The organism is Campylobacter lari subsp. concheus (assembly GCF_008245025.1).
Lineage (GTDB): Bacteria > Campylobacterota > Campylobacteria > Campylobacterales > Campylobacteraceae > Campylobacter_D > Campylobacter_D concheus.
Map to the genome: position 1 here is coordinate 342,008 of NZ_CP043426.1, position 115,343 is coordinate 457,350.

The following is a 115,343-nucleotide window of genomic DNA, read 5'->3' on the forward strand; positions in this document are numbered from 1 at the left end:
TAATGCAAGTTTAGAACAAATCAAAAGTTTAAAAGAACAAAATGAACGTATATTGAAAGCAACTAGAGAAAATCTCCAAGCAATTAATGATAAAACCATGGGGCGTATTACAGAAATCTATGCAAAAATGAAAGATGTGGCTGTTGCAGGCATATTAAGTGAAATGGAACCTGATGAAGCTTCAAAAATTCTACTTTCGCTTGATCCTAGAAAAATTTCATCTATTATGGCAAAAATGGAACCTAAGAAAGCTTCAGATTTAACACTACTTTTAAAAAATTTAGATCAAAATGCAAGTTCGCAGTAAGCTTTAAGCAGTTTTTACCTTTTTTTTAGTATTATTTCAATAAAAATAAAAAGGTGGATAAATGCGTATCAAACCAGCTCACATACCTTATATAGCAAATAAAATAATACTTGATTTAATGCATTCTTCTTTTGTTAAAATTAAAGATGATAGTCAAAAACTTTTAAAAATAGCAAAAGAGATTATAGAAATAGATGTTTTAAACGAGCGTAAGCTTGATGAAAAAGCAAAAGAGCTTTTAGAAAGCCAAGAAGATGAAATTGAGTTTATGCAAATAGATAGAAAAAGTATGTTTTGGATGATTAAGAAAAAATTGGCAAATGAGTTTAAATTTATGCTCGATAGTGAAGATAGATATAATAACCTTTCTCATAAAATTTTAGAAAATTTAGTAGAAGAGGATTTGATAAATTATAATGTATCAGAAAATCGTGTGAAAAATCTCATTTTCTCAAGTATTATGTCTTATTTAAGGGAGTATGAAAAATTAGAAGATTTGGTTTATGAAAAAATTTCAAATTATAAAAGAAAGCTTATCCCAGGTTCTGAAGAATATGAATTGGTATTTGAAAAGCTTTACCAAGAAGAGCTTAGAAAAAAGGGCCTTTTATGAAAGCATATATTTATATAGAAAATGATGTTTTTTTAAGTGCAAAGGCTTTTGGACAAAGTGGAACTTTTTTTGGTGAGCTTGTTTTTAATACTTCTTTAACGGGCTACCAAGAGATTATTTCTGATCCTTCATATGCGGGTCAATTTGTGGTTTTTTCAATGCCAGAAATTGGTATAGTTGGTGTTAATGATGAAGATAATGAAAGCAAAGAGGTTTTTGCTAGCGGTATGATCATAAGAGAATTAAATGAAGATTATTCTAATTTTAGAGCCAATCATTCTTTAAGTGCTTATTTGAAAAACCATGGCAAAATAGGACTTTGTGAAATTGATACAAGATTTTTGGTTAAAATGATTAGAGATCAAGGAAATTTAAGAGCTGTAATATCTACTGAAATTAAAGACAAAGAAGAGCTTAAGAAAATACTTCTTTCTAGTGCTAAAATTGATGAGGTAAATTATGTAGCACAAGTTAGCACTAAAAGCTCTTATAAGCATAGTAAAGGTGCTTGGGATCATAGTAAAAAAGCTTACGAGAACGTAAAAGCAAGTGGTAAAAAAGTAGCTGTGATTGATTATGGTGTAAAAGAAAATATTTTAAATGAACTTGTGAGTGTAGGACTTGAAGTAGAAGTTTATCCTTATAATACCAAGGCAAAAGATTTGATTGATTTATACCAAAAAGGTGTAATTCACGGGGTATTTTTATCCAATGGACCAGGTGAGCCAAAAATTTTAAAAGATGAAATTGCAGAGATTAAAAAATTAGCAGAAGCAAAAATTCCTATGCTAGGTATTTGTTTAGGACATCAACTTTTAAGTAATGCATTTGGTTATGAAACTTATAAGATGAAATTTGGTCAGCATGGAGCAAATCACCCAGTAATCAACCTTACAAATAATACAATAGAAATTACAGCACAAAATCACAACTACAATGTTCCTGAAGAAATAGCAGAGGTTGCAACTATTACTCATAGAAATTTATTTGGTGATAATGTAGAAGGGGTAAAATACAAAAATTATCCTATCATTTCAGTGCAACATCACCCAGAAAGCTCCTCAGGACCACATGAGAGCAAATACATCTTTAAAGAATTTTTAGAGCTTTTGTGAATTTAGATTTCATTGCTTTAGCGAGTATAGCTTTTCTTTCTAGCTTTGGACATTGTTATGGAATGTGCGGAGGTTTTGTTTTAGCTTATACTCAGCTTTCAAAGCAAATCAAACTTCCTTTTTCTCTTTTGATTTTCTCTTATCATTTATCTAGAATTTTTGCCTATGTTTGTTTGGGCGTATTTTTTGGATTTTTTGGAAATTTATTTTCTTTTAGCGAATTTGTAAAAGGTATAATGCTTTTTGCTATTGGGATTTTTATGGTGGTTTTAGCTTTTGCTTTAATTTTTAAAGGAAAATTGTTAGCTGTTTTTGAAAGCTCTTTAATTTTTGACTGTATCATTAAAAAAAACATTTCAAGATTAATTCAAAATAAGTCTTTAAAAAGTACTATTTTTTTAGGCTTTTTAAATGGTTTTGTACCCTGTGGCTTGGTATATTTTTATATAGCTTTTGGAATGAGCGTGCAAAATGTATACTTAGCAGCGTTAATTATGCTTGTTTTTGGACTTTCAACACTGCCTGCTTTGGTATTTTTTGCTTATTTTTCTAAAACACTGAGCGAAAAATTTCAAAAAACAGCTAGTTTGATTTCTTATATTTTAATATTTTTTTATGGTTTGTATTTTTCTTATATAGGTTTTTCTTTGACTCGATAAAATTTATTATTTGCTTATAATTCTTAATAGATGATTAATCATTGTGATTTTAAGCTAAAAAAGATGATAATTATCATATAATACAGTGATTGCATATTGCAGAAAAAAACTTAAGGAGAGGAAATGCACCCAGGAAATGCATTAAACTATGACTATACGGTTGCTAAATATTTTATGTTTGCTACCTTATTGTTTGGTGTTATTGGTATGGCTATTGGAACGCTTATTGCCTTTCAAATGGCTTATCCGGATTTAAACTATTTAGCTGGTGAATATGGCACTTTTTCAAGACTTAGACCATTGCACACTTCAGGTGTAATTTTTGGTTTTATGCTCTCAGGAATTTGGGCTACTTGGTATTATATTGGTCAGCGTGTGCTAAAAGTTAGTATGGCAGAATCAAGCTTTTTAATGTTTATTGGTAAATTACATTTTTGGCTTTATATGATCACTATGATTATAGCTGTGATAACTTTATTTGCAGGTATTAGTACTTCAAAAGAATACGCAGAGCTTGAATGGCCACTTGATATATTGGTAGTTTTAGTTTGGGTTTTATGGGGTGTAAGTATTTTTGGGCTTATTGGAATTCGCCGTGAAAAAACTTTATACGTTTCACTTTGGTATTACATAGCTACCTTCTTAGGTATAGCAATGCTTTATTTGTTTAATAATATGGCAGTTCCAACTTATTTTGTAAGTGGAATGGGTGATTGGTGGCATAGTGTTTCTATGTATGCAGGAACTAATGATGCGTTAGTTCAATGGTGGTATGGACACAATGCTGTTGCATTTGTATTTACTGTTGGTATTATTGCTCAAATTTATTATTTCTTACCAAAAGAAAGTGGTCAGCCAATTTTCTCATATAAGTTATCTTTATTTGCGTTTTGGGGCTTAATGTTTGTTTATCTATGGGCAGGTGGACACCACTTGATTTATTCTACTGTGCCTGATTGGATGCAAACTATGGGTTCGGTTTTTTCAATTGTACTTATTTTACCTTCTTGGGGTTCAGCAATTAATATCTTACTTACTATGAAAGGTGAGTGGAGTCAATTAAGAGAAAGTCCGTTGATTAAATTTATGATTTTAGCTTCAACTTTCTATATGTTCTCAACTTTAGAAGGTCCTATTCTTTCTATTAAATCAGTTAATGCATTAGCACACTTTACAGATTGGATTCCAGGACATGTTCATGATGGTACTTTAGGTTGGGTTGGCTTTATGACTATGGCCGCACTTTATCATATGGTGCCTAGAATGTTTAAAAGAGAACTATATAGCAAATCATTAATGGAAGCTCAATTTTGGATTCAAACTACAGGTATAGTATTGTACTTTAGTTCTATGTGGATAGCAGGTATTACTCAAGGTATGATGTGGAGAGCTACTGATGAGTATGGTAACTTACTTTATACTTTCATTGATACTGTTGAAGCTATTGTTCCTTATTATTGGATTAGAGCTGTGGGTGGCTTGTTATACTTAGTAGGATTTTTCATGTTTGTTTATAATATTTATAAATCAATTTCAGTGGGTAGAGTGCTTGATAAAGAGCCAAAAAGTGCTTCACCTATGGCAGCATAAGGAGGAAAAATATGTTTAGTTGGTTAGAAAAAAATCCATTCTTTTTTGCTGTGGCAGTATTTATAGTGATTGCATATGCAGGTATTGTAGAAGTTTTACCTGATTTTGCTCAGAATGCAAGACCAATTGAAGGTAAAAAACCTTATACAGTTTTACAACTTGCAGGACGTCATGCTTATATTAAAGAAAGTTGTAATGCATGTCATTCACAACTTATTCGTCCTTTTAAATCAGAAACAGATCGTTATGGTATGTATTCAGTTAGTGGTGAATATGCTTATGATAGACCATTTTTATGGGGTTCAAAAAGAACAGGACCTGATTTATTGCGTATAGGTAATTTTAGAACAACAGATTGGCATGAAAATCACATGTGGGATCCAGTTTCAGTTGTTCCTGGTTCTATTATGCCAGCTTATAAACATATGTTTAGCAATAATGCAAATATAGAAACAGCTTATGCAGAAGCACTAACTGTAAAAAAAGTTTTCAATGTACCTTATGATACTGAAAATGGTACAAAACTAGGTACTTGGGAAGAAGCTCAAGCAGAAGTTAAAGCAGAAGCTCAAGCTATAGTAGATCAAATGAAAAATCAAGATGTTAAAGATGCGTTTGCTAGAGGTGAAATTAGAGAGATTGTAGCTTTGATTGCGTATCTTAACAGCTTAAAATAGGAAAAACTATGGATTTAGAACTAATAAGAGAGCTACAAGCTTATGGTTTTTTTGCTCTTGTAGTATTTTTAGTGGTAGTTTTGTATTCTTATTGGTTTCATTTGTATAGATCTGAAAAAACAGGTAGAAGAAACTATGAAAAATATGCTGATTTGGCATTGCATGATGAAATCAGCGATCGTGTTTTAGAGCAAAATAAAAGGAGTGCTTAATGCAATGGTTGAATTTACAAGATAATGTTAATTTATTATCTTTTATTGGAGCAATTCTTATCATACTAATTACGCTTGTTGTGGTAGGAAAATTGTTTAAAAGTATGAAAGAAGAAAAGAGCCAAGGTGAGCTAAGCGAGCATAGTTGGGATGGTATAGGTGAGTTTAAAAATCCTATACCACTTGGTTGGGCTGTAGTGTTTTTCTTAGCTATAGTATGGTGTATATGGTATTTTCTTTGGGGATATCCTTTAAATAGTTATTCTCAAATTGGTGAGTATAATAAAGAAGTACAAGCACATAATGAAAAATTTGCACAAAAATTTGCAAATTTAAGTGCACAAGATAAACAAGAAATGGGTAAGAATATTTTTCTAGTTCAATGTTCTTCTTGTCATGGTATTACAGGTGATGGTATTAATGGAAAAGCACAAAATCTTAACATTTGGGGTTCAGAAGAAGGACTTATAGAAGTAATTACTAAAGGTTCTAAGGGCATGAATTATCCTATGGGTGAAATGTTAAGTGCAGCTGATAATGGCATAGATGAGGCTGATATCCCTGCAATTGCTGCTTATGTTGCTTCTGAAATTTCAGCAATTAAAAAAACTGAAAATCCGCAACTTGTAGCAAAAGGAAAAGAACTTTTTGCAACTTGTACAGTGTGCCATGGTGAAGATGGAAAAGGAACTATTGATGGGCAATTAGTAGCTCCGGATTTGACAAAATATGGTAGTGCTGAGTTTGTAGTAGATGTTTTAAATCGTGGTAAAGCAGGTAGCATAGGTGTAATGCCTCATTTTAATAATGGTTTATTAAATGAGCTTCAAAAAGAAGCAGTTGGCGAATATGCAATTTCTCTTTCAAGGGGTGAATAATGGAAAATTCAAATAGATGTGTATTTTCACTTTCGGGTGTTAGTGGAATGTTAATAGCAACTGTTTTATTGCTATCGATTCTAGCTGGACTTACTGTTTGGGGTCTTAAAACACAACAAGATGTTATGCAAAAACCTTACAAAATAGAAAATACAGAGCAAATTAAAATGTTTGACTCCAAAAGAGAAGAACATATCATCATAAAGGAATGATTATGGCAAAAGTTCTTGAATACTTAATCATAGCTGGCTTGGTTGTAGCAGCAGGAGTTACTGCTTGGTCAGTTTTAACTGTAAATCACCTTTTTATAGGATGAAAAATATATTTAAAGGCGGTTTTTTAACCGCCGTTTTTATTTGCTTTGCTAATTTCTTACATGCTGAAATACTATTAAATGACAATATCTTAAATACTGCAATAGAACAAAATATTACTTCAAGCTCTAAGCAAATTCGTGAGTTAACCGGAGTAAATATCGCTTTGGCATTAAGTGATAAAAAAGATTTTGAAAGTTTAAAGAGCTATGAAGCTAATTTGAGCAAGCCGTATATTTTACTTGTATTTTCTAAAGCTTCACATAAGGTGGATATACTTGCAAGTGATGATGCTTTAGCTTTTTTTGATAAAGAGGGTGTTTTGAGTCCTTACCCTGAAAAAGGAACGATTTTGCCTATACTTGCAAATCCTAAACAAAAAGACATTTATAATGCTGCTATTTTAAATGGTTATGCAGATATTGCTGATCAAGTGGCAAATCATTTTAATATAAAACCTTTTTATGGAAATTCAAATCGTGATACTTTAAATATCATGAGAATTTTAATTTATGGCTTTTTATGTGTTGCAATTTTGATGCTAGTTCAAAGAAAAATCAAAAGGAGAAGATAAATGCAAAATCAAAAAACATTTTGGCCTTATGGCATTTTGATTTCTTTAGGGCTTATTGTTGTAGCTTGTATTGTAACGATTTTTATCGCAAGCAAAGCACCTGTATATGAAGATAATTTTTATTTTGATTCTTATCAAAATGTAGAGTTAAATTATAATGAAATTCAAAATAGACAAAAGACTTTTGATGAAAATTTTAAATTAAGCATTAAAGATAAAGAAAGCTTTATGCATAAGAAAAATCAAGTTTATTATATTAATGAAGGGCAAAATGAACTTAGGATTGCAATTGAAAATTTAAAAGATTATGACTTAAATGAACTTCAAATTCAAACCTTACTTTCGCGTCCACATACAAATATAAATGATGAGAATTTACAAGCAAGATTAGAAGGAAGTGATTTGGTGTTTGATTTTAATATCAAAGAAAAAGGCGTATGGCAAATACTTTTAAAAATCACTCAAGATGAAAATAGCGTAGGATTTTTTAAATTCTTTTTACAGACTAAATAATGAAGCTTTTTGTTTTTAGCTCACTAAGAGCTTTAAGAAAATATTATGAGAAAAAACTACAAATAGATACTTTGGTAGATCCGGCTATGAGTATAGCTGAATTTATGCAAAAATTAGTTTTTTCTCCACATTTTCAAGCAACTCATTATGAGTGTTTGCTTTTGATGAAAAAGGCTTGTGAACAAACTAAAAATTTAGAACAAAGTTTAAAAATACCGAGTAATTTTTTTGCATTTTTAAAAAACAATGCTTATTTATTTAGTTTTTTTAAAGAACTTAGTTTGGAGAAAAAGGATATTAGTGCTTTAAAACATTATGACGCTTATGCTCAGTATGATGAGCATTTACAAATTTTAGAAGAGCTTTTTAAAAATTATCTTACCCTATTAAATGAACAAAATTTATATGATGATATTTCTTTAGCGTTAGATTATGAAATTAATAATGATTTTTTAAAAAATTATGATGAAATTATTTTTGATTTTCAAGGTTTTTTAAATGCTTTTGAAGTAGAGCTTTTGTTAAAAATTAAGGAAATACTTCCTCTTAAAGTGCAATTTAATTGTACTAAATTTAATAAAGATTTTTTAAGTTCTATTAGCTTTTTACAAGGGTTTTCTCTTAAGGAAAATCATGCGTATTTATATGATGTAAACCAAGCACAAATATTACAAGAGTGTCTTTTTGTGCAAGAAAATAAAATCACTTATAAAAGTTTTAATTTACGGTCTTTGCAAGCTGCTTTTGTTTTTGAAAAAATTAACAGCTTTTTAAAAGCTGGTATTAGTGCAAAAGATATTGCAGTGATTACCCCTGATGAGAATTTTGTAGATATTTTAAGACTTTATGATAAAAATAATGTATTAAACTATGCCAATGGAGAAAGTATCAAACATACGCTTTTTTATCATAGATTAAAGACTTTATATGAAAGTGCCAAAGATGATGAGTTTGAGTATGAGCTTAGTGAAGATTTTTTTAATAGGCAAAAGCTAAACAAGCACCTATGTAATTTGCATTTTTATCCTTCTGGTATTGATTTTATAGAGTTTAAAAAGCTTTTTGATGAAAATATTTCTTTTGATTTTTTTGAAAACTTCATCTATAATTTGCTAGAAGATATTAACAATCAAGAATTGCAAGATTATATCTATCAAGAGCTTACTTTTATCAAAGAACTTATAAAAACACATACTTTAAGTTTTAAGCAAATTTTAGAGCTATTTTTCATGCAAATTGACAATAAAAAACTAAGCAGTGTTGGCGGTGGTGAAGTTACTGTAATGGGGCTTTTAGAAAGTAGGGGGCTTAGTTTTGATGGAGTGATTATTGTTGATTTTAATGATGAGTTTATCCCTAAAAGGGTTTCAAGTGAGTTATTTTTAAATAATGAAATTCGAAAAAAAGCAGGACTTATTACTCATGCTCAAAGAGAAAATTTACAAAGACATTATTATTACACCCTAATAACCAAGGCAAAATTAGTAGGAATTTCTTATGTGGAAAATGAAGAAAAAATCAAGTCAAGATTTTTAAGTGAGCTTGAATTTTCACTCATAGAAGATAGAACATACAGTGACAATGCTTATATAAAATACTTTCAAACACACAAGTGCGATTTTAACCTTGAGCCAATTACACATATAATGGCTAAGCATGATTATTTTAGCAAAGAGCTTACTTTTACGAGATTTCACCTTTTGATAAATTATGGCTTAGATTATTATTATAAATATGTCTTAGGACTAAAAGAACCAAAAGAATTAGAAGATACTCTTAGAGCAAATGAACTAGGAAGTTTTATTCATAAAGCTTTAGAAAAATACTATAAACAAAACAAAAAAGCAAAATATTTTGACTATGAAAAATTTATGGATATTGTAAAAAATTTGAAAGATTACAAAATCGATGCTTTAAATTTAGCTTTAATGCAAGCAATGTTTAAAGAATTTCAGGTGCTTGAAAATGAGCATTTTGAACAAGGCTTTATGGTAAGAGATTGTGAATTTTCACAAAAAAAAGATTTTATCGCTGAAAATGGAGTTAAAATTACTATTTTTGGACGTTTAGATAGATTAGATGAAAATGAAGATGAAAAATTAGTCATAGATTATAAAACTGGGAAAATAGATGAAAAAACTTACCAGCTTGCCTTTTATAAGTTTTTATTAGAGGATACATACCCTTTAGAAAATATAAATGCTTGTTTTTATGATTTAAAAAATATGAAAATCATTTATGAAAATACTGAAAGTGAAAAGGTGCAAGAGCTTAAAGACATGCTTAATGAGCTTGCAAAAGATCCTTTAGAAAAAGAATTTACTAATCAAAGAAATGATAATACCTATAGTCCTTATACTATGCTTTATAAAAAGGAGTTTAAGCTTTGAGTTGTAATTTTGAACCTTTTTTGGCCTTAGAAGCTAGTGCAGGAAGTGGAAAAACTTTTGCATTAAGCGTGCGTTTTGTAGCTTTGGTGTTAATGGGAGCTAAGATTAATGAAATTTTAGCTCTTACTTTTACCAATAAAACCACGAGCGAGATGAAAGAAAGGATTTTTAAAACCTTTTTAGAATTTGATGTGATTGAAAACGGAGAAAATAAAGCAGAATGTAATGAGCTTATGAGAATGCTAGGTAAAAGTAAAGAAGAGCTTGTAGATTTAAGACAAAAGCGTAAAAACGAATTTTTAAGATCTAAGCTTAATATCTATACCTTTGATAGTTTTTTTTCACAAATTATTCGTTCTTTTGCTTTAAATTTAGGTTTTATGAGTGATTTTGAGATCATAGAAAGTCAAGATAGCTATAAAAATTTCATCGCTAAATTAAACGAAGAAGAGCTGAAAAGTCTAGCGTATTACATCATCCAAACAAAAAGCAAAAGCGACTTTTTGCAAAACCTTGAAAATTTATATATAAAGCATTGTGACGTTAAGCCAAATCCAAAAGCTTACCTTCCAAGCAAGGCTGCCTTAGAAAAAAATATTGATGAGTTTATAGCTTATGCAAAAAATTTAAGCACAAATAAAAATTATCTTTCAAATTTTAATTTTGAAAGAATGGAAGATTTTTTCGCTAAGCCTATTATTAGTAATTTAGATAAAAATTATTTTACCAAAGTCATTGATAATGAATTTTTACAAAAAAGAGCAGAGCTTATACAAAATGCAAAAGAATATTTTAATCAAATGGAAAATTACCGCATAAGTATGCTTGCAAAGCTTTTGGCGCATTTTAAAAAAGCAAGAAATGAAAGCAATACCAAGCAAAATGCATTAACTTTTTCAGATATAGCCTTAAAAACTTATGAATTAATTAGTGATGAGGCTAATAAAGATTTGATTTATTTTAGACTTGATGGTTATATTTCTCATTTATTAATCGATGAATTTCAAGATACTAATGTCTTGCAATATCAAATTTTAAAGCCTATTATCGCCGAACTTGTTTCAGGTGAGGGTGTGAAAAAAAACAGAAGTTTTTTTTATGTAGGCGATAAAAAACAGAGTATATATGGTTTTAGAGGGGGTAAAAAAGAACTTTTTGATAAGCTTTTAAAAGACTTTCCACAAATTAAACTAGAGCATTTAGATACTAATTATCGTAGTAAAAAGATCATTGTTGATTATGTTAATGATACTTTTAAAGATAAATTCTTTGATAGCTTTTTAAATCCTAGCTTTACTTTGCAAAAAAGCGTTAAAGAAGGCGGGTATGTAGAAATTTTACAAAATCATATTCCTAGTAAAGATAGTTCTGTTTATGAAGCAAGTGCTAAAGAAGCTTTAAAAATCATCCATAGACTTTTAGAAAAAGGCATTAAGCTTGATGATATTTGCATTTTAGTATGGGTTAATAAAGACGCTACTTTGATCCAAGAATTTCTTGAAGAAAATGGCGTTAAAGCTTATACGCAAAGTAATGTTCCTTTATTAGATTGTATTAGCGTAAGAGTGCTTTTTGAGTATGCAAAGGCTTGTGTGCTTAAAGATGAGTTTAGTTTGTATTTTGTAAATGATATTTTAAAAAAAGAACTTAGCTATCTTGAGCTTGATCTAAACCGCAGTGTAGGTGAAATTTTAAAATACTTGATTGATTATTTAAAGCTTGATCTAAGCGATGTTAATCTTATCGCCTATTTAGAGCATGCAAGTACTTTTGATAATTTTTTTGATTTTTTATATAGTCCTTGTAAATTAAGTTCTTTGCAAGCACAAAATGATGGAGTTAGTATTATGACCGTACATAAGTCTAAGGGGCTTGAATTTGAAAATTTAATCGTGCTTGATAGACTTAGCAAAAAAGTTCCAGATACCGATACTTTAATGTTTGAGTATGATTTAGAGCAAGGTTGGGAAATAAAATACAGACATAGTGCTAGAGAATACCTTGAAGATGATAACTATAATGCCTTTTTAGACAAACGCAAAAAACTTCAAACAGAAGATGAGATAAATTGTCTATATGTAGCACTTACTAGAGCTAAAAATTCTCTTTTTGTTATAAAAAATGATGAAAATTATAAGGGTTTTAAAGGATATTTTAAAGATTATGAAGAAAAGCAAATAGGCATTTTAGAAGAACAACTTTCAAAAACAAATGAGCCTTTGGAAAATTTGGAGCAAATAGAAAGCTTTGAAGAGTTTCAAAATGTAAATTTGCAAGAAGTTAAAGTCAAAAACTATTTTGCAAGTGAGCAAATACATTTTGGCTTAGCTTTACATGAGTTTTTACAATATTTTGATTTTAACACTAAAAGCAATTTTGAATTTTGCAAGCAAATGGTGTATAAAAAATATCGTTTTTGCTTAGATGATGAGGGTTTTAATGAGCTTTTTAAAAGACTTACTATGCTTTTAAAAGATGAGAGCTTTAACGCGCTTTTAGTGGGTAAAAAGCTACTAAAAGAGCAAATCATCACTTATAAAGGCGAGCAAAAACAGCTTGATATGCTTGCATTTGATGATAATGAAGCTATCATTATAGACTATAAAACAGGTTTAAATTTAAACGAGCATAAAAAGCAAGTTTTGCTTTATAAAGAAGCCATAGAAAAAATCTTAGCCAAGACTTCCACTAAGGCTTTTTTGGTGTATGTTTTAAAGGATAAAGTGGAGATAGTGGAGGTTTAATAATCTATTTTGTTAAATATTAGGTTCTACTATCAAAATTTCCATTTCTATCTAAAAGCCCATATTCTCCATTTAGTTTAACTTCAGCTAAACCATTGTTGAAACTAGAAGCATAATCAAATTTAGGGTCTACTAATTGATTTCCATTTTCATCTATAAAGCCATACTTTTCATTTAGTATGATTATTGCAAACCCCTCACTAAAGTCATCAATCCAATCATAGATTAATTTTGCAACAACTTTATCATTAGTGTTTATTAAACCACATTTGTTATTTAATACAACTCTTGATAAACCTCGATTAAAATTGCTGACTACATCATATTTTGCTTCTACTAATCGATTTCCGTTTTTATCTATAAAACCCCATCTTCCATTTAGTTTAAAACCAGCAAGATTTTCACTAAATTCTAAAACTTCTTCATATATAGGTTCTATTACAATCTCATCATTTTCATTCATAAAACCATAATTATTTCCCATTCTAATTATTATCAAACCTTCCTTAAAATCACCTAGCTTAATAATTTCAGGGTTCATTATTTATCCTTTCAACAAATTTATAAAGTTATTTAATCTTTAGGTACAATATTGCCTTTTTTGTCAATATATACCCATTTTCCGTTTAGTAAAACTTCCGCTAATCCTTCAATAAAGCCCAACTTTACATCATCAAATTTAGGTTCTATTGCAATTTTTCCACTTGTATCAATAAAACCCCATTTACCATTCAGTTTAACACGAGCCAAACCTTCATTAAAACTCAAAGCAAAATCAAATTTAGGTTCTATTGCAATTTTTCCATTTGTATCAATAAAACCCCATTTACCATTCAGTTTAACAGCTGCCATTTTTTCATAAAAATTTCCGATAAAATCAAATTTAGGTTCTATTGCAATTTTTCCACTTGTATCAATAAAACCCCATTTACCATTCAGTTTAACACCAGCCAAACCTTCACCAAAATCCCACGTATAATCAAATACATTTTCAACTAAAATTTTATTATTTTCATTGACTAAATTCCATTGATTATTATCTTTGATAGCTCTTAGATCCTTGTGTTTGTGTATATAAGCATTTATGCAAGCTTTCCTATCTCCCTTGTCACATTTTTCTTTGTAGATAGCTTGGAGTATTTTACAACTTGCTTCATCGCTGTGACATTTGCTTTCAAGTTCGCTTATGTAAATTCGGCTATATTTTCCACCGTAGAAATACTGATACACACTAGCTAAAGCTATCAAAAACAAAATCATCATACTAACTATGATTTTACTTTTGTGTTTTGTGATAAATTCTTTTCTTTGTTTGACTTTCTTTTCTCTTTCTTCTTGGGCTATTTTTATCTCTTCTTCGACTTTCTTTTTTCTTTCTTCTTCTAATCTTTTTAATTCTTCTTGTCTTTGTCTTTCTTTTTCTAGTTTTTCTTTTGCTTGTGGATCGTATAGTTCATTACTTCCACATTCTTTACAAAATTTAGCTACATCTAAATTTTTCATATTACAACGTTTGCAAATAAGCATCATTCACCCCTTGCTTGTTTTATGATTTCATAGGCTAGGTTGATCTTTTTCATCATCTCTTGAGCTATCTTTAAAAGTTCAGGTGGAAGCTCTTTAGAATGAAGGTTATCATAGTGGTATTCTTTAGCTAGTTTTCTATAATTTTTCTTAATACTTTCAAAATCATCATTTGGATGAGAATTTAAAATTTCATAGGCTTGTTCTAGGGTGATTTTTATTTCATCTTGGTGTTTTTCTTGTTTTTGCTGAGTGTTTTCATGTGTGAAATTATAAATTTGTTCATATCTTATTTTTATTTCCCTAAAGCTTATGAGGTTTAACCCAAGTCCTATGATGATATTTTCCATTAAGGTGTTTTCATTTGCACTCATTTGTTTATCATAGTATATTAGATCAAGCAATAAACATATAAGAAAATCCGCCTCTTCTTTGCTTATGCGTATGTTAGAGCAAAGCTCACTAATGCTTCTACCTTGATTTTTCTCATACTCAAAAATGCTTGCATAAGTATTTCTAAAGCCACTATACTCTTTAGTATAAAACATTTCTATCTTATCAAGCAAAGAAGATATAAATTTAGATAAATCTTGGGTAATGATTTTATTATCTACTTTGGCAACTTTTGCTAAAAAAGCAACCATGATAGCAGGATTTTTACTATAAATATAATCAAATTTTTGTCTTGCAACATGGTATAATTCTTTTCCGCAAAATATACAAAATTTAGCGTCTTTATCAGGATTAAATTCTGAGCAATGCTTGCAAATTCTATATTCTTGAGCTTTAAATTTTAAAGAAAACAAAATAAAACCTTATTTTTAATATAATAAAAAGTTATTTTACAAAGAACTCACTTAAAATGTGCTATTTTGCTTTTATATATAAAAATTAATCAAAGAATTTAAGCTTTAAATATTCTTAAATTAAGTATTAATTAAGCTAAAATAATTATAATCACATTTTTAAAAAAATTTTTGGCAAAGGTAAGATGATGACAAAGATAACAAAGCCAAACGAAGTAAAACGCGAATGGATCGTTTTAGACGCTGAAGGAAAGCGTTTTGGTCGTCTTTTAACAGAAGTAGCGACTATTTTAAGAGGTAAAAATAAACCTTGCTATACTCCAAATGTTGATTGTGGAGATTATGTAATCATTATCAATGCTTCTAAAGCAGTTTTCACAGGTGCAAATAAAGCAGAAGATAAATTATACCACAGACATTCAGGATATTTTGGAAGCGTAAAAAGTGAAAAATTTGGTGATTTATTAGAAAAAAATCCAGTTAAATTATATAAATTAGCAGTTCGTGGTATGCTACCTAAAACAAACCTAGGTAGAGCTATGCTAAAAAAATTAAAAATTTATGCAGGTAGCGAACATCCTCATACTGCTCAAATTGCTAATAAAGGAAAATAATCATGGCAACAACATACGCAACAGGTAAAAGAAAAACCGCTGTAGCTAAAGTTTGGGTAAAAGCTGGTAGTGGTAAAATCATCGTTAATGGTATGGATTTAAACACTTGGCTTGGCGGACATGAAGCTATAAAATTAAAAGTAGTTCAGCCTTTATTAGTAACTAAGCAAGAAACTTCTATGGATATTAAAGCAACAACTTTAGGTGGTGGATATAGCGCTCAAGCTGAAGCTTTAAGACATGGTATTTCAAGAGCTTTAGCTGCTATGGATGCAGATTTTAGAGCATTATTAAAACCAAAAGGACTTCTTACTAGAGATAGTAGAACTGTTGAACGTAAAAAATACGGTCGCAGAAAAGCAAGAAGAAGCCCACAATTCTCTAAACGTTAATCTTTTTTTGGATCCATTTTTTGGATCCATTTTTTCTTTCATTTTTTAAAAATCATATTTTTTCATATATTTTAGTTTTGTTTAAAATTATAGGATTTTTTATTTATAATAAACTTTTATAATTTCAAAGTCCGATCAGGGAAACCTCCTTTTTGTAGTAAATTTAAGCCCCTTACCCAAAAGGGGCTTATTTTATTTTAATCTTCATTTTTATATAATCAAAAAAATTTAATATATTTATTAATCAAAAAAAGGATGAATTATGAAAAAAATTATGGCTTTGGTAGGTTTAACTAGTGTTTTGTTTGCTTTCGATACTAATAAAATAGAAATCACTCCAACTTTCAACTACACAATTCCAGAAGGAAATTTAGATCTTAAAAATTATGGTGGAGTGGGTTTAAGATTTGGTTATCATTATAATGATTTATGGATAGATCAAGCCGAGCTTGGCTTAGAGTATTATGATAACGCAAAATATAATAATCCAAACGATAATACACATACAGATACTAGTGTTTCAAGATTTTATGTAAATGCTATTAAGGGAATTGATCTAGCTAATCATGTATATTTATATGGATTATTGGGAACAGGCTATGAGTATTTAAGTCATGGAGCTTATGAGAATAAAAGTGGTATGTTTGCTCAATATGGTGCAGGTTTTAAATTTGCACTTGGAGAAGATTTGGCTTTGAGACTTGAAGCAAGAGATCAAATTAAATTCAATAATGGTGATCATAATTTAATTTCTAGTGTTGGTTTGAGTTTTTATTTTGGCAATAAAGCTCCAAAAACTCCTCAGCCTACAACTAAACAAATCGAAGAAAAACCACAGACAAAACAAGTTGATAAATCATGTCCAGAACCAAGAAAAGGTGCTTTGCTTGATCATATAGGTTGTGAAAAAACAATAGCACTTGAGGGACATTTTGGTTTTGATCAAATCACTATAAACCCTGAATTTGCACAAAAAATCCAAGAAGTAGGTAAGGTTTTAGAAGAAAACCCACAATATTATACTATTTTAGAAGGTCACACAGATAGCACAGGACCTAAAGCCTATAATCAAAAATTATCATTAGAACGTGCAAAGGCAGTTGCAAAAGAACTCGAAAAAACAGGCGTTGCTAAAGAAAAAATTGTAACTAAAGGCTATGGTTTTGAAAAGCCAAAAGCAAGCAATGACACTAAAGAAGGTCGCGCTCAAAATAGACGCGTGGAAGCAAAATTTTTCATTAAAGAATAAATTTTGCTAAAAAAGACTATTTTATTTGATTTAGATGGTACTTTGATAGACTCTACAAGTGCCATTTTAGATGGATTTGATGCTGCTTTTAAAGCTTTTAGTGAGCCTTTAAGAGATCATGAGGCCATTAAAGCTTTAATAGGCTTTCCTTTAGATGTAGCTTTTGAAGAACTTGGAGTGCCAAAAGAAAAAACAAGTGAGTATATTAATGCTTACAGAAGCGTATATCAAAAAATTTATATAGAGCAAACTTCTTTGCTTTCTTTGGCAGAAGAAAGTGTATATGAAGCTAGTTTATTTGCTGATTTAGCCGTTGTAACGACTAAGAGTTCTAAATTTTCCAAACCTTTGCTAGATCATTTAGGGATAGGAAAATACTTTAAAGTTATTATAGGTAGAGATGATGTAACTTACCCAAAACCAAATGCTGAGCCTATTTTATTAGCTTTAGAAAAATTATCTAAAAGCAAAGAAAATGCATTTATGATTGGAGATACTCATTTAGATATCCAAGCAGCTTGCAATGCGGGCATTAAACCCATAGCAGTGAGTAGTGGTTATGAAAGCAAGGAAAGTTTAGCTAAATTTAAAATTCCACTTTTTAAAAATACTTATGAGGCAATAGAGCACATAAAAAATATCCGATAATTTCACACTCAAACTCCATACTCATAAATAATAAAAATTTTTTATCATTGTTTAAGACAATTCAAGATAAAGTAGCTATTGATTTTAAGTAATTATTTTAATTATAAGGATAATTAGATGAGTAAAATAATGAAAACAATGGATGGTAATGAAGCAGCAGCTTATGCAGCTTATGCATTTACAGAAGTTGCTGGAATTTATCCTATTACTCCAAGTTCACCAATGGCAGATTATACTGATATATGGGCCTCTCAAGGTAAAAAAAATCTTTTTGGAGTACCAGTTAAAGTTGTAGAAATGCAAAGTGAGGCAGGGGCAGCAGGGACAGTTCATGGTTCTTTACAAGCTGGTGCTTTAACTACTACTTATACTGCTTCTCAAGGACTTTTGCTAAAAATACCAAATATGTATAAAATTGCAGGTCAGCTTTTACCTGGGGTTATTCATGTGGCAGCTAGAGCTTTGGCTTCTCAAGCACTATCTATTTTTGGCGATCATCAAGATGTTTATGCAGCAAGACAAACAGGTTTTGCTATGCTTTGTTCACATTCTGTACAAGAAAGTATGGATTTAGCAGGTGTTGCGCACTTAGCAGCTATTAAAGGTAGAGTACCTTTTATGCATTTTTTTGATGGTTTTAGAACTTCTCATGAAATTCAAAAAATAGAAGTAATGGATTATGCACATTTTGATCGTTTGCTTGACCGTGAAGCTTTGATGGAATTTAGAAATTCCTGTCTAAATCCAGAAAATCCAAAAACAAGAGGTACAGCTCAAAATGATGATATTTATTTTCAAACAAGAGAGTTGGCAAATAAATATTATGAAGCTATTCCCGACATTGTTAATGAATATATGCAAGAAATTTCAAAAATTACAGGAAGAGAATACAAGCCTTTTGTATATTATGGGGATAAAAACGCAACACGCATTGTAGTAGCAATGGGTTCAGTGACTGAAGCTTTAAAAGAAGTTGTAGATCATCTAAATGGTAAAGGCGAAAAAGTAGGGGTTTTAAAAGTTCATTTATATAGACCATTTAGTTTAAAATATTTATTTGATGTAATGCCTCAAAGTGTTGAAAAAATTGCTGTTTTAGATAGAACTAAAGAGCCAGGAAGTTTAGGGGAGCCACTTTATTTGGATTTAAAAAGTGCATATTATGGAAAAGAAAAAGCACCTTTAATCGTTGGTGGTAGATATGGACTTTCTTCAAAAGATGTTGATCCTGCTCAACTTCTAGCGGTTTTTGAAAATCTAAATCAAGCAAACCCAAAAGATAGTTTTACCATAGGAATTAATGATGATGTGACTTTTACTTCATTGCCTGTGGGAGAAAAAATTTCTTTAGGTGATGAAAGTACTATAGAGTGTTTATTCTATGGACTTGGTGCTGATGGTACTGTAGGTGCAAATAAAAATTCTATTAAAATCATAGGGGATAAAACAGACTTTTATGCGCAAGCTTATTTTGCTTATGATTCTAAAAAATCAGGTGGTTATACAAGAAGCCATTTAAGATTTTCTAAAAAACCTATTACCTCAACTTATTTAGTTTCTACACCGCATTTTGTAGCGTGTTCAGTGGCTGCGTATTTAGAAATTTATGATGTTTTAGCAGGCATTAGAAAAGGCGGAACTTTCCTTTTAAATAGTATTTGGAGTGCACAAGAAACTATTAAGAAGATTCCAAATGCAGTAAAAAGAGTTTTAGCGCAAAAAGAAATTAATTTTTATATTATCAATGCTACAAAACTTGCTAGAGAAATAGGACTAGGTAGTAGAACAAATACAATCATGCAATCGGCTTTTTTCAAGCTTGCTAACATTATTCCTTTTGAAGATGCACAAAAATATATGAAAGAATTAGCTTATAAATCATATAGCAAAAAAGGTGATGCTATAGTTGAGATGAATTACAAAGCTATTGATGTGGGTGCAGATGGACTTGTAAAGGTTGATATTGATCCTTCTTGGGCAAATTTAGCTGATGAAGTTAAAGAAGAAACTATAGCCTATAAAGGCACTGAATTTGTTGAAAAAATCGCAAAACCTATGAATGCAGCTAAGGGAGATGATTTGCCAGTTTCAGCATTTTTGGGTTATGAAGATGGTGGTTTTGAACATGGTACTACTGAGTACGAAAAAAGAGGTGTTGGTGTTATGGTGCCAAGATGGATAGAAGCTAATTGTATTCAGTGTAATCAATGTGCTTCAGTATGTCCGCATGCGGTTATTAGACCATTTTTAATAGATGAAAAAGAATTAGAAAATGCTCCAGCAGGTGTAAAAGAACATAGCTTAAATGCAAAAGGTGTAAAAGAGCAAAAATTAAATTTCAAAATTCAAGTTTCACCACTTGATTGTACAGGTTGTGAGCTTTGTGTGCATGAGTGTCCAACTAAAGAAAAATCTTTAGTAATGGTTCCACTAGGTGAAGAGCTTGATCATGGTGAGCAAGAAAATGCAGATTATTTATTCAAAAAAGTAAGCTATAAAGATAATATCTTAAATAGAGAAAATGCAAAAGGTATTCAATTTGCTCAACCTTTATTTGAATTCCATGGGGCATGCCCAGGGTGTGGGGAAACTCCTTATATCACTTTAATCACTAGATTGTTTGGTGAAAGAATGATTATTGCTAATGCAACAGGTTGTAGTTCTATTTATGGTGGTTCAGCTCCTTCAACTCCATATAGAAAAAGTAATAAAAATGGTCATGGACCAGCTTGGGGTAATTCTTTATTTGAAGATAATGCTGAATTTGGTCTTGGTATGAAAATAGCAACTGAAACAACAAGACATAAAATTGAGCAAATCATGAATGAAAGTATGCAAGAAGTTCCTAATGCGCTTTCTGCATTGTATAAAGAATGGATTGCAAATAAAGAAGATTCTAAAGTTTCTTTAGAGCTAAGAGATAAGTTGGTGCCATTGCTAGAAGAAAATAAACAGATTAAAACTGTAAATGATATTTTAGAACTTAAAAGCTATTTAAGTAAAAAATCACATTGGATTTTTGGTGGTGATGGTTGGGCTTATGATATAGGTTATGGTGGGCTTGATCATGTTTTAGCAAGTGGTGAAAATGTAAATATTTTGGTGCTTGATACTGAAGTTTATTCAAATACCGGAGGTCAAAGTTCAAAATCTTCAAGAACAGGTTCGGTGGCTCAATTTGCTGCAGCAGGTAAGCCGGTACAGAAAAAAGATCTAGGTCAAATTGCTATGACTTATGGTTATATTTTTGTAGCTCAAGTAAATTCTAATGCAAATTATGCGCAATTGTTAAAAGCAATAATAGCAGCAGAAGCTTATGATGGGCCTTCTTTGATTATTGCTTATTCTCCTTGTATAGCTCATGGTATTAAAGGCGGACTTGGAAATTCGGGAAATCAAGCAGAACTTGCCACAAAATGTGGGTATTGGCCAACTTATATTTATGATCCACGTTTAGAAGCAGAAGGTAAAAATCCTTTAACAATTTCTTCTAAAGAGCCTGATTGGGATTTATATGAAGGCTTTTTAATGAATGAAGTGCGTTATAATTCTTTGAAAAAATCAAATCCTGAGCAAGCAAAAGAATTATTTGAAAAAAACAAAGCAGAAGCACAACGCCGTTATAGACAACTTAAACGTCTAGCAAGTGCTGATTTTAGTAATGAAAATTAAAATTTGCTTCGATTTTTACTTGTGAGTTTATGGATACTTAGCGCTTTTGGCACTAAGTATCCATTTTTGAATCAAGACTGCAGTAATATTGATTTTTCTTTGATTCAAGATCCTTTTTTTCAAAAGACTACAAATATAAAATCTGATTTTTCTTTGCAAGCTATCATTTCTAATAAAGTTAAAATTAATGATAAATGGTATGCTTTAAATGATGATATTGAAGATTTTAAGATTGTTGAGATTAAAAATTCTCAAGTTGTGTTAATAAAGGAAGAAAAAGTCATGGTTTTAAAATTGTATGAAAAAAATAATATTTTTATTTATTAGTATTTTAACTTTTACAAATGTTTTTGCATTACAGTGTCATCAACGCTTTTTTGATATAAGTGTAGAAAATAAAACTTCTTTGATTGAAATTTTAAATGAACTTGGTAGAGAATGTGGTTTTAGCATTATAATAAAAGATTCATTAGCTAGAGAAAAGTTAAATCATACTCAAAACTATCTGCACATAAGAAAAATGTCTTTAAGAGAAATTTTTAAACTTTTATTGATGGAAAATAATCTTGCTTATGAGTATGAAAAAAATATTTTAAAAATTTATGGAAGACAAGTTAAAACTTTTAAAGTTCATTATATAAGTTCTATTAGAGAAGGGCAAAGTATTACTAAAGCTTCAGTGGATTCAAGACCTAAACAGGGTGATTATGATAGTGCTAAAGAAGCAGATAATTTAGTCATTAGTACAGATAAATTTGATTTTTGGGAAAAAATTTCAGAAGAAATACAAGCTTTATTAGATGAAAATACAACTAAACCTATTATTAATACTAATGCAGGAATTATCACTTTAAATGCTACTTTGTATGAGCTTGCAAGAGTTGAAAAATATTTAAAAGATCTAAATAAAAGACTTAAAAAACAAGTTTTAATTGATGTAAGTATAGTTGCAGTACATTTAAATAAAAGTCATTCAAGTGGGATTAACTGGCAAGAGCTTGCTTTTAAACTTAATGGAGATGATAATGATTTTATAATCAATAAAGGCGGTATTAAAAATATTAATCTTAAAGCTAATGTTGAAACTAAGGCTATTTTAAATTTATTACAAGAAAATGGCAAAACTACTGTACTTTCTAACCCAAAACTTATGGCACTTAATAATCAGCAAGCTATTATTTCCATAGGCGATACGATTAATTATCAAGTAAAAGAAAGCTCTAAAGGTACTGAAAATGGTACAACTATTAGTGAAACTTATAATAATTATTCTATTTTTGTAGGAATTTTACTAAATATTTTGCCAGAAATTTCAGATGATCATAAAATCATGCTTAGGATTAATCCTAGTTTGAGTGATTTTAAATATAGTGTTGATAATCATAGACAAAATAAACCAAGAAATATAGCACCAGATACTATACAAAAAAAGCTTTCTACTGTAGTTGAAGTTGATGATGGACAAACTTTAATTTTGGGTGGATTGATTAGTAAAAATACGATTAGTAACCATAATGAAGTAAGTGCTTTATCTAAAATACCACTTTTTGGCGCTTTGTTTCAAGGAAAGCAAAATTTGGAAGATATTAGTGAAATAGTTTTTATCATCAAGCCAAGTTTAATAAGAGCTGATAAAAAAGTATTAAGTTTGAAAGAATTAGGTTTTGAACATGAAGATGATATGTTTTAATTTTTTAATTTGTTTGTCTTTTTTAAATGCAATGAACATTCAAAATGAAAGTTTTGAGCAAAATGTATTCTATGAAAAATTTATTAATTATCCAAGTTATGAAAATGCTTTAAATTTGGCTAAATTTTTTTATCAAATAAAAGATTATCAAAAGGCTGTTTTTTGGGCTATTGAGGCAAATGAATTTGAGTTGTTGGAAAAAGAGGCATGGCTAGTTTTTATCAATGCTAAATTAAAACTTGGAAAGTATGAAGATGCTTTAAGGGCTAAAGAAGAGTATGAGAAACTTTTAGGAAATTATTTTGAATGATGCAAAAGTAATAAAAGAACTTTCTTTGCAAGAATTAGCTTTGGAGTACAAATTAGAAATTTTAGACTTAAATCAAACTCTTAAAATAGAAAAATATCTCCATGTTTTACCTTTTTCTTTAATAGAACAATATAATATTTTTTGTTTTTATGAAGATGATGAAAATATTCATATAGCTTCTTTAAAACCTTTAGATGAGAGTATTTTAGAAAAAATACAAAATTTATACCGCTTAAAGGTTATTAAAATTTTTCTTTGCGATGTTACACAATTTAAATTCTTACTAGAAAAGATTAAATTTTTAATTTGTTTTCAAAACTATCTTGATAAATTAGAGCTTAATTTAAAAAGTGATGAAAATAAAGATGAGTTTTTATTAGAGCAGTTTTTGAATTTAATTTTAACTTATGCTTGTTTTTTAAGAGCAAGTGATATTCACTTGGAGCCTTTGGAAAATGAAGTTTTGATAAGATTTAGAATAGATGGAGAATTAAAATATATCCATAGTCTTGATATGGATTCTTATCAGGCTTTATTAATACATATAAAAATCATTGCCTTGCTTAATGTGGCCGAACAAAGACAAGCTCAAGATGGGAGTTTTTCTAAAATAATCTTAGAGCAAAAGTATGACTTTAGAATTTCAATTATGCCTTTGTTATTTGGGCAAAGTGTGGTGCTTAGGATTTTAAAACAAGATGAGCATGTTTTAAAACTTGATAGACTTTTTATTAAAGAAGAAAATTTAATCTGTTTAAAAAAATACATGAACGCACCTTATGGTTTGATTTTATTTTGTGGGCCAACAGGGAGTGGTAAAAGCACTTTTATGCATGCCATTTTAAACGAGTTTGATCAAAATAAAAAAATCATTACTCTAGAAGATCCTATAGAATATAAACTTAAACATGCTCAGCAAATTTTGTTAAATTCTAAAACCGGTTTTGATTTTCATAAAGCTTTAAGAGCAGTTTTGAGGCAAGATCCTGATGTGATTATGGTGGGTGAAATCAGAGATGAGGAGAGTTTGGATATAGTTTTAAAAGCTTCTTTAAGTGGACATTTAGTTTTAAGTACCCTGCATACTAATGGTGCTATAGAAGCTATTTTTAGAATGAAACATATGGGTGCAAAAGAATATTTAATAGCTTATGCGCTTAATTTGATCATAGCCCAACGTTTGGTGAGAAAATTATGTGAATGTAAAGAAGCTAGTGATGAAAAATTTCATTTTCAAAATCAAGTTTTTGAAGGAAAATTTTATAAAGCAAAGGGTTGTGCTAAGTGTATGTATAGTGGATATAAAGGGCGTTTAATGGTGGCTGAGTTTTTATTTTTGGATCGTAATTTAAAAAGTATGATAGAAAATAATGCAAATTATGAAAATATTTTAACATATGCTTTAAAAAAAGGCTTTTTGACTTTAGGTGTGGATGCTTTGGAAAAAGTTAAGCTTGGTTTAACAAGTGTAGATGAGCTAAGAAAGATTGGTTTTTGAAAAAATTTATTATTTTTTATACTTTAAACAAAGGGCAAAAGCAATGCATAATTAAAGCCAAAAATCTATATGAAGCCAGAAATTTTGCACAAAAATCATTTGAAAATATAATTGGCGTTGAAGAATACTTTGGAGCAACAAAACATAAAATTAAAGAAGAAGAGCTTATTTTTATCCTTAAAGATTTAAGTATGGTTTTAAAAGCAGGATTAAGTTTACAAGAGGCTATTTTAGAATTTGCAAGATCAAATCATGATGCGTACGTAGCTAAAATATTTAGTGTGATTTATAATAAACTCAAAAATGGAAGCTCTTATAATGAAGCTTTTAGAGGTGTTTTAAATTCTAGAGAATGTGCTGTTTTAAAAATTTGTGACGGTAAGGAGGATTTATATAAGGCTTTCGAGATTATCATTAATCTAAAAGAGAAAAACCTTCATAATTTTAAGCAGTTTAAAAAATCTATAACTTATCCACTTTTTGTTTTTACATGTATTATTTTAGCTTTTTTTATACTAATGATTTTGGTTTTGCCTGAGTTTAAAACTTTATTTTTGCAACTTGAATTAGATTTACCAAAAATCACTCAAATTCTTTTTGTTTTAGGAGATTTTTTTAAACATTTTTATGTATTTATTTTATTAGGTATGGGAATTTTTATAATGCTTGCTTACTCTTTTAGAAAGTCTTTGTTTTTTCATAAAATTCTTTTTTATTCTCCTATTTTTGGAAAGATAATATTTTATCAAGATAAATTTTGTTTTTTCTTAATTTTTTCATATTTATTGAAAGCAGGGGTGGATATAAAAAGAGCTTTTGAGCTTGCTTGTGAAGGTATAGAAAATCAATTTTTTAAAAACAAAATGTTTATTATAAAGACCTCATTTGAATCAGGACTTGATTTAGATCAAGCTTTTTTCAAAATAAAGCTTTTTGAATCTTTTGCGATAAGAATGTTAAATTTAGCTTTAAAAAGTTCTAAATTAGATGAAAGTACTTATGAACTTGCTTTATTTTATGAACATAAAAAAGAAAATTACACTCAAAGACTTTTAAGTGTTTTAGAGCCTTTGATGACAATTTTTGTGGCGAGTTTGATTTTAGTTTTAGCCTTGGGTGTATTTTTACCTATGTGGCAAATTAGTCAAGGAATTTAAGCAAGATAATCATAAGCAACCTTAGCTATAGTTAAAGCAACCATGGTTAAAAAAAGTTTTTTGATAAAAGTTCCTTGTGTTTTTAAGACTAGTTTTGAGCCTGCAAAGGCTCCTAAAACTTGGCCTATACCCATTAAAATACCAACTTTCCAAAGTACTTCATAAGAGTATAAAAACACCCCTAAAGCTACTACATTGCTAGTGAAATTTAAGATTTTAGTATTAATGCTTGCATTTTTCATACTAAAACCAAGAAATATTACACAAGCAAAAATCCAAAAAGATCCAGTTCCAGGCCCTAAAAAGCCATCATAAAAGCCAAGCAATAAACCAAAAGTGATTTGAAAGCTTGTAGTACTCATTTTCGCTTCATTATGAACATTTCCTAAATTAGGCTTAAAAATAGTATAAAGAAAAACTAAAGCTAGGCATATTAGCACAATGATTTTAACAGCGTTTTGATTTATTAGTAAAACTGCATAAGTACCAATAACAGCTCCAATTGCGGTAAATAAAATACCTAAAGCAATTTTTTCTATATTCATATGTTTTCTATAAGATAAAACTGCAGTAAGTGAGCCAAAAGTGCTTTGAAGTTTATTGGTAGCTAAGGCTAAATGAGGAGGGATCCCACAAGCAAATAAAGCAGGTATAGTAATAAGTCCACCGCCACCTACAATCGCATCAACACAGCCTGCAAAAGCAGCAACAAAAAATAAAATCACATAATAAGTTAATTCAAGCTCCATAAGCTTTCCTTGTTTTGTCCGATTCTATATAGAGCAAAATCATATTTTATAGGATCTTGTGGATCAAATTTTTTAAGACTTTGAGTAAGCTCTAAAACACTTTTAAAATCATAAATCTTACGCTTTAAAAGCTTAAGTTTTAATGAAACTTTATGAGTATGAGTATCTAATGGTATGAGTAAATCTTTTTTATCGATATTTTTAAACAAGCCCAAATCAAGCTCATCTTTTCTTACCATCCACCTAAGATACATATTGTACCTTTTTAAAGGACCTTTTGGAGTTTTAAATTCTTTTGAAAAGAAAAATTCATAACCATAGCTTTTATAAGGATTAAGCTTATAAATTGTTTCTATAAAATCTTTTATTGCATGTGTGATGTTTTGCTCTTTTTGATAAGTTTTGGTGAAAATATTTTCTATACTATCTTCATTTTTTAAGCGTTTGAGTGTGATAAAAATTTGAGCTATATCTTGAGAGTTTTGAAAGCGGTATTTTAGATATTTACATTCTTTTTTAATAATTTCATCGTTTCTTTCAAGCAAGGAAAAATCAAGTTTTTTTAAAAAATTTACAATATTTTTAGCATTTCCATAGGCAAATAAAGCGCAAAGTAAAGCTATGGTTTCATCTTTATAAACACTTGCAATTTGTAAAGGATCAGGATGAAAGAAAAGCTCTTTTTGAGTATTTTTACTTAAAATAGCCTCATCTAAAAGAGCTTTAATTTGCATTAAGATTTTAAACCAAGTAAGGTTTCAAGCATTTGATCAACAGTAGTTACGATTTTAGCTGCAGCACCATAACTTGCTTGATATTGTATAAGCGCTGCTAATTCTTCGTTAGTATTTACGCCACTTTTTGATTGGTATTCTGCATAGGCTGTGTTAAATACTGTCATATTAGTTGCATGTGCAAAACCATTACTTTCAGCATTTGATGCGATTTGACCTGTAAATTTTCTATAATATCCATCTAAAGTCATAGTATCAACTGTGCCATCTTTATTATAAAAATTTACTTTTTGATTTTGAAGTTGTAACATAGCGTTAGCTATATCGTTATTTCCATCAACCCCATTTGAACTTGCTTTTAAGCTATTAGGATCATTTCTAATACTTGAATTTACATTGATATTGTTTGCATCTTGGCCATTGAAAAATGAAGATACATTTAAAGCACCAGGAAAATTTGTGCCATTATCTTTAAAAGCTATTTTATAACCTTTTTTTAGGCTATTAATTTGAAAATTTCCACTATCGCTTTTTCCATCATAGTGATAAAAGGCTTGAAAATAATCATTTAAATCATTATCAGGTTTTCCGTCATGGTTATCATCTATATCCGCATTGATTTGTTTTACAACATCTTCTATGGTGGTGTTAATATCTATTTTTATGGTTCTAGTAGCGACAGGATCGCCTTTTTCATTATAAACTGTGATGTTAAAACTTCCTGCTTGAATATTTTTATCATAATTCATCAAAGAAGTATCGGGTTTTAGGCTTTTTAAATCATCTGAATTTACTTTATCAGTTGCTGCTTGAGCATAGACATTATTAGTTTGAGTTATAAGTGTTTTTGTAAAAGTATTGAGCATGTCTTTATACTCTTGTAATATTCCATCGCTATAAGTATCATGATTACCATCGTAATTTCTACCTCTAAGGTCAAGTTGGGCTCCAAGTTGTCCGCCTGAAATTTTACTAGTTAGGTCATAGCGATTTTCATCATTAACTTCATAATAAATTTGATAAAATCCATTAGGATTATTATCATCTAGTTTTAAGGGGTGGAAGCTAGAGCCGTTTACTATACTAAAACCTTGAATACTTAAATCATAATATCTTCCAGAATCAGTCATAGTGGATTCTAACGTACTATCTTGAGAGCTTTTGCCTTTCCAAGCTACTGCGTCAACTAACTTTGAAAGCCTAAGTTCAAGTTCATCTCTTCTATCTCTTAGTTGATTGGCATTATCAGTTGGTAAAACTTCTTCGTTTTCAAGTTGTTTATTGATATTTGCAATTTCTTGACCAATATTATTGATCTCATCTACAGTTTGTCTGATTTGTTCATTGACGGTTTGTTGCATTTTATTAAGATCTTGCAAAGTTTTTTGTATATTTTGAGTTAATACATTTGCACTATTAACAAGATCTATTTTACTTGCTCCATCACTTGGATTAGAAGCAAAGTTGTTCCATGCATCATAATAATTTTTATAATCTTGTAAAATACCAGTTCCTTGCATATCAGGAAATCTTTGACTTGCTTCTTGTAAAATTTGCCCCAAATAATTTGTGTAGTTTTGCTGAGTGGTGGCATTTTTTAATTCATAGTAAGAATGTTCATCGTGTAATCTTTTTATGGTGTCAATTTGTGTACCTGTTCCTAGATGCAAACCACCTCTATCAAGAGACATGCTTGAGCTTTGTACAGCTCTTTGTCTAGTGTAAAATACAGCATCTGCATTAGCAATATTATTACCTGTTGTGTTAATTTGAAGCTCAGCGGCTCTTATGCCACTAACTCCAGTATATAAGCTATCAAAAATTCCCATGACTTAGCCTTTAAACATTAATCTTAAACAATGAATCTGGAATAGTTTTATTGTCTCCATAAGCATTATTTGTTCCATTTTGTTCAAACATTACATTTAAAAGATTGTCGTAAAAATTTTTAATAATAAGAGCTAGTTTGGCGTATTCTTTATTTTTTTGGTGTAAGGTGTTTAAATTTTGCTTTAAAAGAGCAAGTTTTTCTTTATCTTCATCATCTAAAAGCTCATCTAAGCCTTTATTGTTTCCTTGGTTGCTAAGTTCTACTAAAGCCTTGTCAAGATTTTTTTTAGCAATTTGAAAATCACTTATAAGTTTAGTTTTTTCCTCAACACTTTTACTTACATGTTTATGATTAGCAGCTTGAATTTGTGCTATATCTTCTAAAGTAAGATTGATGAGTTTTTCTAAAATAGAATTTGTTTCATCTAAATATTGTTTAACCATTTTTTATCCTTTCTTAGGCTGCAAACCCAAAAAAGGATAAAAATTATAATAAAGAATCTGCTATTGCTTTAGAAGTGGCTTGTAGGTTGATTTTATACTCACCATTTTTAATTTGAGAAGCAATTAAAGATGCTTTACTTTCTTCTGTCTTTTGAGTTTCTTTTGCCTTGTTGTTTTCTTTATTTTCTGTTTTATTTATATCATTAGTAGCAACTTGAGCTACATAACTTTGATGTATAGGGTTTATCATTTTAAGCCTCCAGTTCTATTGAAAAACTCTAAGAACTATATCGACACTTAAAAAAATAACTTAACCCCTTTCTTTTAAATAATCAAATAATAATTTTGAAAAACCTAACCCCCCGCTTAATGCTTTACTCATGGTATCATTATACATAGATGAATAAATTTCATCACTTGCATCTTTTCCAAATAAAGAATTTTCTTGTTTTAAAGAAATATCCAAAACACTTTTAACTAAAAAAGCTTCAAAAGCATCAGTTTGTTCTTTTAAAGCTTTATCTTCGTCGTTTAATGCCTGTATATGAGTTAAATCATTTTTAAAAGCACTATCTGCATAATTTTTAGCAGCCTTGTAGCTATTGTTGTGTTTAGTAATACTTTCATAAAGTTCGCTACTATAGTTTTTGTTCGCTAAATAATTATCAATTCTCATTATATTACCTCTAATTCAGCGCTGATAGCACCAGCTCTTTTTAGATTTTGCATAATAGCTATGATATCATTTGGTGCTGCTCCAAGTTTATTTAGCATTCTAGCTATGTTTGCTACTGTTGTTTTATTGTTCGTGATTTTTAAAGTATTAGATACTGGATCTAAAATACCACCATCTTTCATATCGATTTCATTTTGTCCTAAAGCTACGGTATTATTTGGATCGATTTTTATAGTGATATCTTTATGAGTAATTAATATAGGTTCAACTTCTATATTTACTCCTGCTACTATAGTTCCAGTTCTTTCATCAATGATCACTTTGCTTTCTGGAGTATAAGCTATATCTTGTTCTAATACTCTTGCCATAAACTCAACATGAGAAAATTCTTCAGGTTTTGTTAATTTTATAGTTCTAGAATCCAAAGCTTTTGCTATATCTGTATCAAAAATAGCATTTAAAACTCTTTCTATATTATTAGCTGTTTTAAAATCTGCTTCTTTTAGGCTTAAAATTAAATCTTCGCTTTGACTAAAATTTTGAGGAATTTCTCTTTCTACTACTGCACCATTAATAACATTTGCTGAGGTTGAGTGTGTTCCTGCTGCACCCGGTCTTGGACTAAGTCCACCTATAGCTAAAGAGCCTTGAGCTACTGCATAAATTTCTCCATCAACTCCTTTTAAAGCTGTCATAAGCAAGGTTCCACCTTGTAAAGATTTAGCATCACCTAAAGAAGCTACACTTACATCAAGTTTATCGCCACTTCTTGCAAAAGCAGGAAGTTTTGCTGTAACCATTACCGCCGCTGTATTTTTTGATTTTATATCGCCTGGGCTAATTTTTACATTCATACCTTGAAGCATATTTGAAATAGATTGTAGAGTAAATTCGCTACTTGTACCATCTCCGCTTCCATTTAAGCCAACAACCAAACCATATCCTATAAGTTGGTTATCTCTAACACCTACTACATTGGTAAGTTCTTTAATAGTAGCTGCAAAAACGCTTAGGCTTAGCACTAAGTTCAAAAATAATATTCTCATCGATTCTTCCTTTAATCTATGCTATTTTCATAAATTAAAGCAAAAAAGGTTCCAAATTTATATAAAGGAGTAAAAACTTAGAGTAGTTGAACCGAATTTTTTTTCTTTTGTTTTTTTGTAATTTTGTATTTTAGCTGGAGTTTTAAAAGTGCTGTGATGTTCTATGATGATGATTTTAACATTTGAATTTTTTATATTTTCTATCAATTTTAAAGTTTTTTCATAAATATCAAAAAAACCTTCTCTAATATCAAAGGGCGGATCAAGATATAAAATAATATCTTCTTTGGAATTTTGAATAATTTGAGGGGTTTTTTTAAAAGTATCATCATTAAAGCAAATGGTGTTTTGATCAATATTGGAAGTGTTTTTTAAAGCGATTTCATAAGCTTTTTTATCTTTTTCTATCGCATAACTTTTTAAACAACCATTACTTCTTGCTTCTAATGCCATTAAAGCACTTCCTCCAAAGGCTTCTATGAAAACCTTATCTTGTAAAGAAAAACGCAAAACATTAAAAACACAAGATTTTACTATACTTTTGGTGCTTCTTGTGGTATCTAGATTAGGAAGTAAAATTTTTTTACCTTTATAGATTCCACTTTCTATGGTGGTGTAAATTTTTTGAGCTTGTTTTTTTGAGCTTGTTTTTTTATCTTCTTTGTAATTTTTTAAAAAATCTTTTACGCTTTGATATTCTTGTGTTTTATGCATTATTATTTTCTTCTTTGATAAGATTTTTCAACTCTGTTTTGTAAAGATCAAATATCGCATCGATTTTTTCATGACTTTCTTGACGTAGTTGCTCTAAAATAGCTTCACATTTTTGATTCATAAGTTTTTTCTCACGCATGGCTATTTTATAAGCAATACTTTGCAAACTTGCATTGAAATCGTTTAGAGCGTTAAGCAGTTCCTCTATATTAAAAGGATGAGATAAAAAATTTGATTTTTTATTAATGATAAATTGTGGTTTTTGCGTGTTGATTTTTTCATCACAGACTAAAAAATCACAATCTTTTTTTAAAACTAAAAAATCCTTCAAAGTGATTTCTAAAGTTTTTTCTAAAATTAAATCCTTGCATTCAAGAGCGATTTTCATTGACTAAACTCACTTTTAATTTGTGTTTTTTTAAAGTGTATGGTACTATACCTAGAGCTAAATTTGCAAGCTCTGCAAAGCTTAAAATATAAAAATCTTCAAAATTTCTATTTGAAATAGCTTGTAATTCTTTATAGCATTTATCAAACATATAAAAAGAATAAAAATTTTCAACTACTAAAAAATCACAACCATTATCATAAGCATCTAATACAACAGAAGCTGCGCATTTGTATGCTAATTGGGTGTTTAAACTTAAAAAACTATAGCCACAACTTTTGTATTTTCTTTCAAAATCTATCACATTTGCTTTAAGCATTTTGGCAAGCTCTAAAGAGCATCTTGCATCTGAAAATCCCTGATATACACCTATATTAAATTGCTCAAAAAAATGTTTAATGTATTCTTGTTTAAGATGATCTAAAAAAATCTTTGGAGCATATTGGATTTTTTCAATTTTACTCATAATTTCATAAGAGCTGTATTCGCAAGCTAAAATATTATCTTCATCCATCATTCTAGAATATTCATCTAAGATATCTTTTGGATCATAATCAATAATAAAATAATTTTTACCTAAAGGCTTTTCGCATAATGTGCCTTGAACTCCAACTTTATCTAAAGCATCTTTGATAATATCAAAATAACAAAATAAATCATTATTGCTATTAGTGTAGATTTTATACATTATTCATTCCTTAAAAAATACTTCTTGCAAGGCCTGATTTTACAAGCATAACTTTTAATTCTTTAATATAAGATTCATAATCAAGCTCATTTGAAGAAATAAAATTTTTAAATTTTGTGTGATAATAAATTCCTTTTTCTTCATCTGCGACTAATTTTAAAAATTGAGGTGCTTTTTCTGGATATTTAAGTAGCATTTTATAAGCAAATATAAAAAAGCTATCGCCAAGATATTCAGGTAAAAATTCCCTAACTTCGCTTGTATAATATAAAAAATCATATTGTTTATAAAGCTCTATATCGTGTATATCAATAAGTCCTTTAAAAAGTTCGAGTTTTTCCAAAAAATCACTTTTATCCATGATTAAATCTTTGGTCGCTCTTTTAGTATCAAGTGGTTCTATGGTAAGTTCTTTACCAAATCTTTCTATGATATTATTTAAATCTCTTCTTTGTCTGATTGTAACTTGATTGACTTTAATACAACTTTCCGGGTTTTCTTCAAAATCAAAATATATGTCATCTTTTTTAATTTGACTTAAAACATCATAAATACTTTTAAAATTTTTACTATCATAAACATAAGGTTTATAATAAGCTAAATAATCACTATCTTTATCAAAACGAAAAATTTTTAAAGTTATTTGCATATTTTATCCTTGGTATTATTTTTCATTATATACATTTTAAACTTATAAAAATTTGATTATTATATAAAATTAAAAGCTTTTTGTATAAAATATTCACATGGATAAAGAAAAATTTATTATCAATGCCTTTGCTAATTCTATCAATGGAGATGATGGGGCAATTATCGATGGATATTGTTATTCTAAAGATTTATTTTGCGAAGACGTGCATTTTAAACGTTCTTGGATGAGTTTAGAGCAAGTTGGTGCAAAGGCTATGCTTGTTAATATTTCTGATGCAATTGCTATGAATGCTACACCAAAATACGCTCTTTTAGGGCTTTCTTTACCAAAATGTTTAGAAATGAAACAAGTTAAAGCTTTGCAAAAAGGATTGCTAGATAGTGCAAAAGAATTTGGAGTGCAAATTATAGGTGGAGATACCATAGCGGATAATAAAATCAATATTAGCATAACTATTATTTCTAAGGTAAATAAAAGGGCTATTTTTAGAAAAGATTTGAAAAAAGGAGATTTGCTTGCTTTTAGTGGGAAATTAGGCGAGAGTTTAAAAGGTTTAAATATATTATTTCGCGGTGGAAAATTGCATTCTAAACATCGTTTTATAAAACCAAATTTGAGACAAAAATTTTTTTATGATATAGCAAAAAAAGTTAGAGTGAGTATGGATATTTCAGATGGTTTAAACAAAGACTTATCAAGAATATTGTTTCAAAATCAACTTAGTGCAAAATTTTTTAAAAAATTAGATAAATTTAGCTTAAATAGTGCAGAAGAATATGAAATTTTGTTTGCTTTTGATAAAAAACATAAAGCATTTATACAAAATATGGCAAAAAAACATAGAGTTAAACTGAATATTTTTGCAAAAACAACAACAGGAAGGTATAAATTTTATGGAAGAGAACATCATTTTTAAACCCTTATATACTTTAAAACATAGTCCAATAAATGTACATTTTTCAAAAAATAGTAATGATTTTGTAGTAAGAGAAAAGCCTTTATATGAATTTAGCGGCAAAGGCGAACATTTAATTTTACATATACAAAAAAAAGATCTTAGCACTAGTGAGGCTTTGAGAATTTTAAGTGAGCAAAGCGGTGTCAAAATGAAAGATTTTGGCTATAGTGGCTTAAAAGATAAACAAGGTTTAACTTTTCAATATATTTCTATGCCTAAAAAATTTGAAGAGAGTTTAAAAAAATTTAAACATGATAAGATGAAAATTTTAGAAACTTTTTATCATGATAATAAACTTAGAATAGGGCATTTAAAAGGAAACTCATTTTTTATAAGATTAAAAAAAGTTTCAAAAGTAGATGCTTTAAAAATAGAACAAGCTTTTAAAAACATCCAAGAACAAGGTTTTGCTAATTATTTTGGATATCAGCGTTTTGGAAAATTTCAAGACAATTTTTCACAAGGACTAGAAATTTTAAAAGGCAAAAAAATCAAAAATAAAAAAATGCAAGAATTTTTAATTTCTGCCTTTCAAAGCGAACTTTTTAATAGATATTTGAGCAAAAGGGTGGAATTGTCACATTTTATTAATGACTTTAGTGAAAAAGAAATAAAACAAATTTATAATTTAGAAAAAGAAGAAATCAAAAGTTTAAAAAATCAAAAGCAGTTTTTTAAACTTTTAAAGGGTGAAGTTTTAGGACATTATCCTTTTGGTAAATGTTTTATATGTGAAGATTTACTAAGTGAAGTAGAAAGATTTAATCAAAAAGATATTAGCACAATGGGTCTTTTAATAGGCTCTAAAGCTTATGAATCAAATGAAGGTCTAGCTAAAAAATTAGAAGATGAGATTTTTTCTTTTGCATATGAGTTTAAAAATAAAATGCAAGGTTCAAGACGCTTTATGTGGTCTTATTTACAAGATTGCAAAAGTTATTATGATGAAGAAAAAGCTCATTTTACTTTGGAGTTTTTCTTGCAAAAAGGCTCGTATGCCACAGTGATTTTAGAAGAAATTTTACATACAGATATCTTTGAACAAACTCATAATATATAATTTAAAAATTGATATTGAGTATCAGTAAAAATTTATCTTTTATAAAATATAATAACAATTATCATTTTTATAAAAAGGAAAACTCAATGTCAGTTTTGGTTATCGGAGCAGATGAAATAACCCCAATAAAAGCAGTTTTGACAAACCTAGGTGCAAAAAGCATAGAGCATTGGGATGCTAGAAATGAAAATAGGGTAAATAGAAAACCCATTCCACAAAATACCGAATGTATAGTTATGCTTACTAGTTTTTTAAATCATAATACTATGAAAAAAATTAAAACAGAGGCAAAAAAACGCAATATACCTTTAGTTTGTGCTAAACGCAGTGTAAGTTGCGTGTATTGTGAATACTGTAAGGTTTTTGGACTTGATCAAACCTATGAGTGCGCAAAGAAGGCTTAGTGTATGTTTGGATTTAATGAAAAAGAGGATTTTATACCTAAAATATTTAGAGATTTAGAACAAAAAAGTATTAATTATATTTTTTTAAATTTATATAATTCTTTAGTCGAAGATGATCTAAAAATACCTTATATCTATGCAAAAAAAGCTGACTGTTTAAGAAATATTTTTGAGTTAAAAATTCAAAATATGAGCATAGAAAAGACTTTGAGATTTAGCAAAATAAAACAATTTTGTCCATATTCTCATAAAATCATCAAAGCTTATAAAGAAGGAAAATTAAATCAAATACAATTTGAAGCAAAGATGCCAAAATATGCTTTAGCTAAATTAATACAAAATGTGTTTTTATCACCTAGTTTTACCTTGCCTTTGCAAGTTGCTTTTGAGGCTTTTGTGTATGATAAAATTTGCAAAAGCAATACCAAATCCAAAGTAAAGATTTATAAAAATATCATTATCATTAATGAAAAAATGGCAGTCATGCCTTTATTTTGTAAAGATAGTGATAAAGATATAGAGCTTGCTTTGCAATTTATAAAAGATAATTCTTTTGAAAGATTTTATATTGTGTATCCAAGAAATAAAAATTTCACTCAATATGAAGAAATAAGATATTTTTTATGCGAAAATAATAAAACTTTGCTAAAATTAGTTCCCTATACTATTAATAATCAAATTTTAAGGAGATGTTAATGTCAATAGCAGTAATTTATGGTAGTTCAATGGGTAATACCGAAGGTGCGGCAAACATGATCGCTCAAAAATTAGGAATTTCAGATGTATTAAATATCGCAGATATTGATGCAGAGAAAATTAATTCTTATGATAAATTAATTTGCGGAACTTCTACTTGGGGAAGTGGTGATTTTCAAGATGATTGGGATGGTTTTGATTTTTCAGCTTTAAATCTTAGCGGTAAAACTGTTGCGGTTTTTGGTATGGGAGATAGTGAAAGCTATTCAGACACATATTGCAGTGCCATGGGAAAACTTGCTCAAGCTTTAAAAACAGCAGGTGCAAATTTGGTAGGTGCTGTTTCTACAGGTGGTTATACTTTTGAATCAAGTGAAGCCGTAGAAGGTGATAAGTTTGTAGGACTAGCATTAGATAATGATAATCATGAGGATTTAACAGAAAGTAGAATTGATGCTTGGTTAGAGCAAATCAAACCTTCTTTTTCTTAAAAATTAGATGCCTTTTAGGCATCTTTATGTTTAAAATTTTCTTTTTTTAGTTTCACTTAGCATATCTTGTGCTAAAGAATCTACTTCATTTGCAATAGCATTAGTCTGCATAGCTGTTTGAGAGTTTTGTTGTGTGAGTTTTTCTATAGTAGCTACTGATTCATTAATTTGACTAATATCATCCGCCTCTTCTTTTATGGCTTCACCCATTTCATTAATAGATTGAACTAAGATATTAGTATTAGCTTCTATTTCACCTAAAGACTTTTGAGTTCTTTCTGCTAGGTTTCTAACTTCATCAGCAACAACAGCAAAGCCACGTCCATGTTCACCTGCACGTGCTGCTTCAATAGCTGCATTTAATGCAAGTAGATTAATTTGATCTGCTATATCTGAAATTACTGTAGTTACATTTTTGATATCATTGCTTTGTTTTACTACATCTTGTGTTTTAATGGAAATTTCACTCATAGCCGAGTTCATTTGTTCTAAAGCTCTTGCACTTTCTTGCAGTGATGAGGTTTGATGTGTAGCATCATTTGTAAGTTCTTGCATGCTTTGTTTGAGTGCTTCGGCCTTTTGTTTGAGTAATTCTCCTTGGTGAAGTGATTGTGTAAGCATGTTTTTTATTTCATCTCCAAGAGAATTTATAGCTTTTTCAATATCGCCTTTTGGCGCATTAATAGTAGCTGTAAAATCTAAGTGTTTGTAACTATCAAATACAGCTAAAATTTCATTTAAATTACTACCAATTTTTCTTTGCAAAGTTAAAAGCATATTATTTAGTACTTTCATTAATTCTTGAATTTGAGGATTGTTAGCATGAGAACTAATATGTAAATCAAGCTCACCTGCTTCTATTTTTTTAGCAATATTGACAGATTCTTCAATGGCTTTTGCATCTTTGTTTAGAGCTTCTTTAATGATCTCAATGTTTTCGTTAATTTCTTCTGCCATTTTTCCAAATTCATCTTGAGTTTTAAGTTTAATAGGATAAGAGTGAGAATCTTTGTGATTTAAATAATTAAAAAAATTATGTAATCCCGATGAAATGATTGCAATTGGTTTAAGATTGTAAGAAATAATCATTCTAATAAAAATCAAAGTGATAAAAATAGCAATCAAGGAAATAATAATTTGTTCCATTAATGTTTGTTTAGCTGCATCATTGTAAAAATCATAATCAGCTATAGAACAGATAACATATTTTGGATTAATTCCGCCATTGCAAATTAAAGCTCTAGTTTCATTTTCTTTTGTTTGAATTTTAAAAATATCTTTTGAAAGACTTCTATTTACACCTTCTGGTGTTTTAAGATAATATGCAACAATATCTTTACTTGTATTGGTTGAGGTTAAAATTTTAGAAGGATCAGTGTGAAAAAGATAGGTTCCATCATGAGCTAAAACAGCAGCATGTGAATAAGGTGTTTTACCTATAGCTAAAACTTCTTCTGAGAATTTTTTTAAATCATAATCAGCCGCAACTACACCTATAACTTCACCATTTTCTATAATAGGATTGGCATAAGAAATAGTAGGTTTTTTCATACTAGAAGATATATAGGGTTCTGTGACAATTAACTCTTTTTTTTCTTTGGCTTCTTTATACCATCCTCTAGTTCTAGGATCATATCCGCTTTCTGGAGTTTGGTTGTTGCCATTTGATCTAAACATAGAACCATCTTCAAATCCTACATAAGTTAAGTCAAAGCCTAAAGAATCTCCTATAGATTTTAACAAGCTAGTGTATTGTTTTGAATTTAGATTATGCTTATTTTCTTTGATATATTTTGTTAAAGAATTAATTATATTACGTCTATCACTTGCATATAAATCAAATCTTTTGCTTACATCAAAAGCAACTTTTTGCTGAAATTGAACTAACAAAGTATGGCTATTAGATTTTGATTTAATATAATTAAAAACACCTAAAACGCATAATAAAACTATAACAAAAATACAAACCAAAAAGGCAATTTTGTTGGAAAAATTACCTAGTAAATATTTTTTGGTAGATGAGAACATTTTTTCTCCTTGAAAAGTTAGAAATTTAAAGTTTTACTACTTATGGTAAATTATATGATTTTATTAAAAAAATATTTAAAAATTTATAAATAATATTAGGTTTTATTAAAAATACAATATATTTTAAAAGTATTTTAAATATAAAATTCTAATTTTTTGGAAAGTAAAATTTTATTATCAGTGTATTTTGTCCATTGTATATTTAAAGCGAAAATACAAGCTTGTGCAAGTTTTGCAAAGGGAAATTTTTTATAGTATATTCTTTCTTGCTCTTTGGTGGCTTTTTGAAAAAGAGCTTTGATTTGTACTCCTTTAATGAGATTAATAATGTCTGTATCTAGCGCTATATTAACTGCTACTTTAGGGGATTTATAGGCAAGTTGAATATGTTTGGTATGTTCTTCACTAGCAAAAATTAAAGCTAAATTTTTATCATCAAAAGCATAATAACAGCTTGCACAATATACTCCACCATCCTCATCAAGCATACTTAAATTTAAAAGTTTTTGTGAATGTATAAAATTTTTAATTCTTTCATCCATTGTTATTGGCTTTAAGTTTTAAAATTTTTTGATAACTTAAGTGAGTTAAGAATATTACATAAAATACTTGTAAAAATAAACCAAGTAAAGGTATGCTCGATAAAGCAAAAAAGACTAAAGTGATAATTTTAAAGTATAATGGTGATGAATTTTTATAAAAATCATCAAAATTATTTTTATCTAAGACATTACTTAATACATCTAGCAATAAAAGTTTGTGAAATAAATAATAAAATACTCCATAATAAATCACAATACTAACAAAAGGTATAATTAATAAGAAAGTAGCTACTACAAATAATACGCATGAGATGAGTAAAAATTTGAATGTTTTAAGTAAAATTTCTAAAGAATTTACTTCTCTTTGTATGAAATGATTGTAGTATTTTTGGTTGATTTTTTTGACTATATAAGGAGTTAAAAAGGAAATTATAAACATAGTAAAAAATACAGAGGCAAATACTACTATAAAAAATCCTCCTATAGCGCTTAAAAATGCAAGTGAAAATTGCACTATAGAAAAGCTAAAAAACCAAGCCATAAAAGAATCACTAACTACATCTTCAATATAAGAAAAAAATATATCATAACTATAATACACTAGTAGGGCAAAAATAACCAAGCTGATTAAAAAAGGCAAAGTTGAGAATTTTAAAAAAGGCTTACTAAGAAAATCTTGCAAGCTTAGGTATAGTATATTCATTTAATTTGCTTATAAGCATCTTGAAGTTTTTGATAGATTTCTTTATAATCTAGTGTTTCTTTTAAAATTTGATTTAAAACTTCGTTATCTTCTGTGCCATTCCAAGTTTTTTTATAAGCGCCTTCTTTGTAGCCGTTTTCTTGTCTGAATTGATTTAATATATTTTTTCCAATATAGGTTTTATAAAGCTCAAAGAAATTTAAACCACATTTTCTAGCTAAAACAAAATATGCACTCAAGAGTTCACCTAAATCATAATCAAAACCACTGCATTTATGGATAATAAGCTCAATATCATTTAAAATTCCATAGATATCTGCTTCATTTGGATTGGAAGTTTCTTTGCAAAAGTCATCAAAAAAAGTTACAGAAGAAACTTCTTCTGCTATGAAATTTTTATCATCTATTTGTTTTTCTTTGTACTCTTCTAAAATTAAACTTAAAATAAAATGCCATATATCTACTATTTCAATGCGCACATTGTCCCAGTTTGCAGGAGTGTGTATGCTTTTCCAATGTTTCCAAGCAAAAGAATCAATAAGCTCAGCACACTCCATATAAATACATCTTCTAAAACTAATTAATTTACCTTCTTTCGTATAGCCATTTTCCCATCCTATACCATTAGTGTCATCATTTAGTTTTTGCTGGAGTTCTAGCATGCTTTTTAAAATATCTTTTACTTCCATGTTCTTTCCTTTTTTAAGCATAAAATCCAAATTCTTTATTGTCCTCTTCTTTTTGTTCTTTTTGTTTGTTGTATTGTTCCCAAATTTCTTCTAGTAATTTAGTGCTATCTTGGAAAATTTGCTTTTTAATATCTTCAAGATTAGTTTTATTCATTTCTTTATTTAAACTCTTATCCATGGTATTAAATAACTCATGTAAAGTAGCTTTTTTATGTTCTTCATTTTTTGGTTCAGGTAAGGCGTCGCCAATTTTCATCGCAGTGGTAATGAGCTCTTTCGGTTTTAAAGTTCCAACTCTTGAGTTTTTCATAAATTCATCGATTTGAGGTTGTACTTTGGCTACTGCTTCTTTTATTTCTTCAATTTCTTCTTGTGAAAGTTTAGTTCCGCTATATGAAAATGAAAAACCAAATTGATTTCTTAAACTTAAAGATGCTGAATTTCCATCTTTATCTAATTTTGCTTCTTTTTTATCATACATAGAAAAAGAAAGATGATTGCCTTTTTTTGTTTTAATATCCATAGAAAAATTTTGAGAATTGTAGCTAGAAATTTGCATAGCTTTTCCTTTCAAGTAAAGATAAGGTTATATCGTCAAAATAACCAAATCTTGAATAAATTTGCAAAGTTTTCGCACTTTGCAAATTTCAAATATTTAGGGAGACAAATATTTTAGCATTAAGTCTTTAAATACTCGTTAAATCCCAAAATAATTTTAATAATTTTTCGTTTTTTGCACATATTAAAATTTGCTCTTTGTTGTGTATCTTTTTGCATGCTTTTAGAGCTTGTTTTAAATGTTCTTTCAAAGAAAAAATCAATCCAAAAGCAATACCTTCTTTATCTAAGCCACCTAGAATATAAATTAAAGGCATACGCATTGATTTAGAAACATCAAGTTTTACTTGTTCATTAATTGTGATTTTAAAATCAAATTTGCTAGGATGTTTAAACTTATAAGCTAGAGCAAGATCTAAAAACTCATTTAAATGGTTTAATTTTTTTCCACTTATAAATGGATATATAAAATAAAATAAGTCTAAGATATTATTGCTAGTTTTGCTTTCATTATCGTAATTTTCTTGTATAAAATCATAATATGTTTTAAATTGCTCTTGGTAATTTTGCACTAAAGTCATAGCCATTTTGGTTTTTGCGAAATTATTTAAGAAAACTTTAGGATTAGCTTCAAAACTAAAATCTAAAAAATTAATCTTTGTATCATTTTGATAAAAAATCCCACTAGTATCACTTTCTAAATCTAGTAAAATATTATTTGAATTAAGCTCATTGATAGAACTATTATGTACTATTATTTTATTATCTAATATAATAGAAAAATCATTATAAGCAAATTCATTACTCATAGGTTTTTCATAAAAACCAAAATCATCCCAAAAATTTTCTTCACTACAAGCAATGCATCCATGTCCTGCAGCTACTGGCCAAGATGTTTTGGAGTTAAATTTAACCTTAGGACAATTATTGTAAGCATAAGGTCCTTTGCAACCTACTTTAAAAAGACAATAACCTTGTTTTATATTTTCATCATCAAAACTCTGAGCAAAATTTCCTGCTTCAAATTTAGCTTTTCTTTCGCATAAATCATGCAAGCATTTACCATAAAAGGCTAAAGGTCTATTTTGCTCATCTAAAGCCATATCCTGCTCAAATAATATGTAAAAACAAAGTGCTGCGATGATATTTACATCACTTGGGGGACAACCTGGTATATTGATCACTTTTTCTTCTAAGACTTTAGAAATTCCTATGCTTTTGGTGGGATTTGGATGTGCAGCTTGAATTCCTCCATAGCTTGAGCAAGTTCCCATGGCAAAGATTGTTTTGGCATTTTTGGCACATTTTTGTAAAATTTCATATCCATTTTCACCATGTGCTCCTATAGTTAGATAAAAAGGATCTATAGCACAAACTCCACCTTCAACAGCTAAAAGAAAATCTTTTTTTTCTAAAACTTCCTCTAAATGCGATTCTGCTTGATGTCCGCTTGCGCTCATAAAGGTTTCATGATACTCTAAGGAAATAAAATCAAAAATTAAATCTAAAAAATCAGGCAATGAAGTTCTAAGTAAGCTCTCGCTACACCCTGTGCATTCACTTAAATGAAGCCATATGAGACTGGGCGGGGTGTGAAGTTGAAAATATCTATACGCCAAAGGGCTAAAGTCATTTGGTAAACCTAAAATTTTAATGATAGAATTTACAGCCTCTAATGAGATATTTTTTTCTTCTTTGTGTGAGTTTTCTAATAGAGTGATTTTATGTTCTAATATGCTTTTTAACTCTTCATTGTCCAAAGACATTTTTTAACCTTTAGCTATTTGTATCATATTTAAAAAATCATTTGCATTTAATGCAGCTGAGCCTATCAATACTCCATCACAATTTTTTAAAGCACAAATTTCTTTAACATTGCTTTGATTAACACTTCCACCATATAAAAGCTTAGCATTAGTAAATTTTCTTAAAAAATTAAGTATGGTATTAATATCATCAAGATTAGCACTAACTCCAGTGCCTATAGAATAAATAGGTTCATAAGCTATGATAAGTTTTTTATAAGATAAATCAATATTTTCAATTTGTTTTTTTAAAAAATCCAAGCTTTTGTCGGCATTTTTAGTTTCCAAACTTTCGCCTATGCAATAAATGATATTAAAATCAAGATTTTTTGCAAAGTCAAATTTCGCCTTTAAAAAGCTTTCATCTTCACTTAAAGCTCTTCTTTCAGAATGGCCTATTAAAACACTTTTGATGTTAAATTCTTCTAAGTGAATTTGACCTATTTCTCCGGTATATGCTCCATTTTGGCAAGGGTAGAAATTCTGCGCGCCTTGTTGAAATGAAAAATTGTCTTTTAAGAAAGCTATACTAGGAGGGAAGATGAAAATTTCATCTTCTTTGTTTAAGTTTTGGTTTAATTTTTGAGCGTAAAGTTCAAAGCTTGATCTTGTATGATTGCACTTTAAATTTGCCGCAAAAATCATTCATTATCCTTTATGGTCAAAGGTTTTACTCCAGGAAGTTCTTTTCCTTCTATAAGCTCTAATGATGCTCCACCACCGGTTGAAATGAAAGTCATCTCATCAGCATCACCTGCTCTTGCTACAACATCAGCAGTATCACCACCACCTATTACAGTTGTTGCATGAGATTCGCTAATATAATGGCTCATTTTAATGCTGCCTTTTGAGAATTTATCGATTTCAAAAACCCCCATAGGTCCATTCCACCATATAGTTTGAGCATCAGAAAGTGCTTCTTTAAACAACCTTACACTAGCAGGACCTATATCAAGCCCCATCCAACCTGCGGGAATTTCTTGTACAGGAGTGTATTTCATTACTGCTTCTTGAGAACAAGTTTGTGCTGCTGTAACATCCACAGGAAGATAAATTTTCACCCCTAGATTTTTACCTTTGAGTAAGATTTTGTTTGCTTCTTCAATTAAATCTTCTTCTAAGAGAGAATTTCCTATATCATAACCTTGAGCTTTTAAGAAAGTAAAGGCCATACCTCCACCTATGATGAGCTTATCTACTTTTGGAAGTAAGTTAGTCAAAGCTTGTAATTTGCCACTTACTTTAGAACCACCTACTACAGCTACAAAAGGACGCGCAGGGTGTTTGATAAGATTGCTTGCAAATTCAATTTCTTTTTGGAGTAAAAATCCCGCACCTTTGTTTGTATTGTCAAAGTATTTTGTAATAGCTTCAACGCTAGCATGGGCTCTATGACAAACCCCAAAAGCATCATTAATATAAACATCAGCCATAGAAGCAAGTTCTTTGGCTAAGTTTTCATCATTCTTAGTTTCACCCTTTTCAAAGCGTAAATTTTCCAAAAGCAAAATTTCACTTGATTTTAATTCGCTAGCTTTTTTCTTTGCATCTTCACCTATAACATCTTTAGCCATAATAACATCTTTAGCCATTAAGCGTGCAAGTCTTTTTGCAACTGGCTCTAAAGAGTATTTTGAAGCTATTTCTTTTGGACGCCCTAAATGTGAAGCTAAAATAACCGCACAGCCATTGTCTAAACAATATCTTATAGTAGGGATAGCCGAGCGAATACGACGATCATCGGTAATATTTAAAAACTCATCTTGAGGAACATTAAAATCACATCTAATAAATACTTTTTTCTTTGCAAGATCAATATCTTTAATCGATAAAATACTACTCATCTTAAGCCTTTGCCACAAATACTGCCATATCTACTAAACGAGAAGAATATCCCCATTCATTATCATACCAAGCAACCACTTTAACAAAATCATCACAAATTACTTGAGTTAAATCACTTGCTACAATTGCGCCATAAGAGCAAGTTATAAAATCACTTGAAACTCTTTCTTCATCATCTACTAATAATATACTTTTTAAATTGCTAGCAGCTGCTTTTCTAAAGGCTTCATTGATTTCTTCTTTACTTACTTTTTTCTTTAAAGTTGCAGTTAAATCCACAGTTGATACATCAGCCACAGGCACACGCATACTTTGACCGTGTAATTTTCCATCAAGTTCAGGCATAACAAGCTTCATAGCTTTTGCTGCACCAGTTGAGGTAGGGATGATATTTTGTGCAGCAGCGCGTGATCTTCTTTTATCTCTTGCTTTTGCATCAATAATGCTTTGACCGTTTGTGTAGGCATGAATGGTTGTCATTAAACCTTTTTCTATGCCAAAATTATCTTGCAAAACTCTACAAATTGGACCCAAGCAGTTAGTAGTACAACTTGCATTTGAGATGATGTTTTCGCCTTTATATTCGTGAGCATTTACCCCTAAAACATAAGTTGGAGTTTTATCTTTTGCAGGTGCACTCATGATAACTTTTTGCACTCCATGATCTAAAAATCCTTGGCATTTTTCCATAGTTAAGTGTGCACCAGTACACTCTAAAACAATTTGTGCACCATATTTTGCAAAGTCTAAATCCGCTACATTTCTGCTTTTTAAAACTTTTATTTTTTTATTATCAATTATTAAATCATCACCATCATTTTCAACACTACCATCGTATACTCCATGAACGGTGTCATATTTAAAAAGATATTTAGTAAGCTCTATATCAGTAGTATCATTAATCGCTACAAGTTCGATATCATCGCGTTTCATAATAATTCTTGCAACACATCTTCCAATGCGTCCAAAACCATTTATTGCAACTTTTACAGCCATTTTCATTTCCTTTTTATGATTAAGTAGGTAAAATTCTACTAAAAAAAGGTTAAATTTTAATGAAAATCGCACTTTTTGGTGGCAGTTTTGATCCACCCCATTTAGGGCATAATGCTATAGTCTTTAATGCACTAGCAAATTTAGAGCTTGATAAACTCATTATTATGCCAACTTTTATTAGCCCCTTTAAGCAAGAATTCACCGCAAATGAGCAAAGGCGCTTAAAATGGTGTGAGATGATTTGGGGAGGTTTGGAAAAAGTTGAAATTTGTGATTTTGAAATAAAAAAACAAAGACCCGTACCTAGTATAGAAAGTGTTGATTTTTTGTATGAGCAATATGAAATTTCTAAGTTTTATCTTATTTTGGGAGCTGATCATTTACAAAGTCTTGAAAAATGGCATGAATTTGAAAGATTGCAAAATTTGGTAGAATTTGTTGTAGCTAAAAGAGATGGTATTTTTATACCAAAACATTTTAAAACTTTAGATACTAAAGTAAATATCTCTTCTTCTTTTATAAGAGAAACCTTGCAAACATCACAAGTTTGTGAGCAAATCAAAGAAGAAGTTAAGCTTTATTATTCTAAATTTAAAAATATTTAACAAAAGGAAAATAATGCAAGAAAGAATTAATAATATAGTGCAGATTTTAGATGATAAAAAAGCAGATTTAATAGAAACTTTTGATATGCAGGATAAGGATTATTTTGTTAAATTTGTGGTGATTGCTACTACTATGGGAGAAAGACATGCGCTTTCTTTGATTGATGATTTAAAAACTAATCTTAAAAGCAAGGGTGAAGAGTTTTTAAATATAGAAAGTAGTGAAGAATGGACTGTACTTGATTTAGGCGATATTTTGATTCACTTAATGAGTGAAACTTATAGAGCAAAATATAATATAGAAGAATTTTTAAAAAGTCTAAATAAATAAAATCAGAACTAGGGAAAAGGATTTGGATAATCTAATTACTGAGTTATCAGATTTAGCTAAAGAATATTTTGAAAATTCAGAATTTGAAAAATGTGATGAGGTTTTAAGTGAACTTATAGCTTTTTGCAAAGGCGAAGTTACGCTTGCTCAAGATGGTAAAATGATTTTTATAGATGATGAGGACAAGCATCGTTTGCTTTTAGAAGCTTACCATAATAGAGCGCTTTGTAAATTTAATTGTTTGAAATTTCAAGAAGCACTTAAAGACGCAACTATAGCTGTAGAATTTGATCCTAGCAATGTGTTTTTATTTAATCTTTTGGGTCTATGTAATTTTAAATTAGATTTATTACAAGAAGCAATTTTGGCTTTTAATAAAACTATAGCGCTAGATAATGCATATTATTTAGCATATTTTAATAGGGCTAGAGTTTATATACTTTTGGATGAGCAAACAAAGGCTTTAAAAGATTTACAAACTTGTATTGATTTGGCTCCAGAATATTATATGGCTTATTATACTAGAGCCATTACTTTGCTTAGTGTTGATCCAAAACAAGCTTTGATTGATTTTAAAAAGTCTCAAGATTTAGGATTTGAATCCTCGCAGATTTTTTATTATCAAGGTGTAGCTTGTGAGAATTTGGAAAATTATCAAAAAGCTATAGAATTTTTTACTCAGATGATTGAGCAAGATGAGAGTTTTGCTGATGCATATTATAAAAGGGCTAATAATAAACGTAAAGTTGATGATTTAGAAGGAGCTTTGCAAGATTGTTTAAAATCTATTGAATTAGACAATGAAAATGCAATGGCATATTTGATTTTGGGACATATTTATAAAGATTTAGAAAAGATAGAATTATCAATAGATGCTTTTAAAAAATCAATCGATTTAGATGAAAATTTACAATATCCATGTTTTGCATTAGCTAGAGTTTTGTATGATTTAAAAGATTATGAACAAGCTTTGAAATATTATGATAAAACAATTGAGCTTTATGAAGAATACGCTCAAGCATATATTAATAGAGGTAATACTAAAATCAATCTAAAAATGATTGAAGAGGCTATAGAAGATTTTGATTTAGCAGCTAAATATTATCAAGAAAGGGAAAGAAAGCATGATTTTACTCCATCAGAATTAGCAGAACTTGAACATGCAGTTCCTTATGGTTTTTATCATTTGGGTAATAGCTTGTATGAGATAGACAAATATGATGAAGCTTTGATAAGTTATGAAAAAGCCTTGAGATATCAAAAAGAATATCCTGATGTGTTTTTTAATAGGGCTTATTTAAAATCTGATCTTGAAAAATATGAGGAAGCTTTAGAAGATAGTGAATTAGCTGCTAAATATTATAAAAAGCAAAATAATACTCAAGATTATGTTAATTCTCTTTCTCAAAGAGCTTGGATTAAAAGTAAACTTGAAAGATTTCAAGAAGCTATGGATGAATACAATGAGCTTATAAAAACATATAAAGATTATATTGATTTAAAAGATGTATTATTCGAAAGAGCATATTGTGCAAAAGAACTTGAATCTTATGAAGAATTAATAGCTTATTGTAATGCAGCACACAAGGTGGATAAAAATAATTTTAAACTTTATTTTTGGCGAGGAATTGCTAAATATAATTTAAGTTTAGAAGAAGAAGCTATAGAAGATTTAAATAAGGCTTTAAAAATTGATAAAAACCATAATGGAGTAAAGTATTATAAGGGACTTTGTTATGAAGATCTTTATATGTTTGAAGAAGCTATAAAATGTTACGATAGTGTGATTTTAAGTAATGAAGAAGATGATGAATCATATTTTCATAGAGCAAAATGTAAAAGAAATCTTGAAAAATATAATGAAGCCTTAAAAGATATCAATGAATGCTTAAAAATAATTGATGATGTTGGGGAATATTGGATAGAAAAAGCACAAATTTTAAGCTTTTTAGGAAAATATGATGAAAGCTTCAAAGCAGCAAAAAAAGCAAGTGAGCTTGAACCAAAATCATATGAATGTTATCATTTTATGGGTGCAGTTAAAGTGTATTCTCAAGATTTTAAAGAAGCTATAAAATATCTTAATATGGCTTTAAATTTAGATGAAAGTCAAAATTGGACACATTATTATAAGGCAGAGTGTTTAAGAAATTTAGGTGATTTTCATGATGCATTGCAATGTTATGAAGATTGCTTGAAGATAACAAAAGAAAATACCGATGCTTTAGTGGGAAAAATTCAGTGCTTAGAAGAGCTAAAAGAATACAAGCAAGCTTTAGAGTGTACTAAAGAATTATTAAAGCTTGATGAAGAAAATGAGTTTGCATTAAAAAATCAAAATGTTTTCATGCAAAAATTAAAACAGCAAAATAAAAAGTGGTGGCAAATTTGGAATTAAATTAGAGTTTGTTGATATATTCTTCAATATCTTTTTTGATTTTGTCTTTTTTGTCTTTTAAAGCTTGTTTTTTATTTTTATACTCTGTTTTACTCATATAATCTTTTTGTTTTTTTAATTCTTTTAACTCTTGTTCGATCTTTTCTATCTCTTGCTCTTTAAGTTTTTTAGCCTCTAATTTTTTATCATAAAAAAGAGGATCTTTTGTACAATCTGCCTGAACTTCTTTTAAGGCTAATTCTAAACTTAAAGCTTTTTCTTGATGATTGTAATTTTTAGCATAAACTATTTCTTTTTGAATTTGCTTTATTTTAACCTCACATTGCGTGGAAAATGCAAATGAGCAAAGTGTAAGTAAAATAAAAATTTTTCTCATATTATACCTTTTGTACCTTTTTAAAAATTTTTCTAAATTTTAAACCAAAATATTAAATATTTTTTATTTGGTATTTTTTATAAAAATATGAGTTTTAAATTTTGTTACATTTCCCCTTGCATCTATGTTAAACATTAAAGGTATAAAAGTTATAGTAGAGCTATTGTAAAGCTCATAATCTAGTTGAGAATTTTTTTGATAGGTTTTTAAAGTTTTATCAAAATCTATAATTTTTAAAATTTCTTGTTCTTGTAAGTAAAAATATAAAATATTATCTTGTATTTTCATTGAGTATTTAAAATTACTTTTATTAGTGAAATTAAATAATACTTCATCATAGTCTTTTTTTAATTTTAAGTATTCAGGATTAAAATTTTTATATATAGAAAGATTAGGATTGGAAAGTTTTGCTTGATTTTTTAAATGATTTAAATTATTTGCCTTTAAAAATTCATCAAAACTATAAGATTTATCATAATTTTTATCTAAATTATGTATAGTATTTTTAATATCTTTTATTTGATTATAGTATTGTTTGCTTTTAGAATAGTCAAGTTCTAGTTTTTTTTCTTGTATAATTTTTTCTAGTTTTTCTAATTGATATTTTTGAGAATATATACTTATATGGTTAGCAAAAAAACCTAAAAATAAAGATATTATTGCTAGTATGTAAAAAGAATACTTAGGTGCTTCATTTTGTTTAAATACGCTTAAAAAACTTGAAATTAAAAGCCATAAATTAAAAGTTAATACAGCTAAGCGTTCAGGTGTAAATCCATATTGTGTAATTCTAATTATAATAGCATAAAATACAAAACTTGTTAAAAATATTAAAAACACAAGAAAAATATAAAAAATAATTTTTTTAATTTTATAAAAAGATAAATTTATCCAAAAATTAAATAATAAAAAAACTCCAAACCAAAGACACAAATGAACGATACTAAGATTTTCTAAAAAGTTAAAAAGAACACCAATAGTATAACTAAAAAGCATAATAATATATAAAATGCTAAAAATATTAAGTATAAATATAAAAATTTTTTTAAATTTATAAGATGTAAAATTTCCAAGCAAAAATAAAGAGAAAAAACCTGCACTAAAAACCCAAAAAGACACAATGGTAGTGTTTAGATTAGATGAAGAAATATCAAATAAAAAGCAAAATGAAGTATAAAAAATTAATATAAATAAACCTAGAATAAGCCAAAAGCTTATACTGAAAAAAAGCGCTGCTAAAAAATAATGAAAATTGTTAAAATCGTATAATTTTCTTGCACATATTAAAGATATAAGTGTTAGTGCTAAAGATATATAAAGAGTATTTTGAGTGTAAAATAGCAAATAATCTTCATCTTGTTTGAAAATAAAGTGCAAAATTATATAGAAAATTAGCCCAAAAAATAAAATCCAAAAATTTGTTATACTTTTATAAGTCTGTGTTAAATTTTCTTTTGCTTTAAAAAATGTTTCACAAAAAATAATAAAAAGAGTTAAAAATAAAAAATCGCTACATTGATACGAATCATAAAAAAATCCTATAAAAAACCAAAAACATAAGTAGCAAATTGCACCAAATGGATGATTTTTTAAGGCTATATGAGTAGAATTAATAAAATTTTTAAACATGGATATTGTTTATTTCTTTGAGCAAAATTAATTTAAATCCCTCAAAGTCTGGTAAATTTAAATCCCTTACTTCTCTTTGTTGTTTTCCCCACATGCATTCAGGAAAAAAAGCATCTTCTTTAAAACGCGCCATAACATGAAAATGCACTCTTGGTACATAGTTTGCAAAGGAAGCTATGTTGATTTTTTCTGGGTTATAATGCTCTCTAAGGCTTAATTCGCAAGCTAAAACATACTGAAAAAGCATATTTTGTAAAAAGGTTGGACAATCACTTAATTCTCTGTAATTTTCTTTAGTAAAAATTTTTACCCAAGGAATTTGAGAATTTTCTTTTTCTATAAATAAATAATCATTTTCATAAATCATGCTAACTCTCAAGAAAAGACTAGGGTTATTCCTAGTCTTTTGATTATTTTTTTGGCCCTATCATTTTTGTAGGATCTACAAATTTAGCAAAGTCTTCCTCGCTTACTAAGCCAAGTTCCATAGCGCTTTCTTTTAAAGAAATGCCTTTTTTATGGGCATTTTTTGCTACTTTAGCTGCATTTTCATAACCAATGTGTGGATTTAATGCAGTTACTAGCATTAAAGAATTATGTAAATTATGATCTATTTTTTCTTTATTTGGCTCTATACCAACAGCACAGTGGATATTAAATGAGTGCATAGCATCAGCCAATAAATCAAGGCTTTGCAAGAAGTTATAAATAATCACAGGTTTAAAAACATTAAGCTCGAAATTTCCTTGGCTTGCTGCAAAACCAATTGCTGCATCATTTCCCATAACTTGTACTGCAACCATAGTTAAGGCTTCACACTGAGTAGGATTAACCTTACCTGGCATGATAGAACTTCCTGGTTCATTCTCAGGTATGTTTAACTCTCCAAGACCACATCTAGGACCACTTGCTAGCCATCTAATATCATTTGCTATTTTCATTAAATTCGCAGCTAAACCTTTCATAGCTCCATGGGTAAAATTAATTGCATCATGACTTGTTAGTGCATGGAATTTATTTGGACTTGAAATAAATTTAGTACCTATTAGCTTGCTTAATTCTTCGCTTACTTTTTCACTAAGTTCTGGATGAGCATTTAATCCTGTACCAACAGCTGTCCCGCCTATTGCAAGCTCTCTTAATGTAGGCAAAGAAGCGATGATTTGCTCTTTTGAATGAAGTAACATAGAGAGATATCCACTAAATTCTTGAGCTAGGGTAAGTGGTGTAGCATCTTGAAGGTGAGTTCTTCCTATTTTAATAATCCTTTCAAATTCTTTTACTTTCTTTTCAAAAGTGGCAATAAGCTCATCTAGAGCAGGGATAAGTTTTTTTTCTACTTGTTCTACTGAAACTATGCTCATAGCAGTTGGAAAAGTATCATTTGAGCTTTGGCTCATATTTACATGATCATTTGGGTGAACAAGTTTTTCTTTTCTAAAATCACCGCCCATAATTTCAGTAGCACGATTTGCTATAACTTCGTTCATATTCATATTGCTTTGAGTACCTGAACCTGTTTGCCATATTGCTAGTGGGAAGTTATCATCAAATTTTCCTGCTACAATTTCATCGCAAGCTTGCACAATAGCATTTTTTTTAGCATCGTCTAATTTGCCAAGTTTATTATTAACTAAAGCCAAAGATTTTTTAAGATTTGCAAAAGCATAAATTAAAACTTTTGGCATTTTTTCACAACCAATTTTAAAATTTTCAAAACTTCTTTCAGTTTGTGCACCCCAATATTTATCATTAGGAACTTTAATCTCTCCCATAGTATCGTGTTCGATTCTATATTCCATGGCTTTTCCTTGTAATAAAATAAGATATGATATTTAAACCAAATAAACCCTAAAGTTTGCTTATAATTTAAGAAGTATTTATAAAATTTTTTAAAAAAGTGTAGTTTTTTCAAAACTACACAAAATATTTATTCTACGGTAACACTTTTTGCTAAATTTCTTGGCATATCTACATCATTGCCAAGTCTTATAGAAACTTCTAAAGCAAGAAGCTGTAAGATCACCATCATTTCAAAAAATTCACACATATAGTGCTCTTGTTTTGAAGTTCTTATAAAATCATCGCTTAAGTCAAAATCAAGTGGAGAAATAGCAAGTAAGGTGGAATCCCTTGCAGCTAATTCTTCTACATTTGATTTGGTTTTTTCATAAAGGCAATTTTGTGGCATTAGTGCAACGGTAAAAAGCTCGCTATCTGCTAGAGCAATAGGCCCATGTTTCATTTCACCTGCTGGATATCCTTCAGCATGCAAGTATGAAATTTCTTTTAATTTTAAAGCCCCTTCTAATGCTAGTGGATAAAATACATCTCTTCCTATAAAGAAAAAGCCATGGCCATGTAGGTATCTTTTTGAAATTCTGTGTACTTTTTCATGCAAGTTTTGCTCAACTTTAACTATACTTGGTAAGCTTCTTAGAGCTTTGATTTCTTTACTCATATCTAAATTTGCTTTTTGTGCAAGATAGATTGCAAGCATCCATAAAGTTGCCACTTGAGTGGCAAAAGCTTTAGTTGAAGCCACACCTTTTTCAATGCCCGCTCTAGTAAGTAATGATATATCAGCTAAACGCACGATATTAGAATTATCCACATTACATATTGCTAAAGTTTTAACTCCTTGTGCTTTTGCTATTTTTAAAGCTTCAAGTGTATCAGCTGTTTCACCGCTTTGAGAGATTACTATAAAAAGAGTATTTTTGCCTATAATGGCTTCTCTGTATCTAAATTCACTTGCTACTTCAACTTTAGTTTTAATCTTTGCAAGTCTTTCAAGCAAATAAGCCCCGCTTAATGCTGCATGATAGCTTGTGCCACAAGCACAAAGTGTGATTTCATCTATGTTTTGCAAAAGAGTTTCATCTATATCTTCAAAAACAATCTGCTCACCTTGCAAGCGTCCCATTAAAACTTCGCCTAAAACTCTACTTTGCTCATAGATTTCTTTTTCCATAAAAAATCTATAACCATCTTTTTGAGCATAACTTTTATCTTGACTTAAAGCTACAAAAGTAGGTTGTATGCAAGCTTGATTATGGCAAATTTTGCATTCTTTTAAATTCACATATCCATAATCCCCATCTTCAAGATAAGCTACTTTATCCACTAAAGAAACTAATGGTGCATCACTTGATGCAAAATAATATTCATTGTCATCGCCATTTTTTCCGATGATGAGTGGCACTGCATTTTTAGCAAAATAAATTGTATTCGGATCTTTTTTACTTACAAGCAAGATTGCAAAAGCACCTTTTAGTTCAGCTATAGTCTTTTTAAAAGCTTCAAATGGTTCTAAATTGCTTGCATAGTATTCAAATAAATGTACAATAACTTCAGTGTCAGTTTGACTTAGAAAATTAGTACCTTCTTGTGTGAGTTTTGTTTTTAATTCTTGGTAATTTTCTATGATTCCATTATGTATTACACAAGAGTATTGTCCTAAATGTGGATGAGCATTTATTTCAGTTGGTTTTCCATGAGTTGCCCAACGCGTATGGCCTATAGCAAGTCCAAAGCCATCGCTATTAAAATTAGCAGTTTTATTGGCTAAATTTTCTAACTTTCCAACTGCTTTAAAAAAGTCTAACTCCCCGTCTTTCATTATTGCTATACCAGCGCTATCATAACCTCTATACTCAAGCTCTTTTAAGCCTTCTAATATGATTTTTTTCTTTTCTTTGGTTCCTATATATCCTACTATTCCACACATCTTTTACTCGCTTATTAGTGATTTAAGAATTTGATCTTTATGATCTTGCAAGCTTTCATTTTTATGCAAAATCAAAACATTTCGCGTTCTTTCCTTTATGGTTTGAATTTTTGCTGCACTTAAGATAATATCATATCTTGCAAGCACATCCATCACATAAGCCATTAAACCTTTTTGATCTTTTGTGTTTAAGGTTATTTTGGCATAGCTTTTGGAATAATTCATATCTAATTTTAATTCATCTTTTTTAATGTTTGGTTTTTTTGCTTTTTTTTGTACTTTTAAATGTAATTTAGAATTTAGTAAATTTTCTAAACTTTGCTTTTGAGTATCGCTTACTATATCTGAATATTCAAATTTCAAATAAACTTTTTCATCAAATAATTCAAAGAAACTCATAAAGATTAAATTCAAAGAACTTAAAGTATTGAGTATATTTTCAAGATTGTTTTTTCTGTTCATTATAAGCTCTAGGGTAAAATTATCTTGATTGTCAAGCCAAAAAGTAAAATTTTCTTTTTGTGCAATTTGCGTTATTTTAATGATTTTTTCAAAACTATTTTTTATAAAAAATAGATTGGATTTAATATGAGTGATATTATTTTGAGTGTGTTCATCAAGATCTAAAAAAGCCTTACTTCTTTTTAGAGTTTGTTCTTTTTTTACCCTTCTTTGGCTCTCATCAATTAAATTCTCATCCTCAAAGCCTTCTAGTGCATTTTGAAATAATCTTTCTAAGCTTTTATAATAAAAATGATTTTCTATGCCCAAAGCTTTAGCATTGCAAAAAGACAAAAGATGTAAGGTTTTTAAGGTATTTATATCATTTAATTTGGAAATAAAATTTAGAACAATAGTAGAATTATAAATATCTTCTTTTTCTATAATGTCTTTAAAAGCATTAAAATTTTTATATAATCTTAAGCCAAAATCTAAAAGTTCATTATCAACTTGGAATTTTCCTATATAAGCCCTATAAATATTTGCTAAAGAAATTTCATTTTCTTCATGAATAGCACTTAAAAGTATGGTGAGTTTTATTATTAAAAGTGTATTTTCATCAAAGTTATAATCTTTTTCTTCAAAGTATTTTAAGCAAAGTAATGCTCTATCTAATGCACTATAAACACCTTCTTCTTCAAGTAAGAATTTGCTTTGAGTAAGAGGTTTGCAAAAATCTTTTAAAATATTAGCATCAGCAAGAAGTTTTAAAAGAGCAAAAGAATGCTTTCTTTCTAAAATTTTCTTGAATAATTCTAAATTTTCATCTTTGTTTTCTGCTCTTTTTAATGCGAAAATGAGTTTGATGTCAAAATTATAATCTTTATCATCTAATTTTAAAAGTTGATTTAATATCAAACTTAGGTTTTCACTTTTATTAGAATAAGTAAAAAAGCTATCTTGTGTTTCATAAAGTTCATTATCTTTATAGTGTTTTTCTTGGATGCACCTTGCTAAAAATTGCGTATAAATTCCACAAGTTTGCATACATTGCATAGCTTTTTGAATAAGTATGGATTTAAGATCTAAATTTTTCTTTTCTTTTTTTTGCATTAAGTTAGCAAGTTCTTGTGAATTTTGTATTAAAAATAAGTTAGTGTTTTTACCTTCTAAAAGATTCATTGCGCATTTAAGTGAAAATAAAAAATCACTTGCAAGTTTAAATTCACTTAATTCTTTTTCGTTGATAAAATTAAGCATATAGTTTTTAGGAGAATCTTTAAATAATATACTTAAATTTTCTATATCAAGTTGCTCATCTAAACCACCAAAATTTTTATTAATATCAAATTCTTGTTTGATTAAAGGTTGATGATAAGGGTTTAATTCTTGTAAGATTTTTAAAGCAAATTCTTCTTTTAATTCATCTTGAGCTTGAGAAATTTTTTCTTTGATTTGTTTGAATAAAATTTTAGATCCGCAAATATAACGATATTGTAAAATATTTTGTTTTAGCTCGTTTTTAGCTATATTATAAAGTCCATTTATTTCACAAATTTGATAATTGATATTTAAATTAATATCATTTAGTGAAGTAATAAATGCTTTCATTAAAGGCTTGATATTATAAGCTTTTATATCTTTATAAATAAGTAATAAATCAACATTTTCTTTTATACTTAAATTCATTTTAGCATATTGTTTAATAGCGATAATACAAAAAGGGAATTTATCATTATGCGGAAAATAATCATCAAAAAAATCATTCAAAACAAGCTCGTAAACATCTTCTATAAAACGACCAATTTCTTTAGAGTGGTAAAAACTAAACGAGCCTTGTTTTAAAAAAAGCCTAGAGCAATAAGCTTCATAATCTTTTAAAGAATTTTTTAATTTTTGAATTTTTTGTATATCCATAACTTGATAATAATCCTTATTTAATTTTCCAGTATCATACCAAAAATACTTTGTATTAAATTTTAAGTAAGTTAAAATTATAATTGTAATTTAAATTTAAAAAATGGTAAGAATATGCAAACAATTATAGAAAAACTAGAAAATCAAGAAAGATTAAACGAAGAAGAAGCTAACAAGCTTTGGGATTTAGAGCTTTTTACTTTAGGCAAATATGCACAAAGAATTCGAACTAATTTGCATGGTAAAAAGGTTTATTTTAATATCAATCGACATATTAATCCTACAAATATATGTGCAGATACTTGTAAATTTTGTGCTTTTTCAGCACATAGGAAAAATCCTAATCCTTACACTATGACACATGAAGAAATAATGAAAATAGTTGATGAGACAGTTTTAAGAGATACTAAAGAAATTCATATCGTTTCAGCGCATAATAAAAACACTTCATGGCAGTGGTATTTGGAAATTTTTAAAATGATTAAAGAAAAATATCCATTTTTACATATTAAAGCCCTAACCGCTGCTGAGATTGATTTTTTAAGCAGGGCTTTTAATATGAGCTATGAAGAAGTGATAGAAAAAATGCTTGAATACGGCGTTGATTCTATGCCAGGTGGTGGGGCTGAAATTTTTGATGAGGAAGTTAGAAAAAAAATTTGTCATGGTAAAGTAAGTAGTGAAAATTGGTTAAAAATTCATAAACTTTGGCATGAAAAAGGCAGACAAAGTAACGCCACAATGCTTTTTGGGCATATAGAAAGCAGAGAAAATAGAATTAATCATATGATAAGATTGAGAAATCTTCAAGATCAAACTGGTGGTTTTAATGCTTTTATTCCTTTGGTTTGGCAACAAGATAATAGTTTTATTACAGGTAAAAAACCACTTGGCTCGGTAGAAATTTTAAAAACCTTAGCTATTGCAAGGATAGTGCTTGATAATATTAAAAATATCAAAGCTTATTGGGCAACCATGGGTATAAATTTAGCTATGGTGGCTCAAGATTTTGGTGCAAATGATTTAGATGGTACTATAGAAAAAGAAAGTATACAAAGTGCAGGTGGGGCGAAAAGTTCAAATGGCTTGAGTTTAAAAACTTTTATAGAAATGATTCAAAGCTCAGGTTATATAGCAATAGAACGAGATAGTTTGTATAATGAATTAAAAACTTATTAAGGATAAAAATGGATTTTTTTAAACTTAAAGAACATAATAGTGATATAAAAACTGAAATTTATGCAGGTATTGCTACTTTTTTAGCAATGATTTATATCATACCGGTTAATGCAAATATTATGAGTAATTCAGGTATGCCATTAGAAGCTTTAATTGTTGCAACCGCTTTAGTAACTATTATAGCTACTGCTTTTAGCGCTTTTTTCTCTAATACTCCTGTGGCTATGAGTGTGGGTATGGGGTTAAATGCGTATTTTACTTTTAGCGTGTGTAATACCTATCAAATTCCTTGGCAAAGTGCTTTGGGGGCTGTGTTTTTATCAGGTGTTGTTTTTACTTTATTATCTTTTACTAATTTTAGAATTTGGGTGATAAAAAGCATACCAAATGATTTAAGAAAAGCCATATCAGCAGGTATTGGAACCTTTATAGCCTTTATGGGGCTTGTGCAAATGGGGATTATCACTAAAAGCGAAGCAACTTTAGTGGGTTTGGGCGATTTTTCAAGTACTAAAGTGCTTTTTGGATTATTTGGTTTGTTTTTGGTTTTTGTTTTTTGGGCTTGGAGGATTAAAGCTGCGTTCATCTTAGCTGTTTTTGTAAGTGCTTTGTGTGCTTGGATTTTTGGTATCGATGGAGCCAAGTTTCCTGAGCAACTTTTATCTTTGCCAGTTATTAGTGGAGATAATGGTTTAAGTGCTATATTTGGTAAGCTTGATATTAAAGGAGCTTTAGAGCTTAGTATGATTCCTATAGTACTTACTTTTTTTGTTACCCAGCTTTTTGATAGCGTAGGTACAATCACAGGTGTAGGTTCAAGAGGAAAAATATTTGATGATCCAAAGCAAGGTGAGAAAAAATTAGGTAAAACCTTAGGTGCTGATGCAGCAAGTTCAGCTATGGGGGCAGTTGTTGGAACTTCTACTGTAACTGCTTTTGTGGAAAGTTCAGCAGGGGTGGAAGCAGGAGGTAGGACAGGACTTACAGCTTTAGTTACTGCTATATGTTTTGTTTTTACCTTATTTTTATTGCCAGTATTTAAAGCCATTCCTGCAAATTCTATTTATCCTATTTTGGTGCTTGTTGGTGTTTTAATGTTTATGGAAGTTGCAAATATTAATTTTAAAGATAAAGCTATAGCAGTAAGTGCATTTTTTATTATTATCATGATGCCACTGACTTATTCTATTACTACAGGTTTTGCTTTTGGATTTATTGCGTATTTATTTATGCGTATCATGCAAAAAGAATTCGATAAAATCAATCTTGGTATTATTGTATTAAGTGTGATTTCATTACTAGTATTTTTATTACAATTTTTATAGGAAGTGATTATGTATTATTATGCTTATGAAGAATTTCAAAAAGAAATTATTCCTTTTACACGCAAAATTAAGGAAGAATTTAATCCTGATGTATTACTTGCCATTGCAAGAGGTGGTATGACTTTGGGTCATTTTTTAGCAGAAGGTATGGGAAATAGAAATTTATTTTCTTTAAATTCTATTCACTATGAAGACACTCAAAAGTTAGATACGATTAAAATTTTTAATATTCCTGATCTTAGTTCATATAAAAAAATTCTTTTAGTAGATGATATTATAGATAGTGGCGAAACTATGATAGAAATCAAAAGAGTTTTAATGAAAAAATATCCTCATTTAGAACTTAAAGTAGCAAGTGTTTTTTATAAACCTTCAGCATTATTAATCCCTGAGTTTTATATAAAAGAGGCTAAAGAGTGGATTGACTTTTTTTGGAGTATTAAAATTTAGCTTTAAATCAAATACAAATGCTATAATATATATTGACTTTATTTTGTTAAGAAAGGATGTCTTATGAGTTTAACAAGAAGAAAATTTCTAAAAGGACTTGCTGCTACTTCAGCGATTGCTTCGGTTAATCCTTTAATAGCTGCAAGTGAGGGAACTAAATTTTATGATACTAAAAAAATTCCTCATGCTACTCACTTTGGTGCTTTTTGGGCTGAAGTAAATTCAGAAGGAAAACTTGTAAAAGTTACACCACAACAATCTGACAAACATCCTTCTATTATCACTGATGCTATCATTGATAGAACTTATTCAGATACCAGGGTAAAATATCCTTGTGTTAGAAAAAGTTTTTTAGAAGGTAAAAAAAGACCCAAATTAAGAGGTAAAGAACCTTTTGTAAGAGTGAGCTGGGAAAAAGCTTTAGAGCTTGTATTGCAAAAATTAAAAGAAACTCCTATTGAAAATTTATTTAATGCAAGTTATGGCGCTTGGGGGCATGTAGGTTTATTGCACAATTGTAACTCGGTAGCAGGAAGATTTTTCAATACCGCTTTAGGTGGCCACATCGGCACTGATGGGGAGTATAGCAATGGAGCTGCTGGTAAGGTTAATGCTAGTATAGTAGGGGATTTAGAAGTTTATTCTTTACAAACTTCTCATGAGGTGATTTTAGAAAATACCCAAGTTTATGTTTTATGGGGAGCTGATCTTTATAAATGTAACCAAATTGACTTTAAAGTTGCAAATCGTGGTAATGATGAGTATTATAAAAAATACAGCAAATCAAATATCAAATTTATTAGCATTGATCCTCAATACACTCAAACAGCAGAAATTTTAAATGCCCAGTGGATTAAAATTCGCCCAAATACCGATGTAGCTTTAATGCTTGGTATGATGAATTATTTATATAAAAGTGGAAAATACGATAAAAAATTCATTGAAAAATACACTGATGGTTTTGACAAATTCTTACCTTATTTACTTGGAAAAACTGATGGTATTGATAAAACTCCAGCTTGGGCTGCAAATATTACCGGTGTTGAAGAAAAAGTTATTACCGCATTAGCGGATACTTTTGTAAAAAATAGAACTTTCTTGGCAGGTAACTGGGCTATGCAAAGAGCGCACCATGGCGAACAAGCTGATTGGACTTTAATGGTTTTAGCTTCTATGATAGGTCAAGTAGGTTTGCCTGGTGGCGGATTTGGTTTTTCAATGCATTATTCAGGCGGAGGACAAGCATTTTCAGGTGTAAGATTACCAGTAGGTTTACCACAAGGTAAAAATAATCTTGATACTAATATCCCTGCAAGTAGAATTTCAGAAGCAATATTAAATCCAGGTAAAACAGTTAAATTTAAAGGTAAGGAAATTACTTATCCAAAAATCAAACTTATGTATGTAGTAGGTGCTTCTGTATTGGGTCACCATCCAGATACTAATGAGCTTATCAAAGCATTAAGAACTCTTGATACATTAATCGTGCATGAGCCTTGGTGGACACCTATGGCAAAAATGGCTGATATTGTATTGCCTTCAACTACAACTTTAGAAAGAGATGATATTAGTTTTGGTGGTTCTTATTCGCAAGATTATGTTTATGCTATGAAAAAAGTAATTGAGCCTTATTTTGAAAGTAGAAATGATTATGATATTTTTGAAGAATTGGCAAAAAGAATAGGTGAAAGAGAGCATAAAAAATTCACCGGAAATAAAACAAAGCAACAATGGCTTGAAGGTTTTTACGGCAGAAGTGATTGTCCTTATTATATGGAATTTGCTGATTTTTGGAAACAAGGATTTATTCATTTTGAAGCTCCAAAAGAAGCTTATAACTTTGTAAGACACTCTGAATTTAGAGCCGATCCTGTAGCAAATAAACTTGCAACAGAAAGTGGAAAAATTCAAATTTATTCACCAAAATTTGAAAAATACAATTTAGAAGATTTTAAAGCACATCCAACTTGGTTTGAACCAGCTGAGTGGTTAGGTAATGAAAAATTAGTTAAAAAATATCCTTTCCATTTGTTAAGCCCGCATCCAAGATATAGAGTACATTCTCAGCTTGATAATACTTGGGTAAGAGATTTGTATAAAATTCAAGGTAGAGAGCCTGTGGTGATTAATACAAATGATGCTAAAAAACTTGGTATTACACACGGAGAAGTTGTAGAAGTATATAATGATCGTGGATCACTTTTAGCAGGGGCTTTTGTAACAGATAATATTATGGAAGGGGTTATTAGTATCCAAGAGGGTGCTTGGTATGACCCTGAAGATGTAAGCGATAGCAAGCCAAGATGTAATGCAGGTCATGTAAATGTTTTAACAAGTTCAAGACCAACTTCAACTATGGCTCAAGCAACTAGTGTTAATACTTGTCTAGTGGGCATTAAAAAGCTAAAAGAGGTTATAAAACCTTATAACTCAACTACACCACCAGAAATTATAGGAGCTTAATAAATGAAGAAGATTATATTAGTATTGACTTTTTTAGCTAGTGCTTTATTTGCTAAAGATATGTTTATTTTTAATGAAAAAGTAGATCTTTTAGATAGTGCTAGTAAAAAAGTGGTAGGGCAAATTTATGAAGGCTCTAAAGTAGAGCTTATAAAAGAAGAGGGTGAATATTCTTTGATCAAAGTTAAAGGTGAGGTTGTGGAGACAAATCCAAAAAGCCTTGCTTATACTAAAGATGGAATTTATCTTTTGCTTACTTTAAATGCTAAAAATGCAAGCAATGAAATGGAATTTTTAGTTAAAAGTAAAGATTTAACTGATCAAGAAATTCTTGCTTGGGATGAGATAGAATTAACTTATTATGATACTTGTACAAGTTGTCATGCAGCGCATAAGCCAAAAGAACATTTAATGGAAGAATGGGATGCATACTTATCTGCTATGCAAGGGTTTGCAAAAATTACTGATGCAGAAAAAGATAGAATTTTAAGATTTTTACAATCTCACGCAAGTAATGGTCCTGTAAAACTTGACTAATCAAAAATGAAAAGGTATTTGCTAGCCGTTTTATTTTTTGATTTTTGTGCTTTATTGTATGGCATAAGTACTTTATCTATAAGCTACAATGAAGCACAAATTTATTTTTATGATCATAGCTTAATTGCTATGATCGCTAGATTTGGTACTACTCTTTTTGGTCAAAATGACTTTGGGTTAAGACTACCTTTTGTTTTATTGCATTCTTTAAGTTGTATTTTATTATATATTTTAGCTTTAAAATATACCAAAACTTCTTTTGATGCCTTTATTTCTGTGGTGCTTTTTATATTACTCCCTGGTAGTGTAGCTAGTGCTTTGCTTATTAATGAATCAAGCATTGTGATATTTTTTACGCTTTTAATTTTAGTATTATTTGAATACAAGAAAATATTTTTATTTTATGTTTTATTAGTTTTAGTTCTTTTTGTAGATGGAAATTTTGCAATTTTATACTTATCTTTTTTCTTTTTTGCTATTTATAAAAAAGATAAATTACTTATTATATGTTCTTTGATTTTATTTGCTATCGCAATGAGTGTTTATGGATTTGATGCAAGTGGAAAGCCTAAGGGGTATTTTTTGGATACTTTGGGTATTTTTGCAGCTTGTTTTTCGCCTTTGATTTTTCTTTATTTTTTTTATGTTGTTTATAGAATTCTTTTACAAGATGATAAGCCACTTTTATGGTTTATTAGTGCAAGCACTTTTGTTTTTTGTTTAATTTTTTCTATAAGACAAAGGCTTTTTTTAGAAGATTTTTTACCTTTTTGTGTAGTTTGTACGCCTTTATTGATTCGTTATTTAATGTCTTCTTATCGTTCAAGAATGCCACAATTGCGCCTAAAACATAAAATTTTTATAGAATGTTCTTTGATATTTTTATTATTTTTTTATCTTGGTATTATTTTTAATCAAAGTTTTTATTATTTATTAAAAGATCCTAAAAAACATTTTGCCTATGATTATCACATAGCTAAAGAATTAGCTTTAAATTTAAAACAACACAATCTCACGCATATTGCTATACAAGATAAAGAATTAGCCTTAAGACTTAAATTTTATGGTATTTCTAAGGGTAAATTAGAACTTTATTCTAGTAAAAAAGCTAGTAAAATCTATGTTAGTTTAGGTAAGCATAAAGTGTATTATTCTATAAAATGAAACAAGCTTTTACTTTAATAGAACTAGTTTTTGTTTGTATAATATTATCCTTATTATTTTCTATGGCTTATGTTTATTATAAACCTGATTATTTGCGTTTGGGAGCTGAGCAAGTTTTAAATGATATTAAATACACAAGACATTTAGCTTTAATGCAAAATGATTTTAGAGTTAAAGAATTTAACATTGCTAAACGAGAGTGGTTTAAGGCTAAATGGCAGCTGTATTTTATACGCTCAAAATCTGCCACTAATAATGAACAAACCTATACCATTTTTTTAGATAAAAACGGTGATGGCAATGCAAATATAGGTAAAAATATGATCAATAAAGATAGAGAAATAGCTGTTGATCTTATCAATCCAGATATATTAATGAACTCAGGTCAAAGTGGAGTGATAAATCAAAATGATTTCAAAGCAAATTTAAAATATAATATAGAAAAAACTTATGGTATATCTAAAGTTTTATTTGAAGGTGCTTGTAAAGGAAGTACGCGTTTAGTTTTTGATGATTATGGTCGTTTATATACGCCTTTAAAAAATGCTACACGTGTTTATGATAAACTTGTTTCTTTTAATAATGATTGCATTATAAGATTATCTAATAACCAAAATGAGCATATATGTATTGTTATAAATTCCATTAGTGGCTATGCTTATATTCCTAAATTTTCTTTAAATAAATCACAAAATATTATACTTAATAATAAAAACACCTACTGTCATGCCTTGTAAGATGTATTGATGGTGTATCATGCTAACCCAGTTTCCAAACATTAACTATCAAAGAGCATAATTACATCTGTAAAAGCAAACATTCATAGATAACTCCTTAGTTTTTAAAGATCTAGTTTTTGCTAGATCTTTAAAGATATTTAGTTTTAAATATGAATGAAATTATTTATTTAAGATAAAATAGGAATAAAATTTAAATTACAATTTTAAAGATTTAACTTAATTATAGTTTGATTATCTAAACTATAATCATTATATACTAATAATTATAGTATAACGACATACTATAACTTCAAATATATATCCCAATAAATACATATTTTTGTTTACTTTAAGAATTCTCATATAAAACTATGATATAATACAAGCCATAGTTTTAATTTTAATAAGGAGAATTCTCATGAAACTAGTTAAACTTAGTTTAGTAGCAGCTTTAGCTGCAGGTGCTTTTTCAGCAGCTAACGCTGTTTCACTTGAAGAAGCAATAAAAGATGTTGATGTATCAGGTATGTTCAGATACAGATTTGAATCTGATAGAATGGATATTGGGAATAATCAAACTACTGGCGGTTATAATAATCCTGGTAATAGCAACAACACACACAAGTTTAAATCTCAATTAAACTTCAAAGCAGCTTTAGATGATAACTTTAAAGCTTTTGTTCAATTCCAATACAGCACTAGTGAATTAGGCTATGGTAATGTAAAAGATGAAAATGGTGAAATTGCTAAAAAAGTTGGAACAAACACTCACGACACTTTTGCTGTTAACCAAGCTTACTTAGAATACACTAATGAAGCTTATGCTACAAATGTAATTTTCGGTAAAATGGAAATTAATTCTATTTGGACTGATGATGCAGTAGGTACAGGAGCTAAAGTTCTTAACAATTCTATCGAAGGTTTAACTTTTGCTGGTTATTGGTTTGATAGCTTCAATGATGAAGATGATGGTGATTTCGGTGGTACTAAATTAAATAATTCATCTTTATATGGTGCTGCTGTATTAGGTGATTTTGATCCATTTGCTTTCCAATTATGGGCTGCTTATTCAGCAAATAACGCATTCTTATATGCAGTAGATGCTAGCTATAAATTTGCATTTAATGATATGAATTTCAAAATCCAAGGTCAATATTTAGGAAATAGCTTAGACAGCGATTTTGAAAAATTCTATAGTAATAATGTAGATAATGGTAACTTCTATGCAGCTAAATTCAGTGGTGATATCTCTGCATTTGATTTCCAAGCCGGTGTAGTTGGTTATGGTGAAAAAGATAAAGAAACTCTTGTAACTTTAGAAGATTTAGGTAGAGTTATTGCTCCAGGCAAACAAATTTTCTATTCTGAAGGTAGCGATTTAAGAGGTGATATGGGTGAAAACTTCTTCTACTTTGCAGGTTTAGGTTATACTTTTGCTGAAACTTTAAGAGTGGGATTTGACTATATTGGTGGTAAATCTGAACAAGTTGGCTATGATATAGATAAATACGAAATGGTTGGAAGCGTATCTTATGCTTATAGTCCAAAACTTACATTTAGTGGATTCTATTCTTACCTAAATGAAGACTTAAATAAACAAGGTGTTAATGATAGAGATGATCAATATATCAGACTTGAAGCTCTATACAAATTCTAATTATAAAAGCTAAGCCTTTTGGCTTAGCTTACTATATCTAAAATTATTTCTTCTTTTAATCCTTGTATTTTAATTTCTTTTATTTTTAAATCATTAGGTAGGTTTTCTAGTAAAGCTTCTTTGCTATGTATATTTTTACTTGCTAGTATTCTTAATATTTTACCCCTATAAGCCTTTGCAAAATGACTTAAAGTTTTGGAATTTTTTAAAAAAGTGAGGGTGGTAAAAGGTTGTTTAAGGGTGTAAAATTTTTCATAAAATTTGGCTCTAAGATCGATTATTAATTCATTTTCTAAAAAATTATCAAGCTCACTGGAAAAATTTTCTTTATAAAATTTTTCTATATTAAAATCTTTGATTTTCTCTCCTTGTTTTAATTTATAATAAGGTATTAAATCTTTTGCTAAAATAGGACCAAAAAGATTTGAAAATATTAATACATTTTCATCTATATATTTTTTAGAAATTTCATCCAAGCTCTCATAATTTAAATATTCAAAAGCAACACCATTGTATCTTTGAATCGCTTTAGTTGTATCTTTTTTTAATATATTTTGGCTAAGATCATATAATTCATCTTTATCTTTGATACCAAAAAATTTTTCAAGAACATTTTTATCACATTCTTTAATAAAATTTTTGTATTGAGTAATTACTCCAAGTCTTTTATCGTATAACCTGCTAAATATGAATGATTTTTCATCTAAACAAGTATGCGTATTTATCTTACTTTTTCCTTCGCTAGGTGAAAATAAAATTTTCATAATAAATCCTTTATTTTTTAAAAATTATACAAAATTATTTAAAACACTTGACATTAATTCAAAATTACACTATAATTCAACTTTATTTTTTGCTGGTTTAGCTCAGTTGGTAGAGCAGCTGCCTTGTAAGCAGCAGGTCGGGGGTTCAAGTCCCTTAACCAGCTCCATTGTTAATAGCAGTGTTTGACCAGAAATAAAAAGCATTATTATTCATGGTGAGTTACTCAAGTGGCCAACGAGGGCAGACTGTAAATCTGCTGGCTTTCGCCTTCCGTGGTTCGAATCCACGACTCACCACCATTGCTTTGCGGGAGTAGCTCAGTTGGCTAGAGCATCAGCCTTCCAAGCTGAGGGTCGCGGGTTCGAGTCCCGTTTCCCGCTCCAACCTTATTTTGGTAGAGTGAAACTGGGAGCTGTTTTTAAATTCAGAATTTCTAGCAGTTTCAAATTTCCAAAATTTTATAGTTTATGTTTTTAATTTTTCTGAGCGCTCGTATGGCTCAGAGGTAGAGCACTCCCTTGGTAAGGGAGAGGTCGCGGGTTCAAGTCCCGCTATGAGCTCCATTGATTTCAAAAGATTATAAAACATAAATTAGTATTTGTATGTAAATTTTATATGGAGGAAAAAGATGGCTAAAGAAAAATTTTCACGTAATAAGCCTCACGTAAATATTGGTACTATTGGTCACGTTGACCACGGTAAAACTACTTTAACAGCTGCTATCTCTGCTGTTCTTTCAAGAAGAGGTTTGGCTGAGCTTAAAGATTATGATAATATCGATAACGCTCCTGAAGAAAAAGAGCGTGGTATTACTATTGCTACTTCTCACATTGAGTATGAAACAGAAAATCGTCACTATGCTCACGTAGATTGCCCAGGTCACGCTGACTATGTTAAAAACATGATTACTGGTGCTGCTCAAATGGACGGTGCTATTCTTGTTGTTTCTGCAGCAGATGGTCCAATGCCACAAACTAGAGAGCATATCTTACTTTCTCGTCAAGTAGGTGTACCATATATTGTTGTTTTCATGAACAAAGCTGATATGGTTGATGATGCTGAGTTGTTAGAATTAGTTGAAATGGAAATTAGAGAATTATTAAGTTCTTATGATTTCCCAGGAGATGATACTCCAATTATTTCAGGTTCTGCTTTACAAGCTCTTGAAGAAGCAAAAGCTGGACAAGATGGTGAATGGTCTAAAAAAATCTTAGATCTTATGGCAGCAGTTGATGAGTATATTCCAACTCCGGCTCGTGATACAGATAAAGATTTCTTAATGCCTATCGAAGACGTATTCTCAATTTCAGGTCGTGGTACAGTTGTTACCGGTAGAATTGAAAAAGGTATTGTTAAAGTTGGTGATACTATTGAAATCGTTGGTATTAGAGAAACACAAAGCACTACAGTAACTGGTGTTGAAATGTTTAGAAAAGAAATGGATCAAGGTGAAGCAGGAGATAACGTTGGTGTTCTTCTTCGTGGAACTAAAAAAGAAGATGTTCTTCGTGGTATGGTTCTTGCTAAACCTAAATCAATCACTCCTCACACTGATTTTGAAGCAGAAGTTTATATTTTAAATAAAGATGAAGGTGGACGCCACACCCCATTCTTTAATAACTATAGACCACAATTTTATGTAAGAACAACTGATGTTACTGGTTCTATCCAACTTGCAGAAGGCGTTGAAATGGTTATGCCAGGAGATAATGTTAGAATTACCGTAAGTCTTATTGCACCAGTTGCACTTGAAGAAGGTACTCGTTTTGCTATCCGTGAAGGTGGCCGTACTGTTGGTTCAGGTGTTGTTTCTAAAATTATTAAATAATTTAAGCGAGATTTAATCTCGCTTTTTAAGGAATAAAAATGAGAATTAAAGTTGGTTTAAAATGTGAAGAATGTGGCGATATTAATTATAGCACTTTTAAAAATAGTAAAAATACAACTGAAAAGTTAGAATTAAAAAAATATTGTCCAAGATTGAAAAAACATACAATTCATAAAGAAGTTAAATTAAAAAGTTAAGGCTTTTATAAAAAAGCCCTTAGGGCAATAGCTCCAACGGTAGAGCGCCGGATTCCAAATCCGATTGTTGGGGGTTCGAATCCCTCTTGCCCTGCCACAAAATAAGGTAAAATATGGAAAAACTAATAACTTATTTTAAATTGTCAAAAGCTGAATTAGGAAAAGTGATTTGGCCTTTGAAAGAGCAAGTTAGAAATGCTTATATTACAGTTTTTGTAGTTGTTACTGTTGTTTCATTATTTTTAGCATTGGTTGATTTGATTATGTCATTTTCATTATCTAAGATTATAGGATAAAAAAATGAATCATAAATGGTATGCAATTCAAACTTATGCAGGTAGTGAGATGGCTGTAAAAAGAGCCATAGAAAATTTAGTTAGAGATCATGGAATTCAAGAACAATTATTAGAAGTAATTGTTCCAACTGAAGATGTGATTGAATTTAAAAATGGTAAAGAAAAAATAAGCGAAAGAAGTTTATATTCGGGTTATGTATTTGCTAATATAGACTTATCAACAGAGCTTTGGCATAAAATTCAGTCTTTACCAAAGGTTGGTCGTTTTATAGGTGAAAGTAAAAAACCAACCCCATTAAGTGAAAAAGATATCAATCTTATTTTAGAAAAGGTGAAAAACAAAGCAGCACCTAAGCCTAAAATTTCATTTGATAAAGAAGAAAGTGTAAGAATAACTGAAGGTCCTTTTGCAAACTTTGTTGGTATTGTAGAGGAATATGATATGGTTAGAGGCGTTTTAAAGCTAAATGTTTCTATATTTGGTAGATCAACTCCAGTAGAAATCTTATACTCTCAAGTTGAAAAAATAGTTTGATTATATAGTAAGTAAAGGAGAAAGGTTATGGCTAAAAAAGTCGTAGGAGAAATTAAATTACAAATAGCTGCTACTAAGGCTAATCCATCGCCTCCAGTTGGTCCTGCTTTGGGTCAACAAGGTGTTAATATTATGGAATTTTGTAAGGCATTTAATGAAAGAACAAAGGATATGGCTGGTTTTAATATCCCCGTTGTTATTACTGTTTATGCAGATAAAAGCTTTACATTTATAACAAAACAACCACCAGCTACAGATTTAATTAAAAAAGCTGCAGGTATTTCTAAAGGTGCAGATAATCCTTTAAAAAATAAAGTAGGTAAATTAACTAAAGCACAGGTTTTAGAAATTGTGGATAAAAAGATCGCTGATATGAATACAAAAGATAGAGAGCAAGCTGCTAAGATTATTATGGGTTCTGCTCGTTCTATGGGTGTTGAAATCGTAGATTAATACTCTTTACCGCCAAGAGTTTAAAAAGGCGGTAGCACTTTATATAAAATGCGGAGAAAATTGATGTCTAAAAATACTAAAAGATTTACAGAATTATTAAAAAAAATAGATTCAAATAAAAACTATTTAATGGATGAGGCAGTAAGTACAGTAAAAACTCTTGCTTCTGCTAAATTTGATGAAACAGTTGAAATTGCTTTAAAACTAAATGTTGATCCAAGACATGCAGATCAAATGGTAAGAGGTAGTGTTGTTTTACCTTGTGGTACAGGTAAAAAAGTTCGTGTTGCTGTTATTGCAAAAGATGCAAAAGCTGATGAAGCGAAAAATGCAGGTGCTGATATTGTTGGTAGTGATGATTTAGTAGAAGAAATTCAAAAAGGTAATATGAATTTTGATGTTTTAATTGCTACGCCAAATTTAATGGGTCTAGTAGGTAAAGTGGGTCGTATTTTAGGACCTAAAGGTTTGATGCCAAATCCCAAAACAGGTACAGTAACAATGGATGTTGCTCAAGCTGTTAATAATGCTAAAAATGGACAAGTTAATTTCCGTGTTGATAAACAAGGAAACATCCATGCAGGCTTAGGTAAAGTTAGTTTTACCCAAGAGCAATTAAAAGAAAATATGACAGCATTTGTGAAAGCTATTAATAAGCATAAACCAGCTGCTGCAAAAGGAAGATATATTAAAAATGCTAGTCTTTCTTTAACTATGAGTCCTTCTCTTTCTCTTGATACTCAAGAATTACTTGATACAAAATAAAATTAATGAGAGTTTTTCTCTCATTAATAAAAATTAGATAAGATAATATCTTTTATTTTATCTAATTTTTATCTTAGATTGGAGATAGCCGAGGTCTTAAGACTTAATTAGATTTTCTGCTCTGCTTGAAATCACCGGTCGGAAAGGAGTAAAGAATGACTAAAAGCCAAAAAATTGAACTTGTTTCTAAGCTTGAAGAGGGTTTTAAGGCTAGTGAAGCTGTTGTAGTTTGTAACTACAAAGGTTTAAATACTAAAAAACTTGAAGAGTTAAGAAATAATGCGAGAGAAATGGATGTTAAAGTTCAAATTATTAAAAATACTTTAGCAAGTATTGCTCTTAAAAATGCCGGCAAAGATGGAATGGAACTTAAAGATACAAATATTTATCTTTGGGGTGAAGACCAATTAAATGTTTCAAAAGTTGCTGATAAATTTAGCGAAGCTAATCAAACATTTGAAATCAAAACCGCATTTATTGATGGTGAAGTTGCTTCAGTAGATAAAGTTAAAGCTTTAGCTAAAATGCCTTCTCGCAATGAATTACTTGCTATGCTTTTGCAAGTTTGGAATGCACCAATCACCAATTTTACAATTGGATTGAATGCATTAAAAGAAAAAAAAGAAGCTGAATAAAATTAAAAAGGATAAAAAATGGCAATTACTAAAGAAGATGTATTAGAATTTATTTCTAACCTAAGTGTTCTTGAACTTTCAGAATTAGTAAAAGAATTTGAAGAAAAATTTGGTGTTTCTGCTGCTCCAGTTATGGTTGCAGGTGCTGCTGTTGCAGGTGCTGCTGGCGGTGCTGCTGAAGAAAAAACTGAATTTGACATCGTATTACAAGATGGTGGCGATAAAAAAATCAATGTAATTAAAGTTGTTCGTGCTTTAACTGGTCTTGGACTAAAAGAAGCAAAAGATGCTGTTGAACAAACTCCATCAGTTCTTAAAGAAGGTGTTAGTAAAGCTGAAGCTGAAGAAGCTAAAAAACAACTTGAAGAAGCTGGCGCTAAGGTTGAGCTTAAATAATTTTTTTTGTTTTAAAAGAAAGGATTTTGTGTCCTTTCTTGTTTTCCTTTAATTAGGATTCTTTCTTTCAATACTTTTACCATGGGGTATAATAATATGTTAAATTCACAATCAGGAAATCGTTTAAGAATAGACTTCTCGAATGTTCCACAACAAATAGACATTCCAAATTTATTACAATTACAAAAAAAAAGTTTCGATTATTTTTTAAACATAGATGCGAAAAATTCAGAAAGTGGAATTGAAAAAGTATTTAAATCTATTTTTCCAATTCATGATCCACAAAATAGATTAAGTTTAGAATATGTAAGTAGTGAAGTAGGTAAACCTAAGTACACTATTAGAGAGTGTATGGAAAGAGGTTTGACTTATTCTGTAAATTTAAAAATGAAAATCCGTTTAACTTTGCATGAAAAAGATGAAAAAACGGGTGAAAAAATTGGTATAAAAGATATTAAAGAACAAGAAATTTATATTAGAGAAATTCCTTTAATGACAGATAGAATTTCTTTCATAATTAATGGAGTTGAAAGGGTTGTAGTAAATCAACTTCATAGAAGTCCGGGCGTTATATTTAAAGAAGAAGAAAGTTCTACTGTTGCAAATAAATTAGTATATACAGCCCAAATTATACCAGATCGTGGTTCTTGGCTTTATTTTGAATATGATGCTAAAGATGTGCTTTATGTGCGTATTAATAAAAGAAGAAAAGTGCCTATTACAATTTTATTTAGAGCACTTGGTTATAAAAAACAAGACATTATAAAATTATTTTACCCTATACAAACTATTTATGTCAAAAAAGATAAATTTTTAACAGAGTTTAATCCAAATGACTTTTTAGATAGAGTTGAGTATGACTTAAAAGATGAAAAAGGTAATGTAGTTCATCAAGCTGGTAAAAGAATGACAAAGAAAAAGGCTGAACAGCTTGTAAAAGATGGGGTTAAATGGGTTGAATATCCAGTTGAAATTTTAACAAACAGATATTTAGCTAATCCTATTATTAATAAAGAAACTGGCGAGGTTTTATTTGATTCTTTAACGCTATTAGATGAGGGAAAACTAGCAAAAATTAAAGAAGAAAAACAGTTTGATATTGCTAATGACTTAGCTAATGGAGTAGATGCTGCTATTATTAATTCTTTCATTCAAGATAATGAAACTTTAAAATTATTAAAACAAACAGAAAATATAGATGATGAGAACGATTTAGCAGCTATTAGAATTTATAAAGTAATGAGACCAGGCGAACCGGTAGTAAAAGATGCTGCAAAAGCTTTTGTAAATGATTTATTTTTTAATCCTGAAAGATATGATCTAACAAAAGTTGGTCGTATGAAAATGAATCATAAGTTAGGTTTAGATACGCCTGAATATGTTACGGTTTTAACTAATGAAGATATAGTAAAAACTGCAAAATATTTAATTAAAGTAAAAAATGGTAGAGGACATATTGATGATAGAGACCATTTAGGCAATCGTCGTATAAGATCAATTGGAGAACTTTTAGCTAATGAACTTCATGTAGGTCTTGCTAAAATGCAAAAATCAATCAGAGATAAATTTACGGCTTTAAATACAGATATTGATAAAGTAATGCCTTATGATTTGATTAATCCTAAGACAATTACTGTAACAATTATGGAATTTTTTACCGGCGGTCAATTATCTCAATTTATGGATCAAACAAATCCATTGAGTGAAGTGACTCATAAACGTCGTCTATCAGCGCTTGGTGAAGGTGGTTTAGTAAAAGAAAGAGCAGGTTTTGAGGTACGTGATGTTCATGCAACGCATTATGGAAGAATTTGTCCTGTTGAAACTCCAGAAGGTCAGAACATTGGGTTGATTAATACGCTTTCAACTTATGCTAAAGTAAATGATTTAGGTTTTGTTGAAGCACCTTATAAGAAAGTGGAAAATGGAAAAGTAAGTAATGAAATTGTTTACTTGACTGCTACTCAAGAAGAGGGCTTGGTGATTGCAGCTGCTTCAACTAAAATTGATGAAAAAGGTAATATTGTTGAGGAATTTGTTGAGGCAAGACAAGATGGTGAAACAATCCTAGCAAGAAGAGAAGAAGTGCATTTGATTGACCTTTGTTCAGGTATGATAGTAGGGGTTGCAGCATCATTAATCCCATTCTTAGAACACGATGATGCAAACAGAGCTTTAATGGGTTCGAATATGCAACGTCAAGCAGTGCCTTTACTAACTGCACAAGCACCTATAGTAGGTACTGGTATGGAAAAAATCATTGCGCGTGATGCTTGGGAGGCTATTAAAGCTAAAAGAGCAGGAATTGTAGAAAAAGTTGATAATAAAAATATTTTTATTTTGGGTGAAGATGAAAATGGGCCATTTATAGATCATTACAAAATGGAAAAAAATCTAAGAACAAATCAAAATACAACTTTTACGCAGCATCCAATTGTTAAAAAAGGAGATTTTGTTCAAGCAGGTCAAATTATTGCAGATGGCCCAAGTATGGATCAAGGCGAACTTGCTATTGGTAAGAATGCCTTAATCGCATTTATGCCATGGCATGGGTATAACTATGAAGATGCTATTGTAATTAGTGAGAAAATTTTACGTGAAGATACTTTTACTAGTGTTCATATTTATGAAAAAGAAGTAGAGGCTAGAGAGCTTAAAGATGGTGTAGAAGAAATTACAAAAGACATTCCAAATGTAAAAGAAGAAGATTTAGCACATCTTGATGAGAGTGGTATCGCTAAAATAGGAACCCATATAAAGCCTGGTATGATTTTAGTTGGTAAAGTTTCACCTAAGGGTGAAGTAAAACCTACACCTGAAGAAAGATTATTAAGAGCTATTTTTGGTGAAAAAGCTGGGCATGTTGTAAACAAATCTTTATACGCAACTGCCTCATTAGAAGGTGTTGTTGTAGATGTAAAAATCTTCACTAAAAAAGGTTATGAAAAAGATGCGCGCGCTATAAAAGCTTACGATGATGAAAAATTAAATCTTGAAAAAGAACACCATGATAGACTTTTAATGATGGATAGAGAAGAAACTTTAAGAGTGTGCTCTTTGCTTTCTAAATCAGCTTTAAATTCAGATGAAGAAATAAATGGTGTTAAATATAAAAAAGGCTCTAAAGTAGAAATTGCAGAATTAGAAAAAATTAATCGTTTTGCATTAAATTCTTTAGTTAAAGCTTATTCTAAAGAAGTGCAAAAAGAATATGATGATTTAAAAAATCATTTCCAAAATGAGAAGAAAAAACTTAAAACAGAGCATGATGAAAAATTAGAGATTTTAGAAAAAGATGATATTTTACCAAGTGGAGTAGTAAAACTTGTTAAAGTATACATCGCGACTAAGAGAAAATTAAAAGTTGGGGATAAGATGGCAGGACGCCATGGAAATAAAGGTATTGTATCTAATATCGTTCCAGAAGTTGATATGCCATATTTACCTGATGGAAGACCTATTGATATAGCTTTAAATCCTTTGGGTGTTCCAAGCCGTATGAACATAGGACAAATTCTTGAGAGTCACTTAGGGATTGTTGGTATGAAACTAGGTGATCAAATTCAAGAAATTTTTGATAGAAAACAAAAAGATTTTGTAAAAGAATTACGTGAAAAAATTCTTGAAATTTGTAGTGTATCTAGACTTGAACTAGAAAAGAAATTTGTACAAACTTTAAATGATGAGCAACTTATTTCTTATGCAAGGGATTGGGTCAAAGGAGTGAAATTTGCTACTCCTGTATTTGAAGGTGTAACGGTTGAAGAATTTGGTAAGCTTTTTGAAATGGCTAAAATAGCTATGGATGGAAAAAGCGAACTTTATGATGGAAGAACTGGTGAAAAAATGGCAGAACGTGTACATGTTGGATGTATGTATATGCTTAAATTGCATCACTTGGTAGATGAAAAAGTTCACGCAAGAAGTACCGGGCCTTATAGTCTTGTAACACAACAACCAGTTGGCGGTAAGGCTTTATTTGGTGGACAAAGATTTGGTGAGATGGAAGTTTGGGCTCTTGAGGCTTATGGAGCAGCTCATACTCTAAGAGAGATGTTAACCATAAAATCTGACGATGTTGAAGGTAGATTTAGTGCTTATAAAGCTTTAACAAAAGGCGAGAATGTTCCAGCAACAGGTATTCCAGAGACATTCTTTGTACTTACAAATGAATTAAAATCTCTTGCTTTAGATGTTGAAATTTTTGATAAGGATGAGAATAATGAGTAAATTTAAACCTATCGAAATAAAAGAAGATGGTAGACCTAGAGACTTTGAAGCTTTTCAATTAAGACTTGCAAGTCCTGAAAAAATCAAATCATGGTCTTATGGTGAAGTAAAAAAACCAGAAACAATTAATTATAGAACCTTAAAGCCTGAAAGAGACGGTCTTTTTTGTGCTAAAATTTTTGGACCGGTAAGAGATTATGAGTGTCTTTGTGGTAAGTATAAAAAAATGCGTTTTAAAGGTATTAAGTGTGAAAAATGTGGTGTTGAAGTTACTAGTTCTAAAGTACGCCGTTCAAGAATGGGACATATTGAATTAGTTACACCGGTAGCTCATATTTGGTATGTAAATTCTTTGCCAAGTCGTATTGGTACTTTACTTGGCGTAAAGATGAAAGACTTAGAGCGCGTATTGTATTATGAAGCATATATAGTAGAAAGTCCAGGTGATGCATACTATGATAATGAAAATACCAAAAAAGTTGAATTTTGTGATGTATTAAATGAAGAGCAATATTTAAATTTAATGCAGCGCTACGAAAGCAGTGGTTTTAAAGCTAGAATGGGTGGCGAAGTTGTTAGAGATTTGCTAGCAAATTTGGATCTTGTTGGGCTTTTAAATAAATTAAAAGAAGATATTGCAGCAACTAATTCAGAAGCAAAGAAAAAAACTATTATTAAACGCTTAAAAGTGGTAGAAAATTTCTTAAATAGTAATCTAAATACTAATACAAATAGTGATGAAGTAGTTCCAAATCGTCCTGAGTGGATGATGATTACAAATTTACCTGTATTACCACCTGATTTAAGACCTTTGGTAGCTTTAGATGGTGGAAAATTTGCAGTTTCTGATGTGAATGATTTATATAGAAGGGTTATTAATAGAAATACACGCTTGAAAAGACTTATGGAGCTTGATGCACCTGAAATTATCATTAGAAATGAAAAAAGAATGCTACAAGAAGCAGTTGATGCTTTATTTGATAATGGTAGAAGAGCAAATGCAGTTAAAGGCGCAAATAAACGTCCATTAAAATCTTTAAGTGAAATCATCAAAGGAAAACAAGGTCGTTTCAGACAAAATCTACTTGGTAAAAGAGTGGATTTTTCAGGTCGTAGTGTTATTGTTGTTGGACCAAAACTCAGAATGGATCAATGTGGCTTGCCTAAAAAAATGGCTTTAGAATTATTTAAACCACATTTGTTAGCTAAGCTTGAAGAAAAAGGTTATGCAACTACTGTAAAACAAGCTAAAAAAATGATTGAAAATAAAACCAATGAAGTTTGGGAGTGTTTAGAAGAGGTTGTTAAAGGTCATCCTGTAATGCTCAACCGTGCACCAACCTTACATAAGCTTTCTATCCAAGCTTTCCATCCCGTACTTGTAGAAGGCAAAGCAATTCAACTTCATCCATTGGTGTGTGCAGCATTTAATGCTGACTTTGATGGGGATCAAATGGCTGTGCATGTGCCTTTATCTCAAGAAGCAATAGCTGAGTGTAAAGTATTAATGCTTTCATCTATGAATATCTTGCTTCCAGCAAGCGGTCGTTCTGTGACTGTACCTTCTCAAGATATGGTTTTGGGAATTTATTATCTATCTTTAGAAAAAGATGGTGCTAAGGGTGAGCATAAAATTTGTACAGGTATTGAAGAGGTTATGATTGCTCTAGAAGCAAAATCTTTAGATATTCATGCAAGTATTAGAAGCGTAGTTGATGGAAGAAAAATCACAACAACTGCAGGAAGATTAATCATTAAATCTATCTTACCTGATTTTGTTCCAGAGAATATGTGGAATAAAGTCATGAAGAAAAAAGATATTGCAGCTTTGGTTGATTATGTTTATAAAGAAGGTGGACTTGAAGTAAGTGCTAGCTTTTTAGATAAACTAAAAGATCTTGGTTTTGAATATGCAACAAAAGCAGGTATTTCTATTTCAATTGCTGATATTATTGTACCTGATCAAAAGCAAAAAAGTATAGAAGAAGCTAAAAAACAAGTAAGAGAAATCCAAAATTCATATAATTTAGGTTTGATTACTTCAGGTGAAAGATATAATAAGATTATTGATATTTGGAAAAGCACTAATAATGTCTTATCAAAAGATATGATGGAGTTGATTAAAAAAGACAAAGAAGGATTTAACTCTATTTATATGATGGCAGATTCTGGTGCTAGGGGTTCAGCGGCTCAAATTTCACAGCTTGCTGCGATGAGGGGTCTTATGGCTAAACCTGATGGTTCTATTATTGAAACACCGATTATTTCGAACTTCCGTGAAGGACTAAATGTTCTTGAATATTTCATTTCAACTCACGGTGCTAGAAAAGGTCTTGCAGATACAGCGTTAAAAACAGCAAATGCAGGTTATTTGACAAGAAAACTTATCGATGTGGCGCAAAATGTAAAAGTTACAATGGAAGATTGTGGCGCACATGAGGGTGTTGAGATTAATGAAATTACCGCAGATGGTGTTGTGATTGAAACCTTAGAAGAAAGAATTTTAGGAAGAGTTTTAGCTGAAAATATTATTGATTCTATTACTAATGAGATTTTGTTCTCAGAAGGTACTTTAGTAGATGAGGAAAAAGCTAGGATTATTGTTGAAAGTGGAGTAAAGAGTGTAAGCATTAGAACTCCTATTACTTGTAAAGCTAAAAAAGGAGTTTGTTCTAAATGCTATGGTATTAATCTAGGTGAAGGAAAATTAGTTAAACCAGGTGAGGCTGTAGGTATTATATCTGCTCAATCAATTGGTGAGCCAGGAACACAGCTTACGCTAAGAACTTTCCATAGTGGTGGTACTGCTAGCACAGATTTGCAAGATCGTCAAGTGGTAGCACACAAAGAAGGATTTGTAAGATTTTATAATCTTAATACCTATCAAGATAGACAAGGTAAAACTATAGTGGCTAATCATCGCAATGCTGCTATTTTACTTGTTGAGCCAAAAATCAAAGCTCCATTTAAGGGAACTATCCATATTGAGCATGCATATGAAGATGTGGTGGTTAGCGTTAAAGCAAAAAACAATGAAGCTAAATTTATATTAAGAAAATATGACTTAGCGAAAGCTAATGAGCTTGCGGGTGTAAGTGGTAATATTGAAGGTAAATTATATATCCCATATAGCGATGGTGCTGAAGTAGCTGAAAATGAAAGTATTGTAGAAGTAATCAAAGAGGGTTGGAATATACCAAACCGTATCCCTTATGCGAGTGAATTGCTAGTAAAAGATGGTGATCCTATTACTCAAGATATTATAGCTGGTGCAAAAGGTACTTTGAAGTTTTATATGCTTAAAGGGGATGGCTTAGATAGAATTAGAGATCTTAAAAAAGGTGATGTGGTTAAAGAAAAAGGTGTTTTTGTTGTTATTGCTGATGAAAATGATAGAGAAGCAAAAAGACACTATATACCAAGAGATTCTGTGATTGAATTTGATGATAGTGCTTTTGTGGATAATCCTAAAACTATCATAGCAAAATCAAGTAAAGAAGATAAAACTATCATTGCTGAATGGGATGCATATAATAATACTGTAATTGCAGAAGTTGCAGGTACAATTAACTTTGAAGATATTGAGTCAGGCTATAGTGCTGATGAGCAAATTGATGAAGCAACCGGTAAAAGATCTCTTGTTATTAATGAGTATTTACCAAGTGGAGTACGTCCAGCATTATTAATCATAGGTGAAAATGATAAAGTAGTGCGTTATCAACTCGAACCAAAAACTGTTATTTATGTAAATGATGGTGATAAGGTTAAGCAAGCTGACATCCTAGCTAAAACACCAAAGGCAGCTGCTAAATCAAAAGATATTACTGGAGGTCTTCCAAGGGTATCTGAATTGTTTGAAGCAAGAAAGCCAAAAAATACTGCTGTTGTGGCTGAAATTGACGGGGTTGTTAGATTTGATAAACCTTTAAGATCAAAAGAAAGAATTATTATCCAAGCAGAAGATGGAAGCAGTGCAGAGTATTTAATTGATAAATCAAAACGCATTCAAGTAAGAGATGGTGAATTTATCCATGCGGGTGAAAAATTAACCGATGGAGTTATTTCAAGTCATGATGTGCTTAGAATTTTAGGTGAAAAAGCATTGCATTATTATCTTATTTCTGAAATTCAGCAAGTTTATCGTGGTCAAGGTGTTGTGATTTCTGATAAGCATATTGAAATCATTGTATCGCAAATGCTAAGACAAGTAAAAATTGTTGATAGTGGTCATACAAACTTTATTGTGGGTGATTTGGTTTCAAGAAGAAAATTCAGAGAAGAAAATGAAAGAATTTTAAGATATGGCGGTGAACCTGCTGTGGCTGAGCCTGTATTGCTTGGGGTTACAAGAGCAGCTATTGGAAGTGATAGCGTGATTTCAGCTGCTTCATTCCAAGAAACAACAAAAGTTTTAACAGAAGCAAGTATTGCAGGTAAATTTGACTATCTCGAAGATCTAAAAGAAAATGTAATCTTAGGTCGTATGATTCCTGTTGGTACAGGTCTTTATGGAGATCAAAATTTAAAACTTAAGCAACAAAATTAATTTTAATCCTAGCAATTTCGCTAGGATTTTTTAAAGTATTTTATGTTTAAAATAATTGATTTAGAACGATATAAAAGAAAAGAATATTTTAACTTTTATGCTCACAATATTCCTTGCTCGTTTGAAATTACTGTTAAATTAGATATTAGTTCTTTTTATTATTTTATTAAAAACAATAATTATGAATTTTACCCTTGTTTTATCCACACTATTAGTAAAAGTATAAATGCTTTTGATAATTTTAAATTCAGTCTAGATCAAAACAAACAACTAATATGTTATGATATTATCCATCCTTCTTATGCTATTTTTCATAAGGACTCCAAAACTTTTTCTGTTCTTTGGACTTTCTATAAAGAAAATTTAAATGATTTTTTATCTTTATATGAAGAGGATAAACAATTAATAAAAAACAATAAAAGTATGTTTTTAAAAGAACCTATAGAAAATCTTTTTAATATTTCTGCTATTCCTTGGATAATTTTTGAAAATTTTTCTTTACACTTACCAAAAAAAGAGCAATATTTCTTTCCTATTATAACAAGTGGAAAGATTATAAAAGAAAATAAAAAATTTCTCATTCCTTTTAGTATTAATGTTAATCATGCCACTAATGATACTTATCACATTTATTTGTTTTTAGAAAAACTTCAAGAAAACCTTAATAGTTTATAATTTTATAAGTAAAATTTAGATATTATCCAAAGTTTATTATTTTATTAATGAAAGGAATTACTGTGCCAACCATAAATCAATTGGTTAGAAAAGAGCGCAAAAAAGTTTTAGAAAAATCTAAATCACCAGCGCTTAAAAATTGCCCACAAAGAAGGGGAGTTTGCACTAGGGTTTATACAACAACTCCTAAAAAACCAAACTCAGCGTTAAGAAAAGTTGCCAAAGTAAGACTTACAAGTGGCTTTGAAGTTATTAGTTATATCGGTGGTGAAGGTCATAACCTACAAGAACACAGCATTGTTTTGGTGCGTGGTGGTAGGGTAAAAGACTTACCAGGTGTTAAGTATCATATTGTTCGTGGTGCCTTAGATACTGCAGGTGTTGCAAAAAGAACTGTTTCTCGTTCTAAATATGGTGCAAAACGCCCTAAAGCAGCGGCTAAGTAATAAGATTGCAGACAAATCCGTTAGATTTGATTTTGTTTGAGTAAAATTATAAATTTGAAGGAAAATTATGAGAAGAAGAAAAGCTCCGGTAAGAGAAGTCTTGCCAGATCCGATTTATGGAAATAAAGTAATCACAAAATTCATTAATTCTTTAATGTATGATGGTAAAAAAAGTACAGCTACTACTATTATGTATGGTGCTTTAGAAACTATCGATAAAAAAGGTGGAGAGAAAAAAGGTATAGAAATTTTTAATGATGCTATTGAAAATATCAAGCCTTTATTAGAAGTTAAATCTCGTCGTGTTGGTGGTGCTACTTATCAAGTTCCGGTAGAAGTACGCCCAGCTAGACAACAAGCTTTAGCTATAAGATGGATTATTTCTTTTGCTAGAAAAAGAAGTGAAAGAACTATGATTGAAAAATTAGCAGCTGAATTATTAGACGCAGCTAATAGTAAAGGCGCTTCATTTAAGAAGAAAGAAGATACTTATAAAATGGCAGAAGCTAATAAAGCATTTGCTCATTATCGCTGGTAAGAGGAGTAAAATATGTCAAGAAGTACTCCTTTAAAAAGAGTTAGAAATATAGGTATCGCAGCTCACATTGACGCAGGTAAAACAACTACTAGTGAGAGAATTCTTTTCTTTACGGGTATGAGTCATAAAATTGGTGAGGTACATGATGGCGCAGCTACAATGGACTGGATGGAGCAAGAAAAAGAAAGAGGTATTACAATTACTTCTGCTGCTACAACTTGTTTTTGGAAAAATCACCAAATCAACCTTATAGACACTCCAGGCCACGTTGACTTTACAATCGAAGTTGAAAGATCAATGCGTGTTTTAGATGGCGCTGTGGCAGTATTTTGTTCAGTAGGTGGAGTTCAACCACAATCAGAAACTGTTTGGAGACAAGCTAATAAATACGGTGTTCCAAGAATTGTTTTTGTAAATAAAATGGATAGAATTGGTGCAAATTTCTTTAATGTAGAAGAGCAAATTAAAAATCGCTTAAAAGGCAACCCGGTTCCACTTCAAATTCCAATTGGTGCTGAAGATAATTTCAAAGGTGTGATTGATCTTATCACTATGAAAGCTTTAGTATGGGAAGATGAAAGCAAGCCAACTGATTATGTAGAAAAAGAAATTCCAGCTGAGCTCAAAGAAAAGGCTGAAGAATATCGTGTAAAAATGATAGAAGCAGTTTCTGAAACAAGTGATGAGTTAATGGAAAAATATTTAGGTGGTGAAGAGCTTACTCAAGAAGAAATCAAAGCAGGTATTAAAGCAGGATGTTTAAGTCTTTCTATGGTTCCTATGCTTTGCGGTACGGCTTTTAAAAACAAAGGTGTTCAACCATTGCTTGATGCTGTTGTTGCTTATTTACCAGCTCCTGATGAAGTTGCTAATATCAAAGGTGAGTATGAAGATGGTACAGAAGTTTCTGTAAAATCAACTGATGATGGTGAATTTGCAGGTCTTGCATTTAAAATTATGACTGACCCGTTTGTTGGACAATTAACTTTCGTTCGTGTGTATAGAGGAAGTCTAGAAAGTGGTTCTTATGCATATAATTCAACAAAAGATAAAAAAGAAAGAATTGGTCGTCTTTTGAAAATGCACTCTAATAAAAGAGAAGAGATTAAAACTTTATATGCAGGAGAAATTGGAGCGGTTGTTGGTCTTAAAGACACACTAACTGGTGATACTTTAGCAAGTGAAAAAGATAAAGTTATTTTAGAGAGAATGGATTTTCCAGATCCTGTTATTTCAGTTGCTGTTGAGCCTAAAACAAAAGCAGATCAAGAAAAAATGTCTATTGCTTTAAATAAATTAGCTCAAGAAGATCCAAGCTTTAGAGTTTCTACAGATGAAGAAAGTGGTCAAACCATCATTTCAGGTATGGGTGAGCTTCACTTGGAAATCATTGTTGATAGAATGCTTCGTGAGTTTAAAGTTGAAGCAGAAGTTGGTCAACCTCAAGTTGCTTACCGTGAAACTATTAGAAAAACAGTTGAGCAAGAATACAAATACGCTAAACAATCAGGTGGTCGTGGTCAGTATGGTCATGTATTCTTAAGACTTGAGCCGCTTGAGCCAGGTAGTGGATATGAGTTTGTAAATGATATCAAAGGTGGGGTAATTCCAAAAGAATATATTCCAGCGGTTGATAAAGGTATACAAGAAGCATTACAAAATGGTGTTTTAGCGGGATATCCTGTTGAAGATGTTAAAGTAACTGTTTATGATGGAAGTTACCATGAAGTGGATTCTTCTGAAATGGCATTTAAACTTGCAGCTTCTATGGGCTTTAAAGAAGGTGCTAGAAAAGCAGGTGCAGTAATCTTAGAACCTATGATGAAAGTTGAAGTTGAAACTCCAGAAGAATACATGGGTGATGTTATTGGAGATTTAAATAAACGTCGTGGTCAAGTAAATTCAATGGATGAAAGAGGTGGTAATAAAATTATTACAGCATTTTGTCCTTTGGCTGAGATGTTTGGTTACTCAACTGATCTTAGAAGTCAAACTCAAGGCCGTGCTACTTATTCTATGGAATTTGATCATTATGATGAAGTTCCAAAAAACGTTTCTGAAGAAATTATTAAAAAAAGAAATGGTTAATCTATCAAGATGGGCAAAAAGCTCATCTTGAATTATTTATGTCCTTTTGAATTAATTAAATTAATTGCTTCTTTATTAATTTCATATGCTTTTCCAAAACCTTTAACATATCTTCCATTTTTTAGTATCAGCTGAAATAAATGAAAATCTTTCATATTTTTAATGACCTGAATTACTTCTTTATTGTTTTCATTTTCATAAGTATTTAATACTTGCTCAAAGAGTTGATTATCTCTTGTTATTTCTATACATTCTATTCTAAATTTAAGTCTTTTTCTTGCAAAGATTGACATGCAATCTTTTTCATCTTCTATAAACATAATTTCTATGTTTTTATTATTGTGTTTAAATCCTTCAAAATGTTCAGCAATTTCACTAATGTAAATATAAAAATCATTTTTTATTTTTATAATAGGAGCATATGAACATATAGTTTGATTATTTAAATTTAAAGAAGATATCATAATGCTTTTGCATTCTTGTATAAATTGATTAATTTCATCATGTAATTGCATATACTTTCCTTTGTAGGTTAGAATGGATAAGATTGAGGACTGTATGAGAGTAAAAGAAGAGTTTATCACTCTTCTTCATCAGTATTTTTGCGTACAACTTTAATGCGTTCTATACTATTTCCATCCATCTTTTTGACTTCATAGTAGCAGAATTCATCTTCTATTCTATCTCCAACAACCGGCAAGCGTCCTAAGAGATTGAAAACATATCCACCTATAGTGACTTGTTCTAGCTCTTCATTAAAGCGTATATTAAGCATTTCTTCCACTTCACTAATTTCATATCTTCCTTGAAATTCATAAATGTTTTCCGCAAGTTTTTTAAAATGTGGACTAGAATCATCATGTTCATCGTTAATATCTCCAACGATTTCTTCCATAATATCTTCCATGGTTAAAAGTCCAGCTGTACCACCATATTCATCCACTACTAATGCTGTGTGCACTTGTTCTTTATTCATCATGAAAAGGACTTTAGATATGCTGATATTTTCTGGAACTAAGATCATTTTGATTAAAAAATCATCTAAATTTTTCTTATCTTTACTAAGTTCATTTTGCATGATATCTCTAATGTGTACCATACCCAAAATGATATCTTTAGAACCATCTATATATGGAAAGCGTGTGTGTTTGTACTGACAAACTATTTGCATATTTTCTTCATAGCTTTTTTGTTTGTTAAGACATATCATATCTTTTCTAGGTGTCATGATTTCTTTTGCCACTGTATCTGAAAAATCAACAGCATTGCGTATGATTTCAGTTTCAAACTCATCTAAAACTCCACCTTTTTGGCTTTCACTTGCAATAAATTTAATTTCTTCTTCAGAGTGGCTTAATTCATGTTCTTTGGCAGGTTTAATACCTATAACTTTTAAAGAAATTGCAGCTAAAAAGTCAAATGTTTTGATGAAAGGTAGGAAAAGCAACCAAAATAAATGCAATGGTCTTGCAACCCATAAAACAGCTTTATCTGCAATAGCAATAGCAACGCTCTTTGGAACTAACTCACCTAATACAACATGCAATAATGTGATAATAGCAAAAGCAATAACAAATGCTATAGTATGAATTAATGCTGGAGTTAAGCCTAAAGTTGCCAAAGGAACTTCAAGAATTTTAGCAATAGCGGGTTCACCTATCCAACCAAGAGCAAGAGAGCTTAGTGTAATACCAAGTTGGCAAGCACTTAAATAAGTATCTAATTTTGAAGTTACTTCTAAAGCTTTTTTTGCATTGCGTTTTTTTTCTTTTACCATTTCTTCAAGTTTTGATCTACGTACTTTAACAATAGCAAATTCAGATAAAACAAAAAATCCATTTAAAAGCACTAAAGCTAATGCAACAAGAATCATAAAAGTAGAATAGCCTACATCAATTGAGGCAATAGCGGGTAATGTTTGATTTAAGTCTAAAGATTGACTGGGGTCCAAAAAAACTCCTTTAATAAAATTTTTGCAAAATTATATCAAATCAAAACTATAAAATTAGCTTAAAATAAATGATATATTTTAAATTAATTTATGTTTTCTATATTCAATATTTTTCTCAAATTCATCTAAACGTTTATAAATGCTACGCAATTGAGTAATAGTTGTCCAATTGGTGATAAAAATACTAAATGAGGATCTAACTTGATCAAAAGCATTGCCAACTTGTATGATAATTCCAAGTTGTATAAGTCCTAAAAACAAGCTTGGAGCCATGATTAAAAAAGGTACTATAACCATGATTTGCTCAAATAGATAAAGCCATATATTAAAATATCCATAATGCAAAAATAATCTTTTATAATTGATTTTAAGTCCAGTAAATAAACTTAAAATACTTTCATCGCTCGCATAATTTTTTCTATCATCTTCAGCAAAAACAAGTTCTTTTCTAAAAGCAGCTTCGGCTTTTTGATTATTATATTCAAGACCAGGTAATTTAATACCAACAAACCATGATATAACAAGTCCTCCCAAAGAAACCAAAAATGCAATCCATACTAAAGAGCCATTAATGTCTTTTAAAATAGGTAAATTAACATGCGCACTCAACATCCACAAAATCGGCACAAAAGCAATTAAAGTCATAATTGCTTTGACGAAAGCTAATCCTAAGCTTTCTATGATTTTTGAAAAATTATAAATATCTTCTTGAATTCTTTGTGAACTACCTTCTATGTTATCATCTTTTTTTTGCCAAAATTTAATATAATCAAAAGTCATAGCCTCGCGCCATTTAAAGGCATAAATACTTCCAAAATATTGTGTGATAGTAGCGATTAATACATAAGGCAATGCTAAATATAAAAATTGTTTAATAAAATGATAAAAGTCATCTATGCTATGATTTTTCGCATCTTGTAAAACATCATAAAATTCCTTATACCATTCATTTATTGCAACATTAATGGAAGTTTGAGCAAGTAAAGAGGCTAGCAAAAAAAACAAACCCAAATAAGCCCACAATACCCATTTTTTTGAATAAAAAAAAGATTTAAACATTTAAATTTCTTTTAACATTTTTTCATAATGTTTTATTGTATGTTTTTTTACTTTAAAAATCACACTAAAAATCACAATAAAACAACTTGCAACTAAAAATCCAGGAATGATTTCATAAATTGCTATAAAATTTGAACCAAAATGTTTATAAAATATAACAGTTAAGGCCCCACTAGCCATTCCAGCTATCGCGCCTTCTTTGCTCATATTTTTATAAAATAAAGAAAATAAAATAACACTTCCAAAGCTTGCACCAAAACCAGCCCAAGCGTAAGAAACTATACTTAAAATTTGACTTTGAGTATCAAGTGAAAGTATAAAAGCTAAGCAAGCAACAGTTAAAACACCTAAACGTGATAATAAAGTAATATTTTTATCATTTGTTTTTCTTTTTAAAATTTGTGTATAAAAATCTTGCACCAAGCTAGAAGCGCACACTAGTAGTTGAGAACTTGCAGTACTCATAATAGCTGCTAAAATTGCACTGAGTAAAATTCCTGCTACCCAAGGATTAAAAAGTACTTGAGACATTACGATAAATATTCTTTCAGGATCATTTAAATTAAGATTAAATTTAGCTATATAAGCAATACCTAAAAATCCTATCATAGCAGCGCCAAATAAAGAAACTACCATCCAAGTTATACCTATAAAAGTTGCAGTAGGAATTTCTTTTACATTTTTTATAGAAATAAAACGAATTAAAATGTGAGGTTGACCAAAATAACCAAGCCCCCATGCTAGGGTTGATACTACGACTAACCAACCACCACCATCTAAACCAAAGGCTTGGGGTTTTACATCATTTATAGTAGAAAAAGCTTCGCCAAAGCCACCAAGTTCAAAAATCATCACAAAAGGAATGATAATTAATGAACTCATCATTAAAAGTCCTTGTATCATATCAGTCCAGCATACAGCTTTATAACCACCTAAAAAAGTGTATAAAACAATAACCAAAAATCCAATACTCAAGGCAAAAATATAAGGTAAATTAAATACACTTTCAAAAAGCTTAGCACCACTTACTAATCCAGCGCTAATGTAAATAGTAAAAAATACCAAAATAACTACCGCGCAAATGCTTCTTAAAATATGCTTATCATCATGAAAGCGATTTTCAAAAAAATCAGGAATTGTAATACATTCTTTGGCTATTTGAGAAAAAATTTTTAATCTTTTGGCAACAAAAGTCCAGTTTAAAAACATACCAAAACTTAAGCCTATGGCTATATAAATTTGTCCTAAACCAGCTGCATATAAAGCACCAGGAAAAGCCATTAAAAGCCAACTACTCATATCAGAAGCGCCTGCACTTAAGGCAGATATTACAGGCCCCATGGAAGCATTACCAACAAAATAATCTTTACTGTTTTGATTTTTTTTGTAAAAATATAAACCTATAAAAAGCATTAAAAATGCATAGGTAATAAAAGTAATAACAATAGGATAAGAAAGTTCCACACTTTGCAAATTCATAAGTGTCCTTAAAAAATTTAAAAAATTATCATTTTACTTGTTTTGGTTTAAAAAAACATTATAAAAATTATTTTTATTTTTTATTTCAATGCTTTATAAAGTTTTTTTGTTACAATTTTCTAAAAAATTTAAGGAAAAATGATGAAAAATCTTTTGATTATAGGAGCAGGCGGTGTAAGTCGCGTTGCAACTGTAAAATGTGCGATGAATAGTGATGTTTTTAGTAAAATAACTCTAGCAAGTAGAACTAAAAGCAAATGTGATGAAATAGCAGCTTTTATAAAAGAGCGTTTAGGTATAGAAATTCAAACTGAGCAAATAGACGCAGATGACACTGCTGCTGTTGTAGAACTTATCAAAAAAACAGGAGCTGAAATTTTATTAAATGTGGCTTTACCTTATCAGGATCTTACTTTAATGGATGCGTGTATTCAAACTAATATCCACTATATAGATACTGCAAATTATGAACATCCTGATTTAGCTAAATTTGAATATAAAGAACAATGGGCAAGAAATGATAAGTTTAAACAAGCAGGAATTTTAGGACTTTTAGGCAGTGGTTTTGATCCAGGTGTTACTAATGTATTTTGTGCTTATGCACAGCAAAATTTGTTTGATGAAATTCATTATATAGATATATTAGACTGTAATGCCGGAGATCATGGCTATGCCTTTGCAACTAATTTTAACCCTGAAATTAACTTAAGAGAGGTTTCTGCTAAAGGTCGTTACTGGGAAAATGGAAAATGGATAGAAACTGAACCTATGGAAATAAAAATGGAGTGGGATTATCCTGAAGTAGGAGTAAAGGATAGCTATTTGCTTTATCATGAAGAGCTTGAAAGCTTAGTAAAAAATATCAAAGGCTTAAAAAGAATAAGATTTTTCATGACTTTTGGACAAAGCTATTTAACTCATATGAAATGTCTTGAAAATGTTGGTATGCTAGGTATTAAGCCTGTTATGCATCAAGGCAAAGAAATAATACCAATAGAATTTTTAAAAACATTACTTCCTGATCCTGCTAGTTTAGGCCCTCGCACCAAAGGCTATACTAATATAGGTTGTGTGATTCGTGGTGTAAAGAATGGAAAAGATAGACAAGTTTATATTTACAATGTTTGTAATCACGAAGAATGCTTTAAAGAAACTGGAGCACAAGCTGTGAGCTATACTACTGGAGTTCCTGCAATGATAGGAACAAAGTTAATCGCTAAAGGAATTTGGCAAGGAAAAGGCGTGTTTAACATGGAAGAATTTGATGCTAAATCTTTTATGGATGAGTTAAATACTCAAGGACTTCCTTGGAAAATTATAGAAATGGAGCCAAATTTAGGAAAATAATCTCAAGTCTTTTTTGACTTGAGAAAGTTTTAATAATGATGCAATTATTATTAAGTATAGATTGGACACCTTTTTTAGTTTCCATAAAACTTTCTATTATTACTTGTGTAATTTTGTTTTGCTTTTGTGTTCCTCTTGCTTGGGTTTTTACTTTTAAGCAATTTAGAGCAAAAAAAATTCTAGAAACTATAATAACCTTACCTTTAGTTTTACCACCATCTGTTGTTGGTTTTTACTTATTGATTCTATTTTCAAAATACTCTTTTTTTGGAGAATTTTTAGAAAAACACTTTAATATCACCTTAGCTTTTACCTTTGAAGGTTTGGTGATAGCAAGTTGTATTTATTCTTTACCTTTTATGTTTAATCCTTTATATAATGCAATGTCTATGATTTCTAAAAATATTATAGAGGCTAGTTTTTCTTTGGGAAAAAATTCTTTCACTACACTTTTAAAAGTAATCTTACCTAGTATCAAACCATCTATACTCAGTGCTTTGGTAATAAGTTTTGCACATACTATGGGTGAGTTTGGTATAGTCTTAATGATAGGTGGTTCTTTAAGTGGAGAAACAAAAGTAGCTAGTATTGCTATATATGAAAGTATGGAAAATTTAGATTTTGTCACAGCCCATATTTATAGTCTCATACTTTTAATTTTTAGTTTTATTGTTTTATTAAGTGTGAATTTATTAAAAAATAAATAACAAAGACTTATTTTATTGTGTAATAAAATATATATAATTAAGAATTTCAATCATTGAAAATAAATTATGTTAATAATTATAAGTGTCTATTTAAATTTTTCTATTTCTTCTAAAATTTCGTTTTCAATGTTCAGTAAATCTTCATATGTTTTTTTATGATATTCTAAAAGACTATCATATTTAAAACCAAGCATTACTATGCGATATAAATTTGGTTTATATTTTCTCCAATTATATAAAGTACTAACATCAATATCTAATTCATATGCCATATCTCGCTTTGTTTTCTTCAAACCTATATCCTTAAATTACAATAAATAAATTGTATAAAGTTTTTTCTTTATTAAAAACAATTGAAATATTCAATGAAAAATAATAAAATAATTGAAATATTAAATATATATTAAGTTATGTTGTGAAATAATTCAAAATAAAATTATGAAAATTAAAATAAAAAGGATTAAAATGATTGGTTTAGATTTGTATTATTCAATAGAAAGCAAACTTCCAAGAAAATATCATTGGTTTACAAATTGGTACATAAAATTTGAAAAACCCAAAATTTCTAATGAAGAATTAAAACTGAAGTTTGAAAAACTAAATAATACACAATTAAATGAAGTTGCGTTTAAATTATCAAATACAAAAATTTTAAATCCAACAAAGGTTTTTTGGCTTTATAATTTTATATTTGGTGCATTAGGTGTTGCTAGATTTGCTATAGGGCATTTTAAAATTGGTTTATTTAGACTTATATTTACAATAATAGCTATCGTTGTTTCATTTTTCTTAAATATGAATCCTTATGATCCTTTAATAGGTTTATTATATATATTCTTTTACTATGGAGGTCATGGACTGTGGATAGCTGATTTGTTTATGGTTGGAGTAAGTCTTAGAAATCAAAATATAGAAAAAATTAATAATATTCTTGATGAAATTTTAGCAAAGGATAATGTGTGAATGCTGAAAACATAAAGCCTTTTATGGAAAGTGAAAAATATCCTTTTGATATTATTTTTAAAGATGATTTATTTGAAGCAGCTATTGGAGAAGCATCAACAAATAAAAATGAAATTTCAATAGGTATTAAAACATTAACCAAGAATTTTTCTTATAATAAAAATTCTTGTTATTATATTTTCTCATCTCATTTTGGAATTGAATTCTTAAAAATTTTTATTGGCGAAAATAATAAATATAATCATAAAATTTTAAATACTATAGAACAAATAAGGAGTTTTAATGAAAATAATAAAAATATTAATTAGCATAATGTTTGTTTTTTTCTTTAGTGCTTGTTATGATACAACACCAAAATGTGATGATAAAGTAGCATTAAAACTTTTAGAAGAATTAACTAAGGAAGAATTTGAAAGTATCTATATAGAAAGTTTAAATCTTACTGGAGTTGGAAATTTTGGTGCAAATACAAATGAATTAGCAAATAAATATAAAGAATATTTGAAAAATGTCAAAGTTGATTTTGTAAATTTCAGAACTCAAGAAGAAAATATTAAATATAAATATAAACATTGCCAAGTAGACATTAAGGCAAATTTCCCAAATACACCTGATGGGATAAAAGCACCTTCTAATTTAGTAAAAAATTTATTAGGACGAGAACTAAAAGATAAATATAAAACTATTGTTAATGGAAATGGTATGGAAGAGTTAAGTTTATATTATAGAGTACAGCTTAGCGATGATAACAAGCATGTTAATGTTGAATTGTTAGATTATTGATTAATATTTACATGTATATTTACAAGGATTAATAAGTTTTATTAATCCTTTTTCAAGCATTTCGTGATTGTTGAATTTTACTCTAAATACTTACAATAAAATACAGCACTTCATCTACATAGGACAAAAATAATTTACACTAAAGGTCTAATAAGCCTTTAGCTTGCTCTTTTTGTTATTGTGCTACCACACACCATCAACCAACATCCCAATCCTTTTTTTGCTAAACTCTAATACTTATATTATAATCCATCCCCTCCAAGCTTTCAATATCAAACCTACTATATATTACATATCATAATACACATTTCTATTCTTTCTCTATTCTTTCTCTATTCTTTCTCTATTCTTTCTCTATTCTTTCTCTATTCTTTCTCTATTCTTTCTCTATTCTTTCTCTATTCTTTCTCTATTCTTTCTCTATTCTTTCTCTATTCTTTCTCTATTCTTTCTCTATTCTTTCTCTATTCTTTCTCTATTCTTTCTCTATTCTTTCTCTATTCTTTCTCTATTCTTTCTCTATTCTTTCTCTATTCTTTCTCTATTCTTTCTCTATTCTTTCTCTATTCTTTCTTCACTCCCCCCCCCCTTTTTTTTTTCTTTTTTTTAACTATAATTTACACACTTGTACTACCATAAATAACAAATATAAACTCATCCTAAAACAAATTTCTTTAAATGTCTAATCTACATTTAATAAAACTTTAAGCTTTTATTGCTATAATTTCATTTCCTTTTTAAACGAAAGGGTTTTAAAAAGATAAGACTTTTTGTCTTAATTTTTTAGTATTTGTTCTTTAAATTATTAATATTGTTAATCAAATCTTATAGTCAATCTTTGAAATCTAAATAAGTGATCGATTGAGCCAGAAAGATTTATTTTTAAATCTTAACAATCAACTTTTTCTTTGAAGAAAAAGATTAAACTTTTCCAATTATTTTTTTATGGAGAGTTTGATCCTGGCTCAGAGTGAACGCTGGCGGCGTGCCTAATACATGCAAGTCGAACGATGAAGCTTTTAGCTTGCTAGAAGTGGATTAGTGGCGCACGGGTGAGTAAGGTATAGTTAATCTGCCCTACACAAGAGGACAACAGTTGGAAACGACTGCTAATACTCTATACTCCTGCTTAACACAAGTTGAGTAGGGAAAGTTTTTTCGGTGTAGGATGAGACTATATAGTATCAGCTAGTTGGTGAGGTAATGGCTCACCAAGGCTATGACGCTTAACTGGTCTGAGAGGATGATCAGTCACACTGGAACTGAGACACGGTCCAGACTCCTACGGGAGGCAGCAGTAGGGAATATTGCGCAATGGGGGAAACCCTGACGCAGCAACGCCGCGTGGAGGATGACACTTTTCGGAGCGTAAACTCCTTTTCTTAGGGAAGAATTCTGACGGTACCTAAGGAATAAGCACCGGCTAACTCCGTGCCAGCAGCCGCGGTAATACGGAGGGTGCAAGCGTTACTCGGAATCACTGGGCGTAAAGGGCGCGTAGGCGGATTATCAAGTCTCTTGTGAAATCCAACGGCTTAACCGTTGAACTGCTTGGGAAACTGGTAGTCTAGAGTGAGGGAGAGGCAGATGGAATTGGTGGTGTAGGGGTAAAATCCGTAGATATCACCAAGAATACCCATTGCGAAGGCGATCTGCTGGAACTTAACTGACGCTAAGGCGCGAAAGCGTGGGGAGCAAACAGGATTAGATACCCTGGTAGTCCACGCCCTAAACGATGTACACTAGTTGTTGGGGTGCTAGTCATCTCAGTAATGCAGCTAACGCATTAAGTGTACCGCCTGGGGAGTACGGTCGCAAGATTAAAACTCAAAGGAATAGACGGGGACCCGCACAAGCGGTGGAGCATGTGGTTTAATTCGAAGATACGCGAAGAACCTTACCTGGGCTTGATATCCTAAGAACCTTTTAGAGATAAGAGGGTGCTAGCTTGCTAGAACTTAGAGACAGGTGCTGCACGGCTGTCGTCAGCTCGTGTCGTGAGATGTTGGGTTAAGTCCCGCAACGAGCGCAACCCACGTATTTAGTTGCTAACGGTTCGGCCGAGCACTCTAAATAGACTGCCTTCGTAAGGAGGAGGAAGGTGTGGACGACGTCAAGTCATCATGGCCCTTATGCCCAGGGCGACACACGTGCTACAATGGCATATACAATGAGACGCAATACCGCGAGGTGGAGCAAATCTATAAAATATGTCCCAGTTCGGATTGTTCTCTGCAACTCGAGAGCATGAAGCCGGAATCGCTAGTAATCGTAGATCAGCCATGCTACGGTGAATACGTTCCCGGGTCTTGTACTCACCGCCCGTCACACCATGGGAGTTGATTTCACTCGAAGCCGGAATACTAAACTAGTTACCGTCCACAGTGGAATCAGCGACTGGGGTGAAGTCGTAACAAGGTAACCGTAGGAGAACCTGCGGTTGGATCACCTCCTTTCTAGAGTACAAACTGATAAGTCTCACAACTATCAGTTCACATATAGACTCAATCATCCTTGTTTAGATTTCAAAGATTGATGAAAAGCTAATTTTGGGGAATTAGCTCAGCTGGGAGAGCGCCTGCTTTGCACGCAGGAGGTCAGCGGTTCGATCCCGCTATTCTCCACCATTTATTAAGGGCCTATAGCTCAGCTGGTTAGAGTGCACCCCTGATAAGGGTGAGGTCACAAGTTCAAGTCTTGTTAGGCCCACCATAAAAAGATTTGTTTATCAATTATATAATAAAGTTTTAAAACTTAAAGCAAGTATATAACTAATAATAAAGCAGCAATTAAAGTAAAATACTTTATTGTTTATGTTTTTAAATTATTTAAACTCTTTATATATACTTCCTTTAGGTTTTAAGACCTAAGCTAAATAAATAATAGAATATTTTATATATTAGATTAGTTATTTAATGTTATTTGAATTATCATTGTTAAGAGTCACAAGCAAGTTTTAATAAAAACAATTTTACAGGACTTGTTAAAGGATAAAACCTAACTATCTTTTCTTTAGCTTTTAGTTAAAGACAAGTTTTAAACTCACAGCTTAGTGAGACTAATTTGTTTAGTTTTATTAAGTGTTTAAATGCTTTCCGTCTTAAGATAGCAAAGTCTTATCATAAAAACTTTAACAAGGAAGTGATGCGTTTTAGAATGAATTTAAAAGGTAAGCTATTAAGAGCGAATGGTGGATGCCTTGGCTGGTAAAGGCGATGAAGGACGTACTAGACTGCGATAAGCTACGGGGAGCTGTCAAGAAGCTTTGATCCGTAGATTTCCGAATGGGGCAACCCAGTATATAGAGATATATACTACCATAATGGAGCGAACGTAGGGAATTGAAACATCTTAGTACCTACAGGAAAAGAAATCAATAGAGATTGCGTCAGTAGCGGCGAGCGAAAGCGCAAGAGGGCAAACCCAGTGCTTGCACTGGGGGTTGTAGGACTGCAATGTGCAATAGGTGAGGTTAGTAGAACACTCTGGAAAGTGTAGCCATAGAGGGTGATAGTCCCGTATACGAAAACCAAACCTTAGCTAGCAGTATCCTGAGTAGGGCGGGACACGAGGAATCCTGTCTGAAGCTGGGTCGACCACGATCCAACCCTAAATACTACTACCAGACCGATAGTGCACAAGTACCGTGAGGGAAAGGTGAAAAGAACTGAGGTGATCAGAGTGAAATAGAACCTGAAACCATTTGCTTACAATCATTCAGAGCACTATGTAGCAATACAGTGTGATGGACTGCCTTTTGCATAATGAGCCTGCGAGTTGTGGTGTCTGGCAAGGTTAAGCACACGCGAAGCCGTAGCGAAAGCGAGTCTGAATAGGGCGCTTAAGTCAGATGCTGCAGACCCGAAACGAAGTGATCTATCCATGAGCAAGTTGAAGCTAGTGTAAGAACTAGTGGAGGACTGAACCGATAGGCGTTGAAAAGCCCCGGATGACTTGTGGATAGGGGTGAAAGGCCAATCAAACTTCGTGATAGCTGGTTCTCTCCGAAATATATTTAGGTATAGCGTTGTGTCGTAGTATAAGGGGGTAGAGCACTGAATGGGCTAGGGCATACACCAATGTACCAAACCCTATCAAACTCCGAATACCTTATATGTAATCACAGCAGTCAGGCGGCGAGTGATAAAATCCGTCGTCAAGAGGGAAACAACCCAGACTACCAGCTAAGGTCCCTAAATCTTACTTAAGTGGAAAACGATGTGAAGTTACTTAAACAACCAGGAGGTTGGCTTAGAAGCAGCCATCCTTTAAAGAAAGCGTAATAGCTCACTGGTCTAGTGATTTTGCGCGGAAAATATAACGGGGCTAAAGTAAGTACCGAAGCTGTAGACTTGATTTTATCAAGTGGTAGGAGAGCGTTCTATTTGCGCCGAAGGTATACCGGTAAGGAGTGCTGGAGCGAATAGAAGTGAGCATGCAGGCATGAGTAGCGATAATTAATGTGAGAATCATTAACGCCGTAAACCCAAGGTTTCCTACGCGATGCTCGTCATCGTAGGGTTAGTCGGGTCCTAAGTCGAGTCCGAAAGGGGTAGACGATGGCAAATTGGTTAATATTCCAATACCAACATTAGTGTGCGATGGAAGGACGCTTAGGGCTAAGCAAGCTAGCGGATGGAAGTGCTAGTCTAAGGTCGTAGGAGGTTATATAGGCAAATCCGTATAACAATACTCTGAGAACTGAAAGGCTCTTCAAAGTCTTCGGACAGCGAGGAGAATTGCTGATGCCGTCGAGCCAAGAAAAGTTTCTAAGTTTAGCTAATGTTGCCCGTACCGTAAACCGACACAGGTGGGTGGGATGAGTATTCTAAGGCGCGTGGAAGAACTCTCTTTAAGGAACTCTGCAAAATAGCACCGTATCTTCGGTATAAGGTGTGGTTCGCTTCGTATTAGGATTTACTCCGAAAGCGAAGAAACTTACAACAAAGAGTCCCTCCCGACTGTTTACCAAAAACACAGCACTCTGCTAACTCGTAAGAGGATGTATAGGGTGTGACGCCTGCCCGGTGCTCGAAGGTTAATTGATGGGGTTAGCATTAGCGAAGCTCTTGATCGAAGCCCGAGTAAACGGCGGCCGTAACTATAACGGTCCTAAGGTAGCGAAATTCCTTGTCGGTTAAATACCGACCTGCATGAATGGCGTAACGAGATGGGAGCTGTCTCAAAGAGGGATCCAGTGAAATTGTAGTGGAGGTGAAAATTCCTCCTACCCGCGGCAAGACGGAAAGACCCCGTGGACCTTTACTACAGCTTGACACTGCTATTTGGATAAGAATGTGCAGGATAGGTGGGAGGCTTTGAGTATATGACGCCAGTTGTATATGAGCCGTTGTTGAGATACCACTCTTTCTTATTTGGGTAGCTAACCAGCTTGAGTTATCCTCAAGTGGGACAATGTCTGGTGGGTAGTTTGACTGGGGCGGTCGCCTCCCAAATAATAACGGAGGCTTACAAAGGTTGGCTCAGAACGGTTGGAAATCGTTCGTAGAGTATAAAGGTATAAGCCAGCTTAACTGCAAGACATACAAGTCAAGCAGAGACGAAAGTCGGTCTTAGTGATCCGGTGGTTCTGTGTGGAAGGGCCATCGCTCAAAGGATAAAAGGTACCCCGGGGATAACAGGCTGATCTCCCCAAGAGCTCACATCGACGGGGAGGTTTGGCACCTCGATGTCGGCTCATCGCATCCTGGGGCTGGAGCAGGTCCCAAGGGTATGGCTGTTCGCCATTTAAAGCGGTACGCGAGCTGGGTTCAGAACGTCGTGAGACAGTTCGGTCCCTATCTGCCGTGGGCGTAAGAAGATTGAAGAGATTTGACCCTAGTACGAGAGGACCGGGTTGAACAAACCACTGGTGTAGCTGTTGTTCTGCCAAGAGCATCGCAGCGTAGCTAAGTTTGGAACGGATAAACGCTGAAAGCATCTAAGCGTGAAGCCAACTCTAAGATGAATCTTCTCTAAGCTCTCTAGAAGACTACTAGTTTGATAGGCTGGGTGTGTAATGGATGAAAGTCCTTTAGCTGACCAGTACTAATAGAGCGTTTGGCTTATCTTATTTAAGCATCACTTCCTTGTTAAGGTTTTTAATAAAGCTTTGAACGTTTTTATATGAAAACTATATTAGCTTATAAAATCTTACAAGTAAAGTTTATATTAGAACTTGCTCTTAACATTGTTTTTTAAGTATTCTAAAACAATAAAGTGATTAGTTTAGTAAAATATCTAAATATAAGAATAAGATGAAAGCTAAAAATGATTTTAAATCTAGTTTTTATTATGCTATATTAAATAGAATATTTAAATAACAATGTCCGTGATTATACAGATGTGGAGACGCCTTGCTCCATCCCGAACCAAGAAGCTAAGCACATCGTGGGTGATGATACTACGCCTTACTGGCAGGGGGAAAGTAGCTCATTGCGGACTTGTTAATTCTACTTATTATTCTTACTTTATATATAATTTAATTCATATTTTTTTATTTTTAAATTTTTATGGTTTTAGATTATATTTCTTATATTTCTTATATTTCTTATATTTCTTATATTTCTTATATTTCTTATATTTCTTATATTTCTTTCTTATCGCTCTTAATTATTTATAGTTTTTTTATTTTTAAAGGTTGATAATTTTTTAGTGATTTACGTTGGAATATTTTTTGCTTTTTGCAATTTATAAATTTATTCAGGAGCATAAATATGTTTCGTATAGAGGAAAATCGATTTTTTAATCACTCATATGATGTTTTTAGTTCAAAACAAAAAAATGAAAAACAAACTGTGCAATCCCATCAAGAACAAGCATTTTCACTTGAATTAAATTCAAGCATCCAAGAAGAAAATAGCTTATATGATAGACCTTTAAAGGAATTGTTTCAAGAAGCAAAAGAAGCTTCAGAGAATGCCTTGAAAGAATACAGAGAGGAAATGTATTATAATAAAGAGACCGGTAAATATGAGAAAAAATTTACAGAAAGTAATGAAAAATACAAAGAAAAGATAAAAGAGAAAATAGAAGAACAAATTAAAGAAAATATACAAAATAGTTTGCAAGATAAAATTTCTCATATCAATATTCAATTAAGTCCTAAGCAGTTAATAGCACAAGCACAATTTGAGGAAAAGCAAAAAGCAACTCTTAAAACATCAGATGTTTTTATGTAATTATTTAAGACAAAGGAGAATTATGAAAAAAATTATTAGTGTTTTAGCATTATCAAGTATAGCTTTAATTGGTGGAGATAAATTATTGAATATTTATGAAAGTCCTACTTGTGGATGTTGTGATCTTTGGGCTAATTATATGAAAGATAAAGGCTATAAAGTGCAAATACATAAAAGCGAGGATTTTTTAAAAATAAAAGAAAAAATGAATATTCAACCTATGTATCAAAGTTGCCATACCGGTGTGATTGATGGTTATGCCATAGAAGGACATGTTCCTGAAGATGCAGTTGCTTGGCTTTTGAAAAATAAACCTGAAGATGTTATAGGTATTTCTGCTCCTGGTATGCCTCAAGGAAGTCCTGGGATGGAGCAAGGTTATGAAGAAGAGTATCCTGTGGTTTTAATGCTTAAAAATGGAGATTATAAAATTTATGGGATCTATAAAGGACATAATTTAATCACGACAAACTAAGCAATTTTGCTTAGTTTATTTTATATATTAATGGTATTCTTATATGAAAAGTTTTTTCATATTGTGGAAAATTCTTGGACGCTATACGTATAGTTTCTAAGGCACTATCGTTCAATAATTTATATTTTGATGGTTTTAATATTTTTAAGTTTAATAGATTTTTATCTTTAGTCCATGTGAATTCTGCTAAAATTTCACCACTCATTCGCATTTTTTTGGCTTGCCTAGGATAGATTAAAGCTTCATCTATAGCTTGTTTGATTTCTTTTAAAAGTTCATTGTTATTAGTTAAAAATATGCTTTCTTGAGAAGTTATTGGAGTGTTTTTTTCTTGGGTTAAAGTTTTTTGAGGTTTTATTTCTTCATTTAATTGATTTGTTATCTTGATATTAGCTAAAGTATTTACTTTTTTAGGTTGAATAACAGACTTTTCTTTTGTTTGTTCTAGCTTTTTTACTTTTTCTTGTTTAGGCTGTTTGGTTTTTGCTCTAGGGGAATCTTGTAAAAATTGTTTTATAGCTATATTAAATTTTTCTTCTTTTGAAGAGTTATGTTGTATATGCAAAAAATTCTTAGTATAAATAAAAACAAAAAATAAAGGCAAAAAGAGAAATAAAGTGATAAAAAAGGATTGATTTTTATGATTATTTATAAATGTTTTCATCTTTTTTGCTCTGTTAAAATTTGAAAATTTTCATGATTTTTATTTTTTAAAATATCAATAATTTTTACAAAACTTTCAAATTTTGCTTCTTTATCACTTTTTAACTCTACTAATGTTTTAGAATCTATAGTGTTAAATTTTACTTTTATTTCTTCTAGGGAGATTGCTTTTTTATCGATATAAAATTTATTTTCTTTATCAATCAAAATGCTCACTTTGTTTTTGTTTTCATTTATGGAATTTGAATGTTCACTTTGTGGTAGATTGATTTTGATTTCACCATGCGCGATAAAAGTGGATATGCTTAAAATAATAGCTAGTAAAACAAGCATTATGTCTATAAAAGGAATGATGTTTAAACCTTCATTTTTTGGTAGTTTAAGCATTTTTATCCTTAAAAATACGATATGCATTACTCAAAGTTGATATTTTTCTAAGTAGCCCATTGTAAGCCATTAAAGAAGGGATAGCAACTAAAATTCCTAATGCTGTAGCCTTTAATGCCAATGATAAACCAATAACAATAGATTTAACATCAATATTCCCACTTGCACCCATGTCGTAAAATGTAATCATAATTCCCACTACAGTTCCCAAAAGTCCTACATAAGGAGCATTAGTGTAAATAATATAAAGCATGGTGAGGTTTTCACTAATTGCATCATCAAATTTTTCTTGACACTGGTAATCATTTAGCTTAATTTTTCTAAAAAACAATATACGTTCTATAGTGCACCATATGGCAATAAATGCCATTATCCCTAAAACAATAAATATAATTAAGTCAATATAAGTTTTTAAAAATTCCATCATACCCTCATTTTAAAAATTTTTGTGATTATATTACTAAAAGTTAAATTTTTTATTAATAACAATTATCATAATTGATACAATAAATTTATTTTAAATTAATAATTATTATCATAATATTCCAGTTTTGAAAATTTATTTACAAGAAAGGAAATAATGAAAAAACATTGTTTATCATTTTGTGTTGCTAGTTTTTTGGTCTGCAATGCTTTATCGCAAGAAGTTTTATTAGATAGCTCCATAGTAAGTGCTTCTGGTTTTTCTCAAGATATTAAAGAAGCCCCTGCTACTATAAATGTGATTAGTAAAAGAGATTTAGAAAATAAGCCTTATAGAGATGTTGCCGAAGCTATTGCTGATATTCCCGGTGTGGATTTATTTGCTAGCAAAGGAAAAACTGGATCTTATAATATTACCATGAGAGGTATTACTGGATATACTTTAATTTTAATTGATGGGCGCCGTCAAGGGATAGGCGGAGAAGTGGGGCCTAATGGTTTTAATGAAATTTCAAATTCATTCCTACCTCCAATTTCTAGCATAGAAAGAATAGAAGTAATCAAAGGACCAATGAGTACTTTATATGGTTCTGAAGCTTTAGGTGGTGTTGTAAATATCATTACAAAAAAAGTAAGCGATAAATGGGAAACATCAGTTAGTTTAGATAGTATTTTTAATGCGCATAAAGAATGGGGTAATACTTATGGTACAAGCATATATTCTAGCGGTCCATTGATGAATGATCATTTAGGACTTACTTTGCGTTTTAGAGAATTTTATAGGGAGCAATCCAATGTTGAATTTAGCAATGGGAGCGGTCAAAGAGTGCAAGGTGATCAGGCTCAAAGTCCTACAAAAGCCAATAATTTTAATTTAGGAACTCGGTTAAATTATTTAGTAGATGATTATAATACTTTGATATTTGACATTGATTTTTCAAGAAATCATTATGATAACAAAAAAGGCCAACTAGGCACATTAACAAAACCAACAGATAAAAATGATGGCTCTTTAACAGGTGGTTATACAGACACTATGCAAGTGGATAAGTTGGTAACTTATTTAGGTCATGAGGGTGTGTATGAAGATTTTTCGATTACTTCTACCTTGCAGTATAACCGTGTAAGTAACGATGGGCGTGAGGTGATTGGCCAAGCAAATCAGCCATTTCTGGGACAAAATAGAGATATAGTTGCTGAAGATATTATTTTAGATACAAGATCAGTTATACCTTTAGGCCAAAGTCATATTTTAAGCGTTGGTGGTGAATATAGACTTGAAAAAATGCAAGATAAAATCGCTAATCCTGCGAATTTTGATCAATATTTATTGGCTTTTTTTGCAGAAGATGAATATAGCATAAGAGATGATTTGAGATTTACTTTTGGTGCAAGATATAATTATCATGAAATTTTTGGAAATAATATTTCACCAAGAGCTTATTTAGTTTATAATCCTACTAGCGAGCTTACTTTAAAAGGTGGTGTTTCAACGGGTTTTAGAACTCCATATGCTAATAGATTGATAGCTGGTGCTTATAATTATAGTGGACAGGGTAAATATCCTATGTATGGAAATCCAAATCTAAAAGAAGAAACATCGCTTAATTATGAATTAGCCGCTGTTTATAATAATGATTTACTTTATATTTCAGCCATTGGGTTTTTGACAAATTTTAAAGATAAAATTTCTAGTCAAAAATTTAGCAAAAATAGTATGATTTCGGGTATTGGAAAATGTGAAGCTGATACATGTTATCAAGCGATTAATCATGGTAAGGTTGAATATAAGGGTATAGAGCTTGGAGCGGGGATTACTCCTATAGAACATTTAAATTTAGATTTAGCTTACACTTATCTTGATAGTGAAGTAAAAGATGCACAAGATAAGACTGTGATAGGAAAGCCAGAAGTTGATAGTTTAAAACACAATATCATGTTAAAAGCAAGTTATAATATCTTTAATAAATTCACTCCATGGGTAAAAGGTGAGTGGCAAATAGATCGTTATATGGGTGATACAAATATTAATAGAGAATACTATCAAGATGTCTTTTTAGCTTCTATGGGCGTGCGTTATGATATCAATAAAAATTGGAATATTAATGCAGCAATTTATAATCTTTTTGATAAAAGTTTTACAAATGATTGGGAATCTTATAAAAACAAAGGTGAAGATACTTGGGTAAATACTTATAATCGTATAGAAGAGGGAAGAAGAATTTATATTTCAATCAATGGTAGTTTTTAATTTTGTATTATTGGGGAACCAAAGAGTTTATTAAGAGCTTCTTTGGTTTCGTCTTTAGGATTGTATTTTTTAGCGTCTTTTTTAAAATTTTCAAAATGCTCATTTAAATTCGGAGTGCTTTTTACTTCTTGTTTTATGGGAGTTTTGAATATATCTTGTAGTTTTTGAGTATCTATGGTTTCTATTTTTTGGATTTTAATTTGTGTTTTTTCTCCAAAAAGCTCATGAAGTAATGTTTTGATTAATTTAAAACCATTGTTTAAAACTATTCTATCATCATCTTTAGCATGTGAGCTAATACTTAAAATATCATCTTCAAAAGAAACAAACTGCGTGGTTTTTTTGAAAACTTCAGCTAAGTCATAATCTCTTTTATATATTGCTTTTAAGAGATTTTCATAAGGACTAAGCTTTTCTTCTTTAAGGGTTTGTTGAATAGAAGGAATTTCTTGTTGTTTTGGATTTGGCATTCTATCTTGTTTTGAACTTTTAATAGCCTCATCAATGCTTTTTAGATAAGTTGCCTCTATAAGCATGAAAGCCATAACGCAAAGCACAAAACTATCATCATCACTAGAATTTAACATAGTCTTAGCGCGTGAAAGAATTCTAAAAAATCTTTCATAAATTAACATAGAAAAAAGATTATTTTTGGCAAAAAATGCTTCTTTTAAAAAAAATATCATCTCATCAATAATATTGCTTGCTTCATAATCTTCAAATTCTTTTAAAAACTCAAGAACTTTATCTTTATCATTAGCTAAAATAGCTTGATAAAATCCTTCAATTTTAGCTGGATCTAAAAAGCCTAGCATCGCAGTGATTTTTTGTGTTTGTATATCATTTTGACAATATACTATGGCTTGATCTAGTAAGGTCAGAGTATCTCTTAAAGAACCATTTCCACTTCTTGCAATGAGTTTTAAAGCTTCTTTTTCATAATTGATATTTTCGTTTTCCAAAACCCACTCAAGATGATTTAAGATATCATGAGTAGAAATTTGCTTAAATCTAAAATGCTGTGTTCTTGAAAGAACTGTGGCAGGAAGTTTTAAGGGATCGGTTGTTGCTAGTATAAATTTTACATAACTTGGTGGTTCTTCTAAGGTTTTAAGCAAAGCATTTGCAGCTTGTGGGGTGAGCATATGCACTTCATCGATAATAAAAATTTTAAACCTAGCTAAAGATGGAGCATATTTGACTTGCTCGATAAGCTCTTGTATATCTTCTAAGCTTCTATGGCTTGCAGCATCCATTTCTATAATGTCTATATTAGAGCCATTAAGTGAAGATAAACATTGAGAACATTCACCACAAGGGTTAGCACTTGGTCCATTTTCACATACTAGAGCTCTTGAAAAAATTCTTGCACTTGAAGTCTTTCCGCTTCCGCGTAACCCTGAGAATAAGTAAGCGTGCGCTAAACGGTTATTTTCAAGAGCATATTTTAAGCTTGTAGAAACAGTATTTTGCCCTACAAGTTCATTGAAATTTTTTGGTCTGTATTTAACAGCAAGAGCTTGAAGCATTGCTACTCATTCATGATAGATAATAACTCTTCATTGCTTTTGGTTTTTAGCATTTTAGAGTATAAAAATTTTAATGCTTCTATATCATCCATTTGTGAAATAGCTGATCTAATTGCCCAAATTTTTTGAAGTTTTTCAACACCTTGGAGCAATTCTTCTTTTCTAGTACCTGATTTTATGATGTTAATTGCAGGGTAAATTCTTCTGTCTGAAATATTTCTATCAAGAACGATTTCACTATTTCCTGTTCCTTTAAATTCTTCAAAAATTACTTCATCCATTCTTGAACCTGTTTCTATCAAAGCAGTTGCTATAATGGTTAATGAGCCACCGTGTTCTATATTTCTAGCTGCACCAAAAAAGCGTTTTGGTTTATGTAAGGCATTTGCATCGACCCCGCCGCTTAAAACCTTACCGCTACTTGGAGTAGCAGTATTATAAGCTCTTGCTAATCTTGTAATAGAATCAAGTAAGATAATGACATCTTTACCTGTTTCTACCATCCTTTTTGCTTTTTCTATAACAAGTTCAGCTACTCTAACATGATTATAAGCAGGTAAGTCAAAAGTAGAGCTAAAAACCTCACCTTTAACACATCTTTGCATATCTGTAACTTCTTCAGGGCGCTCATCTACTAAAAGTACAATCAAATGAGCCTCTGGGTGATTTTTAGCAATAGCAGTAGCTAGTTCTTTCATTAGCTCAGTTTTACCAGTTCTTGGAGGTGCTACGATTAAGCTTCTTTGGCCTTTTCCTATAGGGGCAAATAAATCAAGCATTCTACCTGTTAGTTTTAAAGGATCGTATTCTAATTTGATTTTTTCAGTTGGAAAAATTGGAGTAAGATTGTCAAATAAAGGTCTTTCTCTAGCTTCTTTTAATGGAAGATAATTAATCGCTTCAATTTTTAACAAAGCATAGTATTTTTCTTGATCTTTTGGTTCTCTAACTTGACCGGTAACTATATCTCCAACACGCAGAGCAAATTTGCGAATTTGTGAGTTTGATACATAAGCATCATTTACACTATCGCTTAAATTTGAATCCATTCCACGCAAAAAGCCATAGCCTTCAGGTGAAATTTCTAAAATTCCTGTAAAGAGTATAAAGCCGCCTTTTTTGGTTTGTGCTTTTAGAATTTCAAAAATAAGATCTTGCCTTCTAAATTCTCTTGGGTTTTCTATTTCTGCTTCATTAGCAATTTTAACTAAGCTTTCTAGATCAAGCAACTTTAAATCTTCTATCTTATAACCTTCCACTGGAATGTGTGTTCTTTGGTGTTGTTTTTTTTCTTTTGTATTTTCCATATATCCTCTAAAATGTAGAAAATGTAGTATTTAATAATGAATAAGAGATTTTATTCAAAAAAACGCTTCTTTGTCAAATTTTTAAAATTATAATATAGCTTTGTAAATAATTTTTAAAATAGTGATTTTAAAAAAATGATAAAATATTGTAAAAAATTATTAAAGAAAGTATAAGATGAAATGCAAACACTGCCAATTAAACTTTAGACAAGATCAAATGATAAAAAAAAATGGAAATTATTTTTGCTGCAAGGGCTGTGAGAGTGTTTATGAGATTTTACAAGAAAATAATTTGGAAGAATTTTATGAAAAACTTGGCAATCAAACCCTAACTCCTGCCATAATAGAACATAATGTTAAAGATTATGAAAAATACATACAAAAAACCAAAGAAGGTTTTAGTGAGATTTTTTTACTTATAGAAGAAATTCATTGTGCTGCCTGTGTTTGGCTTAATGAAAAAATTCTCATTAAAAGTGAAGGGGTAATAGAAGTTGATATTAATTCTATTACTCATAAAGCTAGAATTGTTTTTGATGAAAAAAGCATAAATTTAGCAAAAATTATCCAAAGCATAGAAAGTATTGGTTATAAAGCTAGTGTGTATTTGCCTACAAAGAATGAACAAAGAGCAACTCAAACCAAAAGAGATTTTTATGCAAAATTAATAGTTGCTATAGCTTGTGTGATGAATATTATGTGGATATCTGTAGCTAAGTATGCTGGATTTTTTAGTGGCATGGAAGCTGATACTAAGGATATTTTGCATTTTGCTGAATTTTTACTTTGTACCCCTGTACTTTTTTACACAGGCTCAATCTTTTATAAAAATGCCTATTATGCTTTGAAATTTAAAAGTGTTAATATGGATACTTTGGTAATTAGTGGGGCAAGTTTAGCTTATATATATTCAATATGGGCAATGTTTTCAAGAGCTTCGCAAGTGTATTTTGATTCTGTGGCAATGATTATTTGTTTTGTTTTTATAGGAAAATACTTAGAGCTTTTAAGTAAGAAAAAAGCTCTTGATACGCTTGATCATTTACGATCGTTTTTAAGTAGTGAAGTAAGGGTTTTAAAAAATGATAAAATAGAAAATATCGATGTAGAAGAAGTGCAAATAGGAGATATTATAGAATTAAAAGAAGGCGATAGGGTTTTAATAGATGGAGTGTGTATTAGTGGTAATATTAGCTTGGATATGTCTAGTTTAAGTGGAGAGAGTTTACCACTTGATGCGCAAAAAGATGATATGATTTATTCTGCTTCTTTGGTTTTAAGCGGGAATGCATTATATAAGGCAAATGCACTTTATAAGGATTCTAAATTAGCTAGGATTATTAATTTACTTGAAAACTCAAGTTCAAAAAAAGCCAAAATAGAAAAAATAGTACAGCAAGTAAGTAAGTATTTTTCACCTATTATCTTAACTTGTGCTTTATTTTGCTTTGCTTTTACTTTTTTTGTGTTAAATTTGGGTTTTGAAGAAGCTATGATACGTATGGTTTCTGTGTTAATTATAGCTTGTCCATGCGCTTTGGCTTTGGCTACACCGGTGAGTTCTTTAGTGGCAATTAGTGCTGGTTTGAAAGAAAAAATTTTATTTAAAGAAGCAGGTGTTGTGGAGGATTTGAGTAAATGTAATGTGGCTGTGTTTGATAAAACAGGGGTTTTAACAAAGGCTAGTTTAGAGGTTAAAAAAAGCTTTTTGGATGAGAGGTTGGATAAAAATGAATTATTAAATTTCTTACACCTAACTAACCACCCAGTGGCTAAAAGTATTTTGAAATTTTTAGATGAAAAAATCGATAGCAGAATAGAATTTGAAAAAGTTCAAAATTTTCAAGCAAGAGGTTATAAAGCCTTTTTGGGCAAAGATGAATTTTTGGGAGGAAATGAGAAATTTTTCAAAGAAAATCATATACAAGTACAAGAATTTCAAATCACGCATTTTATATTTGCTAAAAATAAAATTATATTAGCAACTTTTGAGTTAGAAGATAGTGTGAGAGAAAGTTCTGAGGAGTTGATTAGATTTATGAAAGAATGTAAAATGCAAATTTACATGTTAAGCGGTGATAATTTATCTGCTGTGAGTAAGGTGGCTGAAAAATTAAAAATAAATAATTTCAAAGCATCGTGTATGCCAGAAGATAAAATGCAAATAATAGCTAATTTAAATCAAACAGGTAAGGTTTTAATGGTAGGAGATGGGATAAATGATGCTTTAGCGCTTTCTTATGCAGGTGTTGGGGTTTCTTTAAAAGAAGGTTCTGAGCTTGCTATGGAAAATAGTGATATTATATTGTTAAAAAATGACCTAAAAAGCTTACAAAAAGCCATACAAATAGCTAAAAAAACTTATCAAATTATTAAACAAAATTTGGCTTTTTCTTTATTTTATAATGCCTTGAGCATGCCTTTAGCTTTTTTTGGTTTGATTAATCCTTTAATTGCGGCTTTATCAATGTCTTTTAGTAGTATAATAGTGATTTTAAATGCTTTAAGGATTAAAAAATGAACGGTGTTTTAATGATGATGATAGGCGTTTCTTTGGTTGCTTTGTTTTTGGCAATTTGCGCTTTGCTTTGGGGTATAAAGAATAAACAATTTGATGATGATTATAAATTTACTACTTTAAATGATAGTGAAGAAGCTTTAAATGATGCGGTGATTTTAGAAAAAAGAAAAAAAGAAGCTTTGGAAAAGAACAAAAAACAGCCATAAAGGCTGTTAAATTATTTTTTTAAGCTTTCGATATATTCTTCAATTGCTTTGAAATCTGCTTCTGTTAAACCTTTAAGGTTGATTTTCATGATAGCACCTTGACCATAAGCATTTCTTTTACCTGCTGCATAGTCTTTCATGTATTGCAATCTTTCAGCTGCAGTTAAAGAATTTAAAGCAGGAACTTTGTTAAGATAAACTTTATCTGCTTTAGCACCATGACATACTGCACATTTTTTGTAAAGTGTAGCACCATCTGCAGCAAAAGCTGAAACACCAAGACATGCTAAAGCTGATAAAACAAGTAGCTTTTTCATTGTATTACTCCTATATAAATTGAAAATAAAATGTTTTTAATTATAAGCTTTTTTTATTTAAAGTCGCTTAAAATTTTTTTTACTTGATAAATTATAAAAATCTTAATAAAAATACATTATAATTTTTTTATGAAAACAAAGGCGTTATTTTTAGATAGAGATGGGATTATTAATATAGATAAAAAATACGTTCATAAGATCAGTGATTTTGAATTTTGTGATGGTATTTTTGAACTTTGTGAATTTTTTCAAAAGCAAAATTTTTTAATTTTTGTAGCTACTAATCAATCAGGCATTGCTAGAGCTTATTATAATGAAAAAGATTTTGAAATTTTAAGCTCGTATATGCTAGGTGAGTTTTTGAAAAAAGGCATTAAAATAGAAAAAATTTATCACTGCCCGCATTTAGAAAATTGTGAATGTCGTAAGCCAAAACCTGGCATGCTTTTAAAAGCACAAAAAGAATTTAATATAGATTTTTCACAATCTTTTTTTATAGGGGATAATTTAAGCGATATGCAAGCTGGAATTAATGCTGGTGTAAAAAATCTGTTTTTGATTAATGAAAATTATAATGACGATAAAAACTATAAGGTTTTTAAAAATTTAAAAGAACTTTTGCATTATTTAAAGGATAGAAAATGAAAATAGTGATAACGGGTGGAGCAGGTTTTATAGGCTCTGCACTTGCTTTAGAACTTCAAGATAAACATGAAGTTTTGATTGTAGATAAAATGCGTTCAAGCGTTATTTTTGAAAATGGAAATTTAGAAAGTTTTGGTCATTTTAAAAATATTTTAGATTTTGAAGGCGAACTTTATGTGGGTGATATTAACGATGAAAAAACTTTAGAGGTTATAAAAGATTTTAAACCTGATGTGATCTTTCATAAGGCCGCAATTTCAGATACAACTGTTTATGATCAAAACAAAGTTTTAAAGACTAATTTAAACACTTTTAAAGATTTTATAGAACTTGCTTTGGAGCTTAATGCAAAATTAATCTATGCAAGTTCAGCTTCAGTTTATGGAGATGCTCCAAGCCCGCAAACTGTAAATTTAAGTGAAGCCCCTAAAAATCCTTACGCATTTTCAAAGCTAATGATGGATAAATTAGCAAAAAAATACTTTGATAAAATGCATATAGTTGGGCTTAGATATTTTAATGTATATGGTAAGGGAGAATTTTTTAAAAATAGTACTGCTTCTATGATTTTACAATTTGGACATCAAATTTTAGCGGGTAAAAGCCCGCGTTTATTTGAAGGAAGTGATCAAATTTATCGTGATTTTATATATATTAAAGATGTCGTGAGTGCAAATTTGCAAGCTTTAGAAGCAAAAAGTGGAATTTATAATGTAGCTACAGGCAAGGCAAGAACTTTTCAAGATATAGTAGATATTTTACAAAAAGAATTAAACACTAATTATCCTTGTGAGTATATTCCTAATCCTTATAAAAACGCTTATCAATTTCATACTCAAGCAAAATTAGATGAGAGTTTTTCATATAAAGCTAAATTTAGTCTTGAAGAGGGAATAAAAGATTATTTAGATGAGATTAAAAGGCTTTATGAAAAGGAAGTAAATGCTTGATTTTTTAAGTTCTAAAAAGCCAAAAATTTTAGTTGTTGGGGATTTTATGGTGGATCGTTATATATGGTGTGATTGCACTAGAATTTCTCCAGAAGCTCCTGTAATGGTGGTGAAATCACAAAAAGAAGATAAAAGATTAGGTGGGGCTGGTAATGTGTATGCAAATTTAAAAAGTCTTGGTGCTGAGGTTTTTGCTCTAGGACTTGTGGGTAATGATGAGAGTGGGAGATTTTTAAAAGAGAATTTAAATGCAAGATTATTAGTAGAAAAAGATAGAAAAACCCCTCTTAAGAGTAGGGTTTTATCACATTCTCAGCAAGTTTTAAGGCTTGATGATGAGAATGATTTTGATACTAAATTAGAAGATGAAATTATTCAAGAATATAAAAAAATCGCAAAAGATTATGATGCGATTGTTTTGAGTGATTATGCCAAAGGGGTTTTAACTTCAAAAGTAACAAAAGCTTTGATAGAGCATGCAAATACTTTAAATTTACCTATTTTGATTGATCCAAAAGGAAGTGATTTTAGTAAATATCAAAATGCAACCTTACTAACTCCAAATAAAAAAGAAGCTATTCAAGCTTTGGGTGTAGAAAAAATTGATAATTTAGAAAAAGCTTTAAAAAAATTAAAAGATGATTTAAATCTAACTTATTCTATTATAACTTTATCTGAAGAAGGAATAGCACTTTTTGATGAAAAATTACATATTATTCCCGCAAAAGCCTTGGAGGTTTATGATGTAACAGGGGCTGGAGATAGTGTTATAGCTATGCTTGCTTATGCTTTGGCTTTAAAAGTTGATATTATAAAAGCGTGCGAACTAGCAAATGATGCAGCAGCTGTTGTGGTAGCAAAAGTAGGAAGTGTGAGTGTAAGTTTAGAAGAGATAAAAAACCTCAAAAAAGCTTCTTTTGAAGATAAAATTAAAAGCAAAGAAGAGCTTGTAAAATTGCTACAAAACCAAAAAGTAGTTTTTACCAACGGATGTTTTGATATTGTGCATTATGGCCATATAAAATATCTTGAAAAAGCTAAAAAATTAGGAGATATCTTAGTTGTAGGTTTAAATTCAGATGAAAGCATAAAAAGATTAAAAGGAAATTCAAGACCTATAAATTTAGAGTTTCAACGTGCATGTATGCTTGCGAGTATGTATTTTGTAGATTATGTAGTGATTTTTAATGAAGATACTCCTTATGAATTAATAGAGTTTTTAAAACCTGATGTGCTAGTTAAAGGAGCTGATTATAAAGACAAAGAAGTGGTGGGTTCAAATTTAGTAAAAAAAGTAGAATTGATTGACTTTGAAGACGGATTTAGCACTACCAATATAATTAATAGGATTGCAAATGATAAATAAAATCGAAAAGGAATTTATTCAACATCGAAAAACCTTAGAGCAAAGTTTAAATTTAAAAGAGCAAATTGCTATGGTTGCTCAAGAGTTAAAAATGTGCTTGAAAAGCGGTGGAAAAATTTTAATTTGTGGAAATGGTGGAAGCGCTGCAGATAGCCAACATTTTGCAGCTGAACTTAGCGGAAGATATAAAAAAGAAAGAAAGGCTTTAGCTGCTATTGCTCTAAGCACTGATACTTCTGCTTTAAGCGCTATAGGAAATGATTATGGTTTTGAATTTGTTTTTTCAAGGCAAGTTGAAGCTTTAGCTAGCGATAATGATATATTGATTGGGATTTCTACTAGTGGAAAAAGTCCAAATGTGATCAAAGCTTTTGAAAAGGCCAAAGAAATTGGTGCTAAATGTATAGGGCTTAGTGGAAAAGGTGGTGGAGTGATGAATGAATTATGTGAGCATAATATAGTCATTTCAAGTGATGATACAGCTAGAATTCAAGAAATGCATATTTTAATTATACATTGTTTATGTGATTTGATAGAAGAAGAATATTAAGTTTGGGTTATTTTCCCAAACTTAAATAATATTCAATTTGATCTTTTTGTAAAATTCTAATTAGATTTGTACTTCCTGCAACACCTATTGGAAAACCTGCGGTAAGAGTGTAAACCCCATCTTTTTT

Annotated in this window: 110 protein-coding genes, 7 tRNA genes, 3 rRNA genes and 2 pseudogenes (2 of these 122 running past the window's edge); 78 read left to right on the forward strand and 44 right to left on the reverse strand. The window is 30.3% G+C overall.

The window, feature by feature from the left end; genetic code table 11:
• The 14 genes from CLCT_RS01830 to CLCT_RS01895 all read left to right on the forward strand — a co-directional run.
• Positions 1–307 carry the 3' portion of a MotE family protein gene (locus CLCT_RS01830; protein WP_039668067.1) on the forward strand. 212 nt of this gene lie to the left of the window's left edge, so only the last 307 of its 519 coding nucleotides appear in the window; its start codon lies off the left edge, out of view; the stop codon is at positions 305–307.
• A gap of 61 nt (positions 308–368) precedes the next feature.
• Positions 369–920, forward strand: coding sequence for a DUF507 family protein (locus tag CLCT_RS01835; RefSeq protein ID WP_149062084.1), 552 nt, complete (start codon positions 369–371; stop codon positions 918–920).
• Positions 917–2,035 (forward strand): glutamine-hydrolyzing carbamoyl-phosphate synthase small subunit, encoded by a 1,119-nt coding sequence (carA, locus tag CLCT_RS01840; RefSeq protein ID WP_149062085.1) that lies wholly within the window; start codon positions 917–919, stop codon positions 2,033–2,035. Before CLCT_RS01835 ends, carA begins: the two co-directional genes overlap by 4 nt.
• Positions 2,032–2,694 carry a sulfite exporter TauE/SafE family protein gene (locus tag CLCT_RS01845; protein WP_149062086.1) on the forward strand — a complete coding sequence of 221 codons (663 nt, stop codon included), beginning with the start codon at positions 2,032–2,034 and terminating at the stop codon, positions 2,692–2,694. Before carA ends, CLCT_RS01845 begins: the two co-directional genes overlap by 4 nt.
• A 123-nt stretch (positions 2,695–2,817) precedes the next feature.
• Entirely contained in the window at positions 2,818–4,284 is a 1,467-nt protein-coding gene (gene ccoN / locus CLCT_RS01850; protein WP_039668071.1) for a cytochrome-c oxidase, cbb3-type subunit I, read from the forward strand.
• Positions 4,285–4,295: 11 nt separating this feature from the next.
• On the forward strand, positions 4,296–4,961 hold the full coding sequence (ccoO, locus tag CLCT_RS01855) for a cytochrome-c oxidase, cbb3-type subunit II (RefSeq protein WP_149062087.1): 666 nt from the start codon (positions 4,296–4,298) through the stop codon (positions 4,959–4,961).
• Between the two features lie 8 nt (positions 4,962–4,969).
• Positions 4,970–5,173, forward strand: a complete 204-nt coding sequence (locus CLCT_RS01860; protein WP_039617636.1) for a cytochrome c oxidase, cbb3-type, CcoQ subunit — start codon at positions 4,970–4,972, stop codon at positions 5,171–5,173.
• Positions 5,173–6,051, forward strand: a complete 879-nt coding sequence (gene ccoP, locus CLCT_RS01865) for a cytochrome-c oxidase, cbb3-type subunit III (RefSeq protein WP_039668073.1) — start codon at positions 5,173–5,175, stop codon at positions 6,049–6,051. Before CLCT_RS01860 ends, ccoP begins: the two co-directional genes overlap by 1 nt.
• The gene (locus CLCT_RS01870; RefSeq protein WP_039668074.1) at positions 6,051–6,263 is read left to right on the forward strand and encodes a DUF4006 family protein; all 213 of its coding nucleotides are present in this window, start codon (positions 6,051–6,053) and stop codon (positions 6,261–6,263) included. Before ccoP ends, CLCT_RS01870 begins: the two co-directional genes overlap by 1 nt.
• Before the next feature lie 2 nt (positions 6,264–6,265).
• On the forward strand, positions 6,266–6,367 hold the full coding sequence (locus CLCT_RS01875) for a hypothetical protein (RefSeq protein WP_149062088.1): 102 nt from the start codon (positions 6,266–6,268) through the stop codon (positions 6,365–6,367).
• A complete protein-coding gene (locus CLCT_RS01880) occupies positions 6,364–6,939 on the forward strand; it encodes a hypothetical protein (protein ID WP_149062089.1) in 576 nt (191 codons plus the stop codon). The genes CLCT_RS01875 and CLCT_RS01880 overlap by 4 nt, the downstream gene beginning before the upstream one ends.
• The gene (locus CLCT_RS01885; RefSeq protein WP_149062090.1) at positions 6,940–7,452 is read left to right on the forward strand and encodes a FixH family protein; all 513 of its coding nucleotides are present in this window, start codon (positions 6,940–6,942) and stop codon (positions 7,450–7,452) included.
• The gene (locus CLCT_RS01890) at positions 7,452–9,842 is read left to right on the forward strand and encodes a PD-(D/E)XK nuclease family protein (protein ID WP_149062091.1); all 2,391 of its coding nucleotides are present in this window, start codon (positions 7,452–7,454) and stop codon (positions 9,840–9,842) included. The genes CLCT_RS01885 and CLCT_RS01890 overlap by 1 nt, the downstream gene beginning before the upstream one ends.
• Positions 9,839–12,586, forward strand: a complete 2,748-nt coding sequence (locus tag CLCT_RS01895; RefSeq protein WP_149062092.1) for a RecB-like helicase — start codon at positions 9,839–9,841, stop codon at positions 12,584–12,586. The genes CLCT_RS01890 and CLCT_RS01895 overlap by 4 nt, the downstream gene beginning before the upstream one ends.
• A 19-nt stretch (positions 12,587–12,605) precedes the next feature.
• Here the strand turns inward: CLCT_RS01895 and CLCT_RS01900 are convergent, their stop codons facing one another.
• From CLCT_RS01900 to CLCT_RS01910, 4 genes and pseudogenes are all read right to left on the reverse strand, one after another.
• Positions 12,606–13,127: a WG repeat-containing protein gene (locus CLCT_RS01900; protein ID WP_039668079.1), complete on the reverse strand. Its 522-nt coding sequence runs from the start codon at positions 13,125–13,127 to the stop codon at positions 12,606–12,608.
• A 32-nt stretch (positions 13,128–13,159) separates the two neighbouring features.
• Entirely contained in the window at positions 13,160–13,438 is a 279-nt protein-coding gene (locus CLCT_RS07815) for a WG repeat-containing protein (RefSeq protein ID WP_371819448.1), read from the reverse strand.
• Between the two features lie 15 nt (positions 13,439–13,453).
• Positions 13,454–14,113: pseudogene (locus tag CLCT_RS01905) on the reverse strand (WG repeat-containing protein); the annotation flags it as partial.
• Positions 14,113–14,916, reverse strand: a complete 804-nt coding sequence (locus tag CLCT_RS01910) for a DnaJ domain-containing protein (protein ID WP_149062094.1) — start codon at positions 14,914–14,916, stop codon at positions 14,113–14,115. The gene CLCT_RS01910 and the pseudogene CLCT_RS01905, both read right to left, overlap by 1 nt.
• 188 nt (positions 14,917–15,104) lie before the next feature.
• On the opposite strand from CLCT_RS01910, the gene rplM reads away from it, so the two are divergent.
• From rplM to CLCT_RS01960, 10 genes are all read left to right on the forward strand, one after another.
• Positions 15,105–15,530: a 50S ribosomal protein L13 gene (gene rplM / locus CLCT_RS01915; RefSeq protein WP_039617653.1), complete on the forward strand. Its 426-nt coding sequence runs from the start codon at positions 15,105–15,107 to the stop codon at positions 15,528–15,530.
• A gap of 2 nt (positions 15,531–15,532) precedes the next feature.
• Positions 15,533–15,922 carry a 30S ribosomal protein S9 gene (gene rpsI, locus CLCT_RS01920; RefSeq protein ID WP_039617655.1) on the forward strand — a complete coding sequence of 130 codons (390 nt, stop codon included), beginning with the start codon at positions 15,533–15,535 and terminating at the stop codon, positions 15,920–15,922.
• A gap of 262 nt (positions 15,923–16,184) precedes the next feature.
• The gene (locus CLCT_RS01925; RefSeq protein ID WP_149062095.1) at positions 16,185–17,171 is read left to right on the forward strand and encodes an OmpA family protein; all 987 of its coding nucleotides are present in this window, start codon (positions 16,185–16,187) and stop codon (positions 17,169–17,171) included.
• 3 nt (positions 17,172–17,174) lie between these two features.
• Entirely contained in the window at positions 17,175–17,819 is a 645-nt protein-coding gene (locus CLCT_RS01930) for an HAD family hydrolase (protein WP_149062096.1), read from the forward strand.
• A gap of 117 nt (positions 17,820–17,936) precedes the next feature.
• On the forward strand, positions 17,937–21,491 hold the full coding sequence (gene nifJ, locus CLCT_RS01935) for a pyruvate:ferredoxin (flavodoxin) oxidoreductase (protein ID WP_149062097.1): 3,555 nt from the start codon (positions 17,937–17,939) through the stop codon (positions 21,489–21,491).
• A gap of 66 nt (positions 21,492–21,557) precedes the next feature.
• Positions 21,558–21,818, forward strand: coding sequence for a hypothetical protein (locus CLCT_RS01940; RefSeq protein ID WP_148308367.1), 261 nt, complete (start codon positions 21,558–21,560; stop codon positions 21,816–21,818).
• Entirely contained in the window at positions 21,790–23,181 is a 1,392-nt protein-coding gene (gene mshL, locus CLCT_RS01945) for a pilus (MSHA type) biogenesis protein MshL (protein WP_149062098.1), read from the forward strand. The genes CLCT_RS01940 and mshL overlap by 29 nt, the downstream gene beginning before the upstream one ends.
• Positions 23,162–23,491, forward strand: a complete 330-nt coding sequence (locus CLCT_RS01950; protein ID WP_052239429.1) for a transformation system, membrane protein CtsX — start codon at positions 23,162–23,164, stop codon at positions 23,489–23,491. Before mshL ends, CLCT_RS01950 begins: the two co-directional genes overlap by 20 nt.
• Complete coding sequence (locus tag CLCT_RS01955; protein ID WP_149062099.1) at positions 23,484–24,989, forward strand: GspE/PulE family protein; 1,506 nt, start codon at positions 23,484–23,486, stop codon at positions 24,987–24,989. Before CLCT_RS01950 ends, CLCT_RS01955 begins: the two co-directional genes overlap by 8 nt.
• Entirely contained in the window at positions 24,986–26,146 is a 1,161-nt protein-coding gene (locus tag CLCT_RS01960) for a type II secretion system F family protein (protein WP_149062100.1), read from the forward strand. The genes CLCT_RS01955 and CLCT_RS01960 overlap by 4 nt, the downstream gene beginning before the upstream one ends.
• Here the strand turns inward: CLCT_RS01960 and CLCT_RS01965 are convergent.
• Genes CLCT_RS01965 through CLCT_RS02015 form a run of 11 tightly spaced genes read right to left on the reverse strand, consistent with a single transcriptional unit; the run spans position 26,143 to position 34,064 of the window.
• On the reverse strand, positions 26,143–26,895 hold the full coding sequence (locus CLCT_RS01965; RefSeq protein WP_149062101.1) for a TSUP family transporter: 753 nt from the start codon (positions 26,893–26,895) through the stop codon (positions 26,143–26,145). The genes CLCT_RS01960 and CLCT_RS01965 overlap by 4 nt on opposite strands.
• Positions 26,880–27,629, reverse strand: a complete 750-nt coding sequence (locus CLCT_RS01970; protein ID WP_149062102.1) for a TIGR02757 family protein — start codon at positions 27,627–27,629, stop codon at positions 26,880–26,882. Before CLCT_RS01970 ends, CLCT_RS01965 begins: the two co-directional genes overlap by 16 nt.
• A complete protein-coding gene (gene flgK / locus CLCT_RS01975; RefSeq protein WP_149062103.1) occupies positions 27,629–29,458 on the reverse strand; it encodes a flagellar hook-associated protein FlgK in 1,830 nt (609 codons plus the stop codon). Before flgK ends, CLCT_RS01970 begins: the two co-directional genes overlap by 1 nt.
• 10 nt (positions 29,459–29,468) lie before the next feature.
• Positions 29,469–29,903 carry a flagellar protein FlgN gene (locus CLCT_RS01980; protein ID WP_039668088.1) on the reverse strand — a complete coding sequence of 145 codons (435 nt, stop codon included), beginning with the start codon at positions 29,901–29,903 and terminating at the stop codon, positions 29,469–29,471.
• A gap of 43 nt (positions 29,904–29,946) precedes the next feature.
• Complete coding sequence (locus CLCT_RS01985) at positions 29,947–30,153, reverse strand: hypothetical protein (protein WP_039668089.1); 207 nt, start codon at positions 30,151–30,153, stop codon at positions 29,947–29,949.
• Between the two features lie 60 nt (positions 30,154–30,213).
• Positions 30,214–30,579: a rod-binding protein gene (locus CLCT_RS01990; RefSeq protein ID WP_039668090.1), complete on the reverse strand. Its 366-nt coding sequence runs from the start codon at positions 30,577–30,579 to the stop codon at positions 30,214–30,216.
• Positions 30,579–31,625: a flagellar basal body P-ring protein FlgI gene (locus tag CLCT_RS01995; RefSeq protein ID WP_039668091.1), complete on the reverse strand. Its 1,047-nt coding sequence runs from the start codon at positions 31,623–31,625 to the stop codon at positions 30,579–30,581. Before CLCT_RS01995 ends, CLCT_RS01990 begins: the two co-directional genes overlap by 1 nt.
• Before the next feature lie 57 nt (positions 31,626–31,682).
• Complete coding sequence (locus CLCT_RS02000; RefSeq protein WP_039668092.1) at positions 31,683–32,339, reverse strand: RsmD family RNA methyltransferase; 657 nt, start codon at positions 32,337–32,339, stop codon at positions 31,683–31,685.
• Positions 32,332–32,727 carry a hypothetical protein gene (locus CLCT_RS02005; RefSeq protein WP_039668093.1) on the reverse strand — a complete coding sequence of 132 codons (396 nt, stop codon included), beginning with the start codon at positions 32,725–32,727 and terminating at the stop codon, positions 32,332–32,334. Before CLCT_RS02005 ends, CLCT_RS02000 begins: the two co-directional genes overlap by 8 nt.
• Positions 32,711–33,415 carry an HdrB C-terminal domain-containing protein gene (locus tag CLCT_RS02010; RefSeq protein WP_052239432.1) on the reverse strand — a complete coding sequence of 235 codons (705 nt, stop codon included), beginning with the start codon at positions 33,413–33,415 and terminating at the stop codon, positions 32,711–32,713. The genes CLCT_RS02005 and CLCT_RS02010 overlap by 17 nt, the downstream gene beginning before the upstream one ends.
• 10 nt (positions 33,416–33,425) lie before the next feature.
• Positions 33,426–34,064 (reverse strand): DUF5644 domain-containing protein, encoded by a 639-nt coding sequence (locus CLCT_RS02015; protein ID WP_149062104.1) that lies wholly within the window; start codon positions 34,062–34,064, stop codon positions 33,426–33,428.
• A gap of 97 nt (positions 34,065–34,161) precedes the next feature.
• Here CLCT_RS02015 and CLCT_RS02020 point away from each other — a divergent pair, with 97 nt between their 5' ends.
• The 5 genes from CLCT_RS02020 (at position 34,162) to fldA (ending at position 37,676) form a co-directional block, all read left to right on the forward strand.
• The gene (locus CLCT_RS02020) at positions 34,162–34,983 is read left to right on the forward strand and encodes a thiamine-phosphate kinase (RefSeq protein ID WP_149062105.1); all 822 of its coding nucleotides are present in this window, start codon (positions 34,162–34,164) and stop codon (positions 34,981–34,983) included.
• Entirely contained in the window at positions 34,952–36,085 is a 1,134-nt protein-coding gene (gene truD / locus CLCT_RS02025) for a tRNA pseudouridine(13) synthase TruD (RefSeq protein ID WP_149062771.1), read from the forward strand. Before CLCT_RS02020 ends, truD begins: the two co-directional genes overlap by 32 nt.
• A gap of 86 nt (positions 36,086–36,171) precedes the next feature.
• Positions 36,172–36,489 (forward strand): DUF2325 domain-containing protein, encoded by a 318-nt coding sequence (locus tag CLCT_RS02030; RefSeq protein ID WP_012661148.1) that lies wholly within the window; start codon positions 36,172–36,174, stop codon positions 36,487–36,489.
• A 3-nt stretch (positions 36,490–36,492) separates the two neighbouring features.
• A complete protein-coding gene (locus CLCT_RS02035; protein ID WP_149062106.1) occupies positions 36,493–37,185 on the forward strand; it encodes a hypothetical protein in 693 nt (230 codons plus the stop codon).
• A complete protein-coding gene (fldA, locus tag CLCT_RS02040) occupies positions 37,185–37,676 on the forward strand; it encodes a flavodoxin FldA (protein ID WP_039668096.1) in 492 nt (163 codons plus the stop codon). Before CLCT_RS02035 ends, fldA begins: the two co-directional genes overlap by 1 nt.
• Before the next feature lie 30 nt (positions 37,677–37,706).
• On the opposite strand, the gene CLCT_RS07820 is transcribed toward fldA, so the two are convergent.
• From CLCT_RS07820 to gap, 10 genes and pseudogenes are all read right to left on the reverse strand, one after another.
• A complete protein-coding gene (locus CLCT_RS07820; protein ID WP_394349070.1) occupies positions 37,707–38,822 on the reverse strand; it encodes a methyl-accepting chemotaxis protein in 1,116 nt (371 codons plus the stop codon).
• Positions 38,823–38,993: 171 nt separating this feature from the next.
• Positions 38,994–39,704 (reverse strand): annotated as a pseudogene (locus tag CLCT_RS07825) (cache domain-containing protein); the annotation flags it as partial.
• A gap of 134 nt (positions 39,705–39,838) precedes the next feature.
• On the reverse strand, positions 39,839–40,246 hold the full coding sequence (locus CLCT_RS02050; protein ID WP_039668098.1) for a pyridoxine 5'-phosphate oxidase family protein: 408 nt from the start codon (positions 40,244–40,246) through the stop codon (positions 39,839–39,841).
• Positions 40,239–40,949 carry an EI24 domain-containing protein gene (locus CLCT_RS02055; RefSeq protein WP_149062108.1) on the reverse strand — a complete coding sequence of 237 codons (711 nt, stop codon included), beginning with the start codon at positions 40,947–40,949 and terminating at the stop codon, positions 40,239–40,241. Before CLCT_RS02055 ends, CLCT_RS02050 begins: the two co-directional genes overlap by 8 nt.
• Positions 40,946–41,638, reverse strand: a complete 693-nt coding sequence (gene dut / locus CLCT_RS02060) for a dUTPase (protein WP_039668100.1) — start codon at positions 41,636–41,638, stop codon at positions 40,946–40,948. Before dut ends, CLCT_RS02055 begins: the two co-directional genes overlap by 4 nt.
• A 13-nt stretch (positions 41,639–41,651) precedes the next feature.
• Positions 41,652–42,197 (reverse strand): ATP-binding protein, encoded by a 546-nt coding sequence (locus CLCT_RS02065; protein ID WP_149062109.1) that lies wholly within the window; start codon positions 42,195–42,197, stop codon positions 41,652–41,654.
• 127 nt (positions 42,198–42,324) lie between these two features.
• Complete coding sequence (locus CLCT_RS02070) at positions 42,325–43,962, reverse strand: hydrogenase small subunit (RefSeq protein WP_149062110.1); 1,638 nt, start codon at positions 43,960–43,962, stop codon at positions 42,325–42,327.
• Positions 43,963–43,965: 3 nt separating this feature from the next.
• A complete protein-coding gene (locus CLCT_RS02075) occupies positions 43,966–44,646 on the reverse strand; it encodes a triose-phosphate isomerase (RefSeq protein ID WP_149062111.1) in 681 nt (226 codons plus the stop codon).
• Positions 44,643–45,845: a phosphoglycerate kinase gene (locus tag CLCT_RS02080; protein WP_039668104.1), complete on the reverse strand. Its 1,203-nt coding sequence runs from the start codon at positions 45,843–45,845 to the stop codon at positions 44,643–44,645. The genes CLCT_RS02075 and CLCT_RS02080 overlap by 4 nt, the downstream gene beginning before the upstream one ends.
• A 1-nt stretch (position 45,846) precedes the next feature.
• On the reverse strand, positions 45,847–46,842 hold the full coding sequence (gap, locus tag CLCT_RS02085; RefSeq protein WP_149062112.1) for a type I glyceraldehyde-3-phosphate dehydrogenase: 996 nt from the start codon (positions 46,840–46,842) through the stop codon (positions 45,847–45,849).
• Between the two features lie 59 nt (positions 46,843–46,901).
• Here gap and nadD point away from each other — a divergent pair, with 59 nt between their 5' ends.
• From nadD to CLCT_RS02100, 3 genes are read left to right on the forward strand one after another with little or no spacing between them, the layout of a single operon-like run.
• The gene (gene nadD / locus CLCT_RS02090) at positions 46,902–47,447 is read left to right on the forward strand and encodes a nicotinate (nicotinamide) nucleotide adenylyltransferase (protein WP_039668106.1); all 546 of its coding nucleotides are present in this window, start codon (positions 46,902–46,904) and stop codon (positions 47,445–47,447) included.
• A gap of 13 nt (positions 47,448–47,460) precedes the next feature.
• Positions 47,461–47,778, forward strand: coding sequence for a ribosome silencing factor (gene rsfS, locus CLCT_RS02095; protein ID WP_039668107.1), 318 nt, complete (start codon positions 47,461–47,463; stop codon positions 47,776–47,778).
• 22 nt (positions 47,779–47,800) lie between these two features.
• A complete protein-coding gene (locus CLCT_RS02100) occupies positions 47,801–50,176 on the forward strand; it encodes a tetratricopeptide repeat protein (RefSeq protein ID WP_149062113.1) in 2,376 nt (791 codons plus the stop codon).
• Between the two features lies 1 nt (position 50,177).
• On the opposite strand, the gene CLCT_RS02105 is transcribed toward CLCT_RS02100, so the two are convergent.
• The 6 genes from CLCT_RS02105 to CLCT_RS02130 form a co-directional block, all read right to left on the reverse strand.
• Positions 50,178–50,552 carry a DUF1090 family protein gene (locus CLCT_RS02105; protein WP_149062114.1) on the reverse strand — a complete coding sequence of 125 codons (375 nt, stop codon included), beginning with the start codon at positions 50,550–50,552 and terminating at the stop codon, positions 50,178–50,180.
• A 63-nt stretch (positions 50,553–50,615) separates the two neighbouring features.
• Entirely contained in the window at positions 50,616–51,548 is a 933-nt protein-coding gene (locus CLCT_RS07790; RefSeq protein WP_346202853.1) for a DUF4153 domain-containing protein, read from the reverse strand.
• Between the two features lie 625 nt (positions 51,549–52,173).
• Positions 52,174–52,548, reverse strand: coding sequence for an HIT domain-containing protein (locus CLCT_RS02115; protein WP_012661164.1), 375 nt, complete (start codon positions 52,546–52,548; stop codon positions 52,174–52,176).
• Positions 52,549–52,591: 43 nt separating this feature from the next.
• The gene (gene fumC, locus CLCT_RS02120; RefSeq protein WP_149062115.1) at positions 52,592–53,983 is read right to left on the reverse strand and encodes a class II fumarate hydratase; all 1,392 of its coding nucleotides are present in this window, start codon (positions 53,981–53,983) and stop codon (positions 52,592–52,594) included.
• Positions 53,984–54,111: 128 nt separating this feature from the next.
• Positions 54,112–55,911, reverse strand: coding sequence for a glutamine--fructose-6-phosphate transaminase (isomerizing) (gene glmS, locus CLCT_RS02125; RefSeq protein WP_149062116.1), 1,800 nt, complete (start codon positions 55,909–55,911; stop codon positions 54,112–54,114).
• 3 nt (positions 55,912–55,914) lie between these two features.
• Positions 55,915–58,269 (reverse strand): nucleotidyltransferase, encoded by a 2,355-nt coding sequence (locus CLCT_RS02130; RefSeq protein WP_149062117.1) that lies wholly within the window; start codon positions 58,267–58,269, stop codon positions 55,915–55,917.
• Positions 58,270–58,383: 114 nt separating this feature from the next.
• On the opposite strand from CLCT_RS02130, the gene mqnE reads away from it, so the two are divergent.
• From mqnE to CLCT_RS02170, 8 genes are all read left to right on the forward strand, one after another.
• Positions 58,384–59,448 (forward strand): aminofutalosine synthase MqnE, encoded by a 1,065-nt coding sequence (mqnE, locus tag CLCT_RS02135; RefSeq protein ID WP_149062118.1) that lies wholly within the window; start codon positions 58,384–58,386, stop codon positions 59,446–59,448.
• Positions 59,449–59,456: 8 nt separating this feature from the next.
• Entirely contained in the window at positions 59,457–60,773 is a 1,317-nt protein-coding gene (locus CLCT_RS02140) for an NCS2 family permease (RefSeq protein WP_149062119.1), read from the forward strand.
• Between the two features lie 9 nt (positions 60,774–60,782).
• Positions 60,783–61,223, forward strand: a complete 441-nt coding sequence (locus tag CLCT_RS02145; RefSeq protein ID WP_039668115.1) for a phosphoribosyltransferase — start codon at positions 60,783–60,785, stop codon at positions 61,221–61,223.
• 63 nt (positions 61,224–61,286) lie between these two features.
• Entirely contained in the window at positions 61,287–63,686 is a 2,400-nt protein-coding gene (locus CLCT_RS02150; RefSeq protein WP_149062120.1) for a molybdopterin guanine dinucleotide-containing S/N-oxide reductase, read from the forward strand.
• A gap of 3 nt (positions 63,687–63,689) precedes the next feature.
• Positions 63,690–64,223, forward strand: coding sequence for an SH3 domain-containing protein (locus tag CLCT_RS02155; RefSeq protein ID WP_149062121.1), 534 nt, complete (start codon positions 63,690–63,692; stop codon positions 64,221–64,223).
• A gap of 6 nt (positions 64,224–64,229) precedes the next feature.
• Entirely contained in the window at positions 64,230–65,387 is a 1,158-nt protein-coding gene (locus tag CLCT_RS02160; RefSeq protein WP_149062122.1) for a glycosyltransferase family protein, read from the forward strand.
• On the forward strand, positions 65,384–66,124 hold the full coding sequence (locus tag CLCT_RS02165; protein ID WP_149062123.1) for a pilus assembly FimT family protein: 741 nt from the start codon (positions 65,384–65,386) through the stop codon (positions 66,122–66,124). The genes CLCT_RS02160 and CLCT_RS02165 overlap by 4 nt, the downstream gene beginning before the upstream one ends.
• A 400-nt stretch (positions 66,125–66,524) precedes the next feature.
• Positions 66,525–67,763 carry a major outer membrane protein gene (locus CLCT_RS02170; RefSeq protein ID WP_149062124.1) on the forward strand — a complete coding sequence of 413 codons (1,239 nt, stop codon included), beginning with the start codon at positions 66,525–66,527 and terminating at the stop codon, positions 67,761–67,763.
• Between the two features lie 23 nt (positions 67,764–67,786).
• On the opposite strand, the gene CLCT_RS02175 is transcribed toward CLCT_RS02170, so the two are convergent.
• A complete protein-coding gene (locus CLCT_RS02175) occupies positions 67,787–68,527 on the reverse strand; it encodes a YaaA family protein (protein WP_149062125.1) in 741 nt (246 codons plus the stop codon).
• A 91-nt stretch (positions 68,528–68,618) separates the two neighbouring features.
• Between CLCT_RS02175 and CLCT_RS02180 the strand changes: the two genes are divergently transcribed.
• The 19 genes from CLCT_RS02180 to fusA all read left to right on the forward strand — a co-directional run bounded on the left by CLCT_RS02180 (position 68,619) and on the right by fusA (position 86,156).
• Positions 68,619–68,694: transfer RNA gene (locus tag CLCT_RS02180), tRNA-Thr, on the forward strand.
• A 47-nt stretch (positions 68,695–68,741) separates the two neighbouring features.
• Positions 68,742–68,827: transfer RNA gene (locus CLCT_RS02185), tRNA-Tyr, on the forward strand.
• 7 nt (positions 68,828–68,834) lie between these two features.
• Positions 68,835–68,911 (forward strand) — tRNA-Gly (locus tag CLCT_RS02190).
• A 105-nt stretch (positions 68,912–69,016) separates the two neighbouring features.
• Positions 69,017–69,091, forward strand: a tRNA-Thr gene (locus CLCT_RS02195).
• Positions 69,092–69,156: 65 nt separating this feature from the next.
• A complete protein-coding gene (gene tuf, locus CLCT_RS02200) occupies positions 69,157–70,356 on the forward strand; it encodes an elongation factor Tu (protein ID WP_039668122.1) in 1,200 nt (399 codons plus the stop codon).
• A gap of 38 nt (positions 70,357–70,394) precedes the next feature.
• Positions 70,395–70,553 carry a 50S ribosomal protein L33 gene (gene rpmG, locus CLCT_RS02205; RefSeq protein WP_012661178.1) on the forward strand — a complete coding sequence of 53 codons (159 nt, stop codon included), beginning with the start codon at positions 70,395–70,397 and terminating at the stop codon, positions 70,551–70,553.
• A gap of 21 nt (positions 70,554–70,574) precedes the next feature.
• Positions 70,575–70,650, forward strand: a tRNA-Trp gene (locus tag CLCT_RS02210).
• Between the two features lie 16 nt (positions 70,651–70,666).
• Positions 70,667–70,849 (forward strand): preprotein translocase subunit SecE, encoded by a 183-nt coding sequence (secE, locus tag CLCT_RS02215; protein ID WP_012661179.1) that lies wholly within the window; start codon positions 70,667–70,669, stop codon positions 70,847–70,849.
• Between the two features lie 4 nt (positions 70,850–70,853).
• Complete coding sequence (gene nusG / locus CLCT_RS02220) at positions 70,854–71,384, forward strand: transcription termination/antitermination protein NusG (RefSeq protein ID WP_012661180.1); 531 nt, start codon at positions 70,854–70,856, stop codon at positions 71,382–71,384.
• A gap of 27 nt (positions 71,385–71,411) precedes the next feature.
• Positions 71,412–71,837, forward strand: coding sequence for a 50S ribosomal protein L11 (gene rplK, locus CLCT_RS02225; protein ID WP_012661181.1), 426 nt, complete (start codon positions 71,412–71,414; stop codon positions 71,835–71,837).
• Between the two features lie 63 nt (positions 71,838–71,900).
• Complete coding sequence (rplA, locus tag CLCT_RS02230; protein ID WP_039668123.1) at positions 71,901–72,602, forward strand: 50S ribosomal protein L1; 702 nt, start codon at positions 71,901–71,903, stop codon at positions 72,600–72,602.
• A gap of 155 nt (positions 72,603–72,757) precedes the next feature.
• Positions 72,758–73,237 carry a 50S ribosomal protein L10 gene (rplJ, locus tag CLCT_RS02235; RefSeq protein ID WP_012661183.1) on the forward strand — a complete coding sequence of 160 codons (480 nt, stop codon included), beginning with the start codon at positions 72,758–72,760 and terminating at the stop codon, positions 73,235–73,237.
• Between the two features lie 18 nt (positions 73,238–73,255).
• Positions 73,256–73,633, forward strand: a complete 378-nt coding sequence (gene rplL / locus CLCT_RS02240) for a 50S ribosomal protein L7/L12 (RefSeq protein ID WP_012661184.1) — start codon at positions 73,256–73,258, stop codon at positions 73,631–73,633.
• Between the two features lie 96 nt (positions 73,634–73,729).
• A complete protein-coding gene (gene rpoB, locus CLCT_RS02245) occupies positions 73,730–77,863 on the forward strand; it encodes a DNA-directed RNA polymerase subunit beta (protein WP_149062126.1) in 4,134 nt (1,377 codons plus the stop codon).
• Positions 77,856–82,409, forward strand: a complete 4,554-nt coding sequence (gene rpoC / locus CLCT_RS02250; protein WP_149062127.1) for a DNA-directed RNA polymerase subunit beta' — start codon at positions 77,856–77,858, stop codon at positions 82,407–82,409. Before rpoB ends, rpoC begins: the two co-directional genes overlap by 8 nt.
• A gap of 42 nt (positions 82,410–82,451) precedes the next feature.
• Positions 82,452–83,084 carry a CatA-like O-acetyltransferase gene (locus tag CLCT_RS02255; protein WP_149062128.1) on the forward strand — a complete coding sequence of 211 codons (633 nt, stop codon included), beginning with the start codon at positions 82,452–82,454 and terminating at the stop codon, positions 83,082–83,084.
• Positions 83,085–83,146: 62 nt separating this feature from the next.
• Positions 83,147–83,530, forward strand: coding sequence for a 30S ribosomal protein S12 (rpsL, locus tag CLCT_RS02260; protein WP_012661187.1), 384 nt, complete (start codon positions 83,147–83,149; stop codon positions 83,528–83,530).
• Positions 83,531–83,597: 67 nt separating this feature from the next.
• Positions 83,598–84,068: a 30S ribosomal protein S7 gene (gene rpsG / locus CLCT_RS02265; protein ID WP_039668127.1), complete on the forward strand. Its 471-nt coding sequence runs from the start codon at positions 83,598–83,600 to the stop codon at positions 84,066–84,068.
• Between the two features lie 12 nt (positions 84,069–84,080).
• Complete coding sequence (gene fusA, locus CLCT_RS02270; RefSeq protein ID WP_039668128.1) at positions 84,081–86,156, forward strand: elongation factor G; 2,076 nt, start codon at positions 84,081–84,083, stop codon at positions 86,154–86,156.
• Positions 86,157–86,188: 32 nt separating this feature from the next.
• Here the strand turns inward: fusA and CLCT_RS02275 are convergent, their stop codons facing one another.
• From CLCT_RS02275 to putP, 4 genes are all read right to left on the reverse strand, one after another.
• Positions 86,189–86,671, reverse strand: coding sequence for a heme oxygenase, HugZ family (locus CLCT_RS02275; protein ID WP_052239437.1), 483 nt, complete (start codon positions 86,669–86,671; stop codon positions 86,189–86,191).
• A 65-nt stretch (positions 86,672–86,736) separates the two neighbouring features.
• Positions 86,737–88,107, reverse strand: a complete 1,371-nt coding sequence (locus tag CLCT_RS02280; protein WP_149062129.1) for a hemolysin family protein — start codon at positions 88,105–88,107, stop codon at positions 86,737–86,739.
• A gap of 78 nt (positions 88,108–88,185) precedes the next feature.
• Positions 88,186–89,166: a putative transporter gene (locus CLCT_RS02285; RefSeq protein WP_149062130.1), complete on the reverse strand. Its 981-nt coding sequence runs from the start codon at positions 89,164–89,166 to the stop codon at positions 88,186–88,188.
• Entirely contained in the window at positions 89,167–90,639 is a 1,473-nt protein-coding gene (gene putP / locus CLCT_RS02290; RefSeq protein ID WP_170230443.1) for a sodium/proline symporter PutP, read from the reverse strand.
• Positions 90,640–90,786: 147 nt separating this feature from the next.
• Between putP and CLCT_RS02295 the strand changes: the two genes are divergently transcribed.
• Both CLCT_RS02295 and modB read left to right on the forward strand, forming a co-directional pair.
• Entirely contained in the window at positions 90,787–91,992 is a 1,206-nt protein-coding gene (locus CLCT_RS02295; RefSeq protein ID WP_149062132.1) for a saccharopine dehydrogenase family protein, read from the forward strand.
• 35 nt (positions 91,993–92,027) lie between these two features.
• Positions 92,028–92,699, forward strand: coding sequence for a molybdate ABC transporter permease subunit (gene modB / locus CLCT_RS02300; RefSeq protein WP_149062133.1), 672 nt, complete (start codon positions 92,028–92,030; stop codon positions 92,697–92,699).
• 86 nt (positions 92,700–92,785) lie between these two features.
• Here modB and CLCT_RS02305 read toward each other — a convergent pair whose 3' ends face one another.
• Complete coding sequence (locus tag CLCT_RS02305) at positions 92,786–92,971, reverse strand: hypothetical protein (RefSeq protein WP_039625525.1); 186 nt, start codon at positions 92,969–92,971, stop codon at positions 92,786–92,788.
• A gap of 193 nt (positions 92,972–93,164) precedes the next feature.
• On the opposite strand from CLCT_RS02305, the gene CLCT_RS02310 reads away from it, so the two are divergent.
• The 10 genes from CLCT_RS02310 to CLCT_RS02360 all read left to right on the forward strand — a co-directional run bounded on the left by CLCT_RS02310 (position 93,165) and on the right by CLCT_RS02360 (position 102,101).
• Complete coding sequence (locus tag CLCT_RS02310) at positions 93,165–93,662, forward strand: hypothetical protein (RefSeq protein ID WP_149062134.1); 498 nt, start codon at positions 93,165–93,167, stop codon at positions 93,660–93,662.
• A complete protein-coding gene (locus CLCT_RS02315) occupies positions 93,659–93,970 on the forward strand; it encodes a hypothetical protein (protein ID WP_149062135.1) in 312 nt (103 codons plus the stop codon). The genes CLCT_RS02310 and CLCT_RS02315 overlap by 4 nt, the downstream gene beginning before the upstream one ends.
• Positions 93,945–94,445 carry a hypothetical protein gene (locus CLCT_RS02320; RefSeq protein WP_149062136.1) on the forward strand — a complete coding sequence of 167 codons (501 nt, stop codon included), beginning with the start codon at positions 93,945–93,947 and terminating at the stop codon, positions 94,443–94,445. The genes CLCT_RS02315 and CLCT_RS02320 overlap by 26 nt, the downstream gene beginning before the upstream one ends.
• A gap of 942 nt (positions 94,446–95,387) precedes the next feature.
• Positions 95,388–96,901: ribosomal RNA gene (locus CLCT_RS02330) — 16S ribosomal RNA — on the forward strand.
• Positions 96,902–96,996: 95 nt separating this feature from the next.
• A tRNA-Ala gene (locus CLCT_RS02335) sits at positions 96,997–97,072 on the forward strand.
• An 8-nt stretch (positions 97,073–97,080) separates the two neighbouring features.
• Positions 97,081–97,157 (forward strand) — tRNA-Ile (locus CLCT_RS02340).
• A 455-nt stretch (positions 97,158–97,612) separates the two neighbouring features.
• Positions 97,613–100,518, forward strand: a 23S ribosomal RNA gene (locus CLCT_RS02345).
• A gap of 254 nt (positions 100,519–100,772) precedes the next feature.
• A 5S ribosomal RNA gene (rrf, locus tag CLCT_RS02350) occupies positions 100,773–100,889 on the forward strand.
• The 16S, 23S and 5S rRNA genes sit together here with 2 tRNA genes alongside, the layout of an rRNA operon.
• Positions 100,890–101,161: 272 nt before the next feature.
• On the forward strand, positions 101,162–101,626 hold the full coding sequence (locus CLCT_RS02355; protein WP_149062137.1) for a hypothetical protein: 465 nt from the start codon (positions 101,162–101,164) through the stop codon (positions 101,624–101,626).
• A 22-nt stretch (positions 101,627–101,648) separates the two neighbouring features.
• Positions 101,649–102,101 (forward strand): DUF411 domain-containing protein, encoded by a 453-nt coding sequence (locus tag CLCT_RS02360; RefSeq protein WP_039625538.1) that lies wholly within the window; start codon positions 101,649–101,651, stop codon positions 102,099–102,101.
• A 10-nt stretch (positions 102,102–102,111) separates the two neighbouring features.
• On the opposite strand, the gene CLCT_RS02365 is transcribed toward CLCT_RS02360, so the two are convergent.
• The 3 genes from CLCT_RS02365 to exbB are packed head-to-tail and all read right to left on the reverse strand — an operon-like array spanning position 102,112 to position 103,575.
• On the reverse strand, positions 102,112–102,765 hold the full coding sequence (locus tag CLCT_RS02365; protein ID WP_149062138.1) for an energy transducer TonB family protein: 654 nt from the start codon (positions 102,763–102,765) through the stop codon (positions 102,112–102,114).
• Positions 102,762–103,151, reverse strand: a complete 390-nt coding sequence (exbD, locus tag CLCT_RS02370; protein ID WP_149062139.1) for a TonB system transport protein ExbD — start codon at positions 103,149–103,151, stop codon at positions 102,762–102,764. Before exbD ends, CLCT_RS02365 begins: the two co-directional genes overlap by 4 nt.
• Complete coding sequence (gene exbB / locus CLCT_RS02375) at positions 103,144–103,575, reverse strand: TonB-system energizer ExbB (RefSeq protein ID WP_149062773.1); 432 nt, start codon at positions 103,573–103,575, stop codon at positions 103,144–103,146. The genes exbD and exbB overlap by 8 nt, the downstream gene beginning before the upstream one ends.
• A gap of 156 nt (positions 103,576–103,731) precedes the next feature.
• Between exbB and cfrA the strand changes: the two genes are divergently transcribed.
• Positions 103,732–105,825 carry a TonB-dependent ferric enterobactin receptor CfrA gene (gene cfrA / locus CLCT_RS02380; RefSeq protein WP_149062140.1) on the forward strand — a complete coding sequence of 698 codons (2,094 nt, stop codon included), beginning with the start codon at positions 103,732–103,734 and terminating at the stop codon, positions 105,823–105,825.
• Here cfrA and CLCT_RS02385 read toward each other — a convergent pair.
• Both CLCT_RS02385 and rho read right to left on the reverse strand, forming a co-directional pair.
• Positions 105,822–107,354, reverse strand: a complete 1,533-nt coding sequence (locus tag CLCT_RS02385; protein WP_149062141.1) for a DNA polymerase III subunit gamma/tau — start codon at positions 107,352–107,354, stop codon at positions 105,822–105,824. The two genes, cfrA and CLCT_RS02385, sit on opposite strands and share 4 nt — an antisense overlap.
• A 2-nt stretch (positions 107,355–107,356) precedes the next feature.
• Entirely contained in the window at positions 107,357–108,661 is a 1,305-nt protein-coding gene (gene rho / locus CLCT_RS02390) for a transcription termination factor Rho (protein ID WP_039617780.1), read from the reverse strand.
• Between the two features lie 175 nt (positions 108,662–108,836).
• Here rho and CLCT_RS02395 point away from each other — a divergent pair, with 175 nt between their 5' ends.
• Positions 108,837–111,182, forward strand: a complete 2,346-nt coding sequence (locus CLCT_RS02395; protein WP_149062142.1) for a heavy metal translocating P-type ATPase — start codon at positions 108,837–108,839, stop codon at positions 111,180–111,182.
• Positions 111,179–111,388, forward strand: a complete 210-nt coding sequence (gene ccoS, locus CLCT_RS02400) for a cbb3-type cytochrome oxidase assembly protein CcoS (RefSeq protein ID WP_039668142.1) — start codon at positions 111,179–111,181, stop codon at positions 111,386–111,388. The genes CLCT_RS02395 and ccoS overlap by 4 nt, the downstream gene beginning before the upstream one ends.
• Positions 111,389–111,399: 11 nt before the next feature.
• Here ccoS and CLCT_RS02405 read toward each other — a convergent pair whose 3' ends face one another.
• Positions 111,400–111,705 (reverse strand): cytochrome c553, encoded by a 306-nt coding sequence (locus CLCT_RS02405; RefSeq protein ID WP_039668143.1) that lies wholly within the window; start codon positions 111,703–111,705, stop codon positions 111,400–111,402.
• A 129-nt stretch (positions 111,706–111,834) separates the two neighbouring features.
• Between CLCT_RS02405 and CLCT_RS02410 the strand changes: the two genes are divergently transcribed.
• From CLCT_RS02410 to gmhA, 4 genes are read left to right on the forward strand one after another with little or no spacing between them, the layout of a single operon-like run.
• Complete coding sequence (locus CLCT_RS02410) at positions 111,835–112,350, forward strand: D-glycero-alpha-D-manno-heptose-1,7-bisphosphate 7-phosphatase (RefSeq protein WP_149062143.1); 516 nt, start codon at positions 111,835–111,837, stop codon at positions 112,348–112,350.
• Positions 112,347–113,300, forward strand: a complete 954-nt coding sequence (gene rfaD / locus CLCT_RS02415; protein WP_149062144.1) for an ADP-glyceromanno-heptose 6-epimerase — start codon at positions 112,347–112,349, stop codon at positions 113,298–113,300. The genes CLCT_RS02410 and rfaD overlap by 4 nt, the downstream gene beginning before the upstream one ends.
• Positions 113,293–114,666, forward strand: coding sequence for a D-glycero-beta-D-manno-heptose-7-phosphate kinase (rfaE1, locus tag CLCT_RS02420; RefSeq protein WP_149062145.1), 1,374 nt, complete (start codon positions 113,293–113,295; stop codon positions 114,664–114,666). Before rfaD ends, rfaE1 begins: the two co-directional genes overlap by 8 nt.
• Positions 114,656–115,216, forward strand: a complete 561-nt coding sequence (gene gmhA, locus CLCT_RS02425; RefSeq protein WP_039668147.1) for a D-sedoheptulose 7-phosphate isomerase — start codon at positions 114,656–114,658, stop codon at positions 115,214–115,216. The genes rfaE1 and gmhA overlap by 11 nt, the downstream gene beginning before the upstream one ends.
• Positions 115,217–115,223: 7 nt before the next feature.
• Here the strand turns inward: gmhA and pyk are convergent, their stop codons facing one another.
• Positions 115,224–115,343, reverse strand: partial view of a pyruvate kinase gene (pyk, locus tag CLCT_RS02430; protein ID WP_039668148.1) — the final stretch only. The gene runs 1,332 nt beyond the window's last position; only the last 120 of its 1,452 coding nucleotides appear in the window; its start codon lies beyond the right edge, outside the window — the gene reads right to left on this strand; it ends in the stop codon at positions 115,224–115,226.

Excerpts from the sequence above, each read along its gene's own strand:
- CLCT_RS02015 (WP_149062104.1), bottom strand. The coding sequence starts at position 34,064 with ATGCAAATAACTTTAAAAATTTTTCGTTTTGATAAAGATAGTGATTAT.
- CLCT_RS01890 (WP_149062091.1), top strand. The coding sequence starts at position 7,452 with ATGAAGCTTTTTGTTTTTAGCTCACTAAGAGCTTTAAGAAAATATTAT.
- CLCT_RS02140 (WP_149062119.1), top strand. The coding sequence starts at position 59,457 with ATGGATTTTTTTAAACTTAAAGAACATAATAGTGATATAAAAACTGAA.
- CLCT_RS02035 (WP_149062106.1), top strand. The coding sequence starts at position 36,493 with ATGTTTGGATTTAATGAAAAAGAGGATTTTATACCTAAAATATTTAGA.
- rpsG (WP_039668127.1), top strand. The coding sequence starts at position 83,598 with ATGAGAAGAAGAAAAGCTCCGGTAAGAGAAGTCTTGCCAGATCCGATT.
- ccoO (WP_149062087.1), top strand. The coding sequence starts at position 4,296 with ATGTTTAGTTGGTTAGAAAAAAATCCATTCTTTTTTGCTGTGGCAGTA.
- CLCT_RS02165 (WP_149062123.1), top strand. The coding sequence starts at position 65,384 with ATGAAACAAGCTTTTACTTTAATAGAACTAGTTTTTGTTTGTATAATA.
- CLCT_RS02155 (WP_149062121.1), top strand. The coding sequence starts at position 63,690 with ATGAAGAAGATTATATTAGTATTGACTTTTTTAGCTAGTGCTTTATTT.
- CLCT_RS02115 (WP_012661164.1), bottom strand. The coding sequence starts at position 52,548 with ATGATTTATGAAAATGATTATTTATTTATAGAAAAAGAAAATTCTCAA.
- carA (WP_149062085.1), top strand. The coding sequence starts at position 917 with ATGAAAGCATATATTTATATAGAAAATGATGTTTTTTTAAGTGCAAAG.
- CLCT_RS02320 (WP_149062136.1), top strand. The coding sequence starts at position 93,945 with ATGAAAATAATAAAAATATTAATTAGCATAATGTTTGTTTTTTTCTTT.
- nadD (WP_039668106.1), top strand. The coding sequence starts at position 46,902 with ATGAAAATCGCACTTTTTGGTGGCAGTTTTGATCCACCCCATTTAGGG.
- rpsI (WP_039617655.1), top strand. The coding sequence starts at position 15,533 with ATGGCAACAACATACGCAACAGGTAAAAGAAAAACCGCTGTAGCTAAA.
- mshL (WP_149062098.1), top strand. The coding sequence starts at position 21,790 with ATGAAAAAAATAATATTTTTATTTATTAGTATTTTAACTTTTACAAAT.
- nusG (WP_012661180.1), top strand. The coding sequence starts at position 70,854 with ATGAATCATAAATGGTATGCAATTCAAACTTATGCAGGTAGTGAGATG.
- rho (WP_039617780.1), bottom strand. The coding sequence starts at position 108,661 with ATGGAAAATACAAAAGAAAAAAAACAACACCAAAGAACACACATTCCA.
- CLCT_RS02020 (WP_149062105.1), top strand. The coding sequence starts at position 34,162 with ATGGATAAAGAAAAATTTATTATCAATGCCTTTGCTAATTCTATCAAT.
- fusA (WP_039668128.1), top strand. The coding sequence starts at position 84,081 with ATGTCAAGAAGTACTCCTTTAAAAAGAGTTAGAAATATAGGTATCGCA.
- CLCT_RS02150 (WP_149062120.1), top strand. The coding sequence starts at position 61,287 with ATGAGTTTAACAAGAAGAAAATTTCTAAAAGGACTTGCTGCTACTTCA.
- CLCT_RS02005 (WP_039668093.1), bottom strand. The coding sequence starts at position 32,727 with ATGAAAATCGCTCTTGAATGCAAGGATTTAATTTTAGAAAAAACTTTA.
- CLCT_RS02285 (WP_149062130.1), bottom strand. The coding sequence starts at position 89,166 with ATGTTTAAATCTTTTTTTTATTCAAAAAAATGGGTATTGTGGGCTTAT.
- CLCT_RS02080 (WP_039668104.1), bottom strand. The coding sequence starts at position 45,845 with ATGAGTAGTATTTTATCGATTAAAGATATTGATCTTGCAAAGAAAAAA.
- CLCT_RS02170 (WP_149062124.1), top strand. The coding sequence starts at position 66,525 with ATGAAACTAGTTAAACTTAGTTTAGTAGCAGCTTTAGCTGCAGGTGCT.
- rpoC (WP_149062127.1), top strand. The coding sequence starts at position 77,856 with ATGAGTAAATTTAAACCTATCGAAATAAAAGAAGATGGTAGACCTAGA.
- CLCT_RS02405 (WP_039668143.1), bottom strand. The coding sequence starts at position 111,705 with ATGAAAAAGCTACTTGTTTTATCAGCTTTAGCATGTCTTGGTGTTTCA.
- CLCT_RS02395 (WP_149062142.1), top strand. The coding sequence starts at position 108,837 with ATGAAATGCAAACACTGCCAATTAAACTTTAGACAAGATCAAATGATA.
- CLCT_RS02065 (WP_149062109.1), bottom strand. The coding sequence starts at position 42,197 with ATGCAAATTTCTAGCTACAATTCTCAAAATTTTTCTATGGATATTAAA.
- dut (WP_039668100.1), bottom strand. The coding sequence starts at position 41,638 with ATGGAAGTAAAAGATATTTTAAAAAGCATGCTAGAACTCCAGCAAAAA.
- CLCT_RS02255 (WP_149062128.1), top strand. The coding sequence starts at position 82,452 with ATGTTTAAAATAATTGATTTAGAACGATATAAAAGAAAAGAATATTTT.
- exbB (WP_149062773.1), bottom strand. The coding sequence starts at position 103,575 with ATGGAATTTTTAAAAACTTATATTGACTTAATTATATTTATTGTTTTA.
- CLCT_RS02010 (WP_052239432.1), bottom strand. The coding sequence starts at position 33,415 with ATGTATAAAATCTACACTAATAGCAATAATGATTTATTTTGTTATTTT.
- CLCT_RS07815 (WP_371819448.1), bottom strand. The coding sequence starts at position 13,438 with ATGGCAGCTGTTAAACTGAATGGTAAATGGGGTTTTATTGATACAAAT.
- mqnE (WP_149062118.1), top strand. The coding sequence starts at position 58,384 with ATGCAAACAATTATAGAAAAACTAGAAAATCAAGAAAGATTAAACGAA.
- secE (WP_012661179.1), top strand. The coding sequence starts at position 70,667 with ATGGAAAAACTAATAACTTATTTTAAATTGTCAAAAGCTGAATTAGGA.
- CLCT_RS02050 (WP_039668098.1), bottom strand. The coding sequence starts at position 40,246 with ATGGATGAAAGAATTAAAAATTTTATACATTCACAAAAACTTTTAAAT.
- CLCT_RS02275 (WP_052239437.1), bottom strand. The coding sequence starts at position 86,671 with ATGCAATTACATGATGAAATTAATCAATTTATACAAGAATGCAAAAGC.
- nifJ (WP_149062097.1), top strand. The coding sequence starts at position 17,937 with ATGAGTAAAATAATGAAAACAATGGATGGTAATGAAGCAGCAGCTTAT.
- rfaE1 (WP_149062145.1), top strand. The coding sequence starts at position 113,293 with ATGCTTGATTTTTTAAGTTCTAAAAAGCCAAAAATTTTAGTTGTTGGG.
- CLCT_RS01860 (WP_039617636.1), top strand. The coding sequence starts at position 4,970 with ATGGATTTAGAACTAATAAGAGAGCTACAAGCTTATGGTTTTTTTGCT.
- CLCT_RS07790 (WP_346202853.1), bottom strand. The coding sequence starts at position 51,548 with ATGCTTTTTAGTTATACTATTGGTGTTCTTTTTAACTTTTTAGAAAAT.
- ccoS (WP_039668142.1), top strand. The coding sequence starts at position 111,179 with ATGAACGGTGTTTTAATGATGATGATAGGCGTTTCTTTGGTTGCTTTG.
- rplL (WP_012661184.1), top strand. The coding sequence starts at position 73,256 with ATGGCAATTACTAAAGAAGATGTATTAGAATTTATTTCTAACCTAAGT.
- flgK (WP_149062103.1), bottom strand. The coding sequence starts at position 29,458 with ATGGGAATTTTTGATAGCTTATATACTGGAGTTAGTGGCATAAGAGCC.
- CLCT_RS01965 (WP_149062101.1), bottom strand. The coding sequence starts at position 26,895 with ATGGAGCTTGAATTAACTTATTATGTGATTTTATTTTTTGTTGCTGCT.
- CLCT_RS02055 (WP_149062108.1), bottom strand. The coding sequence starts at position 40,949 with ATGAATATACTATACCTAAGCTTGCAAGATTTTCTTAGTAAGCCTTTT.
- exbD (WP_149062139.1), bottom strand. The coding sequence starts at position 103,151 with ATGCTTAAACTACCAAAAAATGAAGGTTTAAACATCATTCCTTTTATA.
- CLCT_RS01990 (WP_039668090.1), bottom strand. The coding sequence starts at position 30,579 with ATGAGAATTGATAATTATTTAGCGAACAAAAACTATAGTAGCGAACTT.
- rplK (WP_012661181.1), top strand. The coding sequence starts at position 71,412 with ATGGCTAAAAAAGTCGTAGGAGAAATTAAATTACAAATAGCTGCTACT.
- CLCT_RS01885 (WP_149062090.1), top strand. The coding sequence starts at position 6,940 with ATGCAAAATCAAAAAACATTTTGGCCTTATGGCATTTTGATTTCTTTA.
- rpmG (WP_012661178.1), top strand. The coding sequence starts at position 70,395 with ATGAGAATTAAAGTTGGTTTAAAATGTGAAGAATGTGGCGATATTAAT.
- rplJ (WP_012661183.1), top strand. The coding sequence starts at position 72,758 with ATGACTAAAAGCCAAAAAATTGAACTTGTTTCTAAGCTTGAAGAGGGT.
- CLCT_RS02305 (WP_039625525.1), bottom strand. The coding sequence starts at position 92,971 with ATGGCATATGAATTAGATATTGATGTTAGTACTTTATATAATTGGAGA.
- CLCT_RS02070 (WP_149062110.1), bottom strand. The coding sequence starts at position 43,962 with ATGTCTTTGGACAATGAAGAGTTAAAAAGCATATTAGAACATAAAATC.
- CLCT_RS02130 (WP_149062117.1), bottom strand. The coding sequence starts at position 58,269 with ATGGATATACAAAAAATTCAAAAATTAAAAAATTCTTTAAAAGATTAT.
- cfrA (WP_149062140.1), top strand. The coding sequence starts at position 103,732 with ATGAAAAAACATTGTTTATCATTTTGTGTTGCTAGTTTTTTGGTCTGC.
- CLCT_RS02355 (WP_149062137.1), top strand. The coding sequence starts at position 101,162 with ATGTTTCGTATAGAGGAAAATCGATTTTTTAATCACTCATATGATGTT.
- ccoP (WP_039668073.1), top strand. The coding sequence starts at position 5,173 with ATGCAATGGTTGAATTTACAAGATAATGTTAATTTATTATCTTTTATT.
- CLCT_RS02075 (WP_149062111.1), bottom strand. The coding sequence starts at position 44,646 with ATGATTTTTGCGGCAAATTTAAAGTGCAATCATACAAGATCAAGCTTT.
- CLCT_RS02310 (WP_149062134.1), top strand. The coding sequence starts at position 93,165 with ATGATTGGTTTAGATTTGTATTATTCAATAGAAAGCAAACTTCCAAGA.
- rplM (WP_039617653.1), top strand. The coding sequence starts at position 15,105 with ATGACAAAGATAACAAAGCCAAACGAAGTAAAACGCGAATGGATCGTT.
- rpoB (WP_149062126.1), top strand. The coding sequence starts at position 73,730 with ATGTTAAATTCACAATCAGGAAATCGTTTAAGAATAGACTTCTCGAAT.
- CLCT_RS02000 (WP_039668092.1), bottom strand. The coding sequence starts at position 32,339 with ATGCATAAAACACAAGAATATCAAAGCGTAAAAGATTTTTTAAAAAAT.
- CLCT_RS01835 (WP_149062084.1), top strand. The coding sequence starts at position 369 with ATGCGTATCAAACCAGCTCACATACCTTATATAGCAAATAAAATAATA.
- CLCT_RS01870 (WP_039668074.1), top strand. The coding sequence starts at position 6,051 with ATGGAAAATTCAAATAGATGTGTATTTTCACTTTCGGGTGTTAGTGGA.
- CLCT_RS02175 (WP_149062125.1), bottom strand. The coding sequence starts at position 68,527 with ATGAAAATTTTATTTTCACCTAGCGAAGGAAAAAGTAAGATAAATACG.
- modB (WP_149062133.1), top strand. The coding sequence starts at position 92,028 with ATGATGCAATTATTATTAAGTATAGATTGGACACCTTTTTTAGTTTCC.
- CLCT_RS07820 (WP_394349070.1), bottom strand. The coding sequence starts at position 38,822 with ATGGAACAAATTATTATTTCCTTGATTGCTATTTTTATCACTTTGATT.
- tuf (WP_039668122.1), top strand. The coding sequence starts at position 69,157 with ATGGCTAAAGAAAAATTTTCACGTAATAAGCCTCACGTAAATATTGGT.
- CLCT_RS01900 (WP_039668079.1), bottom strand. The coding sequence starts at position 13,127 with ATGAACCCTGAAATTATTAAGCTAGGTGATTTTAAGGAAGGTTTGATA.
- CLCT_RS01985 (WP_039668089.1), bottom strand. The coding sequence starts at position 30,153 with ATGATAAACCCTATACATCAAAGTTATGTAGCTCAAGTTGCTACTAAT.
- gap (WP_149062112.1), bottom strand. The coding sequence starts at position 46,842 with ATGGCTGTAAAAGTTGCAATAAATGGTTTTGGACGCATTGGAAGATGT.
- ccoN (WP_039668071.1), top strand. The coding sequence starts at position 2,818 with ATGCACCCAGGAAATGCATTAAACTATGACTATACGGTTGCTAAATAT.
- CLCT_RS01880 (WP_149062089.1), top strand. The coding sequence starts at position 6,364 with ATGAAAAATATATTTAAAGGCGGTTTTTTAACCGCCGTTTTTATTTGC.
- rplA (WP_039668123.1), top strand. The coding sequence starts at position 71,901 with ATGTCTAAAAATACTAAAAGATTTACAGAATTATTAAAAAAAATAGAT.
- fldA (WP_039668096.1), top strand. The coding sequence starts at position 37,185 with ATGTCAATAGCAGTAATTTATGGTAGTTCAATGGGTAATACCGAAGGT.
- CLCT_RS02360 (WP_039625538.1), top strand. The coding sequence starts at position 101,649 with ATGAAAAAAATTATTAGTGTTTTAGCATTATCAAGTATAGCTTTAATT.
- CLCT_RS01950 (WP_052239429.1), top strand. The coding sequence starts at position 23,162 with ATGAAGATGATATGTTTTAATTTTTTAATTTGTTTGTCTTTTTTAAAT.
- CLCT_RS02160 (WP_149062122.1), top strand. The coding sequence starts at position 64,230 with ATGAAAAGGTATTTGCTAGCCGTTTTATTTTTTGATTTTTGTGCTTTA.
- CLCT_RS01980 (WP_039668088.1), bottom strand. The coding sequence starts at position 29,903 with ATGGTTAAACAATATTTAGATGAAACAAATTCTATTTTAGAAAAACTC.
- CLCT_RS02145 (WP_039668115.1), top strand. The coding sequence starts at position 60,783 with ATGTATTATTATGCTTATGAAGAATTTCAAAAAGAAATTATTCCTTTT.
- CLCT_RS02030 (WP_012661148.1), top strand. The coding sequence starts at position 36,172 with ATGTCAGTTTTGGTTATCGGAGCAGATGAAATAACCCCAATAAAAGCA.
- CLCT_RS01995 (WP_039668091.1), bottom strand. The coding sequence starts at position 31,625 with ATGAGAATATTATTTTTGAACTTAGTGCTAAGCCTAAGCGTTTTTGCA.
- fumC (WP_149062115.1), bottom strand. The coding sequence starts at position 53,983 with ATGGAATATAGAATCGAACACGATACTATGGGAGAGATTAAAGTTCCT.
- CLCT_RS02365 (WP_149062138.1), bottom strand. The coding sequence starts at position 102,765 with ATGAAAACATTTATAAATAATCATAAAAATCAATCCTTTTTTATCACT.
- CLCT_RS02410 (WP_149062143.1), top strand. The coding sequence starts at position 111,835 with ATGAAAACAAAGGCGTTATTTTTAGATAGAGATGGGATTATTAATATA.
- CLCT_RS01970 (WP_149062102.1), bottom strand. The coding sequence starts at position 27,629 with ATGCAAATTAAAGCTCTTTTAGATGAGGCTATTTTAAGTAAAAATACT.
- rsfS (WP_039668107.1), top strand. The coding sequence starts at position 47,461 with ATGCAAGAAAGAATTAATAATATAGTGCAGATTTTAGATGATAAAAAA.
- CLCT_RS02105 (WP_149062114.1), bottom strand. The coding sequence starts at position 50,552 with ATGAGAAAAATTTTTATTTTACTTACACTTTGCTCATTTGCATTTTCC.
- CLCT_RS02295 (WP_149062132.1), top strand. The coding sequence starts at position 90,787 with ATGAAAAATCTTTTGATTATAGGAGCAGGCGGTGTAAGTCGCGTTGCA.
- glmS (WP_149062116.1), bottom strand. The coding sequence starts at position 55,911 with ATGTGTGGAATAGTAGGATATATAGGAACCAAAGAAAAGAAAAAAATC.
- gmhA (WP_039668147.1), top strand. The coding sequence starts at position 114,656 with ATGATAAATAAAATCGAAAAGGAATTTATTCAACATCGAAAAACCTTA.
- CLCT_RS01875 (WP_149062088.1), top strand. The coding sequence starts at position 6,266 with ATGGCAAAAGTTCTTGAATACTTAATCATAGCTGGCTTGGTTGTAGCA.
- rfaD (WP_149062144.1), top strand. The coding sequence starts at position 112,347 with ATGAAAATAGTGATAACGGGTGGAGCAGGTTTTATAGGCTCTGCACTT.
- CLCT_RS02385 (WP_149062141.1), bottom strand. The coding sequence starts at position 107,354 with ATGCTTCAAGCTCTTGCTGTTAAATACAGACCAAAAAATTTCAATGAA.
- CLCT_RS01925 (WP_149062095.1), top strand. The coding sequence starts at position 16,185 with ATGAAAAAAATTATGGCTTTGGTAGGTTTAACTAGTGTTTTGTTTGCT.